This window comes from Nocardioides sp. Z50_6 (assembly GCF_058215755.1).
On record NZ_JBZAJB010000003.1, the window covers coordinates 170,243 to 283,586 of the forward strand.

103 protein-coding genes and 1 tRNA gene (2 of these 104 cut by a window edge) are annotated in these 113,344 nt (G+C 72.9%); 65 read left to right on the forward strand and 39 right to left on the reverse strand.

Annotated elements, in window-relative coordinates; genetic code table 11:
* A protein-coding gene (locus AC4BGE_RS09835; RefSeq protein ID WP_490575170.1) for an LCP family protein crosses the window boundary here: on the reverse strand, positions 1-906 show its 5' portion. It extends 342 nt beyond the left edge of the window; only the first 906 of its 1,248 coding nucleotides appear in the window; the start codon lies at positions 904-906; its stop codon lies off the left edge, out of view.
* 171 nt (positions 907-1,077) lie between these two features.
* Between AC4BGE_RS09835 and AC4BGE_RS09840 the strand changes: the two genes are divergently transcribed.
* The 8 genes from AC4BGE_RS09840 (at position 1,078) to AC4BGE_RS09875 (ending at position 12,586) form a co-directional block, all read left to right on the forward strand.
* Positions 1,078-2,592 (forward strand): LCP family protein, encoded by a 1,515-nt coding sequence (locus AC4BGE_RS09840; protein WP_490569229.1) that lies wholly within the window; start codon positions 1,078-1,080, stop codon positions 2,590-2,592.
* Positions 2,593-2,640: 48 nt separating this feature from the next.
* Positions 2,641-3,624 carry a glycosyltransferase gene (locus AC4BGE_RS09845; protein WP_490575171.1) on the forward strand — a complete coding sequence of 328 codons (984 nt, stop codon included), beginning with the start codon at positions 2,641-2,643 and terminating at the stop codon, positions 3,622-3,624.
* Positions 3,617-4,555 (forward strand): glycosyltransferase family 2 protein, encoded by a 939-nt coding sequence (locus tag AC4BGE_RS09850; RefSeq protein ID WP_490575172.1) that lies wholly within the window; start codon positions 3,617-3,619, stop codon positions 4,553-4,555. The genes AC4BGE_RS09845 and AC4BGE_RS09850 overlap by 8 nt, the downstream gene beginning before the upstream one ends.
* Positions 4,556-4,592: 37 nt before the next feature.
* The gene (glf, locus tag AC4BGE_RS09855; RefSeq protein ID WP_490575173.1) at positions 4,593-5,813 is read left to right on the forward strand and encodes a UDP-galactopyranose mutase; all 1,221 of its coding nucleotides are present in this window, start codon (positions 4,593-4,595) and stop codon (positions 5,811-5,813) included.
* Entirely contained in the window at positions 5,810-7,828 is a 2,019-nt protein-coding gene (locus AC4BGE_RS09860) for a glycosyltransferase (RefSeq protein WP_490575174.1), read from the forward strand. Before glf ends, AC4BGE_RS09860 begins: the two co-directional genes overlap by 4 nt.
* Entirely contained in the window at positions 7,825-8,721 is an 897-nt protein-coding gene (locus AC4BGE_RS09865; RefSeq protein ID WP_490569224.1) for an ABC transporter permease, read from the forward strand. The genes AC4BGE_RS09860 and AC4BGE_RS09865 overlap by 4 nt, the downstream gene beginning before the upstream one ends.
* Positions 8,721-9,494: an ABC transporter ATP-binding protein gene (locus AC4BGE_RS09870; RefSeq protein ID WP_490569223.1), complete on the forward strand. Its 774-nt coding sequence runs from the start codon at positions 8,721-8,723 to the stop codon at positions 9,492-9,494. The genes AC4BGE_RS09865 and AC4BGE_RS09870 overlap by 1 nt, the downstream gene beginning before the upstream one ends.
* 269 nt (positions 9,495-9,763) lie before the next feature.
* On the forward strand, positions 9,764-12,586 hold the full coding sequence (locus AC4BGE_RS09875; protein ID WP_490575175.1) for an FG-GAP-like repeat-containing protein: 2,823 nt from the start codon (positions 9,764-9,766) through the stop codon (positions 12,584-12,586).
* Positions 12,587-12,589: 3 nt separating this feature from the next.
* Here the strand turns inward: AC4BGE_RS09875 and AC4BGE_RS09880 are convergent, their stop codons facing one another.
* Positions 12,590-13,303 (reverse strand): TIGR03089 family protein, encoded by a 714-nt coding sequence (locus AC4BGE_RS09880; protein WP_490575176.1) that lies wholly within the window; start codon positions 13,301-13,303, stop codon positions 12,590-12,592.
* Positions 13,304-13,341: 38 nt separating this feature from the next.
* On the opposite strand from AC4BGE_RS09880, the gene AC4BGE_RS09885 reads away from it, so the two are divergent.
* The gene (locus AC4BGE_RS09885) at positions 13,342-14,466 is read left to right on the forward strand and encodes a mannose-1-phosphate guanylyltransferase (RefSeq protein WP_490575177.1); all 1,125 of its coding nucleotides are present in this window, start codon (positions 13,342-13,344) and stop codon (positions 14,464-14,466) included.
* 28 nt (positions 14,467-14,494) lie between these two features.
* Here AC4BGE_RS09885 and AC4BGE_RS09890 read toward each other — a convergent pair whose 3' ends face one another.
* From AC4BGE_RS09890 to cofD, 3 genes are read right to left on the reverse strand one after another with little or no spacing between them, the layout of a single operon-like run.
* A complete protein-coding gene (locus tag AC4BGE_RS09890) occupies positions 14,495-15,229 on the reverse strand; it encodes a DUF3105 domain-containing protein (protein WP_490569219.1) in 735 nt (244 codons plus the stop codon).
* 59 nt (positions 15,230-15,288) lie between these two features.
* Positions 15,289-16,296, reverse strand: coding sequence for a coenzyme F420-0:L-glutamate ligase (gene cofE, locus AC4BGE_RS09895; protein WP_490575178.1), 1,008 nt, complete (start codon positions 16,294-16,296; stop codon positions 15,289-15,291).
* The gene (cofD, locus tag AC4BGE_RS09900; protein WP_490575179.1) at positions 16,296-17,291 is read right to left on the reverse strand and encodes a 2-phospho-L-lactate transferase; all 996 of its coding nucleotides are present in this window, start codon (positions 17,289-17,291) and stop codon (positions 16,296-16,298) included. Before cofD ends, cofE begins: the two co-directional genes overlap by 1 nt.
* Positions 17,292-17,520: 229 nt before the next feature.
* On the opposite strand from cofD, the gene AC4BGE_RS09905 reads away from it, so the two are divergent.
* The 3 genes from AC4BGE_RS09905 to AC4BGE_RS09915 are packed head-to-tail and all read left to right on the forward strand — an operon-like array spanning position 17,521 to position 22,153.
* Entirely contained in the window at positions 17,521-17,775 is a 255-nt protein-coding gene (locus AC4BGE_RS09905) for a WhiB family transcriptional regulator (RefSeq protein WP_181312323.1), read from the forward strand.
* Between the two features lie 41 nt (positions 17,776-17,816).
* Positions 17,817-20,732, forward strand: a complete 2,916-nt coding sequence (locus AC4BGE_RS09910) for a glycosyltransferase family 2 protein (RefSeq protein ID WP_490575180.1) — start codon at positions 17,817-17,819, stop codon at positions 20,730-20,732.
* Positions 20,729-22,153, forward strand: a complete 1,425-nt coding sequence (locus AC4BGE_RS09915; protein ID WP_490575181.1) for a DUF5719 family protein — start codon at positions 20,729-20,731, stop codon at positions 22,151-22,153. Before AC4BGE_RS09910 ends, AC4BGE_RS09915 begins: the two co-directional genes overlap by 4 nt.
* A 42-nt stretch (positions 22,154-22,195) precedes the next feature.
* On the opposite strand, the gene AC4BGE_RS09920 is transcribed toward AC4BGE_RS09915, so the two are convergent.
* Complete coding sequence (locus AC4BGE_RS09920; protein ID WP_490569214.1) at positions 22,196-22,645, reverse strand: metallopeptidase family protein; 450 nt, start codon at positions 22,643-22,645, stop codon at positions 22,196-22,198.
* A 49-nt stretch (positions 22,646-22,694) separates the two neighbouring features.
* Here AC4BGE_RS09920 and AC4BGE_RS09925 point away from each other — a divergent pair, with 49 nt between their 5' ends.
* The 14 genes from AC4BGE_RS09925 (at position 22,695) to secA (ending at position 39,219) form a co-directional block, all read left to right on the forward strand.
* Positions 22,695-23,054, forward strand: a complete 360-nt coding sequence (locus AC4BGE_RS09925) for a DUF3499 domain-containing protein (protein WP_490569213.1) — start codon at positions 22,695-22,697, stop codon at positions 23,052-23,054.
* Positions 23,055-23,085: 31 nt separating this feature from the next.
* A complete protein-coding gene (locus AC4BGE_RS09930) occupies positions 23,086-24,480 on the forward strand; it encodes a phosphomannomutase/phosphoglucomutase (RefSeq protein ID WP_490575182.1) in 1,395 nt (464 codons plus the stop codon).
* Complete coding sequence (locus AC4BGE_RS09935; RefSeq protein ID WP_490569211.1) at positions 24,480-24,644, forward strand: Trm112 family protein; 165 nt, start codon at positions 24,480-24,482, stop codon at positions 24,642-24,644. Before AC4BGE_RS09930 ends, AC4BGE_RS09935 begins: the two co-directional genes overlap by 1 nt.
* A gap of 12 nt (positions 24,645-24,656) precedes the next feature.
* Positions 24,657-25,694: an SIS domain-containing protein gene (locus AC4BGE_RS09940; protein ID WP_490575183.1), complete on the forward strand. Its 1,038-nt coding sequence runs from the start codon at positions 24,657-24,659 to the stop codon at positions 25,692-25,694.
* Positions 25,695-25,814: 120 nt separating this feature from the next.
* Positions 25,815-26,765 (forward strand): DUF808 domain-containing protein, encoded by a 951-nt coding sequence (locus tag AC4BGE_RS09945; RefSeq protein ID WP_490569209.1) that lies wholly within the window; start codon positions 25,815-25,817, stop codon positions 26,763-26,765.
* 93 nt (positions 26,766-26,858) lie between these two features.
* Entirely contained in the window at positions 26,859-28,289 is a 1,431-nt protein-coding gene (ahcY, locus tag AC4BGE_RS09950) for an adenosylhomocysteinase (RefSeq protein WP_490575184.1), read from the forward strand.
* Between the two features lie 98 nt (positions 28,290-28,387).
* Entirely contained in the window at positions 28,388-29,092 is a 705-nt protein-coding gene (mtrA, locus tag AC4BGE_RS09955; protein WP_490569207.1) for an MtrAB system response regulator MtrA, read from the forward strand.
* Between the two features lie 10 nt (positions 29,093-29,102).
* Complete coding sequence (mtrB, locus tag AC4BGE_RS09960) at positions 29,103-30,713, forward strand: MtrAB system histidine kinase MtrB (RefSeq protein ID WP_490569206.1); 1,611 nt, start codon at positions 29,103-29,105, stop codon at positions 30,711-30,713.
* Positions 30,710-32,470, forward strand: a complete 1,761-nt coding sequence (locus AC4BGE_RS09965; RefSeq protein ID WP_490575185.1) for an LpqB family beta-propeller domain-containing protein — start codon at positions 30,710-30,712, stop codon at positions 32,468-32,470. Before mtrB ends, AC4BGE_RS09965 begins: the two co-directional genes overlap by 4 nt.
* Before the next feature lie 97 nt (positions 32,471-32,567).
* Positions 32,568-33,311 carry a ComF family protein gene (locus tag AC4BGE_RS09970; protein ID WP_490569204.1) on the forward strand — a complete coding sequence of 248 codons (744 nt, stop codon included), beginning with the start codon at positions 32,568-32,570 and terminating at the stop codon, positions 33,309-33,311.
* Positions 33,312-33,682: 371 nt separating this feature from the next.
* Positions 33,683-34,303, forward strand: a complete 621-nt coding sequence (gene hpf / locus AC4BGE_RS09975) for a ribosome hibernation-promoting factor, HPF/YfiA family (protein ID WP_490569203.1) — start codon at positions 33,683-33,685, stop codon at positions 34,301-34,303.
* 78 nt (positions 34,304-34,381) lie between these two features.
* The gene (locus AC4BGE_RS09980; protein ID WP_490569202.1) at positions 34,382-35,059 is read left to right on the forward strand and encodes a response regulator; all 678 of its coding nucleotides are present in this window, start codon (positions 34,382-34,384) and stop codon (positions 35,057-35,059) included.
* The gene (locus AC4BGE_RS09985) at positions 35,059-36,243 is read left to right on the forward strand and encodes a winged helix-turn-helix domain-containing protein (RefSeq protein WP_490575186.1); all 1,185 of its coding nucleotides are present in this window, start codon (positions 35,059-35,061) and stop codon (positions 36,241-36,243) included. Before AC4BGE_RS09980 ends, AC4BGE_RS09985 begins: the two co-directional genes overlap by 1 nt.
* A gap of 141 nt (positions 36,244-36,384) precedes the next feature.
* The gene (gene secA, locus AC4BGE_RS09990; RefSeq protein WP_490569200.1) at positions 36,385-39,219 is read left to right on the forward strand and encodes a preprotein translocase subunit SecA; all 2,835 of its coding nucleotides are present in this window, start codon (positions 36,385-36,387) and stop codon (positions 39,217-39,219) included.
* Positions 39,220-39,287: 68 nt separating this feature from the next.
* Here the strand turns inward: secA and AC4BGE_RS09995 are convergent, their stop codons facing one another.
* Together AC4BGE_RS09995 and AC4BGE_RS10000 are read right to left on the reverse strand one after the other, a co-directional pair.
* A complete protein-coding gene (locus AC4BGE_RS09995; protein ID WP_490575187.1) occupies positions 39,288-39,833 on the reverse strand; it encodes an Rv3235 family protein in 546 nt (181 codons plus the stop codon).
* Positions 39,830-40,582: a LysM peptidoglycan-binding domain-containing protein gene (locus AC4BGE_RS10000; protein WP_490575188.1), complete on the reverse strand. Its 753-nt coding sequence runs from the start codon at positions 40,580-40,582 to the stop codon at positions 39,830-39,832. The genes AC4BGE_RS09995 and AC4BGE_RS10000 overlap by 4 nt, the downstream gene beginning before the upstream one ends.
* Positions 40,583-40,703: 121 nt before the next feature.
* Here AC4BGE_RS10000 and AC4BGE_RS10005 point away from each other — a divergent pair, with 121 nt between their 5' ends.
* Entirely contained in the window at positions 40,704-41,252 is a 549-nt protein-coding gene (locus tag AC4BGE_RS10005) for a hypothetical protein (RefSeq protein ID WP_490569197.1), read from the forward strand.
* 22 nt (positions 41,253-41,274) lie between these two features.
* Here the strand turns inward: AC4BGE_RS10005 and AC4BGE_RS10010 are convergent, their stop codons facing one another.
* From AC4BGE_RS10010 to AC4BGE_RS10025, 4 genes are read right to left on the reverse strand one after another with little or no spacing between them, the layout of a single operon-like run.
* Positions 41,275-41,592 carry a sec-independent translocase gene (locus AC4BGE_RS10010; RefSeq protein WP_490575189.1) on the reverse strand — a complete coding sequence of 106 codons (318 nt, stop codon included), beginning with the start codon at positions 41,590-41,592 and terminating at the stop codon, positions 41,275-41,277.
* A 1-nt stretch (position 41,593) separates the two neighbouring features.
* Positions 41,594-42,757, reverse strand: coding sequence for an Mrp/NBP35 family ATP-binding protein (locus tag AC4BGE_RS10015; RefSeq protein ID WP_490575190.1), 1,164 nt, complete (start codon positions 42,755-42,757; stop codon positions 41,594-41,596).
* Between the two features lie 5 nt (positions 42,758-42,762).
* Positions 42,763-43,305, reverse strand: a complete 543-nt coding sequence (locus AC4BGE_RS10020; protein ID WP_490575191.1) for a DUF1003 domain-containing protein — start codon at positions 43,303-43,305, stop codon at positions 42,763-42,765.
* Positions 43,302-44,546, reverse strand: coding sequence for a magnesium transporter MgtE N-terminal domain-containing protein (locus AC4BGE_RS10025; protein WP_490569193.1), 1,245 nt, complete (start codon positions 44,544-44,546; stop codon positions 43,302-43,304). Before AC4BGE_RS10025 ends, AC4BGE_RS10020 begins: the two co-directional genes overlap by 4 nt.
* A gap of 77 nt (positions 44,547-44,623) precedes the next feature.
* On the opposite strand from AC4BGE_RS10025, the gene AC4BGE_RS10030 reads away from it, so the two are divergent.
* The 5 genes from AC4BGE_RS10030 to AC4BGE_RS10050 all read left to right on the forward strand — a co-directional run bounded on the left by AC4BGE_RS10030 (position 44,624) and on the right by AC4BGE_RS10050 (position 49,549).
* Positions 44,624-45,055 (forward strand): hypothetical protein, encoded by a 432-nt coding sequence (locus tag AC4BGE_RS10030; protein ID WP_490569192.1) that lies wholly within the window; start codon positions 44,624-44,626, stop codon positions 45,053-45,055.
* A gap of 67 nt (positions 45,056-45,122) precedes the next feature.
* Positions 45,123-46,583: a phospholipase D-like domain-containing protein gene (locus tag AC4BGE_RS10035; RefSeq protein WP_490569191.1), complete on the forward strand. Its 1,461-nt coding sequence runs from the start codon at positions 45,123-45,125 to the stop codon at positions 46,581-46,583.
* A 13-nt stretch (positions 46,584-46,596) separates the two neighbouring features.
* On the forward strand, positions 46,597-48,150 hold the full coding sequence (locus tag AC4BGE_RS10040) for a class I SAM-dependent methyltransferase (protein ID WP_490575192.1): 1,554 nt from the start codon (positions 46,597-46,599) through the stop codon (positions 48,148-48,150).
* Between the two features lie 5 nt (positions 48,151-48,155).
* On the forward strand, positions 48,156-48,356 hold the full coding sequence (locus AC4BGE_RS10045) for a DUF6752 domain-containing protein (RefSeq protein WP_490569616.1): 201 nt from the start codon (positions 48,156-48,158) through the stop codon (positions 48,354-48,356).
* A complete protein-coding gene (locus tag AC4BGE_RS10050; RefSeq protein ID WP_490569189.1) occupies positions 48,356-49,549 on the forward strand; it encodes a hypothetical protein in 1,194 nt (397 codons plus the stop codon). Before AC4BGE_RS10045 ends, AC4BGE_RS10050 begins: the two co-directional genes overlap by 1 nt.
* On the opposite strand, the gene AC4BGE_RS10055 is transcribed toward AC4BGE_RS10050, so the two are convergent.
* Positions 49,496-50,575, reverse strand: a complete 1,080-nt coding sequence (locus tag AC4BGE_RS10055) for a glycosyltransferase family protein (RefSeq protein WP_490575193.1) — start codon at positions 50,573-50,575, stop codon at positions 49,496-49,498. The genes AC4BGE_RS10050 and AC4BGE_RS10055 overlap by 54 nt on opposite strands.
* A 93-nt stretch (positions 50,576-50,668) precedes the next feature.
* Between AC4BGE_RS10055 and AC4BGE_RS10060 the strand changes: the two genes are divergently transcribed.
* The 6 genes from AC4BGE_RS10060 to AC4BGE_RS10085 all read left to right on the forward strand — a co-directional run bounded on the left by AC4BGE_RS10060 (position 50,669) and on the right by AC4BGE_RS10085 (position 57,327).
* On the forward strand, positions 50,669-51,814 hold the full coding sequence (locus tag AC4BGE_RS10060; RefSeq protein ID WP_490575194.1) for an endonuclease/exonuclease/phosphatase family protein: 1,146 nt from the start codon (positions 50,669-50,671) through the stop codon (positions 51,812-51,814).
* 184 nt (positions 51,815-51,998) lie between these two features.
* Positions 51,999-53,555, forward strand: a complete 1,557-nt coding sequence (locus tag AC4BGE_RS10065; protein WP_490575195.1) for an endonuclease/exonuclease/phosphatase family protein — start codon at positions 51,999-52,001, stop codon at positions 53,553-53,555.
* 139 nt (positions 53,556-53,694) lie between these two features.
* Positions 53,695-54,888, forward strand: coding sequence for an acyl-CoA dehydrogenase family protein (locus AC4BGE_RS10070; RefSeq protein WP_490569185.1), 1,194 nt, complete (start codon positions 53,695-53,697; stop codon positions 54,886-54,888).
* Between the two features lie 15 nt (positions 54,889-54,903).
* Positions 54,904-55,962, forward strand: coding sequence for a hypothetical protein (locus AC4BGE_RS10075; protein ID WP_490575196.1), 1,059 nt, complete (start codon positions 54,904-54,906; stop codon positions 55,960-55,962).
* A gap of 86 nt (positions 55,963-56,048) precedes the next feature.
* Positions 56,049-56,222, forward strand: coding sequence for a DUF5302 domain-containing protein (locus AC4BGE_RS10080; protein ID WP_490569183.1), 174 nt, complete (start codon positions 56,049-56,051; stop codon positions 56,220-56,222).
* 64 nt (positions 56,223-56,286) lie between these two features.
* A complete protein-coding gene (locus AC4BGE_RS10085) occupies positions 56,287-57,327 on the forward strand; it encodes a MaoC family dehydratase (protein ID WP_490575197.1) in 1,041 nt (346 codons plus the stop codon).
* A 22-nt stretch (positions 57,328-57,349) separates the two neighbouring features.
* On the opposite strand, the gene AC4BGE_RS10090 is transcribed toward AC4BGE_RS10085, so the two are convergent.
* Positions 57,350-58,114, reverse strand: a complete 765-nt coding sequence (locus AC4BGE_RS10090; protein ID WP_490575198.1) for an SDR family NAD(P)-dependent oxidoreductase — start codon at positions 58,112-58,114, stop codon at positions 57,350-57,352.
* Positions 58,115-58,176: 62 nt separating this feature from the next.
* On the opposite strand from AC4BGE_RS10090, the gene AC4BGE_RS10095 reads away from it, so the two are divergent.
* Positions 58,177-58,965 carry a ParA family protein gene (locus tag AC4BGE_RS10095; RefSeq protein WP_490569180.1) on the forward strand — a complete coding sequence of 263 codons (789 nt, stop codon included), beginning with the start codon at positions 58,177-58,179 and terminating at the stop codon, positions 58,963-58,965.
* A gap of 25 nt (positions 58,966-58,990) precedes the next feature.
* Here AC4BGE_RS10095 and AC4BGE_RS10100 read toward each other — a convergent pair whose 3' ends face one another.
* A complete protein-coding gene (locus AC4BGE_RS10100; protein WP_490575199.1) occupies positions 58,991-60,523 on the reverse strand; it encodes a DEAD/DEAH box helicase in 1,533 nt (510 codons plus the stop codon).
* 153 nt (positions 60,524-60,676) lie between these two features.
* Here AC4BGE_RS10100 and AC4BGE_RS10105 point away from each other — a divergent pair, with 153 nt between their 5' ends.
* Positions 60,677-61,381, forward strand: a complete 705-nt coding sequence (locus tag AC4BGE_RS10105) for a ferritin-like fold-containing protein (RefSeq protein WP_490569178.1) — start codon at positions 60,677-60,679, stop codon at positions 61,379-61,381.
* A gap of 24 nt (positions 61,382-61,405) precedes the next feature.
* Here the strand turns inward: AC4BGE_RS10105 and AC4BGE_RS10110 are convergent, their stop codons facing one another.
* Positions 61,406-61,624, reverse strand: coding sequence for a DUF3107 domain-containing protein (locus AC4BGE_RS10110; protein ID WP_490569177.1), 219 nt, complete (start codon positions 61,622-61,624; stop codon positions 61,406-61,408).
* 45 nt (positions 61,625-61,669) lie between these two features.
* A complete protein-coding gene (locus AC4BGE_RS10115) occupies positions 61,670-62,269 on the reverse strand; it encodes a TetR/AcrR family transcriptional regulator (protein ID WP_490569176.1) in 600 nt (199 codons plus the stop codon).
* Positions 62,270-62,543: 274 nt separating this feature from the next.
* Here AC4BGE_RS10115 and moeZ point away from each other — a divergent pair, with 274 nt between their 5' ends.
* The 5 genes from moeZ to nudC all read left to right on the forward strand — a co-directional run bounded on the left by moeZ (position 62,544) and on the right by nudC (position 72,419).
* The gene (gene moeZ / locus AC4BGE_RS10120) at positions 62,544-63,743 is read left to right on the forward strand and encodes an adenylyltransferase/sulfurtransferase MoeZ (protein ID WP_490575200.1); all 1,200 of its coding nucleotides are present in this window, start codon (positions 62,544-62,546) and stop codon (positions 63,741-63,743) included.
* A gap of 390 nt (positions 63,744-64,133) precedes the next feature.
* The gene (locus AC4BGE_RS10125; RefSeq protein ID WP_490569174.1) at positions 64,134-64,802 is read left to right on the forward strand and encodes a lysophospholipid acyltransferase family protein; all 669 of its coding nucleotides are present in this window, start codon (positions 64,134-64,136) and stop codon (positions 64,800-64,802) included.
* Between the two features lie 99 nt (positions 64,803-64,901).
* The gene (locus AC4BGE_RS10130; RefSeq protein ID WP_490575201.1) at positions 64,902-68,153 is read left to right on the forward strand and encodes an ATP-dependent helicase; all 3,252 of its coding nucleotides are present in this window, start codon (positions 64,902-64,904) and stop codon (positions 68,151-68,153) included.
* Positions 68,150-71,374 carry an ATP-dependent helicase gene (locus AC4BGE_RS10135; protein WP_490575202.1) on the forward strand — a complete coding sequence of 1,075 codons (3,225 nt, stop codon included), beginning with the start codon at positions 68,150-68,152 and terminating at the stop codon, positions 71,372-71,374. Before AC4BGE_RS10130 ends, AC4BGE_RS10135 begins: the two co-directional genes overlap by 4 nt.
* Before the next feature lie 127 nt (positions 71,375-71,501).
* Positions 71,502-72,419 carry an NAD(+) diphosphatase gene (gene nudC, locus AC4BGE_RS10140; RefSeq protein WP_490575203.1) on the forward strand — a complete coding sequence of 306 codons (918 nt, stop codon included), beginning with the start codon at positions 71,502-71,504 and terminating at the stop codon, positions 72,417-72,419.
* Between the two features lie 3 nt (positions 72,420-72,422).
* On the opposite strand, the gene AC4BGE_RS10145 is transcribed toward nudC, so the two are convergent.
* Positions 72,423-72,674, reverse strand: a complete 252-nt coding sequence (locus AC4BGE_RS10145; protein ID WP_490575204.1) for a mycoredoxin — start codon at positions 72,672-72,674, stop codon at positions 72,423-72,425.
* A gap of 199 nt (positions 72,675-72,873) precedes the next feature.
* On the opposite strand from AC4BGE_RS10145, the gene AC4BGE_RS10150 reads away from it, so the two are divergent.
* The 4 genes from AC4BGE_RS10150 (at position 72,874) to AC4BGE_RS10165 (ending at position 75,970) form a co-directional block, all read left to right on the forward strand.
* Entirely contained in the window at positions 72,874-74,928 is a 2,055-nt protein-coding gene (locus tag AC4BGE_RS10150; RefSeq protein WP_490569170.1) for an ATP-dependent DNA helicase UvrD2, read from the forward strand.
* 176 nt (positions 74,929-75,104) lie between these two features.
* Positions 75,105-75,323, forward strand: a complete 219-nt coding sequence (locus AC4BGE_RS10155; RefSeq protein ID WP_490569169.1) for a hypothetical protein — start codon at positions 75,105-75,107, stop codon at positions 75,321-75,323.
* A 126-nt stretch (positions 75,324-75,449) separates the two neighbouring features.
* Complete coding sequence (locus tag AC4BGE_RS10160) at positions 75,450-75,731, forward strand: WhiB family transcriptional regulator (protein WP_490569168.1); 282 nt, start codon at positions 75,450-75,452, stop codon at positions 75,729-75,731.
* A complete protein-coding gene (locus tag AC4BGE_RS10165; RefSeq protein ID WP_490569167.1) occupies positions 75,626-75,970 on the forward strand; it encodes a putative WhiB-interacting protein in 345 nt (114 codons plus the stop codon). The genes AC4BGE_RS10160 and AC4BGE_RS10165 overlap by 106 nt, the downstream gene beginning before the upstream one ends.
* Positions 75,971-76,071: 101 nt before the next feature.
* On the opposite strand, the gene AC4BGE_RS10170 is transcribed toward AC4BGE_RS10165, so the two are convergent.
* A complete protein-coding gene (locus AC4BGE_RS10170; protein ID WP_490575205.1) occupies positions 76,072-76,896 on the reverse strand; it encodes a hypothetical protein in 825 nt (274 codons plus the stop codon).
* Between the two features lie 132 nt (positions 76,897-77,028).
* The gene (locus AC4BGE_RS10175; RefSeq protein ID WP_181312372.1) at positions 77,029-77,187 is read right to left on the reverse strand and encodes a DUF5679 domain-containing protein; all 159 of its coding nucleotides are present in this window, start codon (positions 77,185-77,187) and stop codon (positions 77,029-77,031) included.
* Between the two features lie 179 nt (positions 77,188-77,366).
* Here AC4BGE_RS10175 and AC4BGE_RS10180 point away from each other — a divergent pair, with 179 nt between their 5' ends.
* The 4 genes from AC4BGE_RS10180 to AC4BGE_RS10195 all read left to right on the forward strand — a co-directional run bounded on the left by AC4BGE_RS10180 (position 77,367) and on the right by AC4BGE_RS10195 (position 81,651).
* On the forward strand, positions 77,367-78,197 hold the full coding sequence (locus AC4BGE_RS10180) for an enoyl-CoA hydratase/isomerase family protein (RefSeq protein WP_490575206.1): 831 nt from the start codon (positions 77,367-77,369) through the stop codon (positions 78,195-78,197).
* Positions 78,198-78,221: 24 nt separating this feature from the next.
* A complete protein-coding gene (locus AC4BGE_RS10185) occupies positions 78,222-79,748 on the forward strand; it encodes a Vgb family protein (RefSeq protein ID WP_490575207.1) in 1,527 nt (508 codons plus the stop codon).
* A 322-nt stretch (positions 79,749-80,070) separates the two neighbouring features.
* The gene (locus AC4BGE_RS10190; protein ID WP_490575208.1) at positions 80,071-81,108 is read left to right on the forward strand and encodes a PHP domain-containing protein; all 1,038 of its coding nucleotides are present in this window, start codon (positions 80,071-80,073) and stop codon (positions 81,106-81,108) included.
* 9 nt (positions 81,109-81,117) lie between these two features.
* Complete coding sequence (locus tag AC4BGE_RS10195; protein WP_490569162.1) at positions 81,118-81,651, forward strand: M48 metallopeptidase family protein; 534 nt, start codon at positions 81,118-81,120, stop codon at positions 81,649-81,651.
* Here the strand turns inward: AC4BGE_RS10195 and AC4BGE_RS10200 are convergent.
* Together AC4BGE_RS10200 and AC4BGE_RS10205 are read right to left on the reverse strand one after the other, a co-directional pair.
* Positions 81,585-82,202, reverse strand: coding sequence for an NUDIX hydrolase (locus AC4BGE_RS10200; protein ID WP_490569161.1), 618 nt, complete (start codon positions 82,200-82,202; stop codon positions 81,585-81,587). The genes AC4BGE_RS10195 and AC4BGE_RS10200 overlap by 67 nt on opposite strands.
* Complete coding sequence (locus AC4BGE_RS10205) at positions 82,199-83,587, reverse strand: zinc-dependent metalloprotease (protein WP_490575209.1); 1,389 nt, start codon at positions 83,585-83,587, stop codon at positions 82,199-82,201. Before AC4BGE_RS10205 ends, AC4BGE_RS10200 begins: the two co-directional genes overlap by 4 nt.
* 89 nt (positions 83,588-83,676) lie before the next feature.
* Between AC4BGE_RS10205 and AC4BGE_RS10210 the strand changes: the two genes are divergently transcribed.
* The 6 genes from AC4BGE_RS10210 to AC4BGE_RS10235 all read left to right on the forward strand — a co-directional run bounded on the left by AC4BGE_RS10210 (position 83,677) and on the right by AC4BGE_RS10235 (position 89,112).
* Positions 83,677-84,108, forward strand: coding sequence for a molybdenum cofactor biosynthesis protein MoaE (locus tag AC4BGE_RS10210; RefSeq protein ID WP_490575210.1), 432 nt, complete (start codon positions 83,677-83,679; stop codon positions 84,106-84,108).
* A 48-nt stretch (positions 84,109-84,156) separates the two neighbouring features.
* A complete protein-coding gene (locus tag AC4BGE_RS10215) occupies positions 84,157-84,414 on the forward strand; it encodes a hypothetical protein (protein WP_490575211.1) in 258 nt (85 codons plus the stop codon).
* A gap of 26 nt (positions 84,415-84,440) precedes the next feature.
* On the forward strand, positions 84,441-85,493 hold the full coding sequence (locus tag AC4BGE_RS10220) for a YlbL family protein (protein ID WP_490575212.1): 1,053 nt from the start codon (positions 84,441-84,443) through the stop codon (positions 85,491-85,493).
* The gene (locus tag AC4BGE_RS10225) at positions 85,490-86,041 is read left to right on the forward strand and encodes a PPA1309 family protein (protein ID WP_490575213.1); all 552 of its coding nucleotides are present in this window, start codon (positions 85,490-85,492) and stop codon (positions 86,039-86,041) included. The genes AC4BGE_RS10220 and AC4BGE_RS10225 overlap by 4 nt, the downstream gene beginning before the upstream one ends.
* A 71-nt stretch (positions 86,042-86,112) precedes the next feature.
* Entirely contained in the window at positions 86,113-88,989 is a 2,877-nt protein-coding gene (locus tag AC4BGE_RS10230) for a UPF0182 family membrane protein (protein WP_490575214.1), read from the forward strand.
* Between the two features lie 49 nt (positions 88,990-89,038).
* A tRNA-Met gene (locus AC4BGE_RS10235) sits at positions 89,039-89,112 on the forward strand.
* A gap of 154 nt (positions 89,113-89,266) precedes the next feature.
* Here AC4BGE_RS10235 and AC4BGE_RS10240 read toward each other — a convergent pair.
* Positions 89,267-89,707 carry a hypothetical protein gene (locus tag AC4BGE_RS10240; RefSeq protein ID WP_490575215.1) on the reverse strand — a complete coding sequence of 147 codons (441 nt, stop codon included), beginning with the start codon at positions 89,705-89,707 and terminating at the stop codon, positions 89,267-89,269.
* Between the two features lie 16 nt (positions 89,708-89,723).
* Positions 89,724-91,094, reverse strand: coding sequence for a calcium-binding protein (locus AC4BGE_RS10245; RefSeq protein WP_490575216.1), 1,371 nt, complete (start codon positions 91,092-91,094; stop codon positions 89,724-89,726).
* A gap of 200 nt (positions 91,095-91,294) precedes the next feature.
* Between AC4BGE_RS10245 and AC4BGE_RS10250 the strand changes: the two genes are divergently transcribed.
* Entirely contained in the window at positions 91,295-92,314 is a 1,020-nt protein-coding gene (locus tag AC4BGE_RS10250) for a zinc-dependent alcohol dehydrogenase family protein (RefSeq protein ID WP_490575217.1), read from the forward strand.
* A 27-nt stretch (positions 92,315-92,341) separates the two neighbouring features.
* On the opposite strand, the gene AC4BGE_RS10255 is transcribed toward AC4BGE_RS10250, so the two are convergent.
* The 4 genes from AC4BGE_RS10255 to AC4BGE_RS10270 form a co-directional block, all read right to left on the reverse strand.
* Entirely contained in the window at positions 92,342-92,506 is a 165-nt protein-coding gene (locus tag AC4BGE_RS10255; protein ID WP_489965000.1) for a DUF8730 family Cys-rich protein, read from the reverse strand.
* Positions 92,507-92,578: 72 nt separating this feature from the next.
* Entirely contained in the window at positions 92,579-93,400 is an 822-nt protein-coding gene (locus AC4BGE_RS10260) for a sulfite exporter TauE/SafE family protein (RefSeq protein WP_490575218.1), read from the reverse strand.
* Position 93,401: 1 nt separating this feature from the next.
* A complete protein-coding gene (locus AC4BGE_RS10265) occupies positions 93,402-94,814 on the reverse strand; it encodes an MBL fold metallo-hydrolase (RefSeq protein ID WP_490575219.1) in 1,413 nt (470 codons plus the stop codon).
* A gap of 34 nt (positions 94,815-94,848) precedes the next feature.
* Positions 94,849-95,016, reverse strand: coding sequence for a hypothetical protein (locus tag AC4BGE_RS10270; protein ID WP_490575220.1), 168 nt, complete (start codon positions 95,014-95,016; stop codon positions 94,849-94,851).
* 210 nt (positions 95,017-95,226) lie between these two features.
* On the opposite strand from AC4BGE_RS10270, the gene AC4BGE_RS10275 reads away from it, so the two are divergent.
* The 4 genes from AC4BGE_RS10275 (at position 95,227) to AC4BGE_RS10290 (ending at position 98,701) form a co-directional block, all read left to right on the forward strand.
* Entirely contained in the window at positions 95,227-95,490 is a 264-nt protein-coding gene (locus AC4BGE_RS10275; protein ID WP_490569142.1) for a metal-sensitive transcriptional regulator, read from the forward strand.
* 45 nt (positions 95,491-95,535) lie between these two features.
* On the forward strand, positions 95,536-96,228 hold the full coding sequence (locus AC4BGE_RS10280) for a GNAT family N-acetyltransferase (RefSeq protein ID WP_490575221.1): 693 nt from the start codon (positions 95,536-95,538) through the stop codon (positions 96,226-96,228).
* Between the two features lie 9 nt (positions 96,229-96,237).
* Positions 96,238-96,900 carry a TetR/AcrR family transcriptional regulator gene (locus AC4BGE_RS10285; protein ID WP_490575222.1) on the forward strand — a complete coding sequence of 221 codons (663 nt, stop codon included), beginning with the start codon at positions 96,238-96,240 and terminating at the stop codon, positions 96,898-96,900.
* Positions 96,901-97,003: 103 nt separating this feature from the next.
* Positions 97,004-98,701, forward strand: coding sequence for a phytoene desaturase family protein (locus AC4BGE_RS10290; protein ID WP_490575223.1), 1,698 nt, complete (start codon positions 97,004-97,006; stop codon positions 98,699-98,701).
* A 96-nt stretch (positions 98,702-98,797) separates the two neighbouring features.
* On the opposite strand, the gene AC4BGE_RS10295 is transcribed toward AC4BGE_RS10290, so the two are convergent.
* The 10 genes from AC4BGE_RS10295 to AC4BGE_RS10340 form a co-directional block, all read right to left on the reverse strand.
* Positions 98,798-99,262 carry an arsenate-mycothiol transferase ArsC gene (locus tag AC4BGE_RS10295; protein WP_490575224.1) on the reverse strand — a complete coding sequence of 155 codons (465 nt, stop codon included), beginning with the start codon at positions 99,260-99,262 and terminating at the stop codon, positions 98,798-98,800.
* Entirely contained in the window at positions 99,259-100,377 is a 1,119-nt protein-coding gene (arsB, locus tag AC4BGE_RS10300; RefSeq protein ID WP_490575225.1) for an ACR3 family arsenite efflux transporter, read from the reverse strand. The genes AC4BGE_RS10295 and arsB overlap by 4 nt, the downstream gene beginning before the upstream one ends.
* A 153-nt stretch (positions 100,378-100,530) precedes the next feature.
* Complete coding sequence (locus AC4BGE_RS10305; protein ID WP_490575226.1) at positions 100,531-101,031, reverse strand: O-acetyl-ADP-ribose deacetylase; 501 nt, start codon at positions 101,029-101,031, stop codon at positions 100,531-100,533.
* Positions 101,028-102,902, reverse strand: a complete 1,875-nt coding sequence (locus tag AC4BGE_RS10310) for a right-handed parallel beta-helix repeat-containing protein (RefSeq protein ID WP_490575227.1) — start codon at positions 102,900-102,902, stop codon at positions 101,028-101,030. The genes AC4BGE_RS10305 and AC4BGE_RS10310 overlap by 4 nt, the downstream gene beginning before the upstream one ends.
* Before the next feature lie 85 nt (positions 102,903-102,987).
* Positions 102,988-104,070, reverse strand: coding sequence for an OmpA family protein (locus AC4BGE_RS10315; protein WP_490575228.1), 1,083 nt, complete (start codon positions 104,068-104,070; stop codon positions 102,988-102,990).
* Positions 104,071-104,085: 15 nt separating this feature from the next.
* Positions 104,086-105,423, reverse strand: coding sequence for a UDP-glucose dehydrogenase family protein (locus AC4BGE_RS10320; protein ID WP_490575229.1), 1,338 nt, complete (start codon positions 105,421-105,423; stop codon positions 104,086-104,088).
* A 19-nt stretch (positions 105,424-105,442) separates the two neighbouring features.
* On the reverse strand, positions 105,443-106,693 hold the full coding sequence (locus tag AC4BGE_RS10325) for a NosD domain-containing protein (RefSeq protein ID WP_490575230.1): 1,251 nt from the start codon (positions 106,691-106,693) through the stop codon (positions 105,443-105,445).
* Positions 106,690-108,570 (reverse strand): right-handed parallel beta-helix repeat-containing protein, encoded by a 1,881-nt coding sequence (locus AC4BGE_RS10330; protein ID WP_490575231.1) that lies wholly within the window; start codon positions 108,568-108,570, stop codon positions 106,690-106,692. The genes AC4BGE_RS10325 and AC4BGE_RS10330 overlap by 4 nt, the downstream gene beginning before the upstream one ends.
* A complete protein-coding gene (locus AC4BGE_RS10335) occupies positions 108,567-109,904 on the reverse strand; it encodes a glycosyltransferase (RefSeq protein WP_490575232.1) in 1,338 nt (445 codons plus the stop codon). Before AC4BGE_RS10335 ends, AC4BGE_RS10330 begins: the two co-directional genes overlap by 4 nt.
* Positions 109,905-110,290: 386 nt before the next feature.
* Complete coding sequence (locus AC4BGE_RS10340; protein ID WP_490575233.1) at positions 110,291-110,887, reverse strand: hypothetical protein; 597 nt, start codon at positions 110,885-110,887, stop codon at positions 110,291-110,293.
* A 148-nt stretch (positions 110,888-111,035) separates the two neighbouring features.
* Here AC4BGE_RS10340 and AC4BGE_RS10345 point away from each other — a divergent pair, with 148 nt between their 5' ends.
* A complete protein-coding gene (locus AC4BGE_RS10345; protein WP_490569128.1) occupies positions 111,036-112,520 on the forward strand; it encodes an MDR family MFS transporter in 1,485 nt (494 codons plus the stop codon).
* Positions 112,521-112,547: 27 nt separating this feature from the next.
* Here the strand turns inward: AC4BGE_RS10345 and AC4BGE_RS10350 are convergent, their stop codons facing one another.
* Positions 112,548-113,344, reverse strand: the final stretch of a protein-coding gene (locus AC4BGE_RS10350) for a gamma-glutamyltransferase family protein (RefSeq protein WP_490569127.1). 1,075 nt of this gene lie beyond the right edge of the window; the window shows 797 of its 1,872 coding nt (coding positions 1,076-1,872); its start codon lies beyond the right edge, outside the window; its stop codon occupies positions 112,548-112,550.

Genomic DNA, 113,344 nt, shown 5'->3' on the forward strand with positions numbered 1-113,344 from the left:
GTCGCCGAGGTCAGCGGAGGTCTTGCGCGAGCGGGCGTAGCCGAGGGCGGTCTTGCCGTCGGCCTCCTGGCAGCCGGCCTCGATGTCGAGGTTGGCGTCCTTGTCCTGCATGGCGCTCTCCGGGCAGATCTCCACGCCCCCGACGGCGTCGACCATGTCGACGAAGCCGCCGAAGCCCACCTCGACGTAGTGGTCGATCCGGATCCCGGTGTTCTCCTCGATGGTGCGGGTCAGCAGCTTCGGCCCGCCCCACGCGTAGGCGGCGTTGATCTTGGAGGTGCCACGCCCGGGGATCTCGACGTTGGAGTCACGGGGGATGGACATCAGCAGGTTGGGGCCGTCGCCGGTGTGCAGCAGCATGATGGTGTCGGCGAGCCGGCTGGTCGCGCCACCGGTGCCGAGCTCGCGGCGCTGCTCCTCGGTCAGGTCGCCGCGCGAGTCGCTGCCGACCAGCAGGTACGTCGTCCCGGGCTGCTCGGCGGGGCGCTCACCGCCCGGGTCGGCGTCGACCTTGGTCACCTTCGACCACGCCCAGAACGGCACCGCGACCAGGAAGACCAGCCACAGCAGCAGCACCCAGCGGACCACCCGGAAGACCCCGAGCCGGGGGCGCCGGGGTCCTCGGGGCCCGCGACCGCCGCGCCGCTCCCGGCCGGATGGGGGCGGCCCGGCCGGAGGGGCCGCCGGCGGGGGAGTCGAGGACGTCGTCCGGCGGGGTGTGCTCGCCGGCATCATCCGGGTCCCGTCGGCGTCGGCGGCGGGCGTCGCCGCGCGCCCCCGGTCCGAGGGGCGCGGGACCGCGCGGGTCGCGTCGTCGGAGGACAAGGGGCCCTTGGATCCGTAGAGCCATTGGTACTCGGGGGTGCCCTCCTCGGGGCGCCCCTTTCCCCGGGGTCGCTCAGCCATGGGGCCGAAACTACCGGGTAGCCGGGGAGGCAGGGGGTGCCGGTGCCCTCGGACACGCCGGGGCCGCGGTCTTGACGCCTGTGACCGGTGTGACTGGTGATACTGAGAGCGGATCTGTCGGCCCTTCCCCGGCCCTTCCCCAGCCCTTCCCCAGCAGTGAGGTCCGCCCCGATGTCGTCGCCCCTCCCGCCCCCCACCGGCGTCCGTGCTCCCGGCGTCGGGGACCGCGCCGCCCGCGTCCGGTTCCGGCGCGCGGTCTCGTTGATGCTGATGACCCTGCTGGTGCCCGGCTCCGCGCAGCTGGTCGCGGGCAACCGCCGCATCGGCTGGATCGCCCTGCGCGTGTGGATCGGCCTGCTCGGGCTCGGGGCGCTGGCCCTGCTGCTCTCGGTGCTGTGGCACCCCTTCGCCTTCTGGGCGGTCTCCAACACGCTGCTGCTGGGCGCGCTGCGCCTGGCGCTGATGCTCCTGGCCGTCGGCTGGGCGGTGCTCTTCGTCGACGCCTGGCGGCTGGGACAGCCGCTGACGCTGCTCCAGAACCACCGCCTCGCCGTCGTCGGGGTCAACGGCGTGCTCTGCTTCTCGGTCGCCGGGACGCTGCTCTTCGGCGCGCACCTGGTCGGGGTGCAGCGGGAGTTCCTGGTCACGATGTTCGGCGACGGCGAGGTCGTCGACGCCCACGACGGGCGCTACAACGTGCTGCTGCTCGGCGGCGACTCCGGCGAGGGCCGCTGGGGCCTGCGTCCCGACTCGCTGACGGTGGCCAGCATCGACGAGGAGACCGGGCGCACCGTGCTGGTCGGCCTGCCCCGCAACATGGCCAACTTCCCCTTCAAGGAGGGGTCGCCGATGGCGAAGCAGTTCCCGCAGGGCTTCGACTGCGACGGCTGCTACCTCAACGGCGTGAGCACCTGGGCCCAGGACAACCCCGAGCTCTTCGGCGACTCCGAGACCCCCGGCATCGACGCGACCGTCTCCGCCGTCGAGGGGATCACCGGGCTGGACGTCAACTACTGGGCGATGGTCAACCTCCAGGGCTTCAAGGACCTGGTCGACGCCACCGGCGGAGTGACCCTCAACGTGCGGTCCCGGATCCCGGTCGGGCTGCCGCACGAGTCCTACTTCCACTACATCGAGCCGGGCGTGAAGAAGCTGAACGGCCAGGACACCCTCTGGTTCGCCCGGGCCAGGCACGGCTCCGACGACTACTCGCGGATGGCGCGGCAGAAGTGCGTGATGAACGCGATGCTCCAGCAGATCAGCCCCGACCAGGCGCTGCGCAACTTCGAGGCCATCGCCAAGGCCGGCAGCGACATGGTCTCGACCAACGTGCCGACGAGCGAGGTCGACCGCTTCCTGGCCCTCGCTCTCAAGGCGCGCTCGGAGAAGATGTCGACCGTCTCGCTCGTCCCGCCGCTGATCAACACCGCCGCGCCCGACATCGACCTGGTGCACGCCACCGTGACCTCGGCCCTGGAGAGGGCCGAGGGGATCAAGCCCGCGCCCGCGCCGGAGCCGGAGTCGGTGGTCGAGGCCGCCCCGGAGCAGGGGACCCCGGAGCAGGAGGCCCCCGAGCAGGCGGCCCCGGCGCCGCCGGCGCCGCCGCCGGTGACCGGCGGCTCGGTGGGCTCTCTGAACACCGGCTACGCCGCCAACCAGGCCGAGGACCTCGGTTCTGCCTGTTGAGCGGTCCCGGCTCGGACGGGGTCGCGACCCCCGCCTAGGGTGTGGGCCGTGACCCAGGAGAAGGCCTCAGGGCAGCACGGCGTGGTGGCGGTCGTGGTGACCTTCAACCGCCTGACGCTGCTGCGCCGCCTGGTGGCCCGGCTGCGGGAGGTCGACGGCCTGGACCAGGTCCTGGTCCTGGACAACGCCTCGACCGACGGCACCGCCCAGTGGCTGGCCGACGCGGCTGACGAGGCCGACCAGGCCGACCAGGCCGGGGGAGCACGCACCCCCGGCGCCGGCCCGGTGCTGCGGTACCGCACCAGCGCCACCAACCGCGGCGGCGCCGGCGGCTTCCACGACGGCCTGGAGTGGGCCGTCGCCGAGGGGGCCCGGCTGGTGTGGTTGATGGACGACGACGGGCTGCCCGACCCCGACTGCCTCGAGCTGCTGCTGCGCCGCGACGGGGAGCTCGACTTCTGGGGTCCGCTCGTCGTCGACGAGGAGGACCCCCAGCGGCTGGTCTTCCCGATCAGGCTGCCCGGCGGCACCCGCGTCGTACGACGCCTCGACGACGTGCGCGCCGCCGCCCGCGACGGGCTGATCCGCGACGTGGTCATCCCCTTCAACGGGGTGCTGGTGACCAGCGAGCTGGTGACGCGGATCGGCCTGCCGCGCGAGGAGTTCTTCATCTGGGGCGACGACCACGAGTACCGGCTGCGCGCGGAGCGGGACGGCGCCCGGGTGGCCACGGTGACCGACGCGGTGGTGCGCCACCCGGCCGTCGGCGAGCTGGGCACGCCGATGATGTTCGGCCGGACCACCTACAACCACAGCCCCAGCGACCTCAAGCACTACTGCATGGCGCGCAACAACCTGGTCAACCTGCGCGACTACCGCGGCTGGGCCCATGCGGGCGCCTTCGTGGTGAAGACCGTGTGGTTCTACCTGCTCACCCGACGCGACCTGGGGCGGCTGAGACTGAGCGCCGGCGCGATGCGCGACGGCCTCCGGGGCGACTTCTCCGGGCACCGGAGGTTCCTCGATGACTGAGCCGCACGCCGACGGGCCGGGTGGGTCCCTGCCCGGCGCGGCCGTGGTGGTGGTGACCTACAACCGCGCCGACCTGCTGGCCCGGATGCTCGACGGGCTGGCGGCGCAGACCGTGCGCCCCGCCGAGGTGGTGGTGGTCGACAACGCCAGCACCGACCACACCGCCGCCGTGCTCGCCGGGCGCACCGACCTGCCGCTGACCGTGCTCACCATGACCGAGAACCTCGGGGGAGCGGGCGGCTTCCACGCCGGGACCCGAGCGGCCCACGAGGCCGGCCACGACCGGATCTGGCTGATGGACGACGACGTGGTGCCCGCCCCGGACTGCCTGGCCGTGCTGCTGGCCCGCCCCGAGCCGTGCCTGATGGCGGTCCGTGAGGACCTGTCGGGCGCCCTGGTGGAGAAGGCGGCCATCCGCTTCGACCTGGACAACCCGCTCGCGGTGCGCCCCAAGACGGCCAGCGTGGACTCGACCTACGCCACCCGGGCGCAGATGCCGCCGGTGGTGCCGGTGGAGAACGTCGCCTTCGAGGGGTTCATGGTCAGCCGCGAGGTGGTCGACGCCATCGGCCTGCCCGACCCGTCCTTCTTCATCTTCTACGACGACGTCGACTACGCCCTGCGGGCCCGGCGGGCGGGCTTCCCCATCGTGGCGGTCCGGGACGCGGTGCTGGTGCGCCAGCTCGACTTCAACCAGCAGCACGACCTCGCCGGCTGGAAGGGCTACTTCATGTACCGCAACCTCTTCGCGGTGCACTTCCGCTACGGCTCCAACGCCGCGGTGCGCGCCAAGCCCTACCTGGTCGCCCTGGCCGTCGCGCTGCTGAGCCCGGTGCGCGGGGGCAGGGCGGAGGCCCGGAACGTGATCCGTGCCATCCGCGATGCCCGGGGCATGCGCACGGTGCCGGGCTCCGACCCCACCCGTGGCTAGACTCATGGCCGCTTGCCGAGATGCTGAGGAGCACCCTTTGACCGAGTTCGACCCGTCGACCGAGCACCGCGACCGTCCCGACCTGGTGGTCGTCGGCTCCGGGTTCTTCGGCCTCACCATCGCCGAGCGGTGTGCCACCGACCTGGGGCTCAAGGTGCTCGTGGTGGAGCGTCGCAGCCACCTGGGCGGCAACGCCTACAGCGAGTTCGACGAGGAGACCGGGATCGAGGTGCACAAGTACGGCACCCACCTCTTCCACACCTCCAACCGCCGGGTCTGGGAGTACGTCAACCGGTTCACCGACTTCACCTCCTACCAGCACCGGGTCTTCGCCAAGTTCCAGGGACAGGTCTATTCCTTCCCGATGAACCTGGGGCTGATCAACCAGTTCTTCGGCAAGTCCCACACGCCCGACGAGGCGCGGGCGCTGATCGCCGAGCAGGCCAGCGAGATCGCCACCGAAGACGCCACCAACCTCGAGGAGAAGGCGATCTCCCTGATCGGCCGGCCCCTCTACGAGGCGTTCGTCAAGGGCTACACCGCCAAGCAGTGGCAGACCGACCCCAAGGAGCTGAGCGCCGACATCATCACGCGCCTCCCGGTCCGCTACACCTTCGACAACCGCTACTTCAACGACACCTACGAGGGCCTCCCGGTCGACGGCTACACCGCCTGGTTGACCCGGATGGCCGAGCACCCCAACATCGAGGTCCGGCTCAACACCGACTTCTTCGAGGTGACCGACGACTTCGACGCGGGCGACTACAAGGGCAAGGTGCCGATCGTCTACACCGGCCCCGTCGACGAGTACTTCGGCAACTGCGAGGGTCGCCTGTCCTGGCGCACCATCGACCTCGAGCAGGAGACCCTGGACGTCGACGACTACCAGGGCACCGGCGTGGTCAACGCCAACGACGCCGACGTGCCGTGGACCCGGGTGCTGGAGTTCAAGCACCTCCACCCCGAGCGCAAGCACCTGGCCGGCAAGACCATCGTGGTCCACGAGTACAGCCGCTTCGCCGAGGAGGGCGACGAGCCCTACTACCCGGTCAACACCGCCGAGGACCGGGCGATCCTGCTGAAGTACCGCGAGCTGGCCAAGGCCGAGCCGATGGTCCTCTTCGGCGGCCGCCTCGGCACCTACAAGTACCTCGACATGCACATGGCCATCGGGGCTGCGCTCTCCATGTACGACAACAAGCTCAAGCCTCACTTCGCCGACGGGGCGGAGCTCAAGAGCGGAGGAGTGGACGAATGACCACCACCAGGCTGCTCCAGCGGCAGATCTTCCCGCTGGACAGGGACCCCGGGGTCTTCCCCCTCTACGTCGACCTGGAGGAGGCGCGGCTCGACACCGACCGGCACGAGGTCGGCGGCAACAAGGCCGCCAAGGACCTCAACAACGCGGTGATCCGCCAGTCGACGTCGACCGGTCGCGCGCTCCACCCCGAGCAGATCCGCTCCCGCACCTCGCTGCAGGTCCCCAGCGGGCAGTCGATCTCGTTCGGCACCTACTTCAACGCCTTCCCGGCCTCCTACTGGCGCCGGTGGACCGTGGTCGACCGGGTCACCCTCACCGTGCGGCTGCGCGGTCGCGGGGCGATGCTGACCGTCTACAAGTCCATGGCCCGCGGTCACTCCCAGCGCGTCGACTCGGTCACCGTGACGCAGTCCGAGGGCGCCTCGACCTACTCCTTCGACCTGACCCTCGCGCCGTTCGTCGACGGTGGCTGGTACTGGTACGACGTCATCGCCGGCGACGACGAGGCGGTCGTGGAGTCCGCCGAGTGGAGCGCCGAGGTCCCGGACGACCGCGCCGAGCACGGCACCACCGACATCTGCATCACCACGATGAACCGGCCCGACTTCTGCGCCAAGCTGATCGGCCAGCTCGCCGACGACGAGGTGCTGCGCCCCTACCTCGACACCGTGCTGGTGATGGAGCAGGGCACCAAGCCGGTCACCGACTCGGAGTTCTTCCCGGCCGCGGAGAAGGAGCTGGGGGAGAAGCTGCGCGTGATCGTGCAGGGCAACCTCGGCGGGTCCGGCGGCTACGCCCGCGGCCAGCTGGAGTCGATCCGCAAGGGCACCGCGACCTACTCGCTGATGATGGACGACGACGTCGTCTGTGAGCCCGAGGGCATCATGCGGGCCATCACGTTCGCCGACCTCGCCAAGCGCCCCACCATCGTCGGCGGGCACATGTTCAACATCTACAGCCGCTCCCGGCTCCACTCCTTCGGCGAGATCATCCAGCCGTGGCGCTTCTGGTGGCAGACCCGGCTCGACGGCTACAGCGACTGGGACTTCGCCGCCCGGAACCTGCGCTCCTCGCGGTGGCTCCACAAGCGGGCCGACGTCGACTTCAACGGCTGGTTCATGTGCCTCATCCCGCGTCAGGTGCTGGAGGAGGTCGGCCTCTCCCTGCCGCTCTTCATCAAGTGGGACGACTCCGAGTTCGGCCTGCGCGCCAAGGCGGCCGGCTACCCGACGGTGACCTTCCCCGGCGCGGCTGTGTGGCACGTGCCGTGGTCGGACAAGAACGACGGCGTCGACTGGCAGGCCTACTTCCACCAGCGCAACCGCTTCGTGGCTGCCCTGCTGCACTCGCCCTACGACCGTGGCGGCCGGATGGTGCGGGAGAGCTTCAACCACCAGGTCAAGCACCTGGCCTCGTTGCAGTACTCCACCGCCGAGCTGCGCCACCGGGCGCTGGAGGACGTGCTGGCCGGCCCCCACCGGCTCCACGAGGACCTGCCGACCAAGCTGGCCGAGGTCAACGCCTTCCGCAAGCAGTTCAGCGACGCCCAGCTGCACGCCGATCGCGACGAGCTGCCCCCGGTGCGCCGCAAGAAGCCCCCGAAGAAGGGCAAGAGCGACATCGAGATCCCGGGCCGGATCAGCGCGCTGATCCAGGCCGGCCTCGCCCCGATCCGCCAGCTGCGCCCGGTGCGGGAGATGTCGCGTCGTCACCCGGAGGCCGAGCTGACCGCGCTGGACGCCGCCTGGTTCAACCTGGTCAAGTACGACTCCGCGGTGGTGTCGATGAACGACGGCACGTCGGTGGCGCTCTACCGGCGCGACCCGGAGCTCTACCGCGACCTGCTCCGCCGGACCGTGGAGATCCACGCGCGGCTCTACCGCGAGTGGCCCCGGCTGGCCGCGGAGTACCAGGCCGCCCTGGCGGAGGTGACGTCCCCCGAGCAGTGGGAGAAGACCTTCGAGCCGTGGAGCAGCGAGGAGGGGCAGACCTTCGCCCCGACGCCGCGATGACCGACGCAGAAGTCGACTCCGCACGCCCCGACCTGCCGCCGCTGGCCCCGCCGGCGGCGCGCTCCGGGCTCCTCGAGGTCTTCCGCCAGCGCTACCTGCTCGGGATGCTGGTGCGCAACACCATGCAGGCGCGCTACCAGGGCACGGTGCTGGGCTGGGCCTGGAGCTACCTCCAGCCGCTGGTGCGGTTCCTGATGTTCTACTTCATCTTCCAGGTGATGATCGGGCGCGGCAGCGGGATGGAGAACTTCGCCATCCACCTCTTCGCGGGGATGGTCCTGGTCCACTTCTTCACCGAGACCTTCGCCGGCGGCACCCAGTCACTGGTGATGAACCGCAGCCTGATCACCAAGCTGGCCATGCCCAAGGAGCTCTTCCCGGTGGCGCGGATGCTGGTCTCCCTCTGGCACACCGGACCGATGCTCCTCATCCTGGTCATCGCCTGCTTCTTCACCGGCTGGCGTCCCGACGCCCTGGGCCTGCTGGCGGGCCTGCTGGGCTTCGCCCTCATCCTGCTGCTCGGCCTGGCGCTCGCGCTCTTCTTCAGCGTCTCCAACGTCTTCTTCCGGGACTTCAGCAAGGTCGTCCAGACGTTGACCCAGTTCGTCACCTTCAGCGTGCCGATGCTCTATCCCTTCACCCTGGTGCAGGACCGCTTCGGCGAGACCGGCGCTGAGATCTACCTCTACAACCCGGTCGCGGAGGCGGTGCTGCTCATCCAGCGGTGCTTCTGGACAGGCACGACCGACGACCCGACGGCCACCGCGGCCCTGCACATGCCCGACGACCTGTGGACCCGGGGCGTGGTCATGGTAATGGTCTCGGTGGTGCTGCTCGCGCTCGCGCAGCTGTGGTTCAGCAAGTTCGAGAAGCGCGTCCCGGAGCGGCTCTGATGACCAACTACATCGAGGTCCACCACGCGACCAAGTCCTTCACCATGCAGTACCACCGCTCCCTGAAGCAGATCCTGCTGGCCCGGGCGCGGGGGCAGCGCACCCACGACGTCTTCAACGCCGTGGAGGACGTCAGCTTCACCGTCGCGGAGGGCGAGTCGATCGGGCTGATGGGCCTCAACGGCTCGGGCAAGTCAACGCTGCTGAAGATGATCAGCGGGGTGATGCGCCCCGACGCCGGCACCGTGCTCACCCGCGGTCGGATCGCTGGCCTGATCGCCACCGGTGCCGGGTTCGACATGCAGCTGACGGGGCGGGAGAACCTGCTGCTCAACGCCGCCATCCTGGGGATGAGCCGGGCCGAGACCCAACGGAAGTTCGACGAGATCGTGGAGTTCGCGGAGCTCGGCAGCTTCCTCGACACCGCGGTCGCCTACTACAGCTCGGGCATGAAGGCCCGGCTCGGCTTCGCCGTGGCCATCCACGTCGACTCCGACATCTTCATCGCCGACGAGGCGCTGGCGGTGGGGGACCGACCCTTCAAGCGCAAGTGCAAGAACAAGATGGACGAGATCCGCAAGGCCGGGACGACGATCTTCTACGTCAGCCACGCCCCCGGCTCGGTGCGCAAGCTCTGCAGCCGCGTCCTGGTGCTCGACAAGGGCCGCCTGACCTTCGACGGGGACGTGGACGAGGGCATCAAGTTCCTGCACTACGACGACGACGAGGACGGGAACGGCAGCGAGGACGACGGTCTCGGGGCCGACATCTGACCCCAGGGGGTCGGAGTCGTCGTCCGCACCACCCTTCCCAGCCGTCTAGCCCGGTCGGTCGGGCCGCTCGCCGTGCCAGGCGTGCTGGGGCTGGTGTGACTCATGTTTCTGGTGGTTTTACCCGTGACGAATTGACAAACTTGAAGAACGTCGGCGTGGCGACTGGAAATTACAACGTTGTAGTTACTCAGTTCCACTTGCCGTCACCCCTGTGACGGATGTGAAACTTGCTACTCGTGTGACCTTCCCCCGCACTGGAGTAGCCAAGAATGCATTCGACTCACGCCCGCTTCATCACCGCCTGCCAGCAGTTGCTGGCCCTCGGCGTGGTGCTCGCCGTCCTGACACCCGCCGCCAGTGTGATGAGCCTGGACGTGGTCTCGCAGCCTCCCTCACCGGGAGGCGCGTCCAGCGCCGTCCTCGCCTCCGCCGAGGTGCCCACGGAGGCGGTCGACCCCGAGGTCACCGAGTACGCGCTGGAGCCGGCCGAGGCCGACGCCGCGCCGCGGGCCTCGCAGGGGAGCGAGCCGACCGGGCCCGGGGTCCCCGAGTCGCTGGCCGCCGACGGCGCCACCGAGCCGGCCGAGCCCACCGAGCCCACCGAGCCCACCGAGCCCGCGGGCACCGCCGAGACCGCCGTGGTGGCGGCCCCGGTGGAGGGCTACGGCGCCGTCGGGGTCACCTGGTCCCCGGAGTCGACCGTCTCCGACCACGACCTGACCCTCGAGGTGCGCACCCGGGAGGGCGAGGGCTGGAGTGACTGGACCGAGCTGGAGTTCCACGACGACCACGCCCCCGAGCCCGGCAGCCCCGACGCACGCTCCGCGCGCCCCGGCACCGACCCGCTGATCGTCGGCGACGTGGAGGAGGTCCAGGTCCGCGCGGGCGCCGAGGACGGACTGCCCGGCGACCTGTCGCTGGCCGTCATCGACCCGGGCGAGGCCGAGGAGGTCCGCGAGGAGACTCCCGAGCTCGGCACCGGGGGCGCTGCCGCCGGGGGGACCGCCACGAGCGACGGCGGCGAGGCTGCGACGACCGACGGCGACGGGGCCATCGCCCTGCAGGCCGCCCGGAAGAACGCCGCGATGCCCACCATCTTCTCCCGGGCCCAGTGGGGCGCCAACGAGAAGATCCGCAGCAAGTCCTCGCTGCGCTACGGCTCGATCAGCGCCGGCTTCGTCCACCACACGGTCAACGCCAACGACTACACCGCCGACGAGGTGCCTGGCATCCTGCGCAGCATCTACGCCTACCACGTGAAGTCCCGGGGCTGGAGCGACATCGGCTACAACTTCCTCGTCGACCGCTTCGGCCGCATCTGGGAGGGCCGCTACGGCGGCGTCGACAAGGCGGTGGTCGGGGCGCACACCCTCGGCTACAACGACTACTCCTTCGCCATGTCGGCGATCGGCAACTTCGAGCTCGTGCAGCCCACCCCGGAGATGATCGCCGCCTACGGCCAGCTCTTCGGCTGGAAGCTCGGCCTGCACGGCGTCAACCCCGCCTCGACCTCGCAGCAGGTCGGCAAGAAGGTCTTCCCCGCCATCAACGGCCACCGCGACGCCGGCAGCACCGCCTGCCCGGGCCGCTACCTCTACGCCCAGCTCCCGGCGATCCGCACGGCGGCCGCCGCGGCCGCCCCGGCACCGCCCACCGCGCCCCCGGCGCCGCCGGAGGAGTTCCACGAGGCCCCGCTGAGCTCCAACCTGGCCGGCACCGCCCACCCCGACCTGGTCGTGCGCCGGGCCAGCGACGGCCGGGGGTTCGTCCTCCCGACCGGCGGCCTGGCGGCGTTCAACCGCACGCTGACGGTCTTCAAGAAGGGCTGGCGGGGACCGACCGACGTCGTGGCCTCGCCCGACCTCACCGGCGACGGCGTGGCCGACCTGGTGGTGACCTCTCGCAAGGGCGGCAAGATCAGGCCCGGCAACGGCACCGGCGGGTTCAAGAAGTCCGTGCGTACCGTCAAGACCATGCGCGACGTGCGCATGCTCACCGCGGTGGGCGACACCAACGGGGACGGGCGCAACGACCTCGTGGCGGTCGTGCGGGGCAGCAGGCAGGCGGTCGCCTTCCTCGGGACCGCGAAGTCGGGATTCACCCGGGTCAGTCTGGGGCGTTCATGGGGGCGCTACACCAGGCTGATCGGGGTCGGTGACATCAACACCGACGGACGTCCCGACCTCCTGGGCCGCGACAAGAAGGGCGTGGTCTGGACCCGGCTCGGGACCGGTCCGGCCACCTTCGGCAAGGCCCGCCGGACCCCGGGCGACTGGTCGGGCTACAACCAGCTGGTCGGGGGCGCCGACTTCACCGGTGACGGGCGGGCCGACCTGGTCGCCCGCAAGCGCTCCGGCGCGGTCTACGTGCTGCCCGGCCTCGGGAACGGCTCCTTCGGACAGCCGCAGGGCCCGATGGCCAACCTGCCCCGGCTCAGCGGGATGAGCGCCGTGCAGGTCGTCGACGGCACCGCCCCGGACCTGGTCGCCCGGCGGGGCCCCGCGCTGGTCGTGGTGCCCAACCGCGGCAGCTTCGACCTCGGCAGCCCGATCGACACCGGCGCCGACCTCTCCGGCTCCAACCTGCTGATCAACGCCGGCGACTGGGACGGCGACGGGTTCGGCGACGTCCTCACCCGCGAGGGCGACGGCGGGCTCCTGCTCCGCCGCGGGAACGGCCAGGGACAGCTCGCGGCCCCGGTGCTGCTGGGGAGCGGCTGGCCCGCGGGCGAGGCGGTCGAGGCGGTCGGCGACGTCACCGGTGACGGCTACCCCGACCTGATGCGGACGCCCGCCGGCGGCCAGGCGCTCCTCTACCGCGGGCAGGGGGCCGGGGGCTACCTCGAGCCGGTGGCGGCCACCGGCCTGAGCCGGGCCGCGCTCCGGCTGGCAGCCCGCTCCAACCCGTCCTACGACCTGAGCGCCTACGACTGGCAGGTCCCGATCGCCGACGCCCAGCTGGGGCCGCGGACCGACCTGGTGGTCCGCGAGGCGGCCACCGGCCGGCTCTACCTCATCAACGGCAGCGCGAAGGGCCTGCGCGGCCTGCGGCTGCTCGGCGAGGGCCTCGGGGGCTACGACCTGGCGGGCTGAGGCTCACCCGGCCTCGTGCACGTCGGTGACGCGCTCGTCGTCGGCGGTCGCGGCCAGGCGGCCGGGGTCCGCCTCGGCCACCAGCACCACAGACCCTCCCCGGGCCAACGGCTCGGTGAAGGTGGCCAGACCTGATGGGGAAGTCGGGTTCGCCACCGTGAGGAGGCGGCCGCCGTCGGAGAGGAGACTCCCGGCGGCGGCCGCCGTCATCAGCTGGTCCTGGCTCACCCCGGGGACGGCCTCGTCCTGGGGCTGCGGCGGGTCGTGGGGGGTGAACCCGTCGGGCTGGGCCCACACCTCCAGGCCCACGTCGATCACCCCCGCCGGCAACGGGTCGGCGAAACGGACGCCGAGCGGGCGCAGGCTGCAGGCCAGGACCGGGCGGTCCCGCGCTGTGTCGGCGTACGCCGGGAGGCTCCCCGGGCCGCAGACCACCGCGTCGGCCGGCTCGTCGGCGACCACGACCAGGCCCACCGTCCAGGCGGCTCCCAGGAAGACCGGGCCCAGCCAGTGCGGGGGCAGGTCGACGCGGAGCCGCTGCCCGCGCTCGAGGTCGCACTCGTCGGCCAGCAGCCCGGCGACCTTGGCCACCCAGTTGGCGTAGGTGGTCACCGAGAGCTCGACGCGCTCCCCGGTGAGGTGGTCGTAGAAGGTGACGAGCGGACGTCCGGGGTCGCGTCGCAGCTGCCGGGCCAGCACGTCGTTGAAGGTGGGCACCGCGCCAGCCTAGGCGCCGGGTCGTCTAGCCTCCCGCCATGACCCAGTCACCGCAGCCCCTCCCGGACCGGGCGGCGCGCCCCGCCGCCTCCCTCGACGGGTTCTGGGCGGTGGTGCCGGCCGGGGGAGCGGGCACCCGGCTGTGGCCGTTGTCGCGGCGCCGGGCGCCGAAGTTCCTCCTCGACCTGACCGGCTCGGGGCGGACCCTGCTCCAGGACACCCTGGACCGGCTGACCCCGCTGACCCAGGGGCGGGCGCTGGTGGTCACCGGGCAGGCCCACCGCGACGCCGTGCTCGCCCAGCTGCCCGACCTCGGCCCCGGCGACGTCGTGGCCGAGCCGTCGGCGCGGGACTCGATGGCCGCCATCGGGCTGGCCGCGGCGCTCCTGGAGCTGCGCGACCCCGACGCGGTGATGGGCTCCTTCGCCGCCGACCACGTGATCACCGACGAGGAGGCCTTCGGCACCGCCGTGAAGCAGGCGCACGCCGCCGCCCGCGAGGGCTGGCTGGTGACCATCGGGATCGAGGCGACGCACCCCGCCACGGGCTTCGGCTACGTGCGCGCGGGCGAGCCGCTGCCCGGTCTCGAGGCCAGGCGGGTCGCCGAGTTCGTGGAGAAGCCCACCCTCGACGTCGCCACCCGCTACGTCGCCGACGGCTACCGCTGGAACGCCGGGATGTTCGTGGTCCGGCCGTCGGTGCTGCTCGACCTGCTCGCCGAGCAGGACCCGGCGTTCGCCGCCGCCCTGCGCGGGATCGCCGCCGCGCCCGCCACGCTGGGGGAGGTGTGGCCCACGCTGCCCCGGATCGCGATCGACCACGCCGTCGCGGAGCCCGCGGCCGCCGCGGGCCGGGTCGCGGTGGTGGCCGGCCGCTTCGGCTGGGACGACGTGGGCGACTTCGCCTCCCTCGGCGACCTGCTCGGCGCCGGCGCGGCGAGCGGTGGGGTCACCGTGCTCGGGGACGACGCCCTGGTCCGCGCGATCGACAGCTCAGGCCTGGTGGTGCCGGCGGGCGGGCGGACCGTCGCGGTCATCGGTCTCGACGACGTGGTCGTGGTCGACACCGGGGACGCCCTCCTGGTCACCTCGCGGGAGCGGGCGCAGGAGGTGAAGAGCATCGTGGCCGCCCTCCAGGAGGACGGCCACGAGGAGCTGACCTGAGCCGTTCCGGCCGGAACGGTGCGGTGCCTCAGATCGCGTCGGGCTCCGGGGAGTCCATGTAGGGGTAGTCGAGCATGAACTTCTCCAGGGCCTCGCCGCTCGGCTCCGAGCAGTACTGCCACACGCCGACCTGCTTCTCCGGGTCCTGGTTGCCGGCGCCGCCGATCGACCAGTGGGTCATGGCGATGTGCTGGCCCTCGGGGAACTTGCCGCCGTCCTCGTCACGCCACGGCACGGCCTTGAACTTGTTGCGCAGGTTCTCGTCGTTCTCGAACTTGCTGGCGATGCCGCGCAGCGTCTTCATCTGCTCCTCGTCGTCGGCGATCGTCTCGTCGTACCACATCAGCGTGTAGCCGTGCTCGAGGTTGTGCACGAGCTCGCCGAGGTCCGGGCGGTCGTCGGTGTAGAACTTCCGGTCGATGGAGTCCCAGATGTCGTAGTGCTGGCCGAACGCGGGCGGGGCGTCCTCGTACGTCAGGGGAGTGCCCTCGGGGACGTGGTCCTGGCTCCCGCTGGCCTTCTTGGTCTCGACCTCCTGGCAGGAGGACGCCGGGGCGCCGATCTCGCCCACGGCCTGGTCCTTGAACTCGCGCAGCTCCCGGGAGTCGCCGGTGGCCGCCCAGACGGCGGATCCGATGATCAGCAGGCCCGCCAGCACGGCGCCGACCACGATGGCGTTGCCCTTGCGGCGCTCGGCCGACTTCTGCTGCTTGCGGATGTCGTCGATGACGGCCTGTCGGCTCGTCTTGTCCTTGTTGGCCACGTCGGGGGCGTCCTCGTCTCGTCTTCGGCGACCCACCGGGGGGCGGGTCGGCGTGCAGTCTACGGAACCGCGGGCGAGATGCGAGCGACGGCTCGATCCGCGTCCGGGGCCCACTCCGCGAGGTCCCAGCCGTGGCTGAAGCAGAGGGCGGCCACGGCGCTCCGCGAGACCCCGGCCGGCAGCCGGACCCGGTGAGGGCCCGCCCCGTCGGCCCCCTCGGGGGTCACCTCGACGCCGGGGTCGAGGCGGCGCAGCACGCCCGTCAGCTCGGCCACGTCGGTGGGCGCACCGAAGACGGTCCGGTCCTCGGGGTCGCCGAGCAGGGCCGCCACCACCGCCTCGCGCGTCCCGAGGCCGAACATGTCGCCGCGCACCGGCCGCTGCAGGGCCCGGGCGCCGGGGCCGTCGACCCCGGCCGGCAGCACCAGGTCGGGCCGCCCGCGGACCAGGGCCACCGGCCGGCCGCCCAGCTTGCCCTGGGCCAGCTCGACCGCGCCGGCCAGCTCGTCGGCCACGGCCGGGGCGGTGACCGCGAGCTCGTGCCCGTGGGCGTCGACGCGCCCCACGTGGCTCTCGAGGGGCTCGAGGCCGGCGACGCCGATCGCGATGTCGGTCTGCCCCTCGCGCCACGCCCGGCCCGCGGTGTCGGTGACCAGCACGGCCACGTTGACGCCCAGTGCCTCGTGCAGGCGCCGGCGCAACCGCGCCGCGGACGCGTCCGGGTCCACCGGGAGGAGGGCGATGCTGCCCGCGGGCACGTTGGAGCGGTCGATGCCGGCCGCGGCCATCACCAGACCGAGCCGGCTGCGCACGATCCGGGTCGCCCCGCGGCTGGCCACCGTCCGGACCGTCTCGGCCTCCAGCGCCGCCGCGTGCTCGGCGGCGTCGACCAGCCGGCCCTCGGCCTTGCTCACGATCTTGCTGGTCACCACCACCACGTCGCCGTCGCGCACCGGGGAGTCCAGACCGGCCAGCAGGCGGACCAGCAGGGCGGCCAGGTCCGTGCCGGGCGCGATCTCGCCGACCCCGTCGGGCGCGACCACCTCGAGGCGTCCGGAGGCCGCCATCAGCCCACCAGGTCGACCGCGGCGGCGACCATCGCGGCCGTCGCCTCGGGCGAGGTCATCATCAGCGGCACCGCCCGGGTGGGCAGGCCGGCCTGCTGGGTGGTCGCGACCTGGTCGGCGTCCCGCTCGTCGACCAGCCACCCGTCCAGCACGCCCCCCGTGCTGCGGGCGCCGTAGTGCAGGCCCACCGCACCCGCGCTGACCTCGACCCCCACCGACCGGAGCAGCTGCTCGGCCATCCCGCGCACGTGGCTGCCCGCGACGACGGGGGAGAGCCCCACCACGGGGGCGGTCGCGGCGGCCAGCGCCTCGCGGACCCCCGGGACCCCGAGGATGGTGCCCAGGGAGACCACCGGGTTCGACGGGGGCAGCAGCACCAGGTCGGCCTCGGCGATCGCCTCCAGCACCCCTGGCGCGGGGGTGGCGGCGTCGAGCCCCACGAAGAGCAGCGCCTCGGCCGGCACCTCGGCGCGCAGGCGCACCCAGTACTCCTGGAAGTGGACGACCCGACGCCCGCTGGGCGCCTGTGGGTCGGCGATCGCCACGTGGGTCTCGACCCGGTCGTCGGTCATCGGCAGCAGCCGGACGCCGGGCTGCCACCGCCGGCACAGCGCCTCGGTCACGGCGGAGAGCGGGTAGCCGGCCTCCAGCATCTGGGTGCGCACCAGGTGGGTGGCGACGTCCCGGTCGCCGAGCCCGAACCAGGTCGGCTCCACGCCGTAGGCGGCGAGCTCCTCCTTGACGCTCCAGGTCTCGTCCCTGCGGCCCCAGCCCCGCTCCGCGTCGATGCCGTCGCCGAGGGTGTACATCACGGTGTCGAGGTCGGGGCAGACCTTGAGGCCGTGCAGCCACAGGTCGTCGGCGGTGTTGCCGACGACCGTCACGCTCGCCTCCGGCGACACTCCTGGGATGGTCCCGGCCGCGAGGCCGTGCTTGAGGCCCTGGAGGAAGCGGGCTCCGCCCATACCACCGGAGAGCACCGTGATGTTGCGCATGGACACATCTTCGCCCGTAAGGTTCGCAGCCCGGACAGGTGGTCTGGTCAGGCCCCCCGGATCGACCCGATATAACACGGCCGGGCTTGACTTCCGCGGTACGACAGGCATGTAATTCCCACAGTGTTATTCATTCAGGTTCACGACGTGAGATCTCGGGCACACTGCCCGGGGACGCGGAAAGCAACACGGGTCCGGCAGGGCCTGCAGGGTCGAGAGGCGAGGGCGTATGCGAGAACTGTTTCTCCTTGATTCCGACGCCGAGGAGATGGGCTGGCAGGATCGCGCGCTCTGCGCGCAGACCGACCCGGAGGCGTTCTTCCCCGAGAAGGGGGGTTCCACCCGCGAGGCCAAGAAGGTCTGTCTGACCTGTGACGTCCGCAACGACTGTCTCGAGTACGCACTGATGAACGACGAGCGCTTCGGCATCTGGGGAGGGCTCTCCGAGCGCGAGCGGCGCAAGCTGAAGAAGCGGGCCGTCTGACCCTGGTCCGCCGCTCATCGGGCGGTGGTTAGGCTGCCCCGGTGATCGTCTCCGCCGTCCTCGTCAGCCATGACGGGGAGAGGTGGCTCCCGGGGGTGCTCCGCGGTGTGCGTCGCCAGCGCCGTCCCGTCGACCGGGGCATCGCGGTCGACACCGGCAGCAAGGACCAGTCCGCCCAGCTGGTCCGCGACGCCTTCTCCGAGACCGCGGTCGTCGCCGCGCCCGGCTCCACCTCCTACCCCGCCGCCGTCCGCCTCGCCCTCGAGCACCTCCCGCCGGTGGCGGAGGAGAACCACGACGAGTGGATCTGGCTGCTGCACGACGACTCGGCCCCCGATCCCGACGCTCTCGCCGCCCTGGTCGCGGCGGCCGAGGAGCACCCCGACGCCCAGGTCCTCGGGCCGAAGCTGCGCGAGTGGCCCTCGCTGCGCCGCCTGCTCGAGCTCGGCGTCACCATCTCCGGCACCGGCCGGCGCGAGACCGGCCTCGAGCGCGGCGAGTACGACCAGGGTCAGCACGACCAGGTGCGCGAGGTGCTCGCGGTAAACACCGCCGGCATGCTGGTGCGCCGTGAGGCGCTCGAGCGGCTCGGCGGTCTCGACGAGGCGCTGCCGATGTTCGGCAACGACATGGACTTCGGCTGGCGGGCGGCGCGCGCCGGCCTGCGCACCCTGGTGGTCCCGCAGGCGGTGGTCTTCCACGCCGAGGCGGCGCACCGCGGCATCCGCCGGACGCCGCTGACCGGGCGGCACACGCACTACCAGGAGCGGCGGGCGGCGCTGTTCACCCTGCTGGCCAACGTGGAGTCGCGGCGCCTGCCCTGGCAGGTCGTGCGGCTCCTCCTCGGCACCCTGCTGCGGGTCCTCGGGTTCCTGCTGGTCCGCTCGGTGGGCGAGGCCCTCGACGAGCTGGCCGCGCTGGTCAACGTCTACGGCCGCCCCGGCCAGATCCGCGACGCCCGCCGGCGGCGTGCGCGGGAGCACGGCGTGCGGCCGCGCGACGTACGCCGCCTGCTCGCCCCGTGGTGGGTGCCCTACCGGCACGGTCTGGACTTCCTCTCCGACCTCCTCGGGGCCCTGGTCGGGCAGGCCCAGGACGTCGCGGAGCGGCGCCGGGCCGCCCGGACCGACGACCCGGGTGCGGTGGCGTCGGGGCGGGAAGCGTCCCGCCCCGCTGACCGGTCCGGCCAGCCGGGCCCGCCGGGCGAGGACGACGAGGAGCTCTTCGAGGACACCGGCCTGGTGGTCCGCTTCCTGACGAACCCCCGCGCGGTCTCGTTGACCCTCTTCGTGGTGCTGGCACTGGTCGCGGCCCGTGCCGCCCTGGGGGAGATCCAGGGCGGTGCGCTCTCCCCGGTGCCCGCCTCGGTGGGGGACTGGTGGCGCCTCTACGTCGAGACCCGGCACCCCCTGGGCACCGGCACCGACGTCCCGGCGCCGGCCTACGTGGCCGTGTTCGCGCTGCTCGGCACCGTGCTGGGCGGCAGCGCGGGTGCCGTGGTCAGCGCCGTGATGCTTCTGGCCGTCCCCCTGTCGTTGTGGGGGGCCTGGCGCTTCCTGCGGGTGGTGGGCCGCCTGGTCGACCCCGCGGGGCTGCCGCAGTGGGTCCTGGCCTGGGGGGCGGCCACCTACGCCCTGGTGCCGGCCACCTCGGGGGCCTGGGGCGAGGGACGCTTCGGGACGGTCGTGCTGGCCGGGCTCCTGCCGTGGATCGCCCACGCCGCCCTCGGCTTCGCCGACCCCGAGCCCGACCGGCGCTGGCGCGCGGCCTGGCGGACCGGTCTGCTGCTGGCCCTGGCCGCCGCCTTCGTGCCCGGGGTCTGGCTCTTCGGGCTGCTCGCCGCGGGCATCGTGGTGGCCGCCGGCTTCGCGATCAGCCCCCGCCTGCTCCGCGACCGGTCCGCCTGGGGGCCGCCGGCGCTGGCCCTCGGCGTGGTGCCGGTGCTGCTGCTCCCGTGGCTGCTGCCGCTGCTGCTGACCGGCTCCGGCACGGGCCTGCTGCTGGAGGCCGGGCGGCTGCCGCTGGCCGAGGCGGGCTTCACCGACCTGCTGACCGGACGGCTGGGCGACCTCGGCGCGCCCTGGTGGCTGGGGGCGCCGATCGGCGTCTTCGCGGTGCTGGCCATCGCGCCGCGGCTGACCCGCGTCCCGGTCACCATCTGCTGGGTGATCGCGCTGGCGGCCGCCGTGGTGGTGGCCGTCCTCGGGTTCCTGACGCTGCGACTGCCCGCCACCTCGACGCCGCCGAGTCTCGGCTTCTTCGTGGTGGTGCTCCAAGGGGTGGCCGTGGTCGCCACGGTGCTGGGCGCCGAGGCGTGGACGCGCCGGCTCGTCTCCCGGCACCCCTGGTGGCAGCGGGCGCTGGCCGGCGCGGTCGCGGTGACCGCCGCCGCGGTCCCGCTCGGCGGCCTGGCCTGGTGGGTGGTGGACGCCGAGGACTCCTTCGGCGCCGACGTCGTCGAGTCGGTCCCGGCCTACATGGCCCAGAGCTCCCTGACCGGCGACGAGCACGGCGTGCTGGTGCTGCGCGGCTCGGTCGACACCGGCCTGAGCTACCGGGTGCGCCGCGGCGACGGAGTCACCGTCGGGGAGGACGAGGTGCTCAGCCTCGCCGACGAGGACGAGTCGATGACCCGCACGGTCACCGCGCTCGCCTCCAGCCCCGCACCCGCCGACGTCGCCGCCCTGGCCGCCCACGGCATCGAGTACGTCGTGCTCGCCGCGCCGGCCGACGGGCGGGTCGCCGCCGAGCTGGACGCGGTCTCCGGGCTGGTGCAGGCCAGCGCCGAGGACCGCCGCACCCGCGCCTGGCGGGTCGACCGCCCGCTGGACGCCTCCGCCGTGGAGAGCCGGGTCACCGCGGGGCGCGTGGTGCTGCTCGTCGTCCAGGCCGTGGCCGTCCTGGTCGCGCTCGTCCTCGCCGCCCCCACGCTCGCCGGAAGGAGGCAGCGCTCATGACGCTGGACCCCCACCAGCCCGCCTCACGCACCCCCGGCACCCGGCGCCGCGTCGCGGAGCCGCGCGAGCGGTCGATCAGCTCGACCACCCTGCTGGCGATGCTGGTCCCCGTGCTCACCGTCGGCGCCCTCGCCCTGGTCGACCCGGCCCCCACCGAGGACCCGGGCCGGGACCCGGCCTCCGCACCCCTCACCCGGGTCTCGGTCGTCTGTCCGCCCGCCCTGGGCGGCAGCGAGGAGGTCGCCGCCACGGTGGCCGGCACCGGCTCGGACGAGGCCGACCCGGCGGGCGAGGCGGCCCTGCGGGTGCGCGGTCGCGACGACGAGCTCGACCCCACGCCGGGCCGGGTGGTCACGCTGCGCGAGCGCGACCACGTGGTGCTGCAGGGCGAGGGCGGTGGCGCGCCCGGCCTGGTCGCCGTGCGCAGCGGCGCCGGCGCGGGAGTGGAGTGCCTGGCCCCCGCGGCCGAGCGGTGGTTCACCGGCGTGGGCGCGGGGGCCGAGAGCCGCTCCGAGCTCGTCCTGGTCAACCCCGACGGCGGCCCGGCCGTCGCCGACGTGACGGTGCTGGGGGAGGAGGGGCCGGTGGAGGTGCCGGCCCTGCGCGGCCTGACCGTGCGCGGGGGCAGGACGACCACCGTCGACCTCGCGGCCGTGGTGCCCCGTCGTGACGAGCTGGCCCTGCGGGTCCAGGTCTCCCGAGGCCGGCTGGCGGCGGCCGTGGTCGACCGCTTCGACGAGCTGGGCGGCGGCACCAGCACCGCCGACTGGCTGCCCGGCTCGGCCGCGCCCTCGACCACCGACTACCTCCTGGGCCTCGGCGGCGGCACCGGCTCCCGCCGGCTCGTGGTCGCCAACCCCGGACCGGACGAGGCGCTGGTGCGGGTCCGGCTCGTCACGCCGCGCAGCGAGTTCGCGCCGACCGGGCTCGAGGAGGTCGTCGTCCCTCCCGGGTCGACCACCGTCACCGACCTGGGGCGGCTGCTGGGCGCTCGCACGGCCCGCGGCGCGGTGGGCCTGCGGCTCGACAGCGACCACCCGGTGACCGCGGCGCTGCGCTCGGTCACCGGCGAGGACCTCTCCTACGCGGTGGGCGCCGAGCCGGTCCTGACCCGGGCCGCGGCGCCGGTGCCGGCCGGTCCGAAGCGGCTGGTGCTGGCCGGCGCCTCGCGGGTCACCGACGTGACGGTGCGGCTCAGCGACGCCCAGGGCCGGCCGGTGGACACCGAGCAGGTGGCGCTGCAGCCGGGCCAGGCCGCCCGGGTCCCGCTCGAGGCCCGGGCCCGCTCGGTGGAGCTGCTGCTCGACGGCGTGCCGGTCCGCGCGGCGCTGGAGACCGGGCCGCCCGGCCTGGCCGTGCGGCCGCTGCACGAGCTGCCGGTGAGCCGCGAGATCCCGGCGGTCCGGCCCGGCCTCTACTAGCGGGGTCGCCCGGGCGGGTGCCGGCCGGCCTCAGAGGCGGACCTAGCCGCGGGGGTCCACCTCGTCGGGGGAGCGGCCCAGCAGCTCGGCGACCTGCTCCACCACCACGGTGAGCACCAGGGCGCGGAGCTCCTCGCGGCCCTCGCACCGGTGCTCGATGGGCCGCCGGAACAGGACGAGCCGGGCAGGTTCGGTGCCGGTGCCCCGGACCAGGGAGGAGAGGGGCACGGTGTCGTCCCAGTCGTCGGGCACCAGCGGGGTGTCCTCCACGGCGTACTCGACCAGGCCCAGCTCGTCGTGCCACCGGTCCTCCACGGCCCGGACCACGTCGAGCACCAGCTCGTCGAAGCGGTGCCGGGGGGTGCGGCGCGCCGGTTCCGACGGCGAGCTCCGCAGCACGCCGGGCCCGCGGGGCCCGCGACCGCGGCGGTCCCGGGTGCGGCGCCGCGTGGTCAGCTCCCCGGGGGACGGTGACGGCACGACCGGGTCCATCCCGCGAGCCTAGACCGTGCGGCTGGGCGCGGCCGGTAACGTGCGACCCGTGAGTCATACCCGTCGTTGTTCGCGCACGGCGTGCGGTCGTGCCGCCACGGCGACCCTGACCTACGTCTACGCCGACCAGACCGCGGTGCTGGGGCCCCTGGCGATCTATGCCGAGCCGCACGCCTACGACCTCTGCGACCAGCACAGCGAGCGGCTCTCGGCGCCGCGTGGGTGGGAGGTGCTCCGGCTCGCCCCGGACCCGTCGGCCCAGGGGCCCTCGGGCGACGACCTGCTGGCACTGGCCGACGCGGTGCGCGAGGCCGCCCGCCCGCCGGAGCCGGCTCCGCAGGTGCACCCCGCCGACGACCCGGCCCGCGGCGTGCGCCGCGGTCACCTGCGTGTCCTGACCACGGAGTGAGCGCCGCGCGCGAGCCGCTAGGCTGCGCCCCATGTCCTCCGACACCCTCGACCCCGCCAACCTGGACGCCATCTTCAAGGCCTACGACGTCCGGGGCACGGTCCCGGACCAGCTGGACGACGACCTCGCCCGGGCCACGGGTGCCGCCTTCGTCCTGGTGACCGAGGCCCCCACCGTGGTCGTGGGCCACGACATGCGGCCCAGCTCGCCGGGGATGGCCGAGGCCTTCGCCCAGGGCGCCGCCGGGGCCGGGGCCGACGTGGTGATGATCGGGCTCGCCTCCACCGACCAGCTCTACTTCGCCTCCGGCCACCTCGGGCACGCCGGCGTGATGTTCACCGCCAGCCACAACCCCGCCCAGTACAACGGCATGAAGATGTGCCGCGCCGGCGCGCAGCCGATCGGCATGGAGACCGGGCTCGCCGAGATCCGCGACCTGGTCGGGCTGCGGGCGACCACCGGCGCCCACCTGGTGCCCGACGACACCCCCACCGGCACCACCACCGAGCAGGACGTGCTCGGTGCCTACGCCGACCACCTGCTCTCCCTGGCGCCGGTGCGCGGACGCCGGCTCAAGGTCGTCGTCGACGCCGGCAACGGGATGGCGGGCCTGACCGCCCCCGAGGTCTTCGGCCGCATCGGCGCCGACCAGGTCGAGATGATCCCGATGTACTTCGAGCTCGACGGCACCTTCCCGAACCACGAGGCCAACCCCATCGAGCCGGAGAACCTGGCCGACCTGCAGCGCCGGGTGGTCGAGACCGGGGCCGACCTGGGCCTGGCCTTCGACGGCGACGCCGACCGTTGCTTCCTGGTCGACGAGCGCGGGCGGGCGGTGCCGCCGTCGACCCTGACCGCGCTGATCGCGGCCCGCGAGCTGGCCAAGCACCCGGGGGCCACGATCATCCACAACCTGATCACCTCCCGCGCGGTGCCGGAGCTGGTGACCGAGCTGGGCGGCAAGCCGGTGCGGACCCGGGTCGGTCACTCCTTCATCAAGGCCACGATGGCCGAGACCGACGCCGTCTTCGGAGGGGAGCACAGCGGGCACTTCTACTTCCGCGACTTCTGGCGCGCCGACTCCGGGATGCTGGCCGCCCTGCACGCGCTGGCCGCGCTGGCGGAGTCCTCCGGCACGCTCTCGGAGCTGCTCGCCGAGTACGAGCGCTATCCCGCCAGCGGCGAGATCAACTCCACCGTCGCCGACCAGGCCGCCGTCCTCGCGACCCTGCGCGGGCAGTACGCCGCGGCGGCGGGCGTGGAGCTCGACGAGCTCGACGGCCTCACCGTCACCCACCGTGACTGGTGGTTCAACGTCCGCGCCTCCAACACCGAGCCGCTGCTCCGGCTCAACGCCGAGGGCAAGGACGATGCCACCATGACCGAGATCCGCGACACCGTCCTCGCCCTCATCAGGAGCTCATGATGAACATCGACCCCGCCCTCCTCGAGATCATCGCCTGCCCGGGCTGCCACAGCGCCCTGGGCGTCCAGGGCGACGAGCTGGTCTGCTCCGGGTGCGGCAACGCCTACCCGGTGCGCGACGACATCCCGGTGCTGCTGCTCGACGAGGCCCGCAAGCCCGCCTGACCGGAGGCCACGATGACCACCTGGTTCGACGAGTCCCGCCTCGACGACGCCCGGGTCCTGGAGGCCCACGACGGGCTGCTGCGCCCGCTGGCGGAGTCCGGTGCCCGGGTCCGCCGGGAGATGTCGGGCGCCGCCGACCTGCTCCCCGCCGCGGTGGCGCGGGCCCTGGAGGGCAGCCGGCCGCGCGCGGTGGTGGCCGCCGGGCCCGACTCGCGGCTGCTGCGCGCGGTGCTCGAGCCGTGGTGCCCCGTGCCGTTCGTGGCGTGGCCCGGTCCGGGGCTCCCCGGCTGGGTGGGCGGCCTGGACCTGGTGGTGGTGCTGGCGCCGGAGGGCTCCGACCAGGGCTCGGCCTCGGCGGTCAGCGAGGCCGCCCGGCGCGGCGCCCAGTGCGTGGTGGCCTGTCCTCCGGCGTCGATGGTCGCCGAGCACGCCACCGGCCGCTGGACCACCATCCTGCCGGTGACCACCCGCGACCAGCTCGCGGCCGCCGTGGTGACCCTGGAGTACCTCGACCGGACCCAGCTCGGACCCCGCGCCGACGCCGAGGAGGTGGCCGCGGCGCTGGACGCCGTGGCGACCGTCTGCTCGCCGCACCGGGACCTGGCCGTCAACCCGGCCAAGATGCTCGCCATCGCGCTCGCCGACACCTCGCCCGTGGTGTGGGGCGGGTCGGTGCTGGCCGCCCGGGCCGCCCGCCGGGTGGCGGAGTCGCTGCGGCGGGCCACCGGGGCCTCGGCGCTCGCCGGGGACGCCGAGCACCTGCTGCCCGTGCTCGAGGCGACCCGGCCGCGCGACGTCTTCGTCGACCCCTTCGCCGAGGAGGCCCCCGAGCGCCGCCCGCTGCTGCTGGTGCTCGACGACGGCACGCAGGGGGCCCACGCCCGCCAGGAGCGGACCCGCCTCCAGGCCGCGGCCAGCAGTCGTGGCGTCAGGATCGAGACGGTCAGCTGCGACGACACCGCGACCACCGAGGTCGCCCGCTACGCCTCCCTGGTGCTGCACGGCCGCTACGCCGCCGCCTACCTGGGCATGGGCCTCGTCGAGGAGTGAGCGCCGGACGGCACTGCCCGCCCGGGGAACTGGGTACTCTTCGCCGGTGCGCACATCTTCCCTCCCGGCCGCGCCGGTCCAGCTGATCCGTCGTCGCGTCCGCCTCTCGCGGAGGTCCGCATGAGCGGCGGCCTCTTCGCCCTGCTCGACGACGTCGCCGTCCTGGCGCGCCTGGCGGCGGCCTCGATCGACGACGTCGGCGCCGCGGCCGGCCGGGCCAGCGCCAAGGCGGCGGGCGTGGTGATCGACGACACCGCCGTGACCCCGCAGTACGTCCAGGGCCTGGCCGCGGAGCGGGAGCTGCCGATCATCAAGAAGATCGCGATCGGCTCGGTGCGCAACAAGCTCCTGCTGATCCTCCCGGTCATCCTGCTGCTGAGCGAGTTCCTGCCCTGGGTGCTCACGCCGATCCTGATGCTCGGCGGGACCTACCTCTGCTTCGAGGGCGCGGAGAAGATCTGGGAGAAGATCTCCGGCCACGACGAGCACACCGAGGCGCTGGCCACCGAGATCGGCCCCGAGCAGGAGAAGCAGATGGTCTCCGGCGCCGTCCGCACCGACCTGATCCTCTCCGCCGAGATCATGGTGATCTCGCTCAACGAGGTCGCCGAGGAGTCGTTCTGGGCACGCGCGGCCATCCTGGTGGTGGTCGCGCTCGGCATCACCGCGCTCGTCTACGGCGTGGTCGCACTCATCGTCAAGATGGACGACGTGGGCCTGGCCCTGACCAGGCGGGCCTCCAGCCTGGCCCAACGGGTCGGCCACGGGCTGGTCCGGGGCATGCCGCGCCTGCTGACGGCCATCGGGATCGTCGGCACCGTGGCGATGCTCTGGGTCGGGGGACACATCCTCCTGGTCGGGGTGGACGACCTCGGCTGGCACGCGCCCTACGAGCTGGTCCACCACCTCGAGGAGGCGGTCGCGGGGGCCGTCGGGGTGCTGGAGGGCGCCGTGAGCTGGCTGGTCAACACCGCGGCGTCGGCCGTGATCGGCCTGGTCGTGGGGGCGTTGGTGGTGGCGGTCCTGCACGTGCTGCCCTTCGGGCACGCGAAGGCGAAGGCGGCGCACTGAGGGCGTCGACGAGGATTGCGTGATCCCCGACCGGGAGTCCTACGCTCGTCGGCACGTGCGGACCCACGCACGACGCGCAACGGAGGGGTAGCAATGGACTTCAAGGTCGCCGACCTGAGCCTGGCTGAGTACGGTCGCACAGAGATCCAGCTCGCCGAGCACGAGATGCCCGGGCTGATGGCGATGCGCGAGCGCTACGGGGACTCCAAGCCCCTGGCCGGCGCGCGGATCGCGGGCTCGCTCCACATGACGATCCAGACCGCGGTCCTGATCGAGACCCTCGTCGCCCTCGGCGCCGAGGTCCGCTGGGCGTCGTGCAACATCTTCTCGACCCAGGACCACGCGGCCGCCGCGATCGTCGTGGGCCCCGAGGGCACCGTCGAGCAGCCGGCCGGGGTGCCGGTCTTCGCCTGGAAGGGCGAGACGCTGGAGGAGTACTGGTGGTGCACCCAGCAGATCCTCGACTGGCCCGGTGACACGTTCGCCAACATGATCCTCGACGACGGCGGCGACGCCACCCTCCTGGTCCACCTCGGTGTCGAGGCGGAGAAGACCGGGGTGGCCCCGGACCCCGCCTCGGCCCAGTCCGGTGAGCAGCGGATCATCTTCGAGGTCCTCCAGGAGTCCCTGCGCCACAGCAAGGACCGCTGGACCCGCATCGCGGGCGAGATCAAGGGCGTGACGGAGGAGACCACCACCGGTGTGCTCCGCCTCTACGACATGATGAAGGAGGGGTCGCTCCTCTTCCCCGCCATCAACGTCAACGACTCGGTGACCAAGTCGAAGTTCGACAACAAGTACGGCTGCCGCCACTCGCTCATCGACGGCATCAACCGGGCCACCGACGTCCTGATCGGGGGCAAGGTCGCCGTGGTCTGCGGCTACGGCGACGTGGGCAAGGGCTGCGCGGAGTCGCTGCGCGGCCAGGGCGCCCGGGTCATCGTGACCGAGATCGACCCCATCTGCGCGCTGCAGGCCGCGATGGACGGCTACCAGGTCGACACCTTGGACAACGTCCTGGACGTCGCCGACATCATCGTCACCGCGACGGGCAACAAGGACGTCGTCACCGTCGAGCAGATGCGCAAGATGAAGCACAACGCGATCCTGGGCAACATCGGCCACTTCGACAACGAGATCGACATGGCCGGCCTCGAGGCCGACGGCGTCGCGGTGCGCAAGAACGTCAAGCCGCAGGTCGACATCTGGACCTTCCCCGCGGGCAACTCGATCATCGTGCTCTCCGAGGGTCGCCTGCTCAACCTGGGCAACGCCACCGGTCACCCCTCGTTCGTGATGTCGAACTCCTTCACCAACCAGGTGCTGGGCCAGATCGAGATCTTCAGCAAGCCCGAGGAGTACCCGGTCGGCGTCTACGTGCTGCCCAAGCACCTCGACGAGGAGGTCGCCCGCCTGCACCTCGCCTCGCTGGGCGTCCGGCTCACCGAGCTGACCCCGTCCCAGGCCGACTACCTCGGCATCCCGGTCGAGGGCCCCTACAAGTCCGACGCGTACCGCTACTGAGCGGCCTCGTCACGCACCGCCGCGAGGGCGTCCCGTCCGGGGCGCCCTCGTCGGCGTCCCGGTCGGTGGGCCCACCCCACGACTGGCACAATGTCCCCATGAGCCAGCGCGTCGTCGACCCGCCCGCCCGCGGACGGGTCCTGGTCGTCGACGACGACGCCTCGCTCGCCGAGATGCTCACCATCGTGCTGCGCCAGGAGGGCTTCGACTCCCAGATGGTCACCCGGGGCGACGAGGCGCTGGCGGCGTTCCGCAGCTACCGCCCCGACCTGGTCCTGCTCGACCTGATGCTGCCGGGCCGCGACGGCATCGACGTCTGCAAGGAGATCCGCGCCGAGTCCGGGGTCCCCATCGTGATGCTGACGGCCAAGGGGGACACGATCGACGTGGTGCTCGGCCTGGAGTCGGGGGCCGACGACTACGTCGTCAAGCCGTTCAAGCCCAAGGAGCTGATCGCCCGGATCCGGGCGCGGGTCCGCCGCTTCGACGACGCCCCGTCGGAGACGCTGACCGTGGGCGACCTGGCCATCGACGTCGCCGGGCACTCGGTCACCCGCGGCTCCGAGACGGTCAACCTGACGCCGCTGGAGTTCGACCTGCTGGTCTGCCTGGCGCGCAAGCCCTGGCAGGTCTTCACCCGCGAGGTGCTGCTCGAGCAGGTCTGGGGCTACCGCCACGCCGCGGACACCCGGCTGGTCAACGTCCACGTGCAGCGCCTGCGGTCCAAGGTGGAGCACGACCCGGAGAACCCCGAGATCGTGCTGACGGTCCGCGGGGTGGGCTACAAGGCCGGCAAGTCCTGATGACCCGGTGATGGCACCCGAGCGTCCCCTGAGAAGGGTCCCCACGGCGCTGGGACGAGGGCTGACGTTCTGGCGTCGCTCCATCCAGGCGCGGGTGGTCGCGAGCACCCTGGTGCTCACCACGCTCGTGGTCGGCGTGGTCGGCTGGTTCCTGCTCCAGCAGGTCCGCGAGGGCCTGCTCGAGCGGCGGGTGGAACGGGTGGTCACCGAGGCGAGCAACGGCACCGCCGAGGCCCGCAACCGCCTGACGTCGGCGACCGGCACCGACGTCGACGCGGCGGGCCAGCGCCAGGACCTGATCGAGCCGATCATCGCGCGCGGGGCGAGCCGCGGGTTCGCGGTGATCCTCTCCGCGCCGCTCGCCTCGGGCAGCACCCTGGCCGGAGGCGGCGCCCAGTTCACCCAGAACCTGGACAAGTCGAGCGTGCCTCGCTCGCTGGAGGCGCGCTTCGCCGAGCGCAGCGCGCCCGCCTGGACCTACACCACCATCCGGACCACCGGCCCGGTGGCGGGGGTGGAGCCCGGGCCCGGGATCGCCGTGGGGTCCCAGGTGACCCTGCCGGCCGACGGCGAGACCTACACCCTCTACTACCTCTTCCCGCTCGCGGAGCAGGAGGACACCCTGGCCCTGGTCACGCGTGCCCTGCTGGCAGCGGCCGCCCTGCTCGTGGTGCTCGTGGCGGTGGTCGCCTGGGTCGTGACCCGCCAGGTGGTGACCCCGGTGCGGCTGGCCCGGCAGGTGGCCGAGCGGCTCGCGGCCGGGCAGCTGCAGGAGCGGCTGCGCGTCACCGGCGAGGACGACCTCGCGCGCCTGGCCACCTCCTTCAACCAGATGGCCTCCAACCTGCAGCGCCAGATCCGCCAGCTCGAGGAGCTGAGCCGTCTGCAGCGCCGCTTCGTCAGCGACGTCTCCCACGAGCTGCGCACCCCCCTGACCACCGTCCGGATGGCCGGCGACGTGCTCCACGACGGTCGGGAGAACTTCGACCCGGTCACCGCACGCGCGGCCGAGCTGCTGCAGACCGAGCTCGACCGCTTCGAGGTGCTCCTGGCCGACCTGCTGGAGATCAGCCGGTTCGACGCCGGCGCCGCCGTCCTGGAGGTCGACGACGTCAACCTCGTCGACGTGGCCCACCGGGTCGCGGAGGCCACCGAGGCGCTCGCCGTGCAGCGCAGCACCCGCGTCGTGGTGGTCGACCCCGGACGGCCGTGCCTGGCCGAGGCCGACGTACGGCGGGTGGAGCGGATCGTGCGCAACCTGGTGACCAACGCCATCGACCACGCCGAGGGCAAGGAGATCGTGGTCCAGGTGGCCGCCGACGAGGAGGCGGCCGCGATCACGGTGCGCGACTACGGGGTGGGCCTGGGGCCGGGGGAGGCCGCGATGGTCTTCAACCGGTTCTGGCGCGCCGACCCGGCCCGGGCCCGGACCAGCGGCGGCACGGGGCTGGGGCTCGCGATCTCGCTGGAGGACACCCACCTGCACGGCGGGTGGCTCCAGGCGTGGGGACGGCCCGGCGAGGGTGCCCAGTTCCGGTTGACCCTGCCGCGGCGCGCCGGGCAGTCCCTGCGCCACAGCCCGCTGCCGCTGGTCCCGACCGACGAGGAGGTGACGGCGTGAGCCGATCGTGGTCCCGTCGCCGCGCGCCGGGGGCGGTGCTCCTGGTCGTGGTGGTCGCGCTGCTCAGCGGGTGCGTGTCGATGCCCGTCTCGGGTCCGATCGCGGAGGTCCAGAACCCCGAGGCGGGCGACGCCGAGCCCGGCACCTTCTACGACCCGCGACCGCCCGAGCCCGGCGCGTCCTCGCGCGAGGTGGTGGCCGGCTTCCTCGAGGCCATGAAGGCCACCCCCATCAAGACACCGGTGGCCGCGCAGTACCTCACCTCCCAGGCGCAGGAGCGCTGGAAGCCGCTCGGCGGCACCATCACCTACTCCGACCTCGGCACCGCGCGGGGCGACACGGTGGTCACCGTCCCCCTGGTCGACGGGCAGTCCTACGACTCGCGGGGAGCCTGGTCCCGCTCGCTGGAGGGCAAGGAGGCCGAGCTGGAGTTCCCGGTGACGCTGGAGGGAGGGGAGTGGCGCATCGACGCCGCCCCCAACGCCATGGTCGTCCCGGGCTCGTGGTTCGAGGACAGGTTCGAGCGGGCCTCGCTGCACTTCCTCGACCCCACCGGGCGGATCCTGGTGCCCGAGCCGGTCTACGTGCCCCGGGGCGACCAGTTCGCCACCGCCCTGGTCCGCGGCCTGCTGGCCGGCCCGACACCCGGTCTGGACAAGGTGGTGCGCAGCGCCGTCCCGCCCGGCCTGAGCCTGGCCCTCTCGGTGCCGATCGACGGCGCCGGGCTGGCCGAGGTCTCCCTGGACGCCCCGCCCGGGGTCCGCGCCGCGGACCTCGTCTCGGAGGAGATGCTGGCCCAGCTCGCCTGGACGCTGCGCCAGGAGCCGCGGATCAGGGCCTTCCGGCTCACGCTCAACGGCCGCCCGGTGCCGCTGCCCGAGGGGGAGCCGGAGATCGATCCCACGGCCGGGACCCGCTTCGACCCCGTCGGGCACGGCTCCAGCTCCGATCTCTTCGCGCTGCGCGACGGACTCCTGGTCCGCGGCCGGCTGGACGAGCTGGAGGCCACCGCGGGTCCCTTCGGCACCCGGACGCTCCAGGTGCGCTCGCTCGGCATCAGCCTCTCGGCCCAGCAGGCCGCGGCCGTCACCTCCTCGGGCACCGCGCTGCTGCTGGGCCCCGTGGAGGACATGGAGACCGAGCCGCTGGAGATCGTCTCCGGGGCCACCGACCTGCTCGCTCCGAGCTGGGACTTCGCCGACCGCCTCTGGTGGGTGGACCGGACCGCCGCCGGTGCCCGGGTCGGGATGCTCTTCGAGGGGGAGCAGCGCAGCGTCGACGTGCCGGGGCTGTCGGGGCGCGACGTCCGGGCGTTCCTGGTCTCCCGGGACGGGTCCCGGCTGGTGGCCGTGGTGCGGCGGCGCAACAGCGACCGGCTCCTCACCAGCCGGGTGCTGCACGACGAGAGCGGCCGGGTGCTGGGGGCGACGCGGGCCCGGGAGATCGACCTCGGTGAGGACTCCGACCGTCGGATCAAGGACGTCGGCTGGCGCTCGCCGGCCTCGGTCACCCTGATCAGCGGCATCACCGGCGACCTGTCCCAGGTGCGCACGGTCCCCGTGGAGGGCGCCCCCGGCGACCTGGAGACCTCGGGGACGTCGCGGATCCGGGGTCGTTCCGGCACCCTGGTCAGCTCGCCGGAGCGGGGGCTGGGCCTCTACGCCGTCGGTGTCGACGGGGTCACCGACCTGGTGGACCCGGTCCGCCGAGTCCCGCCGCTCGACGAGCGGGTGGGCTGGCTGGGCTACGTGGGCTGAGCCGCCCGCCGTGCACAGGCCGACGCCCGGGCCGGTGCCCCCCAGGAGGCCCGGACGGCGGGTGCGGCCGGGTGCGCCGGTGGGCTGGGATGGTCCGGTGAGCACGCCCGGGACGCTGCTGGACCACGGCCTGGACCTGCTGGTCGGCAGCTCCTGCCTGGGCTGCGGCCGGCCGGGGCGCCTGCTGTGCCCGCGCTGCCGGCTGCTGCTCCCGGTGACCGCGGTGCCGGCCCGGCCCGACCCCGCGCCGCCCGGCCTGGCCCCGGCCTGGGCCGCGGGCGAGTACGCCGGCCTGCTGCGCCGGCTGGTCATCGACCACAAGGAGGAGGCCCGCTTCGGCCTGGGCGTCCCGCTGGGCCGGCTGCTGGCGCTCGCGGTGGCGGCGGCGCTGCCGCCGGCGCCGCGCGCCGCCCCGGTGCTGCTGGTGCCCGTGCCCTCCCGGCCCGGCGTGGTCCGCCGGCGTGGCGACGACCCGACCGGGCGCCTGGTGCGGGTCGCCGCGCGGGCGCTGGTGCCGCGCCGCGTCGTGGTCGCCGACCTGCTCCGCTCGCACCCCGGGGTGGCCGACCAGGCCGGCCTCGACGCCGTGGCGCGGACGGCCAACCTGGCCGGCTCGATGCGGGTGCCGGGGCGCGCCCTGAGCCGGGTCGGGCGGCGGGTGCCGGGCGGCCTCGTGGTGGTCTGCGACGACGTGCTGACCACCGGCGCCACGGCGCGGGAGGCCCAGCGGGCCCTGGAGGCGGTGGGGGTGAAGGTGTCCGGGATCGCCGCGGTGGGGGCGGTCCGGCGACGCTCGACCGGGGCCGCGGGAGCCGGATCGGAGGGTGTGCTGCGGCGGTGACCACGGACGGGATAGCGTCTGGTCATGGAGTCCGTCCGGGTCCGTGGTTGCGTCGTCGGGGGGCCCTGTGTGCCTCGGCGGCAAGCCGATGCCAGTCGCAGGCGAAACGGCCCACGTAAGGCTCTTCCGGTCCGTCCGGGAAGCCGATCACGGTGCGGCTTAGAAGTAAGTCCTGCCTCGGCGCCGCCGTCAGATGCGGCGTCCGCCGGGAGAAGGCCAGTAGTGGCGGAGAAGCTGCGAACGCCTCAGCAGGCGATTGTGGGGACGAAGACCAGGTCGGCCGGGCGGACTCCATGCCAGGCAGCGGGAGCCACGGTCGTGGCCCTCCCGGCTGTTCACGAGGTGCAGCAACTGACGAATCGGAGGTTCTCATGGACGTAGTGGTGACGGGGCGGCACGTGGAGGTTTCGGACAGGTTCCGAGAGCACGTGCAGGAGAAGCTGTCCCGGCTCGAGAAGCACGACCAGAGGATCATCCGGGTGCAGGTGGAGGTCTCGGCCGAGCGCAACCCGCGCCAGCAGGACCGCGCGGTCCGGGTGGAGCTCACCGCTCTGACCAAGGGCCCCGTGATCCGCGCCGAGGCGGCCGCCGACGACAAGATGGCGGCCCTCGACCTGGCGCTGGACAAGATGACCTCCCAGATGCGCAAGGCCGCCGACCGCCGCCGGATCCACCGCGGCCGTCGCACGCCGGTCTCGGTCGGTGAGGCGCTGGCGCCGAGCGCCGAGGACCTCGCCGTGGACGAGACCGAGTCCGACGAGGTGGTCGAGCGCCAGGTCGGGCCGATCACGGTCACCGGGGACGGCCCGCTGGTGGTCCGGGAGAAGACCCACGACGCGTCGCCGATGACCCTGGACCAGGCCCTGTACGAGATGGAGCTGGTCGGTCACGACTTCTACCTCTTCGTCGACAAGGAGAGCGAGCAGCCGTCGGTGGTCTACCGGCGCCACGGCTACGACTACGGCGTGATCGCCCTCAACGTCGCTTCCTGACGCGGGCTGCGCGGATGCCCCGCGCCGAACGTGCGCCTCTGCGCCCGTTCGGTGCGGGGCATCTGTCATGATGCGGCTGTGACGCAGCCGACAGAGACAAGCGAACCGGTCCGCGTGATCCTCGCCGACGACCAGGAGCTCTTCCGCCGAGGGCTCACGATGCTGCTGGCCCAGGAGCCCGACATCGAGGTCGTCGCCGAGGCCGGGGACGGCATCGCCGCCACCGACCTCGCCGCCTCGATGGCGCCCGACGTGGTGCTGCTCGACGTCCGGATGCCCCGGCGCAGCGGGATCGAGGCCTGCCGCGCCATCAAGGAGGCCAACCCGTCGGCCAAGATCATCATGCTGACGGTCTCCGACGAGGAGGCCGACCTCTACGAGGCGGTGAAGAGCGGTGCGGCCGGCTACCTGCTCAAGGACTCCTCCATCGAGGAGGTCGCCCAGGGCATCCGGGTGGTGGCCGACGGCCAGTCCCTGATCTCGCCCTCGATGGCGGTCAAGCTGATCGACGAGTTCAAGCAGATGTCCAAGCCCGAGCGCAACCAGGTCAACGGGCTCCGCCTGACCGAGCGTGAGCTCGAGGTGCTCCGCCTGGTCGCCAAGGGCCTGAACAACCGCGAGATCGCCCGCCAGCTCTTCATCTCCGAGAACACCGTGAAGAACCACGTCCGCAACATGCTCGAGAAGCTCCAGCTGCACTCGCGGATGGAGGCGGTCATGTACGCGGTGAAGGAGAAGCTGCTCGAGCTGCCCTGATGGCCACCGCCCTCTCGCGTGCGCAGGCCCGGCGGATCGCGCTGGCCGCCCAGGGCTTCACCGATCCGCCGCACGCGGTGCCGACGATGCGCACCCTGGTGCGCACGGTCTCACGGACGGGGGTGCTCCAGGTCGACTCGGTCAACGTGCTCGCACGCGCCCACCTGATGCCGCTCTACTCGCGGATGGGGCCCTACGACGTCGGGCTGCTGGACCGGGCCGCGCAGCGGCGGCCGCGTCGGCTGGTGGAGTACTGGGCGCACGTGCAGGCGCTGATGCCGGTCGAGCTGTGGCCCGCGATGCGGCACCGCATGGAGGACTACCGCAGCACCCGGGGCAAGTGGTTCGACGCGGACCCGCGCCTGGAGCCCCGGGTCCTCGCCCTGGTGGCTGAGCGCGGCCCCGTCACCGCCCGGGAGCTGGAGGGCGAGCTGGGCGGGCCGCGGACCCGCGAGCACTGGGGGTGGAACTGGTCGGACGCCCGGAAGGTGCTGGACCGCCTCTTCCTGGTCGGGGACCTGGCGATCGCGGGGCGTACCCCCTCCTTCGAGGTGCGCTACGACCTGCCGGAGCGGGTCCTCCCGCCCGAGGTGCTCACCGCGCCGGTCCCCAGCCGGGAGGAGGCCGCCCTCCACCTGGTGCGCCGGGCCGCGCGCTCGCACGGGGTGGCCAGCCTGGCCTGCCTGCGCGACTACTACCGGATGTCGCTGGCCGACACCCGCGGTGCCGTCGCGGCCCTGGTGGAGGCCGGGGAGCTCGAGCCGGTCACGGTCCAGGGCTGGGACCGCCCGGCCTTCCGGCACGTCGCGAGCAGCCTGCCCCGGCGGGTGGAGGCGCGCACCCTGCTGAGCCCCTTCGACCCGGTGGTGTGGGAACGGGCCCGGGCCGAGGCCCTGTTCGGCTTCCGCTACCGGATCGAGATCTACACCCCCGCGCACCGGCGGGTGCACGGCTACTACGTCCTGCCCTTCCTGCTCGGTGACCGGCTGGTGGCCCGCGTCGACCTCAAGGCGGAGCGGCGGGCCCGGGTGCTGGAGGTCCTCTCCGCCCACCGCGAGCCCGGTGCCCCGGCCGAGGTCGCCGAGGAGCTGGGGGCCGAGCTGCTCCGCCTCGCCGGGTGGCTGGGGCTCGACGAGGTCGTGCTCAGGGGCGGGGGCGACCTGGTCCCGGTGCTGGCTCGCTAGGGCCGGTGCGCTCGCTTGCGATTGTGTGCGTGCCCGTGCCCGTTACGATGGCCAGCGGAGGTCGGCGTCCGCGCTGCCCCGAGACATCCCACTGCTGGTTTCCGCCAGCTGGTGCGCCCGTCAACTCAGGAGTCCGTGTACGTGCCTGCCATCATCGACAAGCTCCTCCGCATCGGCGAAGGCAAGATCGTTCGTCAGCTCCAGGCCATCTCCAAGGCCGTCAACGCCATCGAGGACGACTTCGTCACGATGAGCGACGACGAGCTGCGCGCGATGACCGAGGAGTTCAAGCAGCGCCTGGCCGACGGCGAGACGCTCGACGACCTGATGCCGGAGGCCTTCGCCACGGTGCGCGAGGCCGCCAAGCGGGTGCTGGGCCAGCGCCACTACGACGTGCAGATCATGGGCGGCGCCGCGCTGCACCTGGGCAACATCGCGGAGATGAAGACCGGTGAGGGCAAGACCCTGGTCGCGACCCTCCCGGCCTACCTCAACGCGCTGTCGGGCAAGGGCGTCCACATCGTCACCGTCAACGACTACCTGGCCAGGTACCAGTCGGAGATGATGGGTCGCGTCTTCTCCTTCCTGGGGCTGACCACCGGCGTGATCATGCCCTCGATGCGGCCCGCGCAGCGGCGCGAGGCCTACAACTGCGACATCACCTACGCCACCAACAACGAGCTCGGCTTCGACTACCTGCGCGACAACATGGCCGACTCCATCGCGGACTGCGTGCAGCGCGGCCACAACTTCGCGATCGTCGACGAGGTCGACTCGATCCTCATCGACGAGGCCCGGACGCCGCTCATCATCAGCGGCCCGACCCAGGACGAGGTCCACTGGTACGCGGAGTTCGCCAAGATCGCTGCCCGGATGGTCCGCGACGAGGACTACGAGGTCGACGAGAAGAAGCGGACCATCTCGGTCCTGGAGCCGGGCATCACCAAGGTCGAGGACCACCTCGGCATCGACAACCTCTACGACTCGGTCAACACCCCGCTGATCTCCTTCATGAACAACTCCATCAAGGCCAAGGAGCTGTTCCGCAACGACAAGGAGTACGTCGTCATCGACGGCGAGGTGCTCATCGTCGACGAGCACACCGGCCGGATGCTCGCCGGGCGCCGCTACAACGACGGCCTGCACCAGGCGATCGAGGCCAAGGAGGGGGTGACGGTGCGTGAGGAGTACCAGACCCTGGCCACGGTGACCCTGCAGAACTACTTCCGCCTCTACGACACCCTCTCCGGCATGACCGGCACGGCGATGACCGAGGCGAGCGAGTTCGACAAGATCTACAAGCTCGGCGTGGTGCCCATCGAGACCAACAAGCCGATGAGGCGCATCGACCAGCCCGACCTCGTCTACCGCACCGAGGAGGCGAAGTTCGACGCCGTGGTCGACGACATCGAGGAGCGGCACCGCAAGGGACAGCCGATCCTGGTCGGCACCGTCTCGGTGGAGAAGTCCGAGCTGCTCTCCCGGGCGCTGCGCGCGCGTGGCGTGCCGCACTCGGTGCTCAACGCCAAGGTGCACGCCGACGAGGCCAAGATCGTGGCCCAGGCCGGTCACCGCGGCGCGGTCACCGTGGCGACCAACATGGCCGGTCGCGGTACCGACATCATGCTGGGCGGCTCGGTGGAGTTCCTCGCCGACCAGGAGCTGCGCAAGAAGGGCCTCGAGCCCACCGGCGAGACGGCCGAGGCCTACGAGGCCGAGTGGCCGCTGGCGGTCGAGCGGACCAAGGCGCAGGTCGCGGCCGAGCACGAGGAGGTCAAGGAGCTCGGCGGCCTCTACGTGATCGGCACCGAGCGGCACGAGTCGCGGCGCATCGACAACCAGCTGCGCGGGCGCTCCGGTCGTCAGGGCGACCCGGGGGAGAGCCGCTTCTACCTCTCCCTCCAGGACGAGCTGATGCGCCTGTTCAAGTCCGACTGGGTCGACCGGGTGCTCCAGGTCCTCAAGGTGCCCGACGACGTGCCGATCGAGAACAAGCGGGTCACCGGCGCGATCGCCAGCGCCCAGGGTCAGGTCGAGGCGCAGAACTTCGAGTCCCGCAAGAACGTCCTCAAGTACGACGACGTGATGAACCGGCAGCGCGAGGTCATCTACGCCGAGCGCCGCCGGGTGCTCGAGGGTGCCGACCTCGAGGAGCAGATCCGCACCTTCATCGACGACGTGGTGGGCGCCTACGTGACCGCCGCCACCGCCGACGTCGCGGAGGAGTGGGACCTCGCGGCCCTCGGCACCGCGCTGGGCCAGCTCTACCCGATGACGGTGACGCTGGAGGAGCTGGAGAAGCGCGCGGGCTCCCGGGCCAACCTCACCCGCGAGATGCTGATCGAGGAGCTGCGGGCCGACGCCCAGGCGGCCTACGACCGGCGCGAGAGCGAGGTCGGCGAGGAGGTCATGCGCGAGCTGGAGCGCCGGGTGATCCTCTCGGTGATCGACCGCAAGTGGCGCGAGCACCTCTACGAGATGGACTACCTGCGCGAGGGCATCTACCTGCGTGCCTACTCCCAGCGCGACCCGCTCGTGGAGTACCAGCGCGAGGGCTTCGACATGTTCTCGGTCATGATGGACGCCATCAAGGAGGAGTCCGTCGGGTTCCTGTTCCACCTCGAGGTCGAGGTGGACGACGACGCGGGCGACGACGAGCCGGCGGACGAGGCCGTCGTCGAGGAGGAGGCCCCGCAGCCGGTCGGCGCGATCGACATGGCGGCGGCCGCCGCCCACGCCCCGCAGGTGCGCGCCAAGGGGCTGGACAAGCCGTCCCGACCCCAGCGCCTGACCTACTCGGCGCCCTCCGAGGACGGCGACGTCGAGGTCTCCGGTGCCGCTCCCGCCGGCGAGGAGGACCCCTACGCCGGGGTGGGGCGCAACGCCGACTGCCCCTGCGGCTCGGGCAAGAAGTTCAAGAAGTGCCACGGTGCGCCGGGTGGCCCGACCGGGCTGACCGCGCGCGCCAACGGCTGACGCGAGACGACCGACACGCCTCGGCACGACGCCGCGCCCGGGTGACCGGGCGCGGCGTCGCTGTCTGCTCAGCAGAACTCCAGCGCCGTGCAGACCCAACGGCCGCGAAAGGTCTCGAACCGTGCGGCCACGGCGCGCGAGCGCTCCCCGTGGCGGACCCGGGCCGAGGCCTCCACGACCTCCGCGCCGAGGAAGTTGAGCCGCACCGCCGCGACGTGCGAGGCAGCCAGGCCGCGGCGCCGCCCCTGGCCCGGCACGTGGCCGCCCGCCCGGGCCACGAGGTCGGCCCGTCGGGCCAGGTCCTGGTGGACGTCGCGACGGGTCCAGCGGTGCAGCTGGGAGGCCGGCCGGTCGCCGGCGACGACCTCGACCGCCGCCTGGACGTAGCCGCTGACCCATCGCTGGACCTGGTCGCGCTCGGCCGGCTCCACGGCGACGAGGTCGGCGCCGGGCAGGCCCGGGCGGGCGCCCGGCACGGGCGGGTCCAGCAGCGGCACCACCTCCAGGGCGAGCGCGCCCTGGACGGTGGCGATGGGGGTCAGGTGCCCCAGGGGTGCCCGGGCGTGGAGACGGGTGGGGGTGGCGAGGGAGATGGCGACGGGGCGGCTGCTCATGACTGGTCTCCTTGGGTGACGGTGGGCAGCCGGAGCTCCTGCCCGGGGTGGATGAGGTCCGGGTCGTCCCCGACGACCCGCCGGTTGAGCCGGTGGATCTCGCGCCAGCGGGCTTCGACCTCGGCCGGCGCGGCGGTGGCCGGGAGCGTGGCGGCGGCGACGCCCCAGAGCGTGTCGCCGGGGCGCACCACGTGGGCGGGGCCCTGAAGGCCCGCCGGCACGATCGCCGGCGTCCCTGGTGCGGGGGTCCGGGCCTCGGGCGCGGTGGTCGCCGGAGCGGGGGAGGGCGCCGGTTCCCGGGCGGGGGCGCCGATCGAGGCGCGGTCGGGATAGGGGAGCCCTGCGAGTCCTGGCCGGTCCGCAGGCGCGGAAGCCTGAGCCGCCCCCGTGAGCGAGCCGGCCAGGGCCGCCCCGCACAGGGCCAGCACCAGGCGCCGCACCGCGCTGTGCCCGGGCGCCCGGCTGCGCCCCGGCACGGCGGGCCGCCCGCGCAGTGCCTCGAGCACGGTGAGGGAGGAGATCAGCCACAGCCAGGACAGCGCGAGCACGCCCACCGCGCCGCCGGCGGCGACCAGCAGGTCCTCGAAGTGGCCGGGGGCGCCCAGTCGGCGCCAGCCGCCCGGCCCGGGGGCCAGTGCCGCCCGGAGGCAGGCCGTGCCGCCCACGGAGGTGATCGTGGTCACCAGCACCCAGACGGCCGCGCAGCGACCCGGGTGGGCGGCAGTCGAGGGCGAGGAGCGACGAGGCATCGGAACCCTTTCGTTTGCGTCCGTTTGCTTAACGTAGCGACGATTCACCTTGGCACGCCACGACTGTCCACAGGGCGGCGTAGCCGCCGGCGGCGGCTGGACGGCTGGCCAGACTGGGTCCATGACCGGTGACGAGGAGCTCTTCGAGATGCTCGAGGACCTGGAGGCGCAGGCCGAGGCGCTCCAGCACGCGGAGCGCGCGGCGGAGGTCGCCGACCGGGCTCGCGCCGAGTACGGGGCGGTCACCCTGGACACCCGGCTGATGGCCTCGGTGGGTCACCACGTCGAGGTCGACGTGCTCGCGGTGGGCCGGGTGGGCGGCGAGATCGAGAGGGTAGGCCCCGGCTGGTTCGAGCTGGTCGGGCGCGCGGCCACCTGGTGGGTGCGCACCGCCGCGGTCACCGCGGTCCTGGGGGCCTCCGAGCGCGCGCTGCCCGAGGTGGCCTGGTCACCGGTCGACCGGCTGGGCGTGGCGTCGGCGCTGCGGCGGCTCTCCGACGACCGGGAGGTCGTGGTGGTGCAGCTGGCCGACGGAGGCCGCCACGAGGGCCGGCTGGGCCGGGTGGGGGCGGACTTCGTCGAGGTGCTGGTCGGGGGCGCTCAGGCCGGGGGAGCGGCCCTGGTGCCGCTGGCCCACGTCTCGGCGTTCCGCACCGGCCGGGGGCTCTGAGGCACCCCGGCCGCGGCCGGGGTCAGGTCGCCTCGTCGTCGAACGGCGGCCGGGCGCCGGCGGGCAGCACGGCCGTCGGCGCCGGGGAGTCGGCGTCGGCCATGGCCTCGATGATGTGCTTGCGGACGATGGTGCGCGGGTCCAGGTCGCGCAGCTCGAGGTCGGAGTACTCCGGCCCCAGCTCGCTGCGCAGCTCGTCGCGTGCCGAGTTGGCCATGGCGCGCCCCTTGCGCACCAGCGTCCCGGCCTGGCGGGCCAGCTCCGGCAGCCGGTCCGGCCCCAGGACGAGGACCGCGACGAACGCGATCACCGCCATCTCGGGCAGCCCGACGCCGAACATCTCAGAACTTGCTGGTGGGGGTCAGGCCCAGCTGCATCCCAGCCAGGCCGCGGCCGCGGCCGCTGAGCTTCTCGGCCACCTCGAGCAGCACCTGGGCCGCGGGGGCCGTGGGGTCGGACTCCACGATCGGCTTGCCGCTGTCGCCGCCCTCGCGCAGCGAGAGGTCCAGCGGCACGGAGCCGAGCAGTGGCACGTCGTAGCCGAAGCGCTCCCCGAGGGTGCGCGCGACCCGTGCCCCGCCGCCGGAGCCGAAGACCTCCAGACGGTGCTCCTTGCCCTCCGCGGTGCAGTGCGGGCACGCCAGGTAGGCCATGTTCTCCACCACGCCCACCACGCGCTGGTGCATCATCGAGGCCATCGTGCCGGCACGCTCGGCCACCTCGGCCGCCGCCTCCTGCGGGGTGGTGACCACGACGACCTCGGCGTTGGGCAGGTGCTGCCCCAGCGAGATGGCCACGTCGCCGGTGCCCGGGGGCAGGTCGAGCAGCAGGACGTCGAGGTCGCCCCAGTAGACGTCCGCGAGCATCTGGACCAGCGCGCGGTCGAGCATCGGGCCGCGCCACGCCACGACCTGGTCGCGGCGGGGCTTGAGCATCCCGATGGAGATCACCGAGACCCCCGAGGGCGTGGGGACCGGCATGATCAGGTCGTCGACCTGGGTCGGGCGGGCGTCGGCGACGCCGAGCATCGCGGGCACGGAGTGGCCGTAGATGTCCGCGTCCACGACGCCGACCTTGAGGCCCTGGCCGGCCAGCGCCAGGGCGAGGTTGACGGTGACCGACGACTTGCCGACGCCGCCCTTGCCGCTGGCGATCGCGTAGACCTTGGTGAGCGAGCCCGGCTGGGCGAAGGGGATCTCGCGCTGTGCCTGGCCGCCGCGGAGGGTCTCCCCGAGCTCGCTGCGCTGCTCGGGCGACATCACACCCAGCGTCAGGTTCACACCGGTCACCCCGGGGACCGCCGTGAGGGCCGCCGTGACGTCCCGGTTGATGGTGTCCTTGAGCGGGCAGCCGGCCACGGTCAGGAGCACCGTCACCGCGACCGATCCGTCCGCCCCGACCTCGACGGAGTCGACCATGCCGAGGTCGGTGATGGGCCGCTTGATCTCGGGGTCCTGGACGGTCGCCAGGGCGGCGTTGACCTGCTCGAGGGTGGGGGTGCTCATGGGAGTCAAGGGTAGTTCGTCCCCGGTGGCCGCGGGTCGTCGCCCGTCCGCTCCTCGTCGGCCCGCTCGCGCTGGAGGTCCCCGAGGAGCTGGCGCAGCTCGGAGCGCATGAAGTCGCGGGTCGCGACCTCGCCCACCGACATCCGCAGCCAGGCGATCTCGCGGGAGAGGAACTCCATGTCGGCCTGCGACTGCGCGTTGACCCGGCGGTCCTGCTCGGCGAGCACCTTGTCGCGGTTCTCCTGCCGGTTCTGGGCGAGCAGGATGAGGGGGGCGGCGTAGGACGCCTGCAGGCTGAGCATCAGGGTCAGGAAGATGAAGGGGTAGTCGTCCCAGCGCATCTCCTGGGGGGCGAGCAGGTTCCAGGCGATCCAGATCACCACGAAGGCGGTCATGTAGATCAGGAAGCGCGCGGTGCCCATGAACCGGGCGAACTGCTCGGCGAAGACCCCGAAGGTGTCGGAGTCGTAGGACCGGCGGGGCCGGCGTCCGCGCCGGCCCTCGAGGGGGGTGTCGAGTCGGGACTGGGTCCCGCGGGTGTCGCTCATCGCCGTACCGCCCTGTCGCGCCAGTTCTCCGGGAGCATGTGGTCGAGCAGGTCGTCCACGGTGACGGCGCCGAGGAGCCGGCCCTCCTCGTCGACGACCGGCGCCGCGACGAGGTTGTAGGTGGCCAGGTGTGCCGCCACGTCCTCGATCCGTGCCTCGGGGGCGAGCGGGTCGAGCGAGTCGTCGACCGCGGCCGCCACCAGGGTCGACGGTGGCTCGCGGAGCAGCCGCTGGATGTGCGCGGCACCCAGCAGCCGGCCCGTGGGCGTCTCCAGGGGCGGGCGGCAGACGAAGACCAGGGCTGCGAGCGAGGGGGTGAGGTCCGGGTTCCGCACGTGGGCCAGGGCGTCCGCGATGGTCGCGCTGGGCGGCAGGATCACCGGCTCGGGCGTCATCATGCCGCCCGCGGTCTGCTCGGCGTAGGAGAGCATCCGCTTGACGTCCTCGGCCTCCTCGGGCTCCATCAGGGCCAGCAGCGTGGCCGCGGTCTCCGGCGGGAGGTCGGCGATCAGGTCGGCGGCGTCGTCGGCCGACATCTCCTCCAGCACGTCCGCGGCGCGCTGCGAGGTCAGCCGCTCCAGGATCTGGACCTGGTCCTCGTCGGGCATCTCCTCCAGCACGTCGGCGAGGCGCTCGTCGTCCATCGCCGCCACCACCGCGGAGCGCCGCTCCTCGGGGAGGTCGTGGATCGCGTGGGCCGCGTCGGCCGCGCGCATCTCCGAGATCGCCGCGATCAGGTGGGTCGCGGGCTGGGTGTCCTGCCGGTGGGTGAGCCCGACGACGTCGCGCCAGTCGACGATGTAGGTCTGGCCGCGGCGCCGGAAGCCGCGCGACGGCTCGCGGACCGCGACCCGGCTCAGCACCCAGTCGCGGGTCCGCGCCTGCTCCATCGCGACGTCGTAGACCACGCCCTCGACCCCGGTGGGGGTGACCCGCACCGTCCTGTCCAGGATCTGCGCGATCGCCAGGGTCTCGGTGGCCCGCTGCTCGAAGCGCCGCATGTTGAGCAGGCCGGTGGTGTGCACCCGGCCGGCGTCGATGTGGGTGACCCGGGTCATCGGCACGAAGATGCGCCGCCTGCCGAACACCTCGGCCACCAGGCCGAGCACGCGCGGGGGGCTCGCCTCGGTGCGCATGGCCACGACCACGTCGCGCACCTTGCCGACCTGGTCGCCCTGGGGGTCGAAGATCGGCAGGCCGACGAGTCGGGCCACGTAGACGCGGCTGGGGGCGGTGCTCACCCGGGTCACGCTACCGGCGACGGGCCAGCGGACCGGTGAACCCGGGGGGAGCGTCGAGCACGGGCTAGGCTGAGGCCATGCGATCCGCGGTCTCCAGCACACCCGTCCGCACCCGTCGCACGCGGGCGGTGGCGTTGCTGCCTGTCCTGCTCCTCACGGTCCTGGCCGGCTGCGGGGACGAGACGGACGACCCCGGCGCGGCCACCCCCGCCCCGTCGCCGAGCGCCTCCGGGACGCCCGGCGGGGAGCCGAGCGCCTCCGCGGACCCCAGCGCTCCCGACTGCGACGAGGTCTGGGTCGAGGGCGCCTCGATCCCGGCCGACTACGCCGGCTGCAACGCCGAGGGCGCCTTCGTCGAGAAGGACGTGCTCTCCTGCTCCTCCGGCCAGTACCTCGCCCGCCACGACGACCGCTACTTCGGGGTGCTGGGCGGCAAGGTCCGCGTCGCGAAGTCGACCCTGGCCGAGGACGGCGGGTACCGTGCCTCGGTCGCCAAGTGCCGGGGCTGACCCCAGGCCGGCCGAGGACCCTGATCCGCGGCACTCCAGACATCACGTAGCTCCCGAGAGGAACCCGATGCTCCACCGTCGGTCGATCGCGGCCTTCACCGTGGCCGTGGCACTGTGCCTGACCTTCGCCGCGCCCGGCGTGGCCCTGCCCGGTCAGGGCGTCCAGCAGGGTGCCGTCGCCACGGGTGCCTCCGTCCAGGCGTCCGGGACCCTCGCGGCGGCGCCGTCGGCGGTGATGGCGCGCAAGCAGCTGAAGAAGCGCGACAAGAAGAAGTGGCGGCGTACCTTCAAGCCGAGCGCCGGTGTGACCTTCAACACCGCGATCGGCAAGGGTGGGGACCAGCACCGCATCAACCGCAAGATCATCAACCTGATCGACGGCTCGCGCAGCGGCACCCGGATCCGGATCATGAGCTGGAACGTCATGTCCCGCCCGGTGACCCGCGCCCTGCTGAAGGCCCAGAAGCGGGGCGCCCTTCTCTACGTGCTGATGGCGGAGGAGAACGCCGAGGCGATCGACAACGAGGTGTGGCTCGAGCTCATCCACGGGATGAACGCCATCAACGCCGTCAAGCCCGCCAACAAGCAGAGCTGGGCCAAGACCTGCGTGGCCTCGTGCCGCGGCGAGGGCGGCCAGGCGCACAGCAAGTTCTTCCTCTTCAGCAAGGTCGGCCGGGCCAAGAACGTCTTCGTCCAGGGCTCCGCCAACCTGACCCACGCCGCTGCGGTCAACCAGTGGAACGACATCTACACCTCGGTCAACCGCCGGCGGCCCTACCAGTTCGCCAAGCAGATCTTCGACGAGATGGCCAACGACGTGCCCGTCGCCAACCCCTACCGGGAGTGGAAGGGCAAGGACAGCCACCTGATCTTCCACCCGCTGATCGGGCCCGACGCCAAGGACCCGGTGCTGCGGCTGCTGCGGATGACCAAGTGCCGCGGCGCCAAGAACACCGCCAACGGCCGGACCCAGATCCGGATCGCGCCCGACGTGATCCGCAACGCGCGCGGGATGCGGATCGCCACCAAGCTGCGCAGCCTCTGGGAGCAGGGCTGCGACATCCGGATCGGCTACACGATCAAGGGCGTCGACGTGGGCCACGTGCTGCGCGACAAGGGTGGGCGCGGCCCGATCCCGATGCGCCACCTGGTGGTCGACCGCAACGGTGACGGCGAGTTCGACAAGTACTTCCACCTCAAGGCGATGTCGATCATCGGCCACGTGAAGAAGAAGAAGAACAACTACGTGGTGCTCAACGGCTCGGCCAACTGGTCGGGCATGGGCGCCGCCTCCGACGAGAACGTCGGGATCTACTGGGACAAGAAGCTCACCAAGCAGTACGCCGAGCACATCGACTACTGGTTCGAGAACTTCCCGGACAGCTCGCGCCGCCGTGACGTGACCGCCGGCGACGGCGCCGCCGCGCGGTTCGACACCAGCCCGATCCACACCCCGGACATGCTGCTCTCCGCGGACGACGAGCTGGTGCCCGGCGTGGACCCCTACGCCAAGATGGACCTGGACTGACCGCCGGATGGTCGTGACGCAGCAGGGGGAGGATGCCCCGCGCGTCATCACGGTCGACGAGACCGGGCTGACGCTCATCGCCTCCCGGGACCGCGCCGTGGACGTGCTCTTCGGCGAGCAGCGGGTCTGGTCCTTCTGGGTCCTGCGCGACACCGAGGCGAGCGGCGCGCGGGGCCGGCGACGGCAGGTCGAGTGGCCGGCGCCCCTGCAGAAGTTCCTCGAGGGGCGGACCGTGCTGACGGTGCGCGACTCCGCCACCGCCGAGGTGCTCTGGTGCCAGGAGATGGCCTTCGGCACCTCCCAGGAGTCGATCCGCGTGGTCAACCGCCGCGGCGCCGCGGTGGGGATGGACAAGTCCGGGCGGCTGGTCCCCACCTTCGACAGCCGCAGCGGCTCCGACATCGAGGCACTCGTCGACGCCACCGAGGAGGTGCTGCGGGTCCTCGCGGCCGCCGGCGCCGAGCCGTTCCTCGCCTACGGCACCCTGCTCGGCGCCGTCCGCGAGGGTCGGGTGCTGGGCCACGACTCGGACGCCGACGTCGCCTACGTCAGCCGCTACCGCGACCCCGTCGACGTCTGCCGCGAGTCGTTCCGCCTCCAGCGGGAGGTGGTCGCGCTCGGCTACGCCACCCAGCGCTACAGCGGCGCCGCGTTCAAGATCGAGGTCCCGGAGGGCGACTCGGTCCGGGGGCTCGACGTCTTCGGCGGGTTCTTCACCGGCGGCCGCCTCTACCTGATGGGCGAGGTGGGGGTCGAGTTCGAGGAGGAGTGGATCCACCCGCTCGGCACCGCGACCCTGGAGGGCCGGTCGCTGCCGGTGCCGGCCCGGCCCGGGAAGCTCCTCGAGGCGATGTACGGCCCGGCCTGGCAGGTCCCCGACCCCGCCTTCCAGTTCACCACCCCGGAACGCACCTCGCGGGCGCTCAACGACTGGTTCCGCGGCCTGCGGGTCAACGAGAAGCAGTGGCAGCGGCGCTACCTGCGCCGGTTCGACGAGGCGCTGAAGCCGCGCGCCTCCAAGGCCGCCCGGATGGTGGCCCGGGAGGCCGCCGAACGTGGCGCCCAGGTGCTCGACGTGGGAGCCGGCTCGGGCCGCGACGCGCTCTGGCTCGCCCGCGAAGGGCTGGAGGTGCTCGCCTACGACTACGTGCCTGAGCTGCTGGAGCAGGCCGAGGAGCTCGCGGCGGACTACGCCGGGTCCTTCTCCGCCGGCTACCTCAACCTGGCCGAGCTGCGCTCGGTGCTCTCCGAGGGAGCCGCCCTGGCCCGCGACCCGCGACCCCGCGTGGTGCTGGCCAGGAACCTGCTCGACGCCGTCGACCCGTTCGCCCGGGAGACCTTCGCCCGGTTCTGCTCCATGTCGCTGAGGACCGGCGGCGTGGTGGTCGCGGAGTTCCACGTCGGGGAGTCCTCGGTCGAGCGCGAGTGGCGGATCGGCCGGGTGGATCCCGAGGTCGTCGCGGAGCAGTGGCGCGCCTGGGGCGCCACCGAGGTGACCTGGGAGCAGAACGTCCGCGGAGGCGAGGACGGCCGCGTGGACCGACTCGTGGCAGAGTGGGGCCCGTGAACGTGATGGACGCGGTGCGCGGCACCAGGATCGCCGAGCTGGAGCGCAGGGTCGCCGACCTCGAGGCCGACCTCGCGGAGCTCCGCCAGCACAACGTGCGACTGGCCGAGCTGACCGACCTGGTGCAGGAGCTCCTCATCCCGATGGCGAGCCGCGACGAGCAGCGGATCTCCGAGGCGATCGCCCGGTTCAACGAGAGCCTGTAGTGGTCGAGCGGGTCCTCCTCCACATCGGACTGCCCAAGACCGCGACGTCCTACCTGCAGACGATCATCTGGAGCAACCGCGACGCCCTGCGCGCCGCGGGTGTGGTGGTGCCGGGGCGGGAGCGCCGCGACCACCTCTGGGCCTCCCGCGTGGTGCGCGAGGACCCGCACCTGCACCGGCACCCCGAGCACCACGCCACCTCCTGGGAGCGGATCCGCACCGAGCTGGCCGCGGCGGACGGGACGGGCCTGGTCAGCCACGAGTTCTTCGCCGCCGCCTCGCCCCGGCAGGCGCGCGCCGCGGTCGAGGCCCTCGCCCCGGCCGAGGTGCACGTGGTGGTCACCGCCCGGGAGCCTCTCGGGCTCTTCACCGCCAGCTGGCAGGAGAGCCTGAAGAACGGCGGCACCGTCGCGATGGCCGACTACGGCCGCTCGGAGTCGCGGAGCCCGGAGGCGATCTGGGACTGGCGCACCCTCGATCTCGCGCTGGTCCTGCGCCGGTGGGGCAAGGCCGTGCCGCCCGAGCGGATCCACGTGCTGCCGCTGGACCCGCAGGCGCCGCGGGAGGAGATCTGGCACCGCTTCGCCGGCCTGCTCGGCGTGCGCCCCGACGCCTTCGACCTCTCCGCCTCCTTCCCCAACGCCTCGATGGGCGTCGTCGAGGCCGAGACGCTGCGGCGGGTCAACCTCTCGCTGCGCGACTCCGACCACCCCTTCGACCGCGCCTTCGACAAGGGCGTCTACCTGCGCACGTTCCTGGCCGACGAGCGGCTGGTCCCGCGGGCCGGGGAGCGCTTCTGGCCCGAGCCCGACCAGGTGGAGGACTGCCGGGCGCGGGGGAGACGGGCGGTCGAGCTGCTCACCGACGGCGGGTTCGCCGTGCACGGGCGGGTGGAGCACCTGCTGGTGCCCGACGAGCTGCCCGAGCGCCGGGTGCCGGCCTCGGTGACCGACAGCGAGGTGGCCCAGGTCGCCGTCGACCTGGTGGGCAGGCTGCTCGACGACGTACGGCGCCTGCGCGCGCCCGGCGACGGGGCGGACCCGGCCGGCTCGGCCGCGCCGTCCGCGGGGTCGGCCCGCCCGCGCGGCCGCGCGGTGCTCGCGGGCGGCCTGCGGCGCCTCCTGCGGCGGGGAGGCGGCTCAGTCGGGGAGACGGCGCCGGGTCGTCCGGCGCGCCCAGCGGGCGCGTCCTGAGCGCAGGCCGCCGCGCTCCCGCTCCCGCTCGCCCGGCTGCTGCGCCTCGGCGTTGAGCCAGCCCTTGGGCTCGGCCGCGAGGCGCTGGAGCCCCGCGAGGAGGGCGGCGCGCTGCTGGCCCTGGAGCGGCTGGGGCCGGTGGGTGCCCTCGGCCGGGTCGACCCGGACCAGGAGCCCGAGCTCGGAGAGGGTCTCCACGTGGTCGCGGGTGGTGGCCTCGTAGAGGCGGCGCAGGTGCCGCTCGGCCACCTCGGGCGGCAGGTCCTTGGCGACCAGGGTGCGCAGCGCCTCGGCGAGCGGGGCGCGGTTGGGCCGGAAGCCCGCCGGTCCGGCGCCCACCATCGCCGTCCACTTGCGGACGAACTCGGCTCCCGAGATCGCGTCGTAGTGCAGGACGCGCAGCGCCGGGTCGGCCGCGCCGTCGACCACCTGGCCCGAGGGCTCGACCGCCTCGTGCAGGGTCAGCCGCAGCCCGGCGGAGGGGCGGACCCCCGACTTGCCCTTCACGTGACCGTGGAAGTAGGAGCCGTTGGTGGGGGCGTCCAGCAGCCCGAGCACGTGGAGCAGGTTGAGGTCGGCGTCGTCCAGCAGGCGCTTGAAGAGGACGGGCCGGCCGGGCGGATCGGGCTCGCTGACCGCCTCCAGGGGGGTGAGCCAGGCGGCGCCGGTGCTCGGCGGCAGCGCGTCGAGGACCCCCCGGTCCCCGGCGAAGACCTCGTCGCCGTCCAGGTGGAAGACCCAGGAGGCCCACGGCTGGTCGGCGAGCGCGTGCACCACGGCGTTGGCGTTGATCCGCTGGCGCACGTTGAGGCTCTTGGGGCGCTTGCCCTGCCACCACTGCCGCCCGGCCGGGGCGACGGTGACCTGGGGCACCGAGGCGAGCCAGGCGCGGACCTCGTCCTGTCGCTCGGCCTTCGGGGCGTCCAGGAAGACCACCATGTGGTCCACGCCCATCGCCAGGTTGGCGCGGACGAAGTGCTCGACGTTGCCGGGGCTGTCGAGGATGGTGGAGACCGTCATGAGCATGTGTGGAGGGTAGCCAAGGACGACCTGCGAGGGCTCCTCCCGGGCCCCGCCGCGACTGGGTGCCCGCCGCCCGGCGCTGTGTAAACTCCGCGCATGCCCGATCCGAGCCACAAGGCCCGTGGGGGTGGGAACAGGGTCCTGGTGGCGGGCTTCATGGCCGTGTGCCTGCTGGCAGTAGTCGTCCTGGCTGCGGTCCTCGTGGAGGAGCGTGGCGCCTCGCCCGCGGCCGCCCCGACGCCCGCCGTCCAGGTCGAAGCGCCCCTCGACGCCTCGGCCTACCGGTCGGTCAAGGCCGACGGCGCGCTGCGGCCAGCAGCGGCCCGGAGGATCGCGAAGGCCCGCAAGGCCTACCGGCGCACGGCCGACCTGATGCGGTTCGACACCGGTCCCCGGCCCTGGCGCAAGGTCTGGACGCCGGCCCAGCTCGCCGAGCGGAAGGCCGCCCGCGAGGCGAAGAAGGAGCGGATCCGGGCCCGCCGCGAGCGCAAGAAGATGCAGGGCGCGCCGTTCACGATGGTGGTGGGCAGCTTCAACGTCCTGGGGAGCCAGCACACCGCACCCGGCGGGGAGCGGCGCAGGTTCCCCCCGGCCTCGGTGCGCAACGGCCAGGCGGTGGGCTACATCCGCGGCCACGGCGTCGACGTGCTCGGCACCCAGGAGCTCCAGGACGACCAGCTGCGCGCCCTGCAGGCGATGACGGGCATGTCCGCCTACCCCGGTTTCGAGTGGGGGGTCAAGGAGACCGACAACTCGATCCTCTGGGACCCGGCGAAGTTCGAGTTCCTGTCGGGGGAGAGCTACACGATCACCTTCGTGGGACGGCCCCGGCCCCAGCCCATCGTCAAGCTGAGGCACAAGCTGACCGGGCAGCAGTTCTACGTCGTCAACACCCACCCCTCGCCGGGGCAGGGCAACGCGCTCGGCGAGCGGCGGCGCGCCCAGGCCACCACGGTCGGGGTGGTCAACCGGCTCAAGGCCGACGGGATCCCGATCATCCTCACCGGCGACATGAACGACCGCCAGGAGTTCTACTGCCAGGTCGTGGGCCCGGCGGGGATGACCACCCCGCAGGGCGGCTCCTACGCCGGCGGCTCCTGCCAGCCCCCGGGCGGGCACCTCGCCGTCGACTGGGTGGCCGGCACCGGGGTGACCTGGAGCAACTACCGGATGGACACCTCCCCGGTGGCCCGCCGGGTCAGCGACCACTTCTTCATCAGCGCCACCGCCCACGTGGACTGAGGCCGCGACTTCACCGATCCGCCCGGGCCCGAGGCATGCTGGAGGGGACGACCCTGGGAGGGGCCGGCGAATTCCACCGGTGGAATTCGCCCGAAGGGGTTCCCTGGGGTTGTTGTGACTGGTGTGATGTGTGTGACTCGGGGCTGAGCGCCCCGACCTCGTCCCGAGCAGCAAGGAGCGCCCTGTGATTCCCGCCCCCCTCTCCCGCACGCCTCGTCGTCGCCGATCCCGTGGAGCGACCGCGGCGGCCGGAGTGCTGGCGCTGACGGCAGGGACCCTCGGCGTGACCGGGCTCGGCGCCGCGGGCGCCGGTGCGTCCGCCGGGACGCCGCTGGCCTCGGTCAACATGCCGACCCCCACGCTGACGCCGACCCCCACCCTGACGCCGACCCCCACCGTCACGCCGACGCCGACGCCGACCGTGCCGGTCCCGACACCGACGCCGACCCCGACCGTCACGCCGACGCCGACCCCGACGCCGACGGAGCCGCCGGTGCCCGCCCCCGAGCCGACCTTCCCTCCCTCGGTGACCGGCTCCGACCTGACGGTCGTCCAGGCCAACCTCGAGTCGCCGCAGTCGGTGGTGGGGTTCCAGGCGGACGTCGTCACCGTCCGGGCCCAGGCCCCCGACCTGATCACCTACAACGAGGTGGCCTTCCGCCAGGACGTCAACCTCGCGCCGCCGCCGGGCTACGCGATGTTCCGCACCCCCGGCCAGTACACCGGAGCCACCCCCGTGGCCTGGCGGACCGACAAGTGGAGCCCCCTCCTCCAGGGCACCGAGATCCTCTCCGACCACCGCGGCATCCCCAAGGGCAAGCAGACCGAGCTCGGTCGCCGCTCGGCCAACTGGGTGACGCTCCAGTCGCCCGAGGGGCGCGTCCTCTCCCTGGTCTCGGCCCACCTCGCCCCCAAGACCAAGGGCATGCCCGACGTGCGGCGTCCCGGCCTGGTGGCCCTCTCCGCACTGGTCGACAAGCTCGACGACCACGGCCCGGTCCTGGTGGGCGGTGACTTCAACATGCACCACCTCGGCTCCGACTACGCCGCCGACCTGCTGACCCAGGCCGGCCTGGTGCCGACCTACGACCTCCTCGGCACCCGCTTCCCGACCTACGACGGCAAGGGCGCCATCATCGACTACATCTTCCTCAAGGGCACCGACCAGCTGAAGGCCGACGTCCACTACCCGCTCGAGCTCAACTCGGACCACAAGGCGGTCGTCGCCGGGTTCAGCTGGACCGTGGACGCCGCCGGGCTGGTCACCACGGTGCAGAACGACCTCTCCGGCTACGCCTCGCAGCGCCGCGCGGTGCTCAACGCCCTGCAGAAGCCGCTCGCCGAGGCCAAGCCCGGGGACAAGATCCAGATGGCCACCACCCGCCTGGCGCTGCCGGCGCTCTACCGCGAGCTGCTCAAGGCCGGGGAGCGTGGCGTCAAGGTCCAGCTGACCACCCGCTCGGGGACGCTCACCCCGCAGGAGCGCAAGCTCAAGAAGGCGTTCGCCAAGACGAACGGGTCCTGGGTGCGCCGGTGCGGCAAGACCTGCAGCAAGAAGTGGTCCAAGCTGGCCCGCCCCACGACGCTGGTCCTGGTCCGCAACGGCAACAAGCCGGCGCTGCGGCTCGACGTCAACCGTCAGCTGCGCAAGTCGATCATCCGGCGTCAGACCCGGCTCTCGGAGAGCCGTGGCCCGCTCAACCTCCAGCAGGCGGGTGAGATCTTCCGCGACCTGCGCTGACCGGCCGGGCCGGCACCTCGTGCCACGGGCACGCCTTCCCCCGGGAGGGCGTGCCCGTCACGCGTGCACCGGGCGGGAGGGCGGGGAAGGGTCGGTTAGCATCTGCGCGACGCACCCCCCGACGAACGGAGTGACCCGCATGCCTCGCCTCTGCCAGACCGAGGACCTCACCGAGGACCAGACCGAGATCCTCAAGGCAGTGCGGACCTTCGTGGAGGAGAAGATCCTCCCGGTGGCCACCGAGCTCGAGCACGCCGACGAGTACCCGACCGAGATCGTCGAGGGCCTCAAGGAGCTCGGCATCTTCGGGCTGATGATCCCCGAGGAGTACGACGGTCTCGGCGAGTCGCTGCTCACCTACGCGCTGTGCGTGGAGGAGATCGCCCGCGGCTGGATGAGCGTCTCGGGCGTCATCAACACCCACTTCATCGTGGCCTACATGCTGATGAAGCACGGCACCGAGGAGCAGAAGCGCAAGTACCTGCCGAGGATGGCGACCGGCGAGGTCCGGGGCGCGTTCTCGATGTCCGAGCCGTCGCTGGGCTCCGACGTCTCCGCGATCTCGACCAAGGCCACGAAGACCGACGAGGGCTACGAGATCACCGGCCAGAAGATGTGGCTGACCAACGGTGGCTCCTCCACCCTGGTGGCCGTGCTGGTCAAGACCGACGAGGGTGCCGACTCGGTCTACAAGAACATGACGACCTTCCTGGTGGAGAAGGAGCCGGGCTTCGGCGAGACCGCCCAGGGCGTGACCGTGCCGGGCAAGATCGACAAGATGGGCTACAAGGGCATCGACACCACGGAGATGATCTTCGAGGGCCACAAGATCTCGGCGGACCAGATCCTCGGTGGGGAGCCCGGCAAGGGCTTCTACCAGATGATGGACGGCGTCGAGGTCGGCCGGGTCAACGTCGCCGCCCGCGCCTGCGGCATCGCCAACCGGGCCTTCGAGCTCGGGGTCGCCTACGCCCAGCAGCGCGAGACCTTCGGCAAGCCGATCGCCGAGCACCAGGCGATCCTCTTCCGGATCGCGGAGATGGCGACCAAGGTCGAGACCGCCCACGCGATGATGGTCAAGGCCGCGCGCAAGAAGGACTCGGGCCAGCGCAACGACGTCGAGGCCGGCATGGCCAAGATGCTCGCCTCGGAGTACTGCAACGAGGTGGTCGAGGCCTCCTTCCGCATCCACGGCGGCTACGGCTACTCCAAGGAGTACGAGATCGAGCGTCTCTACCGGGAGGCGGCCTTCATGCTGATCGGTGAGGGGACCTCCGACATCCAGAAGATGATCATCGGGCGGAGCATGCTCAAGGAGTACAAGCTCCGCTGACCTAGGATCACCACCATGCCGGGCCGTCTCGTCCTCCACGTCGGAGCCATGAAGTCCGGCACGACGTTCATCCAGTCGCGCCTCTTCGCCAACAAGGCGATGCTGCGCAGTCGGGGTGTGCTCGTGCCGGGCCGCGAGTGGCTCAGCCAGGTTTATGCCGTCAAGCACCTCCTCGAGGGGCAGGGGCGGATGTGGGACAAGCACGCCGCCAAGGTCTCGGAGCACCCCGGCACCTCGGTGATCTCCATGGAGTACCTCGGTCCCGCCAGGCCGGCGGCGGCCCGGCGGGTCCGGGAGACGGTCGCGGGCGAGATCGAGGTGGTGATCACCGCCCGCGACCTCAACCGCTCCATCGCCGCGATGTGGCAGGAGACCCTGCAGAACGGTCGCACCTGGACCTGGCAGGAGTACCTCGCCGGGATCGTGGCGATGCGCCCCGGGCACCGCGACCCGGCGGCGCCGGTGGACGAGGCCGGGCGGACCTTCTGGCGCCAGCAGAACCTGGTCCGGATGGCGCGCACCTGGGGGGAGGTGGTGGGTCCCGAGAACGTGACCCTGCTGACGCTGCCGCACCCCGGGGCCCCGCGCAACCTGCTCTGGGAGCGGTTCGCCTCGGTGCTGGGGACCGACCCCGGCGGGTTCGCCCCCGCCCCCACCCAGAACGAGTCGCTGGGCGCGGCCTCCGCGCAGGTGATGCGCCGGCTCAACGAGCTGCTGGACGCCCACGACCTGCCCTTCCCGGCCGGGACGCCGTTCCGCAAGGGCCTGCTCTCCAAGACGATCCTGGCCGGCCGCAAGTCGGCCGAGCCCTCCATCGGTCTCCCGGTGGCTCCCTGGGTGCGCGAGCACGCCCAGGAGATGGTCCAGGGCCTCCAGGGTCTCGGCGTCCGGCTCGTGGGGGACTGGTCCGAGCTGGAGCCGGTGGAGGTACCAGGCATCGACCCCGCGACCGTCCCCGAGGCCGAGGTGACCGAGGCCGCGCTGGTCGGGCTGGCCGGTCTGCTCGCCGACGTGATCCGTCGCGACGAGGAGGAGCGGGCGCAGGCGCGGGCCGCGGCCGCGGCGGCGGGCTGACCCGGAAACCCGGCTGACGTGCTGGGCGGCCCGTGGCACAGTGGGGACCTCGGCCACTCACCCGCCCACCACAGAACGGAGCTGTCATGGACAACGACGACCTCAAGGCCAAGATGCGTGAGGCGCTGGACAAGAAGAACTCCCACGAGCGCGGCGTGCACCAGGACGGCCCCGTCCACGAGAAGGCGCACGGCCCCGAGGTGAGCGGCGGCGCGGCTCCCAAGATGCATCGCCGCAAGGCCGGCGGCGGCGGCGCCTGACCCGGTCCCGGGCAGGGGTGGGCAGGCGTCCGGGAGAGCGGGCGGATGGGGCAGGATATGCCCCATGAGCCACAGCAAGACCAACCCGGGCAACTTCTTCGAGGACTTCCGCCTCGGCCAGGTCATCGAGCACGCCACCCCGCGCACCCTCACCGAGGGTGATCGCGCCCTCTACGGCGCGATCTACCCCGCCCGCTTCGCCGTCGCCTCGTCGGCGGAGTTCGCGGCCTCGGTCGGTCTCTCCGCGCACCCGGTGGAGGAGCTCATCGGCTTCCACGTCGCCTTCGGCAAGACCGTGCCCGACGTGTCGCTCAACGCGGTGGCCAACCTGGGCTACGCCGAGTGCCGGTTCCACCGCCCGCTGGTGCCGGGCGACACGCTGCGGACCCGGTCGGAGGTGATCGGCCTCAAGCAGAACTCCAACGGCCGCACCGGCGTGGTCTGGGTCCGGTCCACCGCGACCGACCAGCACGGCGAGACGGCGCTGGAGTGGGCGCGCTGGGTGATGGTGCACAAGCGCGACACCGAGGCACCGGCGCCCGAGACGGTGGTCCCCGAGCTCGCCACCGTGGTGGAGCCCGGCTCGCTGGTGGTGCCCGCCGGCCTGGACTTCACGCAGTACGACACCGTCGCGGCGGGGGAGCCGCACCGCCTCGGGGACTACGAGGTGGGGGAGCGGATCGACCACGTCGACGGGGTCACCCTCACCGACGCCGAGCACATGATGGCCACCCGGCTGTGGCAGAACACCGCCAAGGTGCACTTCAACACCGAGGCGCGTCCCGACGGCCGGCGGCTCGTCTACGGCGGGCACATCATCTCCCTGGCCCGGGCGCTCTCCTTCAACGGTCTCGCCAACGCCCAGCTGATCGCGGCCATCAACGGCGGCTCGCACGTCTCGCCCGCCTTCGCCGGCGACACCGTGCACGCCTGGTCCGAGGTGCTCGGCAAGGCCGAGGACCTCGCGCCGGGAGTGGGCGCGCTGCGGCTGCGACTGGTCGCGACCCGCGGCCGGGACGAGTCGATGACCCTGCGGGGCGCGGACGGCAAGCATGCCGAGGGCGTCCTGCTGGACCTCGACTACTGGGCCCTCGTCCCGCACTGAGCCGGCCGCCGGCCGGCGCCGGTCACTTCCGGCCGAGGGTCTGCAGCGGCTGGATCAGCCGGTTCGGCACCAGCCGGGTGGCGGCGATGATCGCCTTGTACTGACGCCCGGGGACCGAGAGGACCCGGCCGCGGGCGTGGTCGCGCAGGGCTTGCCGCACCAGGTCGTCGGCGTCGAGCCACATGAAGTCGGGTGCCGAGCCCCGGCCCACGTCCATCCGCTCGTGGAACTCGGTCCTGGTGAAGCCCGGGCACAGGGTCGTCACCGTCACCCCGCGCGGCCGGTACTCCGCGGCCGCCCACTCCCCGAACTGGTTGACCCAGGCCTTCGCCGCGGAGTAGGTGCCGCGCGGCAGGAAGGCCGCGACGCTGGAGACGTTGATGATGCCGCCGCGACGACGCGCGACCATCGCCCCGAGCGCGGCATGGCTGAGCCGCATCACCGCGGTGACCAGCACGTCGAGCATCTCGGTCTCGGCCCCGACCGGGTTGTCCAGGAACCGTCCTTTGAGGCCGAAGCCGGCGTTGTTGACCAGGAGGTCGACCGGGCGGTCCGGGTCGGCCAGCCGCTCCTCCACGCGACGCAGCTGCGCGCGGTCGGCGAGGTCGGCCCGCAGCACCTCCACCGCGACCCCGTAGCGCGCGGCCAGCTCGGAGGCCTCGTCCTCCAGGCGTCCGCCGTCCCGGGCCACGAGCACCAGGTCGTGACCGCCTGCGGCGAGCTGGTGGGCGAAGGCGCGGCCGATGCCCGCGGTGGCGCCGGTGACGAGCGCGGTGGGGGAGGTCATGGCCCCAGCATTGCGGTGTGGCGCGCTTGCAGCAAGCGGCCTCGGCACAGGAGGGTCGTGCCATGACGACGACACTCGCGGTAGCGAACCAGAAGGGCGGGGTCGCCAAGACGACGTCCGTCGCCTCGATCGGCGCGGCGCTAGTGGAGGAGGGCCAGTCGGTCCTGCTGGTCGACCTCGATCCCCAGGCCTGCCTGACGTTCTCCCTGGGCGTCGACCCCGAGGACCTCGACCTCTCGGTCCACCACGTGCTGACCAAGGGGACCGCCGCCGCGGAGGTGCTGCTGGAGACCCCCGACGGACCCGACCTGCTGCCGGCCACCATCGAGCTGGCGCGCGCGGAGGCCGACCTGCTCACCCGCACGGGCCGCGAGCAGGCGGTCCGGGCCATGCTGGAGGACCTCGCCCGCGACGGTGCCACCTACGACTGGGTGCTGCTGGACTGCCCGCCGTCGCTGGGCGTGCTGACGGTCGGGGCGCTGACGGCCGCGGACGGCGTGGTGGTGCCGCTGCAGTGCGAGACGCTCTCGCACCGCGGGGTCGGTCAGCTGCTCGACACCGTGCACGACGTACGGCGCTTCACCAACCGCGACCTCGTGGTGTGGGGGGTGCTGCCGACCATGTACGACGGCCGGACCAACCACGCCCGCAAGGTGCTGGAGACGATCGCGCAGACCTACGACCTGGCCGTCATCGAGCCGCCCATCCCCAAGACCATCAAGTTCGCCGAGGCGCCGGCCGCGGGCCGCTCGATCCTGTCGACCGCACGCACCAGCAAGGGCGCGGTGGCCTACCGGGAGGTGGCCAGGAACCTGCTGGCGCGGGCGGAGCGGGAGGCGGCCGGCCGCTGAGCCGCGGCGGCCGCCGGCCCGCCGATCAGTCGCTCGTGGCGCCGGCGGTGGCGCCGTTCTCGCCCGACGTCCCGCCCTCGCGGGAGCCGGAGGGGCGACGACGGCGACGGCGGGTGCGCGCCGGCCTGTCCTCGCCGGAGGCGCCCGCCGCGTCCGCGGCCGGTCCCGTGCCGGCGCTCGCCGCCGGGGTCTCGGCGACGGCGCCCTCGACGGCCTGGCCGTTGCGGCTGCGGGTCCGGGTGCGGTCCCGCTCGCGGCCGCGCTGGCCGCCCTCGCGGGCACCGTCGCGCCCGCCCTCGCGGCGGGAGTCGCGGCCGCCCTGGCGCGGGGCGCGCTCGACCGGGGCGGGGTCGACGATGCGGCCCTTGGTGCCCGGGGCGATGCCCTGGTCCTGGTAGAGGTGCTCGGAGGTGGAGTAGGTCTCCTGCGGGGAGTCGAACGGCAGGTCGAGCGCCTTGTTGATCATCTTCCAGCGGTGCAGGTCCGCCCAGTCGACGAAGGTGATCGCGGTGCCCGTGGCGCCCGCGCGGCCGGTGCGCCCGATCCGGTGGACGTAGGTCTTGTCGTCCTCGGGGCAGGTGTAGTTGATGACGTGCGAGACGCCCGCCACGTCGATGCCGCGCGCGGCGACGTCGGTGGCCACCAGGACCCGGATCTTGTTCTCGCGGAACTTGGTCAGCGCCTTCTCCCGGGCCACCTGGGCCATGTCGCCGTGCAGCGGGCTCGCGGCGAAGCCGCGCTCGGCCAGGTCGTCGGCGACCCGCTGGGCCTGCCGCTTGGTGCGGGTGAAGACGATGATCTTGTCGGCGTCCTCGGCCTGGAGAACCCGGCCGATGATCTCCGGCTTGTCGAGGTCGTGGGCCTGGTAGATGAACTGGGCGGTGGCCGGGACCATCGTGGTGTCGTAGGAGGACTCCGCGCGGATGTTCATCGGGTGGCGCATGTGGGTCCGGGCGAGCGAGACGATGGCGGCCGGCATGGTGGCCGAGAAGAGCATCGTCTGGCGGGTCTCCGGGGTCATCGCCAGCAGGCGCTCCACGTCGGGCAGGAAGCCCAGGTCCAGCATCTCGTCGGCCTCGTCCAGCACCAGCGCGTGCACGTGGGAGAGGTCCAGCGCCCGGCGGTTGGCCAGGTCGATCAGTCGCCCGGGGGTGCCCACGACGATGTCGACGCCGGACTCGAGCGCCTCGAGCTGGGTGTCGTAGCCGACCCCGCCGTAGACGGTGAGGACCCGCAAGCCCACGTCCTTGCTGGCCAGGTGGAGGTCGTTGGAGACCTGCAGGGCCAGCTCGCGGGTGGGCGCCACGATGAGCGCCTGGGGCTTGCCCTGCGGGAGGTCGGAGTAGGCCGGGTCGGTCGGTGCGACGCTGCGCTGCAGCACCGGGATGCCGAAGGCCAGCGTCTTGCCGGTGCCGGTCCGGGCCTGCCCGATCAGGTCGGTGCCCATCAGGGCGACCGACAGGGTCATCTCCTGGATGGCGAAGGGGGTGGTGATGCCGGCGCGCTCGAGCGCGTCGCAGATCCCCGGCAGCACGCCGAGGTCACGGAAGGTGGTCACGTAGTCATTCGCTTTCGTCGGGAGCTCGTTGCACTTGCGGCGGACTCGACGATGCGGCCTGCCGCGCACATGCCGGTGTGCGGCCCCTCGACCGCACACCCTCGCGCACGTCTGCGTGCGCGGATGAGTCCACTGTATCGGTAGGGTTCACGCATGAGTGCATCCCAGGACGACACGTCGCCCCAGGGGGCGTTCGCCGACCCCGACTACCGCGAGGCCGTCGTCGACCTGCTGGGGGCCATCGCCTACGGGGAGCTCTCGGCGTTCGAGCGGCTCGCCGAGGATGCCAAGCTCGCCCCCGACCTCGTCGACAAGGTCGAGATGTCGGCGATGGCGGCCGCCGAGTTCGGCCACCTGGTGGGCCTGCGCGAGCGCCTGGTCGAGCTGGGCGCGGACCCCTACGCCGCGATGGAGCCCTTCCGCACCGCGATCGACGACTTCCACGCCCACACCGCGCCGTCCGACTGGTACGAGGGCCTGATCAAGGCCTACGTCGGCGACGGCCTGGCCGCCGACTTCTACCGGGAGATCGCGGTCTACCTCGACAGCGGGACGCGCGAGCTCATCAACGAGTCGCTGGCCGACGCGGGCCACTCCGACTTCGTCGTCGGGCGCGTCCGCGCCGCCATCGCGCGCGACCCCCGACTGGGGGGTCGCCTCGCCCTGTGGGGGCGGCGACTGATGGGCGAGGCCCTGACCCAGGGGCAGCGGGTGGCGGCCGAGCGGGACGCGATGACCGCGCTGCTCGCCGGTGGCATCGACCGCCCCGGGCTCGACCTGGCCGCGATCGGGCGCATGTTCACCCGGATCACCGAGCGGCACGCCGCCCGGATGGCCGAGCTGGGGCTGGACGCCTGAGCGACCGGGCGACGTCGCGTCGGCTCAGCGGAAGCCGACGGTCCCGGTGACCCCGCCGCCGAGCTCCACGTAGGCGATCTGCGAGCCGGGGACCAGCACCCGCCGGCCCTTGGCGTCGGTCAGCGAGACCGGCGAGCCGTCGCTGATCGCCGTGCTGACCATCTTCTCCACCTCGTCCTGGGCGAGGTCCACGTCGACCACGATCTCGCGCGGGGCGTGCTGGATGCCGATCTTGACCTCCATGGAGGCCTCCTTCTCGAGTCGGGGGAGTCGCGCTGCTGCGCGACCTCAATGTTCCTTCGGGTAGCCGCTGATGCCGCGCCACCCGAGGGCGGCGACGAGCGCGGCTGCGTCCTTCTGGCTGATGGTGTCGCTCTGGTCGCCGTTCGCGGTGTCAGCCAGCCAGAACCTCGCGCTGACCTGTCCCATTCCCACCAGCGCCACCGCGAGCAGCATGCAGGCGCGCATCGGCAGGCCGGTGTCCTTCTGGATCACCAGGGCGATGCTGGAGGCCGCGTCCTCGGTGACCCGCTCGACGCGCTCGCGCACCGCGGCGTCGTTGGTGAGGTCGGACTCGAAGACCAGGCGGAACGCCCCGGTGTCGTTGGCGACGTAGGAGTAGAACGCGGCGATGGCGTCCGCGACGCGCTGCTTGTTGTCCTGGGTGGAGGCCATGGCCTCGCGGATCTTCTCGGTGATGGCGTTGCAGGAGTCGTCGAGCAGCGCCATGTAGAGCTCGAGCTTGCCGGGGAAGTGCTGGTAGAGCACGGGCTTGGAGACACCGGCCCGCTCGGCGATGTCGTCCATGGCCGCGGCGTGGTAGCCGTGGGCGACGAAGACCTCCAGCGCCGAGTCCAGCAGCTGGGCCCGTCGCTCGCGCCGGGGCATCCGAGCACCCCGAGGGCGCCCCTCCGTGTCGTACCTGTCAGTGCTCACCGGCTCCTCCGTCTCACGCGGCGCAGCCTATCCCCCCACGCAGGGCCCACCGCCGATCGGCCGGGGTGTCGACCTGTCTACGCGCCGGGGCTACTGAGCAGTACCCTGCGTCCGGATGCCGGGACCGGGGTGCCCCGTCGGTGCCCGGAACCGACGATGGGAACACAGAGAAGGGGCCCGGCGTTGAGCCGAGAGCCCGTCCCCCCGTGATCCGCAGGAGTATGTCGTGTCGTTCCCCGCGCTCGTCGAGCCCGCCGCCGAGCTGACCGTCGACGAGGTGCGCCGCTACAGCCGCCACCTCATCATCCCCGACGTCGGCATGACCGGGCAGAAGCGCCTCAAGAACGCCAAGGTGCTGGTGATCGGTGCCGGTGGCCTCGGCTCCCCGGCGCTGCTCTACCTCGCGGCCGCCGGCGTCGGCACCCTCGGCATCGCCGAGTTCGACGAGGTGGACGAGTCCAACCTCCAGCGCCAGGTGATCCACGGCCAGTCCGACGTGGGGCGGCCCAAGGCGCAGTCCGCGCGGGACTCAGTCAAGGAGGTCAACCCGCTGGTCGAGGTCGTGCTCCACGAGGGCCGGCTAGACAACGACAACGTGATGGACGTCTTCGCCGGCTACGACCTGATCGTCGACGGGACCGACAACTTCGCGACCCGCTACATGGTCAACGACGCCGCCTACTTCCTGAAGATCCCCTACGTGTGGGGCTCGATCTACCGCTTCGACGGGCAGGCGTCGGTCTTCGCGCCCTCCATGGCCGACGACGCGCCGTGCTACCGCTGCCTCTACCCGGAGCCGCCGCCGCCCGGGATGGTCCCCTCGTGCGCCGAGGGCGGCGTGCTGGGCGTGCTGTGCGCCTCCATCGGCTCGATCCAGGTCAACGAGGCCATCAAGCTGGTCACCGGCATCGGCGACCCGCTGGTGGGCAAGCTGATGATCTACGACGCCCTCGAGATGGAGTACCGCAAGCTCAAGGTGCGCAAGGACCCGAACTGCGCGCTGTGCGGCGACTCCCCGACCGTCGAAGGGCTCATCGACTACGACGCGTTCTGCGGTGCGGTCTCCGACGAGGCCGCCGACGCGGCCGCCGGCTCCACCATCTCGGTCAGCACGCTGGCCTCCATGCTCAAGGAGCGCGAGGAGGGCAGCCGCGACTTCGTCCTGATCGACGTGCGGGAGCCCAACGAGTACGAGATCAACAAGATCCCCGGCTCGGTGCTGATCCCCAAGGGCGAGTTCCTCAACGGCAAGGCGCTGGAGCAGCTGCCCGCCGACAAGCAGGTCGTCCTGCACTGCAAGTCGGGGGTGCGCTCCGCGGAGGCGCTGGCCGTCGTCAAGGGCGCCGGCTTCGCCGACGCCGTCCACGTCGGTGGCGGCGTGGTGGCCTGGGTGAACCAGATCGACCCGAGCCAGCCCTCCTACTGAGCCCGGCTGGTCGCAGCTCCTCACCCCCGTCCCGCATGCCGTGGGACGGGGGTGAGGCGCTCCTCCGGGGAACTTTCTGCTGCCCGGGCCGTGACCTTCTGCCCGGCGGCGCGTTGAGGGGGGTGTCAGCGACGTCATCGTCGTCCCCGCGAGAAGGGAGTCCGTGCGTGATCGTGACCAAGAGCCCGACCCTCCACACCGAGGGTCTGCCTCGCGTCGAGGGCGCCGAACGGCGCTCGCGGCAGTCCTGACACCCGTCTGCTCCGTGCCGGTCCACTGACCGCACGGAGTCCCCTGGACCCGCTCCCGAGGCGGGACCGCGACCCCGCCGGCGCTGCAGCCGGCGGGGTCGTCGGTGTCCGTACGGCCCCCGACCGGCATGATGTGCCCATGCTCCTGGACCCTCTCCACCACGTGGTGCCCCCGGTGGCGAGGGCGGTGTGGCGGCCCCGGGTCGAGGGGCTCGAGCACGTGCCGAGGACGGGCGGGGTGATCCTGGCCAGCAACCACCTCAGCTTCGCCGACTCGATGGTGATCCCGGTGGTGGTGCCCCGCCGCGTGGTCTTCCTGGCCAAGGCCGAGTACTTCTCGGGCTCCGGCGTCCGCGGCGCCCTCACCCGGGCGTGGTTCGAGGGCCTCGGCATGCTCCCGGTCGACCGCGACGACTCGCGCGCCGCCCTGGACAGCCTCGATCTCGCGCTCTCGGTGCTCGAGCGGGGTGAGGCGTTCGGCATCTATCCCGAGGGCACCCGCAGCCGCGACGGGCGTCTCTACCGCGGCCGGACCGGGATCGGGCACCTGGCCCTGACCGCGGGGGTCCCGGTGGTGCCGGTCGGACTCCGGGGCACCGAACGGCTCCAGCCCGTCGGCGCCCGCTTCCCCCGGCTGGCCCGGGTCGGCGTGCGGTTCGGTCCGCCCATGGTGTTCACCCCGCGCCCCGGCGTGCCCGCCGGCCGAAGGCGACGCGAGGTCACCGACGAGGTGATGGCCGCGATCGCCGCGCTCAGCGGCCAGGAGCGGGCGGGCGTCTACAACGACCGGGCGAGTGCCGCGGGCTGAGCCGCGCGGGCACCGCCCGCGTCGACCGGGAACGGTCGCGGCGGTGGAGGCCGCCGCCCTCGCTGTCGTGCTGTCGGTGCCGGCTGCTTGGCTGAGGCCATGAGCAGCTCGCCGCCGCGCACCACCTACCGCTTGGTCCGTCCCGGGCCGGTCGTGGCCGTGCCGGAGCTCGACGAGCACCAGCGCCGGGTGGTGGCGCACCGCGAGGGTCCTCTCCTCGTGCTCGCCGGCCCGGGGACGGGCAAGACGACGACGCTGGTGGAGGCGGTCGTCGACCGCGTCGCGGCGGGTGCCGACCCCGACGGCGTGCTCGCGCTCACCTTCTCCCGCAAGGCGGCCGAGCAGCTCCGCGACCGGATCACCGCGCGGCTGGGCCGCACCACCGCCGCCACCCCCTGCTCGACCTTCCACTCCTTCGCCTACGGCCTGGTGCGCCGGTTCGCCCCCGCCGAGCTCTACGCCGCCCCCCTCCGGCTGCTCTCGGCCCCCGAGCAGGACGTCGTCCTGGCCGAGCTGCTGGCCGACACCCCCGAGGCGGTGCGCTGGCCCGAGTCGCTGGCCGCCGCCGCCCGCACCCGCGGCTTCGCCAAGGAGGTGCACGCGGTCCTGGCCCGAGCCCGGGAGCGGGGCCTGGACCCGGCCGACCTGGTGACGCTCGGGCGCGACGAGCAGGCCCCCGAGCTGGTGGCCGCCGGGCTCTTCATGGAGCAGTACCTCGACGTCCTCGGCGACCAGGCCGCCATCGACTACCCCGACCTGATCGCCCGCGCGGTGGTCGAGGCCGAGGCCCACCGCGAGGAGCTGCGGGCCCAGTTCACCCACGTCTTCGTCGACGAGTACCAGGACACCGATCCCAGTCAGGTCGCGCTGCTCCGCGCCCTGGCCGGCGACGGCCGCCGCCTGGTGGTGGTGGGAGACCCCGACCAGTCCATCTACGGCTTCCGGGGCGCCGACGTGCGGGGCATCCTCGACTTCCCCCGCCAGTTCCCCCGCGCCGACGGCCGGCCGGCCGACGTGGTGGCCCTCGGCACCACCCGGCGCTTCGGCTCCCGGCTGCTGACCGCCTCGCGCCGCGTCGCCTCCCAGATCAGCACCACCGGGTCCATCCCGTCGGAGATCTACACCGCCTTCCGCTCCCCGGTCCCGGCGCCCCACGCGCTCGGCCCCGGGCGCGTCGAGGTGACGACCTACGACACCGCCCGGGCCGAGACCGAGCACATCGCCGACCTGCTGCGCCGGGCCCACCTGGAGGACGGCGTCCCCTGGGACGAGATGGCGGTGCTGGTGAGGTCCGGCCGCGCCTCCATCCCCGCCCTGCGGCGCTCGCTCTCCGCCGCCGGGGTGCCGGTGGAGGTGGCCAGCGACGAGACCCCGCTGGTGCGCGAGCCCGCTGTGGTGCCGCTGCTGGAGGCGCTGCGGGTGGTGGTCGACGCCGGGATCGACGACCCCGCCCACCCGGCCCACGTCGGCCCCGACCGGGTCGAGGCCCTGCTCACCTCGCCGCTGTGCGGTCTGGACGCGACGGCCCTGCGCTCGTTGGCCCGCACGCTCCGGGCGGCCCACCCCACCCCCGCACCCTCCCGCGAGCTGCTCCGCCGTGCCGTGCTGGAGCCGGACTTCCTCGCCGGCCTCGCCGGCCTCGACGGCCCGGCGGGTGCCGGCGGGGCCGGCGGCGGGCCAGAGCGCAGCGACCCGCTGCGCGCCGCGGCCCGGCTCGCCCGGCTGGTCGCCCGGGCCCGCGCGGCCCTGGCGTCGGGGGAGACCGTGGAGCAGGTGCTCTGGATCCTCTGGGAGGGGACGACCTGGGGTCGCCGGCTCCGCGCGGCCACCGAGCAGGGCGGTCAGGCGGCCCGGGTCGCGCACCGCGACCTGGATGCGATCTGCGCGCTCTTCGAGACCGCCGCCACCACCGAGGAGCGCAAGGGCCACACCAGTGCCGGCTCCTTCCTGGCCACCCTGGGCGCGCAGGAGATCCCGGCCGACACGCTGGCCGACAGGGGAGTGCGGGGCTCCTCCGTGCGGCTGCTGACCGCCCACCGGTCCAAGGGCCTGGAGTGGCGGCTGGTGGTCGTCGCCCACGTCCAGGAGCGCGGCTGGCCCGACCTGCGCCGCCGCAACTCGTTGCTCCAGGCCGACCGCATCTCCCGCGAGGGCCTGCTGCCGCCGGTCACCACCTCGGCGATGCTGGCCGAGGAGCGCCGCCTCTTCTACGTCGCCTGCACCCGCGCCCGGCAGCGCCTGGTGGTCACCGCGGTGGCCTCGCCCGACGACGAGGGCGAGCAGCCCTCCCGGTTCCTCGGGGAGCTCGGGGTCGACGTCGGTCACCGGGTGGGGCGCCCGGCGCGGCCGCTCTCCATGAACGGCCTGGTCGCCGAGCTGCGCCGCACCCTGGCCGACCCCTCGGAGCCGGAGGCGCTGCGCCAGGCGGCCGCGACCCGGCTCGCCGCCCTGGCGGCGACCCACGTCCGCGGCCGGCCGCTGGCCCCGACCGCCGACCCGGCCACCTGGTGGGGGCTGCGGGCGCCCAGCCGGGCGTCGGTCCCGCTGCGGCCCGCCGACGCACCGCTGGTCCTCTCGGCCAGCGCGCTGGAGGGGCTGCTCCGCTGTCCCGCCCAGTGGTTCCTCGCCCGCGAGGCGGGGGGAGAGGTGCCCTCGACCGCGAGCCAGGGCTTCGGCCTGGTCGTCCACACCCTCGCCGACCGGATCGCCCGCGGGGAGCTCTCACCGGGCGACGACCTGATGGCGCTGGTCGACGAGGTCTGGGACAGGATGGAGTTCCGCACCCCCTGGTCGGGGCCCCGGGAGCGGGCCCAGGTCGCCGAGGCCCTCCAGCGCTTCGTCGCCTGGCACTCGCGCCCCGACGCGCGCACCCTGCTCGGCACCGAGACCCGGATCACCGCCGACCTGACCCTGCCCGACGGCGAGGCGATCCGGCTGCACGGCTACGCCGACCGCATCGAGCTCGACCACGACGGCCGGGTGGTCGTGGTCGACCTCAAGACCGGCAAGTACCCGCCCACCGGCAACGAGGTCAAGGAGCACGCCCAGCTCGGGCTCTACCAGCTCGCCGTCCGGCACGGGGCCGTCGACCACCTCCTCGGCGGCGAGCAGGCCGAGGTGGGCGGCGCCGAGCTGGTGCAGCTGCGCCACGGGACCACCCTGCCCAAGGTCCAGGCCCAGGAGCCGCAGGAGCCCGACGCGACGGGCGCCACCCTGGTGGAGCACCAGCTGGCCCACGCCGCCCGGCTGGTGCGCTCGGAGGAGCTGGTGGTCCGGCCCGGCAAGCACTGCGAGCGCTGCCCGTTCACCGCGCTGTGTCCCGACAAGACCGCAGGATCGGTGCTCTCATGATCCAGATCACGACGCCCGAGGAGATGCGGCGGGTGATGAAGGCCGACTTCGCCTTCAGCGACCAGCAGTTCGCGGCGATCACCGCCGAGCTGGAGCCCGCGGTGGTCATCGCCGGGGCCGGGTCCGGCAAGACCACCGTGATGGCGGCCCGGGTCGTCTGGCTGGTGGCCACCGGCCGGGTTGCCCCGCACGAGATCCTGGGCCTGACCTTCACCACCAAGGCGACCGCCGAGCTGGCCGGCCGGATCCGCGAGGCGCTCCGCACGGCGGGGCTGCTCCCGGAGCGCCGGCCGCTGGTGGCCGACGAGGAGGAGGTGGAGGAGCCCACGGTGGCCACCTACCACGCCTACGCCGCCAACCTGCTCTCCGAGCACGGCCTGCGCATCGGGCACGAGCCCGACTCCCGGTTGATCGCCGACGCCTCGCGCTACCAGCTCGCCACCCGAGCGGTGCAGCGGCACCGGGGCCCGGTCGTCCACCTCAGCGACTCGCCCAGCCACGTGGTCCAGTGGCTCCTGGCCCTGGACGCGGAGATGAGCGAGCACCTGGTCACCCCCGAGCAGGTGCGCGAGCGCGACGCGCGGGAGCGAGAGCTCTTCGCCGAGGGGATGGCGACCGAGCACCGCAAGACCTACCGCGAGCTCAACGAGAAGGCGATCCTGGCGATCGACCGGCGCGCGGAGCTGCTCGACCTGGTCGAGGGCTACCGGGCCCTCAAGCAGCACCTGGGCCTGATCGACTTCTCCGACCAGATCGCGCTGGCCGCCCGCCTGGCCCGCGAGTGCCCCGAGGTGGGTGTGGCGGAGCGGGCGCGTTTCAAGGTCGTCCTCCTCGACGAGTACCAGGACACCTCGGTGGCGCAGGCGCTGATGCTCAGCCGCCTCTTCTCCGGTCCCGACCCCGACTCGGGCCGCGGCCACCCGGTGACGGCCGTGGGCGACCCCAACCAGGCCATCTACGGCTGGCGCGGCGCCTCGGTCTCCAACATCTTGGAGTTCGGCCGGGACTTCCCGGCGTCGTCGGGGACCACCGCGACCTACCCGCTCACGGTCAACCGCCGCTCCGACGCGCGGATCCTCGAGACGGCCAACGTGCTGGCCGAGGAGCTCTACGCCGCGCGACCCGAGCTGCTCCCGCTCGAGGCCAAGCCGCAGGCCGACCCCGGTGAGGTGGTCGCGGTGGTGCACGAGACCTACGACGCGGAGCTGGCCTGGCTGGCCGAGGAGGTCCTCGCCAGTCACCGGGCCATGGACGAGCCCTCCTGGCGGGAGATCGGCGTGCTGACCCGCAGCAACGCCCACGCCGCCGACGTCTTCGACGCCCTCACCGCGCGTGAGATCCCGGTCGAGATCGTGGGCCTGAAGGGTCTGCTCCGGCTGCCCGAGGTGGCCGAGGTCGTGGCCACCCTGGCGCTGGTCTCCGACGCCACCGCGAACTCCTCGCTGCTGACCCTGCTGGCCGGTCCGCGCTGGGCGGTGGGCCCCCGCGACCTGGCCCTGCTGGGTCGGCGCTCGCGTGAGCTGGCCGGCGGGGCACGAGCCCGCGACGCCGGCGAGCCCTCGGTCGAGGAGGAGCTGGCCAGTGCCGCCGAGGGGGCGGACCCGACGGAGATCTCGGCGCTGGGCGACGCGCTCGAGGACCCGGGCGACCTCGACTACTCCCCGCAGGCGCGACAGCGCTTCGGCCTCCTCGCCGCCGAGCTGCGCCGGCTGCGGGCCGCGGCGGGGGAGCCGATCCTGGACCTCGTCCGCCGGATCATCGACATGACCGGGATCGACGTCGAGCTGGCCTCCTCGGTGAGCCCGGCGGCCGCCGCCCGGCGCGACAACCTCGACCTCTTCGTCCAGGCGGTGGCGGAGTTCCAGGCCGTCGACGGCAAGGTCACCCTCGCCGCGCTGATGGCCTGGCTCGAGGCCGAGGACGTCTACGGACAGGGGCTCGACGTGGCCACCCCGTCGGAGGCCGACTCGGTCAAGCTGCTCACCGTCCACCGGGCCAAGGGGCTCGAGTGGGACACGGTCTTCCTGGTCGGGGTGACCGACAAGAAGTTCCCCACCAACCAGTCCAGGCCCAGCCACCTGAGCGCCCCCCACGTGCTGCCCAGCGAGCTGCGCGGCGACGCCCGGGACCAGCCCGTGCTCGCCGGCCACACCCCCGAGGACATCAAGGCCCGCACCGCCGCGGCCAAGAAGCACGAAGCCGAGGAGGAGCTGCGCCTGGGCTACGTCGCCTGGACCCGGGCCCGGCACCGCCTCCTCGTCTCCGGCTGGATCTGGCACCCCCGGCTCAAGGGCGCCTGCGGCCCCTCCGGCTACCTGTTGCGCACCCGGGACGCGATCACGGGCTGGGGCGGTGCGGCCCCCGAGTGGCCCGAGCCTCCCGCGAAGGACCAGCCGAGCCCCTACCTGGTGGCGCGCGGCGACCAGCCGTGGCCGATCTCCCACCACACCGCCGAGGTGGACCGCCGCCGGGAGGCGGCCACCCGGGTCCAGGAGGCCACCGACCGGATCATCGCCGGGGTGCCCGACGAGGTGGTCGAGGACGTGCTGGTCCTGGACCGGATCGCCCAGTGGGACGAGGAGATGGGCCGCCTGGTCGCCGAGGCCGAGCGGGAGCGCAGCGACGTGCTCGAGGTCGAGCTCCCCTCCAGCCTGAGCGCGACCTCCCTGGCCCGCCTCCAGGAGGACCCGGCGCTCTTCGCCGCCGAGCTCGCCCGCCCCATGCCTCGCCAGCCCTCGGCCTCCGCCAGGTTCGGCACCCGGTTCCACGCCTGGGTCGAGTCCCGGTTCGGCCAGCAGGGGCTGCTGGACCCGGACGACCTGCCGGGCCGCTTCGACACCGGCATCGACGACGCGGAGGACCTCGCCGAGATCATCGCCAGGTTCGAGTCGGGCCCCTTCGCGGACCGGCCTCCCCACGCCGTCGAGGCCCCTTTCGCCCTGGTGCTGGGCGGTCAGGTGGTGCGCGGCCGGATCGACGCCGTCTTCCGGGAGCCGGACGGCTCCTACCTGCTGGTCGACTGGAAGACCAACCGCTCCCAGACCGCCGACCCCCTCCAGCTCTCCATCTACCGGCAGGCGTGGGTCGAGCTCCACGGGCTCGACCCCTCCCAGGTGCGCGCGGTCTTCCACTACGTCAGGACCGGCGAGACCGTCGCGCCGCCCGAGCTGCTCGACCGGGCGGGGCTCGAGGAGGTCCTGGCCACGACCACGGTCCGCTAGGAGCCCGGGGGAGCCCGGGGGAGAGCGGGGAGAGCGGGGGAGACCGGGGGAGACCGGAGGAGAGCGGGGATGGCGAGGCCGGACCGGGCGCCGGGACAGTCCTCGACCCCCGCACTATCCTCGCGGGATGGCCTCCCGTGAGCTCCCGCACGTCGCGCTCTCCGCCCGCGCCCACAACCGGGAGGCGTTGCACCGCACCGACGAGGAATGGCTCGACCGGGCTTGGCGCACGCCCACCACCCGGGTCCTGGTGCTGCGTGGGGCCCGCGTGCGGATGGCCCAGGGCGGCCTGGAGTGGCTCGCGCCGGAGGATGCGCCCGACGGCGTGCGCATCCTGCTCGGCCGCCGCGACGGGGTGACCCGCTTCGCCTTGCTGGCCGAGCCCCGGCCGGAGGAGGAGGGCTGGGTCGGCGCCCGGGATCTGGTCAGTGGCCTGGTCCAGGGCAGCGACGCCCCGGAGGAGGTGCCGTGGCTCTTCCACGCGGTGGGCCTGGCCGAGTGGCACCGGGCCACCCGGTTCTGCCCCCGTTGCGCCGGCCCCCTCGAGGTGCGCTCGGCGGGCCACGAGCTGCGCTGCACCGGCTGCGACCGCCCGCAGTTCCCGCGCACCGACCCCGCGGTGATCATGGCCGTCACCCACGGGGAGGCCGGCGCCGCGGACGAACGGCTGCTGCTCGGCCGTCAGGCCTCCTGGCCGCAGGGCCGGTGGTCGACGCTGGCCGGCTTCTGCGAGCCGGGCGAGACGCTGGAGGACGCGGTGCGCCGCGAGGTCATGGAGGAGGTGGGCGTCCGGGTCGGCCCGGTCGCCTACTTCGGCAGCCAGCCCTGGCCGCTGCCGGCGAGCCTGATGGTCGGCTTCCGGGCGGTCGCGCTGAGCACCTGGATCGACGTCGACGGGGCCGAGATCGCCGAGGCGCGCTGGTTCACCCGCGAGGACCTGCGCCGCGGCCTGCGCAGCGGCGAGGTCCGGGTGCCGGGGTCGGTCTCGATCTCGTCGTCGCTGATCCAGGCGTGGTTCGGCGAGCCCCTGCCCGAGGGCTGGTAGGGCTCAGCCGAGCTCGGCGAGCTTGGCCTTGACCTGGGCCAGCGACGGGTTGGTCTGCGCGGTGCCGTCGGAGTAGACCAGCGTCGGGACCGTCTGGTTGCCGTTGTTGGCCTCCTCGACGATCTTCGCGGCGTCCGGGACCTGCTCGATGTCGACGATCTCGAAGGGGATGCCCTCGCGGTCGAGCTGGCTCTTGAGGCGGTGGCAGTAGCCGCACCAGGGGGTGCTGTACATCGTGAATCTGCCAGTAGCCATCGGACGGGCTCCTTGTCGGTCGGAGGAGAGGGACGCCGTACGGCGTGCTCGGGGTCGTCGGGACCCCGCCTCGGGTCAACCTACCTGCGGCGTCGCGGATTCCCCCGGAGTGCCCTGTGCACGCGCACGCCGGGGCTGTCGCTGGGGGCGTCTAGGCTCGTGCCCGTCCGATCCACCGTCCCCCAGGAGATGTTCCCGCGTGCCGACCCCCGAGGACCTGCTGGCTCCCCTGGACCCCGAGCAGCGCAGCGTCGCCGAGGCGCTGCGCGGCCCCGTCCGGGTGCTGGCGGGCGCCGGCACCGGCAAGACCCGGGCGATCACCCACCGGATGGCCTACGGCGTGGCCACCGGCACCTACGTGCCGACCGAGGTCCTCGCGGTCACCTTCACCACCCGGGCGGCGGGGGAGATGCGCGGCCGCCTGCGCACCCTCGGCGCCGCCGGGATCCAGGCGCGGACGTTCCACTCCGCGGCGCTGCGCCAGCTGCGCTTCTTCTGGCCCCGGGTGCACGGGCGCGAGCTGCCCGCCCTGATCGAGTCCAAGCTCGGGCTGCTGGCGACCGCGGCCCGCCGGCAGCGGCTGAGCCCCAACCAGGCGCTGCTGCGCGACCTCGCCTCCGAGATCGAGTGGGCCAAGGTCAGCAACGTCTCGGCCGACGACTACCCCCGCACCGCGCCGCGGAGGGGCCGGCAGGTCGGCGACCTGACCCCCGAGGTGGTGGCCCACGTCTACGAGGCCTACGAGGAGGTCAAGCGCGGTCACGGCCGGATGGACATGGAGGACGTGCTGCTGCTGACCGCCGGGATGCTCGCCGAGGACGAGCGGGTGGCCGCGCAGGTGCGCCGCCAGTACAAGTGGTTCGTGGTCGACGAGTTCCAGGACGTCTCGCCCCTCCAGTACGCGCTGCTCGACCTGTGGCTCGGTGGCCGCGACGAGCTCTGCGTCGTCGGCGACCCCGCCCAGACCATCTACTCCTTCGCCGGCGCCAACGCCGACTACCTGCGTGACTTCGGCTCCCGCTTCCCCCAGACCACCTCGGTGGAGCTGGTCCGCAACTACCGCTCCACCCCGCAGATCGTCTCGGCGGCCAACGCGCTCCTGTCCGGCACGCCCAGCAAGGGGGTCGACCTGCTCGCGCAGCGACCCGCCGGGCCGGCCGTCGCGTGCTCGTCCCACCCCGACGAGGTCGCCGAGGCGTCCGCGGTCGCCGAGTCGATCTCCCGGGTCCTCGCCTCGGGGACGCCGGCCAGCGAGGTGGCGGTATTGATGCGGATCAACGCCCAGTCCGAGGCCTTCGAGGACGCCCTGGCGGCCAGGGGCGTGCCCTACGTGGTCCGGGGCGCGGCGCGGTTCTTCGACCGGGCCGAGGTGCGTCAGGCCGTCACGCTGCTGCGCGGCACGGCTCGCGCCGGGGCGTCTGAGCCCGGCGACATGGTGGAGGTGGTCCGGGCCACCCTGTCGGGGATGGGGTGGTCCGCCGAGGCGCCGACCGCCCGGGGCCAGACCCGCGACCGCTGGGAGTCCCTCCAGGCGCTGGTCGACCAGGCCGTGGAGTTCGCCGGCCAGCAAGGTCCCGACCTCGGTGCCTTCGTCGACGACCTCGACCGCAGGGCCAGCGAGCAGCACGCCCCGGTCGCCGAGGGGGTCACCATCGCCACCCTGCACACCGCCAAGGGCCTGGAGTGGGACGTCGTCTTCCTGGTGGGCCTGGTCGAGGGCACGCTGCCGATCGTCTACGCCCAGTCGCCCGCCGAGGTGGAGGAGGAGCGCCGCCTGCTCTACGTGGGGGTGACCCGCGCCCGGCGCGAGCTCTTCCTCAGCTGGGCGCAGGCACGCAATCCCGGCGGGCGTGCCAGCCGCCGTCGCTCGCGGTTCCTCGACAAGGTGGTGGGTCCCGACGCGGGCGCCGAGGGTGCAGCCGCGGGCGCGAGCCCGAAGTCGCGCAAGCCCCGCAAGGCGCTGCATTGTCGCGAGTGCGGACGCCCGCTCTCCAACGCGGCGGAGAAGAAGGTCGGGCGCTGCGGGGACTGTCCCGCCTCCTACGACGAGGAGCTCTTCGAGGCACTGCGCGAGTGGCGCCGCGGGCGTGCCAGCGAGGACGAGGTCCCGGCCTACGTCGTCTTCACCGACGCCACCCTCCAGCTCATCGCCGAGAAGCGCCCCGCCAACGACGCCGAGCTCCTCGCCATCGCCGGGGTCGGGGCCAAGAAGATCGAGGCCTACGGCGCCGAGCTGCGGGCCCTGCTCTCCTGAGCTCTTCGGGAGCGTTCCTGGGCCTGCGTGGGTGCGAGTTGCCGCGCGGATAAATCTCGGGAAAGACCCATTAAATCGATTGCCCATTACGCGGGGCGGCGGCTAAGTTTACTCGTCGTACCCAGAAGACGCGCTCACGACCCTGGCCGGGTCGGCGCCCCGAGGCACTGAAGGAGGTGGACCGCATGGACAAGAACATTCGCACGATGACGGCCCACGCGCCGTCCTTCGGCATGCCCGCCCACGCCTCCGTGGCCGCTTCCTGCGGCACCGGTGTCGACGTTCGTGATCGCCAGTTCCTCGGCGGCACCACGTGGGCGATCGACGCCGTCGTGGCGAACGCCGTCGTGCGTGCCATCCCGGGGATCACCGCCTGGAGACCACCGATCTGTTGAGTCACTCGACAGCCGGCATCTCCAGGCCGCGGATCCCCACCCGGGATCCGCGGCCTTTCTGTTTCTCGCGGACCCGCTCTCCCGTCCATCACCCGACCAGGTCAGCAGCGAAGGAGGTGACAGCACATGACCATCAGCGTTCTCGACCACCCGAGCGGCCCGGCCCAGGCCCCGTGCCGGACCTCGAACCCGGAGCTCTGGTTCGCGGAGTCGCCCACCGAGGTGGAGCACGCCAAGAGCCTGTGCCAGGGCTGCCCGGCCCGCCTGACCTGCCTCGAGGGTGCCCTGGAGCGACGAGAGCCGTGGGGCGTCTGGGGAGGGGAGCTCTTCCTCCAAGGCGTGGTCATCCCGCGCAAGAGGCCTCGCGGCCGACCCCGGAAGAACCAGGACGACGGCGTGGCCGCCTGAGCACCGCCACCAGGCACGGAGCAGACACATCCTCGATGAGCATCGACGACATCCTCAAGAACGGAACCACTGACATGGACCTGATGAACGAAGAGCTGGTGCGCGCACGCTTGTCCGCGCGCCTGGGAGAGGCGCACGAGATGCGGCGCGGCCACCGGGTGGCCGTGGCGCGGCGGATGAGCCGCAAGGCGGAGCGCGCGGCCAAGCAGGCCCGCCTGGCCCTTGCTCGCGCGCTCTGAGGACTGACCCCCGGCCGAGACTCGTCCCGGCCGGGGGTCAGTGCGTCCCAGCGGGCTCGGGCCCAGCCCGGTCGGCCCCGGGGGCCGGTGTCGCCACGGCGTCAGCCCGGAGCCAGGAGATCTCCCCAGCTGCACCCGCAGTGCGGATGCCGGGCCCACTCCTGGTGCTCCTCGACCAGGTCCTCGTCGACCCAGGTGGTCGCGGAGCAGCCGCGGGGGAGCCGCCCCTCGGCCCAGGCCGCCGCGTCGGCCACCGTGCGCAGGAGCGCGTGGCGCAGCAGCAGCGGCGAGGGCTCGACCGGGCCGAGCAGGAGTGGATCGGGCGGCGCGGGACGCGCCGGGTCGATGACGGCCAGGTGGGCGTCCACGCAGCGCAGGCAGGCGGTCGAGCCCGGCAGCACGAACGGGCCCACCCGGATCCGGGCGTCGACGGCCGCGACCAGGAGCAGGGCGTCGCCGTCGTAGGCCAGGGCGTCGACGAGGTCGCGCGACGGCTCGCCGGCGCTGAGCAGCACGGTGAGGTCGGCCGGCGGGCCGACGGCGTCCACCGGGTCACCGGGCTCGCGGACGCTGACCTGGACCAGGCCGTGGGCGGCCAGGAGCGCGGCGAGGTCGGCACACCAGCGGGCCGGACCCAGCAGCCGGATCCGCGCCTCGGCCCGCGACCGGAGGCGGTGCGCCCGCTCGGGCTCGTCGACGACCAGGCCGTGGGAGAGCAGACGGGTCAGCACCGGCCGCAGCCGTGGGTCGGCCGGCTCCCCGGCACCCCGGACCAGCTCGGAGAGCAGCTGCTCGACGGCCGGCGAGCGGGGCAGCAGCACCCGGCGGTCGGGATCCAGCCCGACCTGGACCATGCCCTGGGCGCGAGGCAGCACCGGCACGCCCCGCCGTAGCCGGTAGGGCCTCTCGAGGTCGGGCCGGGTCATGGGCCGAGCGTGACACCTCCGGCGCCCGGGCGGCGTCACCCCTCCACAGGGACGCACCCGGCCGGCCCGGGACGCACGAACGGCGCCGCCCCGAGGGGCGACGCCGTTCGTTTCACCGCAGGGGGGCGTCGATCACGCCTTGCCGAGGATGCGGTTGAGGTTGGTGCCACACTCAGGGCAGACGGCCTTCGCCATCCGGGTGCCCTTGTCGTTGACCTTGACCTCGCCCTCCGCCTCGCGCTTCTCCTTGCACTTGACGCAGTAGAACTCACCGCTCCAGGTCTCCGCCATGACGGCCTCCTTGCCTATAAGAAATCTTCGGGTCGTCGCGACGGGGGGTTCGGGGAAGCCCGCCGGGGTCTGGGGACGTATGGCCCCGGACCGTTCGAAACCCTACGCCACGCGTGGGCTCAGGCGTGAACGGCACACCGTGGAGCGTGGAACCGTCGCACTCTGCGTACCCTGCCCCCATGCCTGACGTGACCTCCGACACTGCCGCCACCGACCCCGGGCGCCTGCCGCACCTCGCCGTCTCCCGGCCGTCCGAGGGGGTGGTGCTGCTGACCCTGGACAACCCCGACCAGCGCAACGCGATGTCGGACGAGATGACCGCCTCCTGGGTCTCCACGATCGAGGAGCTGGCCGCCGACCGCTCGGTGCGGGTCGTGGTGGTCACAGGGGAGGGGAGCGCCTTCAGCTCCGGTGGCAACCTGGACTGGCTCGCCAGCGAGCCCGACGCGAGCGTCGACCGGCTGCGCGACCGGATGCTCCCCTTCTATCGCGCCTGGCTCACGATCCGCGCGCTGGAGGTGCCGACGATCGCCGCGATCAACGGGCCTGCGATCGGCGCCGGTCTCTGCCTCGCCCTGGCCTGCGACATCCGCTACGCGGCCGCCGGGGCCCGGATGGGGGTGCCGTTCACCAAGCTCGGGCTGCACCCGGGGATGGCCGGCACGTTCCTCCTGCCCGAGGTGGTGGGGCTCGCGGCGGCCCGCGACCTCTTCCTGACCGGCCGCCTGGTCAAGGACGACGAGGCCCTGCGGCTCGGTCTGGTCTCCCGGGTGATCGAGCAGGACGGGTTCCTGGAGACCGTGCTCGAGACGGCTGCGCAGGTCGCGGCCGCGGCGCCGATCGCCACCCGGCTGACCAAGCTGGCGCTCCTTGACGGGGGCCACGCCGACCGGCAGAGTGCCCTGAACTGGGAGGCCCTGGCACAGCCGGTCACCATGGCGACCGCCGACCTGCACGAGGGGATCCGGGCCGCCCAGGAGAAGAGGTCGCCGCGCTTCCGTGGCGTCTGAGGGCACACACGGGGGAAGATTCCATTGGGACAGATCCGCACGGTCCGGACGGCGGCCATCGCACTGGCGAGCGTGCTCGTGGGCACCTTCGCCGTGGTGCTGACGGGCTCGCCGAGCGTCGCGGGCGAGCGCACGCCGGCCCCGAGGCCGGGGGAGACCTTCGCGCTGGAGGCCGACTCCTCGGGGCTGGTCGCGGAGCGCTCCGGGATGTACACGGCGTTCGGCGTGAACACCAGCGCGGCCGGGCTGGACAAGATCGTCACCGCTCCCAACGGTGACATGTGGTTCGAGATGGAGGCCGTCAACAAGATCGGCCGGATCACCCCGGCGGGCGTGGTCACCGAGTTCGGTCTCGGCGAGACGACCACCGGGGAGGGGCGGGTCCAGGACCTGACGGTCGCTGCGGACGGCTCGATCTGGGTGATCTACGACTCCGGGTGGCAGGCACTGCGGCTCCACCCCGACCTGCAGAACGCGACCGCCTACTCGCTCGGCCCCTACCCCTACGGCAAGGACGTCGAGATGGGCCCGGACGGCGTCCCGTGGATCACCATGAGCTACGACGAGAACGGGGTGGCGCGCATCCTGCCGGACCGAGGCTCGGTCTGGGCGGAGAACGCCCCGCCCTGCGACGGGTTGCTCGCCCGGGCCCACGACGGTGGGATGTGGTGCGAGGACGGGAGCGACAAGCTCATCCTGCTCAACGCCGACGCGAGCGGCGGCATGACCTACCCGCTGCCCCCGAACGCCATGGACACTCGCTCGCTGGCCGCCGGCCCCGTGGGCTCGATGTGGTTCTCCCGCTACTCGTCCAGTTGGTTGACGAGCCCCGCCTACGGCCAGGTCGGCTGGATCGACCAGGCGACCGGCCAGACGACGATCTTCGAGACCGGCTCCCGCACCGGTCCGGCCGGCCTGGTCCAGGGCCCGGACGGTGCCATGTGGTTCGCCAACCGCGGGGTCGGGAAGGGGATCGGACACCTCGACGCACAGGGCAAGGGTGCGATCACGAAGGTCGGGGAGTACGTGGGCAACCACCTCACCTTCGACCAGCAGGGCTACCTCTGGTTCACCGACTCCGGCAACAACTCCCTCGTGCGGGTGCACCCCTCCGACCTCCAGACCACCAACGTGGACGTGGGGACCGGCTCGGTCTTCGAGGAGCCCGGTGCCCAGCCGCCCGGCACCCAGCCGCCCGGCACCCAGCCTCCAGGCACCCCGCCGGCGCCGGCGGAGGCGGTCGGCAAGGTGGCGGCGGGCAAGAAGCCGCTGCGGGTGCGGAAGAACAAGGTGCGGGTGCCCGTGTCCTGCCCGAAGTCCGCCGACGGTCCGTGCCGCGGCACTGCGGTGCTGCGGCACCAGAAGAAGGCGAAGCCCCTCAGTGCCGCCACGCGCTACCGGGTGAAGCCGGGCCGTAGCCGGGCCGTCGTCCTGAGGCTCAACAAGGCCGGCAAGAAGGCTGTCTCCCGCAAGCCGGTCAAGGTGCGCGCCTCCCTGATCAGCACGACCGAGGACGCGGTGCGGGACCGGACGATCCGGTTGCGCCGCTGACGGGGCCTCCCCGACACAGGGAAGAGGCCCCCGGCCCGCCACGTGAACGCGTGCCTTCCCCTTGCGAACGTCCCCGTGGGTGGGCCGGGAGCCTCAACTGGGGCTCACGCTAGGAGCGCTGGGGGCAGCGGTCAACCACTTCGCCCAGACTGGTGCTCCGCGCCTGAGGACATCTTGTGGAAGAACCTGTGGAAACCCGTGGATAACGGTGGAGAACCGGCCCTCGCCCTGGGACGATCCTGTGCAGGACACGCCCGGCGGGCCGCCGCGGCCCCGGGCTGACCAGCCAGGACGAGGCCATGAGGCCTGTGGAGGAGAAACGGTGAGCCAGCACGAGTTCGACGGCGGGCCGGTCGCCGCGCTGCGCCGGATCGCCTTCCTGCTGGAGCGGGCTCGCGAGGACACCTACAAGGTCAAGGCCTACCGCTCCGCGGCGGCGGCCCTGCTCCAGCTGAGCGAGGACGAGCTCACCCAGCACCTGAGCGCGGGCACCCTCACCTCGCTGCCGGGCATCGGCGCCAGCACCGCGAAGGTCGTCGAGGAAGCCGCCCGCGGCACCCGGCCGGCCCGGCTGCAGGCCCTGGAGGAGAGCGCCGGGCCGCTCGTGCCGGGAGGGCGCGAGCTGCGGGACGCGCTCCGTGGCGACCTCCACTCCCACTCCGACTGGTCCGACGGGGGTTCCCCGATCGAGGAGATGGCCTTCACCGCGATCGAGCTGGGGCACGAGTACCTGGTGCTCACCGACCACTCGCCGCGGCTCAAGGTCGCCCACGGGCTCTCCGCCGAGCGGCTGACCCGCCAGCTCGAGGTGGTCGACGCGGTCAACGAGCACCTCGCCGGGACCGGCTTCACCCTGCTCAAGGGCATCGAGGTCGACATCCTCGACGACGGGTCCGTGGACCAGAGCGAGGAGATGCTGGCCCGGCTCGACGTCCGGGTCGCCAGTGTCCACTCCAAGCTGCGGATGGAGCCCGAGGCGATGACACGACGGATGGTGGCCGCCATCGCGCACCCGCGGGTCAACGTGCTCGGTCACTGCACCGGGCGCCTGGTGACCGGCAGCCGCGGGGTGCGGCCCCCGAGCCGGTTCGACCCCCGCGCGGTCTTCGAGGCCTGCGCGGAGCACGGGGTCGCGGTCGAGATCAACAGCCGGCCGGAGCGCCGCGATCCCCCGACGGCTCTCCTCGAGCTCGCGCGCGATCTCGGGTGCCTCTTCTCCATCGACAGCGACGCCCACGCCCCGGGCCAGCTGGACTTCCTCGACCACGGCTGCGAGCGCGCCGAGGCGGCCGGCATCGGCCCGGACCGGATCGTCAACACGTGGCCCAAGGAGCGCCTGCTGACCTGGGCGAACCAGTAGCGTGCCGCCATGGACACCGATGGGGCGGTCGAGGTGCGGCGCAGCAGGCGGCGCCGCCGGACCGTGTCGGCCTACCGGGAGGGCGACCGGATCGTCGTGCTGATCCCCGACTCGATGAGCAAGCGGGACGAGGCGCGCTGGGTCGAGGACATGGTCGCCCGACTCGAGCGCTCGGAGGCCAGGAAGCGGCCCTCGGACGAGCAGCTGCTGGTACGGGCCACCCAGCTCAACGACGAGTACTTCGGCGGCCTGGCTCAGCCGGTCTCGGTGCGCTGGGTGGGCAACCAGCGCTCCCGCTGGGGCTCGTGCAGCCCCGGGGACCGATCCATCCGGCTCTCGGTCCGGCTGCAGGGGATGCCCACCTGGGTGACCGACTACGTGCTCGTCCACGAGCTGGCCCACCTGCTGGAGCCGGGCCACGACGACAACTTCTGGGCCTGGGTCAACCGCTACCCGCGCACCGAGCGGGCCCGGGGCTACCTGCTCGGCTGGTCGGCCGCCGCCGAGGTCGACCCGCCGGGGAGCGAGGGACTGGTCGACTGAGCCTGCTCCGCCCACCGGGCGCGGGAGCAGGAGACCAGGACGCGCATCTCGTCCTCGAGGTCGTCGGGGAGCCGGTCGACCGGCCACCAGCGCACGTCCAGCGACTCCTGGCTGGTGGCGTGCGCGGCGCCGGCGGGAGCGAGCGCGGTGAACCGGACGTCGAGGTGCCGCACGTCGCCGCGGGGGTCGCAGAAGCCGACCGTGTGCTCGTCGAGGTGGACCGGCCGCGGGTCGATCCTCAGCCCGGGCAGCCCGGACTCCTCCAGCCCCTCGCGCAGGGCGGCCCCGTGCAGCGTCCGGTCACCGGGCTCGCAGTGGCCGCCGAAGGCGAACCACCGCCGGGCCTTGCGGTGCAGGTTGAGCAGGACGCGGTCCAGGTCGGCGGAGAGCACCAGCACCCCGGCGGTCAGGTGGGCGGGGAAGCACTCCCGCGCCAGCCCGTCGGGGTGGTCGGCCAGGTGCGCGAGGTAGCCGCGGCGCAGCTCCTCCTGCCGGCCCGGCTCCGGCGTCCACCCCTCGAGGGTGCGCACCGCGTCGGCGTGCAGGCTCACCCCTGGGTCGGCTCGCCCGGCTCCGCGTCAGCAGGGCCGTCGTCGGGTCCCTCGCCGGGGCCGTCGAGCAGGTCGCGCAGCCCGGCCTCGAAGTCCTCCTCGGAGATCTCGGCGGCGGGCACCGCGCCCTCGCGGAAGCCCAGCGGGTCGTCGAGGTCTGCCGCGGTGGGCAGCAGGTGCGGGTGCATCCACACGCCGTCGCGGCCCTCGGTGCCCTGGCGGGTGCGCAGCGAGCCCCACAGGGTGGAGGCGTCGCGCAGTCGCCGGGGCCGCAGCTCGAGCCCGACCAGCGAGGCGAAGGTCTGCTCCGCCGGACCGCCAGTCGCGCGGCGCCGGCGTACGGCCTCCTGCAGCTGGGCGGCCACCGGCATGCGGTCGGCCGTGGCCTGGCCGACGACCTCGTCGACCCAGCCCTCCACCAGGGCGAGGGTCACCTCGAGGCGCTCCAGCGCGGCCTTCTGCCGGGGCGAGCTGGAGAGGTCGAAGAGACCACCCTCGAAGGCCTGCTGCAGCGACGCGGGGTCGCTGATGTTCATCCCGCGGAGCTGCTCCTCGATCCCGGAGGTGTCGATCTCGATGCCCCGGGCGAAGTCGGTGATGGCCCCGATCAGGTGCTCCGAGAGCCACGGGACGTGGGCGAAGAGCCGGTGGTGGGCGGCCTCGCGGAGCGCGACGTAGAGGAGCACGTCGTCGTGCTCGAGGCCGAGCCCCTCGGCGAAGGTGGTCAGGTTGGCCGGCAGCAGGGCGGCGCGGCCCGGCGTGGCCAGCGGGATCCCCACGTCGGTGGCGCCCCACACCTCGCCGGCCAGGGCGCCGATGCCCTGGCCGACCTGGGTCGCCACCATGGCGCCGGTGGCCTTGCTCAGCATGCCCAGCAGCGGCCCGGCCATGGCCCTGGCCTCCTCGGGCAGGGCCTGCCCGAGGGCCTCGACGGCGGAGCCCGCGATCGGCTCGACCAGCTGCTTCCACACCGGGGTGGTCTCCACGATCCACTCCGCACGGCTCCAGGCCGTCGCGGTGGTGACGCCCGACGGGAAGTCGGTGGTCTGGTCGAGCCAGTGGTCGGCGAGCCGGAGGGCGTCGGCGACGGCGTCCTTCTGCTGCTGGGTGGGGGAGGGGTCGGGGGCCCGGGCGACGGTCTTGCGCGCCGTGTCGATGGCGTAGTCCCAGTTGATGGGGCCGTCGTAGGGCTGCATGAGGCCCTGGAGCTGGCTCATCAGGGCGGACAGGTCGGGCATCTGGGCGCCGCCGGCACCGCCAGGGCCGCCGCCGAGGTTGCCGAGGTTGCCGAGGCTGCCGCCGAGGGCGCCGAAGAGCTGCTCGAAAGGCGTGCCCTTGAACGGGTTCTCGTCGCCGTCGCCGGGTCGGCCTGGAGTGTCGTTCATGCTCCGAGGCTACTCGGCCCGCCCAGCCGGGTGGTGCGCCAGCGCCCTCGTCCGGGCGGCGGAGGCGGGCATCGTCCTAGAGTGAGCGGGTGAGTGCTGCCGCCCCCGTGCGCCTGGTCGACCTGCGTGAGTCCCCGCTGGACGTTGCGGAGGTGCTGGCCGCCCTCGACGACCCGGCGGCCGGCGGGCTGACGCTCTTCGTCGGACGGGTGCGCGACCACGACGGCGGCAAGGGCGTGCGACGCCTCGACTACTCCGCCCACCCGAGCGCGCTCGGGCGGCTCCGCGAGGTGGCCGAGCGGGTGGCCGCGGAGCACGACGTGCTGGCCGTGGCGGCCGTGCACCGCGTCGGGACCCTGGAGGTCGGGGACGTGGCCGTGGTGGTGGCCACCGCCGCGGTCCACCGCGACGAGGCGTTCCGCGCCTCCCGCGCGCTCATCGACACCCTCAAGAACGAGGTGCCGGTGTGGAAGCACCAGCGCTTCGACGACGGCGACGAGGAGTGGGTCGGCACACCCTGAGCGGCGTGCCTGGCCCCACCCGCCCTGCTCACTGCCTAGGCTGGCGGGGTGGAGATCCTCTGGTGGCTCGCGCCGTCCCTGCTGGTGACGTGCCTGGCCATGCTCTGGGTCGGGTGGCTCGGCCGCGAGGGGCGCGGCGAGGTGGACCGCGAGGTGGCGCTGCGGCGGCTCGCGCGCGAGCTCTCCCGCGAGCGGCCCACCCCGGCGACGCCGGCTGGCCGCGAGCGCGACCGGAGCACCGGGATCGCCGTCCGGCAGGCCCGCAAGGGCCAGTCAGCGCCGGAGCCCACCCGAAGAGTCTCGTAGTTGCCCCGGTTTGAGAGGGTGGCGCCATGAGTCAACGGACCTTGGCGGGCGTCCTCGCCGTGCCGTTGCTCCTGGCCCTGTGGGCCGCCGCCCTATTCACCCCGCTGCCCTTCGTCACCTACGAGCCGGGGATCACCGTCGACGTGCTCGGCGAGGACGACGGTGAGGAGCTCGTCCAGGTCTCGGGTGAGAAGGCCTACCGCGACGACGGCGAGCTGCGGCTGACCACCGTCTACGTGTCGCGCCCCCGGGCCAACGTCAACCTCTTCGAGGTGGTCGAGGCGTGGTTCGACGACGACGCGTCCGTGCTGCCCTACGACGCCGTCTACTCTCCCGACACCACCCCGGAGGAGTCCGAGCGCCAGGGTGCGGTGCAGATGGTCTCCTCCCAGGACACCGCCATCGCGGTGGCGCTGCGCGAGCTCGGCCAGGAGGTCGGGGAGGTGGTCGAGGTCTTCGACGTCAGCGACGACCTGCCCGCGGCCGGCAAGCTCGAGGTCCGCGACGTGCTGCTCGAGGTGGGCGGCCGCAAGATCACCTCGCCGCAGGACGTGGTGGAGGCGGTGGACGCCGCCGAGGCCGGCGAGCCGCTGGAGTTCGTGGTCGAGCGCGACGGCGAGCGGCGCACGGTGAGCGTGACGCCGACGATGGTCGACGGGGACAAGCGGGTGGGCATCACCCCGGGGCCGGGCTACTCGTTCCCGTTCGACGTCTCGGTCGAGGTCGACTCCAACATCGGCGGGCCCAGCGCCGGCCTGCTGTTCGCCTTGTCCGTCTATGACACGCTCACTCCGGGTTCGCTGACCGGGGGAGAGGTCGTGGCCGGCACCGGCACGGTCGACTCCGAGGGCAGCGTCGGTCCGATCGGGGGCATCGCCCAGAAGATCGCGGCGGCGCGCGAGGTGGGGGCCAAGCTCTTCCTCGTCCCGCCGGACAACTGCGACGAGGCCCTCGGCGCCGAGGCCGGCGACATGCGGCTGGTCCGCGCCGACTCGGTCCACTCGGCCCTGGAGGCGATCGAGGCCTGGGTCGAGGACCCTGATGCCGACCTGCCCACCTGTGAAAGGAGCTCTCAGTGACCGAGCAGTCGACCGTGCCCGACCCGGCGCTGGCCGCCGCCGTGCTGGAGATCGAGTCCCACGTGGCCGACCAGGGGTGGGACCAGCCGGCCCGGCTCTACGCGCTCGTGGAGACCGCCCGCATCGTGGCCAACGAGCCCGAGCTGGCCCGGGCGATGGGGCTGGACGAAGCCTCCGCCGAAGGGTCCCTGACCCCGGTGGAGCAGGAGCCCGGTCGCAGCGACCAGCCGCTGGAGCAGCTGCTCGAGGAGATCGCCTGGCCCGAGACGGTCGACGGGGCCGCGGTGGTCCTGGAGCGCCTCGTGCTCCCGCCCGGGATCGACGAGCAGATCCCCGAGGACCCGGTCGAGGCCGGCGAGTTCGCCCGTCACCACCCGTTGCGCCAGGAGGTGCGCCTGGTCGCCGGCGTCACCCGCAGCGGGTCCAGCTACTGCGCGATGCGACTGCGCGCCCACGACGACCCGCAGGCGGTCGTCCCGGGGACCGACCTGGTCCCGGGACTCATCGCCCTGCTTGCCAGCACGTTCGAGGAAGAGGAGATCCAGTGAGTGGAATGTTCGGCCAGTCGGCGCGACCTCCGGCGCAGCCTTCGGCTGCACCGAAGCGATCACGGGCGTTGGTGATCACCGCTGCGATCCTGCTGGTGCTGTTCCTCGCGCTCACGGCGTTCTCGGCCTTCTGGACCGAGCGTCTGTGGTTCGGCTCCTTCGGCTTCGACGGCGTCTTCAGCACGCTGCTCTGGACCCGGGTGGCGCTCTTCGTGGCCTTCGGCCTGGTGATGGGCGGCGTGGTCGCGCTCAACATGTACCTCGCCTACCGCTTCCGGCCGGTCTTCCGCCCGGCCTCGATGGAGCAGGACAGCCTGGACCGCTACCGCGAGGCGGTGACCCCGGTGAAGGGGTGGCTGCTCGCGGCGGTGGCGGTGGTGGTCGGCCTCTTCGCCGGTGCCTCGGCGGCCGGTCAGTGGCGCCAGTACGCGCTGTGGCGAAACGGCGTCTCCTTCGGCGAGGAGGACCCGTTCTTCAACCGTGACGTGGGCTTCTACGTCTTCGACCTGCCCTGGTGGCACTTCGTGGTCGACTACGTGATGGCCCTGGCGATCCTCGGCCTGCTGGCCGCGGCGGTCGTGCACTACCTGTACGGCGGGATCAGGCTCCAGGTCAGCCGAGACCGGCTCAGCCCGGCCGCCCAGGCCCAGTTCTCGGCGCTGCTGGGCCTCTTCGTCCTCGCCAAGGGCGTCGACTACTGGCTGGACCGCTTCGACCTGCTCAACCGCGACGGCAACCTCTTCACCGGCATGGGCTTCACCGACGAGAACGCGGTGCTGCCGGCCAAGAACATCCTGCTGTGGATCGCGGCCATCTGCGCCCTGCTCTTCTTCCTCAACATCTGGCGGCGCACCTGGGTGCTGCCGTCCGTGGGGGTGGCCCTGCTGGCCCTCTCGGCGATCCTGCTGGGTCTGGTCTGGCCGGGCGCGGTGCAGCGGTTCCAGGTCTCCCCGAGCGAGGCCGACCGCGAGGCGCCGTACATCGAGAAGAACATCGCCGCCACCCGCGCCGCCTACGACATCGACGACGTCGAGGTGAACCGCTACACCTCCAACCCCGACCTGGAGGCCGAGCTGGCGACCCTGGACGAGGAGACCTCGTCGGTGCCGCTGGTCGACCCGCAGCTGGTCCGGCCGACCTTCGAGCAGCAGCAGCAGGTCCGGGCCTACTACTCGGTGGCCGACGTGCTCGACGTCGACCGCTACCTGCTCGACGGCGAGGAGCGGGCCGTGGTGCTCGGCGTCCGCGAGCTCGACCAGGAGGGGCTGGCCGACTCGGCCCGCAACTGGTCCAACCTGCACACCGTCTACACCCACGGCACCGGGATGATCGCGGCCTACGCCAACCAGCGCCCGGGGGACAACCGCAACCAGGCCTCGGGCATCCAGTGGGCCGAGGGCCAGGAGGACAACCAGAGCGCCCTGACCGAGCTCGAGGCCGACGGCTACGAGCAGCGCGTCTACTTCGGCGAGTCGAGCCCGTCGTACTCGATCGTCGGCAACTCCGACGGTCGCGACCTCGAGCTCGACCTGCCGCGCGGCGAGGACGACACCAGCCAGACCACCACCTACGAGGGCAAGGGCGGGGTTCCGGTCGGGGGCCTGTTCAACCAGGTGCTCTACGCCGTGAAGTACGGGGAGCCCAACATCCTGCTCTCCTCGCGGGTCAACGAGAACAGCAAGATCCTCTACGACCGCAACCCGCGCACCATGGTGGAGAAGGTCGCGCCGTGGCTCACCGTCGACGCCGACCCCTACCCCGCCGTGGTGGACGGCCGGATCCAGTGGATCCTCGACGGCTACACGGTCACCGACCAGTACCCGATGGCGCAGCGGGAGTCCTTCGAGGACATGACCGACGACTCGCTGCAGCAGGCGCCCGGCTTCCAGACCCTGCCGACCGACGAGATCAACTACGCGCGCAACGCGGTCAAGGCCACCGTGGACGCCTACGACGGCACCATCAAGCTCTACGAGTGGGACGAGGAGGACCCCATCCTGAAGGCCTGGCGCGGCGTCTTCCCCGACGTGGTGCAGGACAAGGAGGAGATCCCCGAGTCGCTGCGGGCGCACCTGCGCTACCCGGAGGACCTCTTCAAGGCGCAGCGCTACCAGCTGGCCCGCTACCACGTGACCGACCCGAAGGACTGGTACGCGGAGAACAACCGCTGGGAGGTCCCGGAGGACCCGAACTCCGACGGCAACCTGCAGCCGCCGTACCGGTTCTTCCTCAACCCGCAGCGCGCCGCCGGCGAGGAGGTCGCCGACGAGTCGGAGACCAGCGACACCGACGACCAGGTCTGGTCGCTCTCCTCGGTCTACGTGCCGCGGGGCAAGAGCAACCTGGCGGCGTTCGTCTCGGTCAACTCCGATGCCACCAGCGACGACTACGGCAAGATCCAGGCGCTCGAGCTCGCCGACGAACGGACGAACGGCCCCACCCAGGTGGCCAACGAGATCGCCTCGGACGAAGAGGTGCGAGACGAGCTCTTCTCCTTCGACCAGGGTGGGATCAACCCGCGCTACGGCAACCTGCTGACGATGCCGGTCGGCGACGGGCTGATGTACGTGCAGCCGCTCTACGCGGCGCGTGACACCTCGGAGTCCGCCTATCCGATCCTGAGCTTCGTGCTCGTCTCCTACGGCGGGCAGGTCGGCATCGACACCACCCTGCGTGGGGCCATCGCCGACGTGCTCGGGGTCGAGGACGCCGAGTCCGCGGGGCCGCCCCCCGAGACCGAGGAGACCCCGGAGGAGGGGGAGACGCCTCCGGACGAAGGCGGTTCGGTCAGCCAGCAGGTGCGCCGCCTGCTCGACCAGGCGGCGTCGAAGTTCGAGGAGGCCAACGCGGCCCAGCGCGAGGGCGACACCGTCGCGTGGGCCGAGGCCCTGGACGAGGCGCAGGCGCTCGTGGAGGAGGCGGCCGAGCTCTACGAAACCGGGAACTGACCCCGGATTTGGCTCCACCCCGCGCATCACGTACTGTTCTGTTCACCGACGCGGGGTGGAGCAGCTCGGTAGCTCGCTGGGCTCATAACCCAGAGGTCGCAGGTTCAAATCCTGCCCCCGCTACAAAGAACAGGGCCTGACCTGCGGAAACGCAGATCAGGCCCTGTTGCTTTTCTGGCGCTTCCCTGGAAGTTCCCCCTTGAACAGCGTGAACAGCGCGGAGTCGCGCCGTCACGCTCGGCAGGACCATGACGTCAGCCGCTCCCTGGTTCGCATCTCAGCCGCGTGCCTCCGTGTCGGACCTCCTCCCTCCGCGTAGCAGCGTCCTCACGACGTGCGCCGATGCCAGGGTGGGGAGCAAGAGCGCCAGCGCCCACCAGCTCGGGACCAGGCTGTACTCGTGGTTGCAGGCGCTGGGGAACTGCCACCACCCGGCGTCGCGCTCGGCCTGCTCCCACGCCTCGACGACGAAGGCCTGTTGCCTGACCTGGCAGATCTCCTGGGTGCCCGACTCCGGGAGCTCGGTCAGGAAGACGCCATACGCCAGGGCTGCCACCGTCCACACTCCGAGGAGCCCCAGGAGAAGCAGGCGCCAGAGCAGGCCAATCAACGGTCGGGTCCAGTCGTGATCTTGCGGGCGACCCGAGCGCGGGTCGCCCGGCGCGACGGCGATCCCGAAGTAGGAGCCCATGGGCGGCTGGAAGTCACGGCCCCACACCACCATCCCCTCGCACTCAGCGACGCCGCTCGCACGACGTGAGCCGCTCCCCGGCCAGGCAACGGTCGCTGCCCCTCTTTCCGTCGAGCCGGTCCCGGCCGGGGCCGCCGTGGAGGAGGTCGTTGCGGTTGCCGCCGACGAGGACGTCGTTGCCGCCGCCTCCGAAGGCACGTACCGGGAACCCGTAGGCGTACACCCGGAACAGCTCGGGCTTGGGTCCCCCGCGGAACGTGGCCCGCCCCGGCGCGGTGTTGCCGGTGAGCAGGAACTTCTCGACCCCCGTGAGCCTCGCCAGAACACGGCCGTGCTGGGTGATCCGGCGCTTCGGCACGTGGATCACCATGTCGTAGGGGCGTTGAGGACCGCCGTAGGTGTGGAAGTCCACCCGGTCCCTGCCTTGGCCTCCGGCGAGGGTGCGCGTCGGCTGGCCCGGCCGGTCCCGCTCGATCTCCACCCGGAACACGTCGTCGCCGGTCCCGCCTTGCGCCACCGTGCCGGCGACCGTGGCGAGCAGGTCGTCGCCCGGGCCGCCGAGGAAGAAGGAGTCGACCGAGTCGCGCTGACCGACCACGAAGTCGTCGCCCTCGTCGCCGCTGATCCGGTCGGTGCCGTGACCCCCCGAGACCACATCGTCGCCGGGACCGCCGCTGATCACGTCGTCGCCCGGCACCGGCGCGGGCGCCTCCTGGCTCATCGGGGGGTCGCCGGCGGCATCGCCGTCCAGCTCGTCGTCGCCGGGACCGCCGGTGATCACGTCGTCCCCACCGCCGCCCAGGATCTGGTCGTGCGCGGGCCCTCCGAGGAGCACGTCGTCGTGGGGCGAGCCGATGATCCCGGTGTACTTGTCAGGCGGGGTCGGGGCGAACGTGTCGTGGCCGTCCCCTGTGGCGGTGAGTGCCCCCAGGTCGACGGTGACCGGCCCGGGGGCGTCGGCGTAGGAGACCTTGTCGGAGTAGACCCACTCGGACGGGTCGAGGCCGGCGGGGCCGACCTCCGACTCCAGGTCGACGTAGTCGTCGCCTGGGCCGGGCTGGATCACGTCGCCCCAGTAGTCGTCGTTCCAGAGGTCGCCACCGCCGAAGAGCCGGTCGTCGCCCGGGCCGCCCCGGATCTGGTCGGCGCCGTCGAGGCCGCAGATGGTGTCGTCGCCACCTGCCCCGTCGATGCGGTCCTTCCCCTTCGTGCCGACGATCACGTCGTCGCCGGGGGTGCCCACCACCCACTGCACGGGGTCGGCTGACTCCTGCACGACGATCGTGGCGGCCAGCCCGTCGCACGTCTGGTCCGGGGCGCTGGCGCGGCTCACGCCCTGGGCGGGCCCGACGCCGAGTGTCGCGACGGACAGGGCGGCGGCCACACCGATCACGGCGTGGGAGGGGCTTCGCATGGCGGGTGCTCCTGGGAGGTGTGGCGGGTCTTGCCGGGGCGTGGAGTGAGACTCGGCAACGGAACGAAAGGTTGCTTCCGACTGGAGGCAGGGTGACACGTCGCCAGGATCGACAGATCCGGGCGCGCGGGCGTTCACTGGAGAGGGCGGCGCCGTCGCCACCGCGAGACCCCGGGGGCCGAGGCAGAGGAGTGCACGCGATGCGCCAGGTAGTCATGCAGGGTCCGGGCGAGGTGCGGGTGGAGCATCGCGAGGATCCGAGGATCATCGAGCCCACCGACGCGATCCTCCGCCTCGCCGCCACCTGCATCTGCGGCAGCGACCTGTGGCCCTACCGGGGCGCGGAGCCGGTGGACCACCAGGTGATGGGCCACGAGTACATCGGCACCGTCGAGGAGGTCGGCTCCGAGGTGCACAACGTCAAGGTCGGCGACTTCGTCGTCGGCTCGTTCTGGGCCTCGGACAACACCTGCGAGATCTGCCGGTCCGGCTACCAGGCCTACTGCGTACGGCGGGTGCCGATGGGCATGATCGGCACGCAGTCCGAGCTGGCCCGCATCCCTCTCGCGGACGGCACGCTCGTCGCCACTCCGGGGGCGCCCGACCCGGAGCTGATCCCGTCGCTGATGGCGGCCTCGGACGTGCTCGGCACCGGCTGGTTCGCTGCCACGGCCGCGGCGGCCGGGCCCGGCAAGACGGTCGCGGTGGTGGGTGACGGGGCGGTCGGCCTGCTCGCCGTCCTGGCCGCCAGGCAGCTGGGTGCCGAGCGAGTCATCGCGTTCAGCCGCCATGCGGACCGCCAGGCGCTGGCTCGTGAGTTCGGGGCCACCGACATCGTCGAGCAGCGTGGCGAGGAAGGGGTGGCACGGATCAAGGAGCTCACCGGAGGGCTCGGTGCCCACTCGGTGGTCGAGGCGGTCGGCACGCAGGAGGCGATGATGCAGGCCATCGGCTCGACCCGGCCCGGCGGGCACGTGGGCTTCGTGGGGGTCTCTCACGACGTCGCCATCCCGGGGGACGAGCTCTTCATGGCCGGCGTCCACCTGCACGGTGGGCCGGCACCGGTGCGGCGGTACCTGCCGGAGCTGATCCGGCTCATCTGGGACCGCGAGATCGACCCGGGCAAGGTCTTCGACCTCACCCTGCCGCTGGAGAAGGCGGCCGAGGGCTACCGGGCCATGGACCAGCGCGAGGCCATCAAGGTGCTGCTGACGCCGTGACCGCGGGGGCGGTCACGGCGTCAGCGTTCAGCGCCCGAGGAGACGGCTGAGCCAGCCGCCCTGGCGCTCCTCCTCGGGGTGCCCGGGGCACCACTGCCCTGCGGGGACGGCGGCCTTCACCTGGGCGACGTGCTGGCCGCAGCCGGCCCAGGTGGTCTTCTGGCAGGTGCGGCAGGTGGTGGGACGGCACATGGGTTCTCCTTGTGAGGTGTGGTCGAACTGTGGGAAGGGCTCGGGGGTGAGCGGGAGGCGGCCGGAGCCGTGTCAGAGCAGGGCGGGCAGCGCGCGGACCGAGGTGTAGACGGCCACGGCCAGTACGAGGACCGTGAAGGCCCCCTGCAGTCGACCGGTCTCCAGGCGGTCGGCGAGGCGGGCGCCCAGGACACCGGCCACGGCCGAGGCGGCGGTGAGGGTCAGCACGACCGGCCAGTCGGGGGCGACGCCGGCTCCGGCCCGCGCCACCAGCGCGCTGGCGCTGGTGAGGGTGATGACCACCAGCGACGTGCCGGCGGCGTACCTGATCGGCAAGGCGAGCGCGAGCAGCAGGGCGGGCACGACGAGGAAGCCGCCTCCCACGCCCAGGAAGCCGGTGAGCAGGCCCACGACGGTGGCGGTGAGCACCACCTTGAGCGCGCGGGGGCAGTTGCAGGCGAAGGTGGGGCTGAAGGTGATGATCGGGTCGTCCAGGACAGGCCGGGCGCGGGTCGCGTCGCCCTGTCGGGAGTGGTGGAGCCGGCGCCAGGCCATCAGACCCCCGACGAGCAGCATCAGTGCCCCGAAGGCCGCGAGCAGGACGTCGTCGGCCACGTGGGCGGCGGCTCTCGCCCCCAGGACCGCCCCGCCGACGGCCACGGTGCCGAACACCACGCCGCGGCCGAGCAGGACGTTGCCAGCGCGGTGCGCGGTCAGCGCCCCGAGCAGCGAGGTCACGCCCACCACCACCAGCGAGCCGGTGGTCGCCTGGGTGGCCGACTGGCCGAGCAGGTAGACCAGCACCGGGACGGCGAGGATGGATCCGCCGCCGCCCAGAGCCCCCAGCGAGAGGCCGATGAGGGCACCGGCGGCGACGGCGAGGACGAGCGTCATGTCAGGCGTGCGACCCGTCGTCGTCCCGGTCCTGGTCGCCCGGGGCGACCAGGGGCAGCCCAGAGCTCGCGGCGTTGTCGAAGGCGTCGTCGACGGCGACGGTACGGCGGCCCGCGGCGTCGAGGAACGACGCGGCGATAGCGGCGCGGTAGCCGGCGGCGCAGTGCACCCACACCTCGCCGGCCGGCACCTCGGCGACCCGGCTGGGCAGCTCGTGGATGGCGATGTTGATCGCCCCCTCGATGGCCGAGGCCCGGTGCTCGTCGGCCCGACGGACGTCGAGGACGACCACCTCGCGGTGGTGCCGCACGGCGGCGAGGTCGGCGAACGAGGCGGTCGGGAACGAGGCCAGCTCCCCGGCGGCCCACTCCTCGGGGCCACCGGTGGCCTGGGCCGCGGGGCGGTCGATCCCGATGCGGACCAGCTCGCGCTGGGCCGTGGCGACGTCGTCGGCGGTCTCCCCGAGCAGGGTCACCGGGGTGCCCCACTCGATCAGCCACCCCAGGTAGGTCGCGAACGCGCCGTCGAGGCCGAAGTTGAGGGTGCCCGGGGCGTGGCCGGCGGCGAACGCGGTCCGGGTGCGCAGGTCGACCACCCACTCGCCGGCCTCGATCCGGCGACCCAGCTCCTCGGCGTCGGCCTCGGCGACGGGGGAGAGGTCGGGCGCCTCGGGTCCGGCGGCGTTGGCCGGGCCCATGTGGGCGTAGTAGGTCGGCCAAGCGGCGAGCCCGTCGAGGAGCTCCCGGACGTAGGTCTCCTCGTCCTGGGTGAGCACCGGGTTGGTCTGCTTCTCCTGCCCGAGGGTGGAGTCGGTGGCCTCCGACTGGGTGGCGGAGCAGAAGGAGCCGAAGCCGTGAGTCGGGTAGACCTCCGCGGCGTCGGGCAGCTCCTCGGCGAGCCTGTGGGCCGAGGCGTGCTGGTGACGGACCAGGGTGTCGGTGTGCTCCTCGCCGAGCAGGTCGGGCCGGCCGGTGGCCCCGTAGAGCAGCGAGCCGCCGGTGAAGACCGCGTACGGCTCGTCGCCGTCGGCCCCCGTGGTGGCGAGGGCGTAGGAGAGGTGGGTGAAGGTGTGGCCGGGCGTGGCGATCGCCCGGACCTCCATCCGCTCGCCGATCGCCACCGTGTCGCCGTCGGCGATCGGGGTGCGCTCGAACGACACCTGGTCCTCGCCGTTGACGTGGTACGCCGCGCCGGTGTGCCGGGCCAGGGCGAGGCCGCCGGTGACGTAGTCGTTGTGGAGGTGCGTCTCGAAGACGTCGCTCAGCCGCACCTGGTGCTGCTCGAGGAGGTCCAGGACGCGGTCGATGTCGCGCTGGGGGTCGATCACGAAGGCGACGTGGCCGTCGTGGACGAGGTAGCTGCGGTCGCCGAGCGAGGGGGTCTCGATCGCCAGGATGGTCAGGTCGTCGGTCATGGTGTCTCCAGTGCTGCGGGGCGGGTGGGGGAGCTCAGGACAGGCTGGGGGTGCCGGTCTCCACAGGGAGCCCCGAGCGGGCCCAGGCAGCGGTGCCGCCGGCCGCGTACTCGCCGGGCTCGCGGACGTCGATCACCGTGGCCCGGTGCTCGGCGGCCCGGGCGAGCTGGTCGACGTCGATCTCCGGGGTGTTCTGGCTCATGACTGCCTTCTTCGTGTGCAACGCCGCTCGGAGGTTCTCGATACGGGCGGGGGTATGTGTTCCTTCTCGACGATAGACACCCCAGGGGGTATTTGACAAACTCGGCCCCGGCGGGCCGGGGGTGCCATCCTGCAATACCGAGGGGGGTATGCTTCACGCGTCGTCATGTCCCGTCCCACCATGCTCGCGGACCTACCTCAGGAGACACTGATGGAGCTCGACCCCACCGAGATGGCCCCGGTCATCAACCGCATCAAGCGCGCCCGTGGCCAGCTCGACGGCGTCCTGCGGATGCTCGAGGAGGGGCGCGAGTGCGAGGACGTCGTCACGCAGCTCGCCGCGGTCTCGAAGGCCCTCGACCGGGCGGGCTTCGCCGTCGTTGCCAGCGGTCTGCGGCAGTGCATGGCCAACGGGGACGACGCGGACAGCCTGGACGTCAAGAAGATGGAGAAGCTCTTCCTCTCGCTGGCCTGAGTGCCGACGCCGACTTCTGGCACCCGCTCCTAGTACGGTCCGGCCGTGGAGATCAACACACATGGTCAAGCCGTGGGCGAGCCGGTCGCGGGATGGTCGCCCCGCCGGGCCCCGGAGCGGGTGACCCGCACCGGCCGCTACGTCAGCATCGAGCCGCTCGCCGCGAGCCACTCCGAGGCGCTCGTCGCCGCGTTGTGCGGCCCCGAGGACGAGGCGCTGTGGACCTACCGACCCACGCCGCGGCCGACGTCCCGCGCCGCCTTCGACGAGGTGGTCGCGCCGTTGATGGCGCACCGGGACGACACCGCCACCTACGCCTTCGTCCCGTCCGGGGGCTCGCCCGCCGGGTTCGCCTCGTTCTTCCCCTGTGCCCCCGGCAACGGCGTCGTGGAGATCTCGGGGGTCCTGCTCGGGCGAGTCCTGCAGCGAACCACCGCGGCCACCGAGGCGATCCACCTGCTGCTCGGCTACGCCTTCGACGAGCTGGGCTACCGGCGGGTGGAGTGGAAGTGCGACAGCCTCAACGAGCCGTCGGGGCGGGCGGCGCTCCGCCTCGGGTTCACCTACGAGGGGCGCTTCCGGCAGCACATGGTGACCAGGGATCGCAACCGGGACACCGACTGGTACGCGATCCTCGACTCCGAGTGGCCGCAGATCCGAGCCCGGCACCAGCGCTGGCTGGACCCTGACAACTTCGACGCGCAGGGACGCCAGCATCAGCCGCTCGCGACTCTCTAGGGTGTGGGCGTGAGCGACAGCGAGGACGCCGCGGATCCGGCCGCCGACGCGGCCGCGCGCGGGTCGCGCCGGCGCGAGCGCACCCGGGCGCGGCTCCTGGACGCGGCGGAGCAGCTGCTGTCGCGGCGCGCCCCGGAGGAGATCCGGATCGAGGACGTCGCAGCGGAGGCGGGGATCTCGCCGGCTTCGGTCTACGTGCACTTCGGCACCAAGGACGCGCTGCTGGCCGCCGTCACCGAGCGGGTGCTGGCTGTGGCGACCGACGCGCTGCGGGCGGCGTACGCAGTGCAGGCGCCACCCCTGGAGCGCTTCGCGGGGGTCGGGTCGGCCTACCTGCGGCTGCTGCTGGATCACCCGGCGGTGGTCAAGTACCTCACCGCGACGGGGGAGCGGGGCCCGCGGACGGCCATCGAGGAGGAGGTGGTCGACCGCTTCAGCCAGCTGCGGCGCGAGTTCGAGCAGAGCATCCGCGACGCCGTGGAGGCCGGGGCGATCCGGCAGGTGGATCCCGAGCTGATGTCCTACTTCCTCTTCGGGTCCTGGAACGGCGTCGCCGCCCTGGCGCTGCGCCGCGACGCGCTGGCGGTCGCGCCGGAACGGGTCGAGGCCGCGGTGATCGAGGCCGGCCTGGTGCTCCTCGAGGGGCTCATCGTGGAGCCGCCGTCCGGCTGACGGCCTGCGATCTTGGCGAAGGGCCCCCGGGCTCTTGGCGAAGGGCCCCCGGAGCGAGTTAACTGGAGCCCGACTCCAGAACACTCCGCTCGAAAGTGACCCCATGACGCAGACCGCGACGCCCGCCAGCCCGAGCCCCGACGCCGCTCCCGAGACCTGGGACGTCGTGGTCGTCGGCGCGGGCCCGGGTGGGCTGACCACCGCGGCCTACCTCGCCGCCAATGGCAAGCGGGTGCTGGTGCTCGAGGCCAACCAGGTCGTCGGCGGCAGCACCCAGGTCTTCCGCCGGGCGGGCAACAAGTTCGAGTTCGACGTCGGCACCCACTACGTCGGCGAGTGCGGCCCGGGCGGCCGGATGCAGACCACGCTCTCGGGCTTGGCGCTCACCGAGCGGATCAAGTGGCTGCGGCAGCGCCCCGAGGGCCACTGCCAGATCATGGTCCCGGGCACGACCTTCCAGACACCGACCGGGTGGGACACCTACCTGGAGCGCCTGATCGACGCCTTCCCCGACGAGGAGGCCGGACTGCGCCGGTGCGTGGGCATCATGCGGGGCATCGCCACCAACGACCGGCGGTTCAAGCGCCCGCTCGCGCTGCTGCGCTGGGGGGTGCGGCCGATCACCACCCTGATGAAGGCGTGCGGGCTCGGCGCCGACGCGCAGGCGGTGATCCTGGCCGAGAACGGCGACTACACCTGGCCGCCGCACCGCACGCCGGCGGCCTTCCACGCCGGGTTCCTCGACCACTACCTCCAGGCGGGCGCCTACTACCCCCGAGGTGGCGGCCAGATGATCGGCGCCCACCTCACCGACGTGATCCAGACCCACGGGGGCAAGGTCCGCACCAAGACCCGGGTCGAGCGGATCCTGATCGAGGACGGGCGCGCCGTCGGCGTGCGAGTGCGTGGCGGCGAGGAGATCCGGGCCGAGGCCGTCGTCTCCGCCGCCGACCTCAAGAAGACCTGGGCCGAGCTGGTCGGCGACGAGCACCTCACCCGGCGCCTGCGCCGGCGGGTGCGCAACCTCGAGATGACGCTGCCGATGTTTGCCGTCTACGTCGCCCTCGACGTCGACCTGCGCGAGCGCGACACCCCGCCGCTGGCCTGGGTGTGGCCGACCAACGACGTCGACGGCTACTACCGCGAGGTCGCCGCCGGTCGCTGCCCCGAGAAGATGCCGGTCGGCATCAGCTGCCCGACCGCCAAGGACCCGGAGGGGACCCACTCCGCGCCCCCCGGCTACTCCACGCTCGAGCTGGTGAGCTGGGCGCCGAAGGAGTACGCGTTCTGGAACGTCGAGACCGGCCCCGCGGACGGCGGGAGCTACGGGCGCGACGAGCGCTACCTGGCGCTCAAGGAGGAGCTCACCCAGCGGGTGCTGGACACCGCCGAGCTGATGATCCCCGACATCCGCGAGCGCCTCGTCTTCTGCGAGGCCTCCACCCCGATCACCCAGGAGCGCTTCACCCTCACCACCGACGGCAACTGCTACGGGATCGCCCCGCTGCTGAAGAACCTCGGCCCCTTCCGGCCGCGGGTCACCACCCACATCCCCGGTCTCTTCCTGGCCGGCAACAGCACCGAGCACCTCTTCGGCATCAACGCCACCATGTACGGCGGGATGGGCACCGCCGGTGCGGTGCTCGGCCGGGACCTCGTCCGTGAGGTGCGCGAGGGGGCCGTCTTCGTCAACGAGTCGCGACTGACCGAGATCACCGAGGAGTTCGACCCGCTGCTGGCCTCGAAGCCCGGGTCGACGATCCGCCGGGGGGTGCGTCGCCGCCCCCGGTCCACCGCCTGACGGTCCTGAGGGGGCCTGGCGGAGATCCTCGGCGCGTGCGGTGGGTCGCCACCAACCGACTGGAGGGCGACTTCCCGGGCGGGGTCGCCGAGCTGGTCATCGTCCCTCGGTGACCTCGCCCGCCAGCACCGACGCCGGAAGCTCGAGATCGGGGACGAGCTCGGTGAGGAGATCACGGACCCGTCGATCGAGGTCGGCGACGATCCCGCGGACCGTCGCCTCGTCCTGACCGCCAGGGTCGGCGACCGGCCAGTCGACGTACCGGACCCCCGGCACGAAGGGGCACTCCTCGCCGCAGCCGAGGGTGATCGCCAGGGTGCTGGCCGCCACCGTCTCCCGGGTCAGCAGGGTCGGCCGCTCACCGGAGACGTCCAGCCCGAGGCTCTCCAGCGCGGCGGCGACCTCGGGGTGGATGTGCTCTCCGGGCTGGGTCCCGGCGGAGAGCGCGACGACCCGGCCTCGGGCGTAGTAGTGGGTGAGGACCCGGGCGATCACCGAGCGGCCGCCGTTGCGGACGCAGGCGAAGACGACCCGGGGCGGGACGGCGGTGGTGTCGTTCATCGAGGGTCTCCTGCGGGGGTGGTCGGGCGGACGGTGCGCTCGGGGAAGAACCTGCGGGCCCAGAGGCTGACGTAGACCAGGCCGACCAGGGCCGGGACCTCGATCAGCGGGCCGACCACCCCGGCGAGCGCCTGCCCGGAGGTGACCCCGAAGACGCCGATGGCCACGGCGATCGCCAGCTCGAAGTTGTTGCCCGCGGCCGTCATCGAGACGGCGGTGGCACGCTGGTAGTCGAACCCGAGCAGCTTCGACAGCAGCATGGAGCCGCCCCACATCAGCGCGAAGTACGCCAGCAGCGGCACCGCGATGCGGGCGACGTCGAGAGGCTGGTGGGTGATGCTGTCGCCCTGGAGGGCGAAGAGCAGCACGATGGTGAAGAGCAGGCCGTAGAGGGCGGCGGGCCCGATCGCGGGCAGGAACCTCGACTCGTACCACTGCCTGCCCTTCGCTCGTTCGCCGAGCGTGCGGGTCAGGAAGCCGGCCAGCAGCGGGATGCCGAGGAAGACCAGGACGGACTTCGCGATGCTCCACACCGAGACGTCCAGCGCGGCCTGCTCCAGCCCGAGCCACCCGGGCAGGACCTGGAGGTAGAAGTACCCGAGGAAGGCGAACGCCACGATCTGGAAGACCGCGTTGAGGGCCACCAGGATGGCGGCCGCCTCCCGGTCGCCGCAGGCCAGGTCGTTCCAGATCAGCACCATCGCGATGCAGCGGGCCAGGCCCACGATGATGAGGCCGGTCCGGTACTCCGGCAGGTCGGGCAGAAGCAGCCAGGCCAGCGCGAACATGAGCGCGGGCCCGAGCACCCAGTTGAGCAGGATCGAGGTGCCGAGCAGCCGGACGTCGCGGGTCACGTGACCGAGCTCGTCGTAGCGGACCTTCGCGAGCACCGGGTACATCATGATCAGCAGGCCGATCGCGATGGGCAGCGAGACCGAGCCGATCTCGACCGCGGCCAGGGCGTCGTCGAGGCCCCCGACCGTGCGGCCCAGCAGCAGGCCGACGGCCATCGCGACGCCGATCCAGACGGGCAGGAACCGGTCCAGGGTCGAGAGACGCTGCAGCAGTGGGTCCTGGGGACGCCCGGCGGAGGTCTCGCCGATGAGGTCGCTCATCCGCACACCACCGGCAGCGGTCGGGGGGAGGCGGGGGGAGTGGGGTGGAGCACCGCCATATATTGACAGATGTCGATGCGTCAACGAAGTCGCCGTCGAGGAGTTCGGCTGCTGTTCATCTCTGAAGCTCGCCTGCGGCGGCGGATGCCGGTCTCAGCCGGAGCCCAGTGCCTCCGTGATCTGGTCGAACGTCTTCGTGCCGAACGCCACCATCCTGGCCTCCTCGACCTGGGTCCGGGCGGAGCGGAAGACCTCGAGGGCCGCGGCGATCGCGTCGTCCTTCGGCCACCCGTAGACCCCCGCGCTGATCAGCGGGAACGCCACGGTCCGGGCGCCCAGCTCGTCAGCGACCTCCAGGGCCCGGGTGTAGCACGAGGTCAGCAGGGTGCGGTCCCGCTCCCCGGCGCGGTAGTTCGGGCCGACCACGTGGATGACCCAGCGCGCCGGCATGAGCCCCGCGGTCGTCCAGCCGGCGTCACCTGTCCCAAGGCCCCGGGGGAACCGGCGACGGCACTCCTCGAGGACCTCCGGGCCGCCGGCGGCGTGGATGGCGCCGTCGACCCCGCCGCCCCCGCGCATGGCCCGGTTGGCGGCGTTGACGACCGCGTCGACCTCCTGGGCGGTGATGTCGCCCTCGACGACCGTGACCCTCATCCGGTGCAGGCTACGTTGCTGAGCCCGGCGGCCGCACCGGTCACGACGTTGCTGGTGCAGGAGATCCGGTTCCCGGTGGCACCCTTCTGCACCGAGAACCCGTACCCGTCGGCGTTGACCTCGGCCCGGTTGTCCGCGAAGACGTTGTCGTTGCCCCAGCCGGCCAGCGCCGTGTGCACCTGGAACCCGTCGAGCAGGGCGTTGACGCCGTGGTTGCCCTCGACGAGCCAGCCGTTGCCCTTCATGTCGATCCAGGAGTCGGCCCAGCTCCCGGTCATCCCGGCGCCCTCGAACCAGTTCCCGCGAATGGTCCCGCCGGTGGTGCCTTCCTTGATGTCCATGCTCTCGGCACCGGTCTCGCTGATCACGTTGCCGAGGATCAGGTTGCGGTCCGAGGCGTCCGGGCGACCGTCGCTGTAGGTGCCCCAGTTGGAGTTGGCGCTGCCTACGTAGATGCCCTCCCCGTAGGTCTCGTTCTTCCGGCCGGTGCGGCTGACCACGTTGTCGCGCACCACGTTGTCGGAGGAGAAGGAGCGCAGGTGGATGCCCTCCTGGCCCGTCTCGTGCACCTCGAGTCCCTCGAGGACCACGTGGCTGGACCGGTCGAGCACCACGCCCTTGGACACGTTGGTCACCGTGATCCCGCGGACCCGCCAGTGGTCGGCACCGGCCAGGTAGAGGCCGTACTGCGTGCCGGTGCCGACCGCTCCCGGCTTGCCGTCGATCACGGCCCCGCGCGAGCCCTGCAGCACGATCGGCGCGTCGGCCGTGCCGGGCACCGAGGCGACGAAGGTGCCGACGTACTGCTTGCCGCCGATCACCAGCGGCGCCTTGAGCCCCTTGGAGGTGTACGTGCCGTCGGCCACGGTGATGACGTCGCCCGGCCGGGCGTCGGCCAGGGCCGCGCTGAGCTCCGCGGAGGTCGAGACCCCCACGGCGCGCCCTCCCGGGGCGGGGACCGTGTGCGTGGGCGTGGCGGACGGGGTGGGCGGGGGCTCGGGCGGCGCGCCCGTGGGGGCGCCGGACGGCGACGGGGACAGCGACGCCGACGGGGACAGCGACGGGGAGGGGGACCCGGAGGGGGACAGCGGCGGCGAGGGGGAGAGCGAGGGGGACACCGACGGCGCGGGTGATCTTGACGGTGACGCGGAGAGGGAGGGGGACGCCGACGGGGACGGCGAGGGCGTGGCCGTGGGAACCGGGGTCGGCCGGACCGGGGCGGTGATCCGCAGCTGGTCCAGCGCGAGCCCCGAGCGCCGGCTGGCGAGGCCGACCCGTCCGTCGGCGCTGCTCGCGAGCTCCAGGCGCGTGGCGAGCCTGCGACCGCGGCCAGGGCGTTCCAGGTAGACCTTCAGGTCGTCGGCCGTCCGCTCCAGCGTCACCACGTGCGGGCGGTTGACCGGGACCCGGGCGTCGAGACCGGTGAGCCGGCGCTCCTCCCCGTCGCGGATCACGAAGACCCCCGACCGGGCGCGCCGCCGGTCCACGCGGAGGTAGGAGTAGTGCCGCCCGCCCCGGTGGTCGAAGACGACCGAGTACTCCGGGCCGCGTGCCCGGAGGGTGGCCTCGAGCCGCCACTGCGTGCCGGCGACGGGGGTGCGCAGGAGCCGGAGGGCGGTGCGGGGCGAGGCGGTGCGAGCTCGTGCGCGGGGCCTGGTGAGGACGTAACGTCCCTCGTCCACCCGCCAGTCGCCCGCGCGGCCCCGGAAGAGGCGAGCGGCCGCGGGGGAGTCGAACCCCTCGTCCAGGACCACGGTCTCCCGTTCCTCCTGCGAGGCGCCGCCGGAACCCGCGGCGACGCCGACGAGGCCGCAGGAGAGGGCGACGGAGAGGGCGAGGACACGGAGGTGGGGGTGCGCGGAGAAGTCCATCGGGGATCCTCGGGGCAGGACGGCATATCCGGAAGGCCGATCGTAGGTCCGGGTCGGGCCGCCCACACGAGGAATGGAGCAATCGCTACCGGGGGACCGTGATCACCACCCGCCGGTTCCTGGCCCGGTTCGCGTCGCTGTCGTTGGGATAGGCCGGACGGGTCTCCCCGTAGCCCCTGGTGCGGACCGCGTCGGGGTCCAGGCCCCCGTCGCGCACCAGCCAGTCGGCGACGCTGCGGGCCCGTGCCCGGGACAGGCGCATCCCGTAGGCCTCGTCGCCGCGGTCGTCGGTGTGCCCCTCGACGAGGACCTCACCGGCCGCCCCGGCCGAGCGGATCCGCCGGACGACGGCACGCAGCGCGTCCCTGGCGGCCGGTCTCAGGGTCGCGGAGTCGCTGTCGAAGAGCACGCCCGAGGAGGCGACGTACGAGGTGGAGCCACGGCCCTCGAGCACGCTGAGCCCTCCGCTCCCGGCGAGGGGCCGGGACTCCAGCCGCTCCGGATCGACGTCGACGTCCGGCACCCGCACCGGCTCCAGGCGCACGGTCTCGACCAGGTCGTCGCCGGGCCGAGCGGCGCCGTCGCGGGAGAAGCCCTCCCGGACGACGCCGGCCCGGGTGACACCGACCAGGGCACCGTCGCGGGCGACCCGGCACACCTGCTCCGCACGGGCTCCCGGCACGGTCGCGCCCGGGACGGTGACCGCGGGATAGACCCGCTCACCCACCTCGGTCGCCGGGATGACCGCGGGTGGGATGGTGGCGGCCGTCACCTCCACCGCCCCCAGACAGCCCCCCGGCGCCCGGTGACGGACCACGCAGCCTCCCTCGACGACCTGGCCGGGGATGAGGAGACCGGGGGCGAGCACCGTGCCGTCGGAGTCCACCACGGGCGGCACCTCGACCTCCGGCACCACCACGTCGGGGACGGGTTCGACCTCCCGGTCGGGCCCCGGCTCGCAGGCGGGGTCGGGCTCAGGCGGGGGCGTGTCGGACGCTCCGCCCGTGGGCGGCGCGGAGGAGGGCCCGGCCGGACTGCCCCCGAGAGCCCCGGGCTCCGTCTGGTCGTCACGGCAGGCGCCGACCAGAGTGATCACCAGGACCAGCAGTCCGGCCGGACCGGCGGCGGACAGCCCGCCCCGACATCCCCTCGGGCTGTCCGTGCTCATGCCGGGCCCGCCGGTTCAGCTCGCCCGGCCGAGGGCACGGTAGGTCCAGCCCGCCGCCCGCCAGGCCGGGGCGTCCAGCGCGTGCCGGCCGTCGACCACCGCGCGGTCCGCGACCACCGTGGCGAGCACCTCGGGGTCGATCTCGCGGAACACCTGCCACTCGGTGAGCAGCACCACGACAGCCGCCCCGTCGGCCGCCTCGAGCACTCCGTGGGCGTAGCGGAGGTCCGGGTAGGCGCGCCGGGCGTTCTCCATCGCCTCCGGGTCGTAGACGGTCACGATCGCCCCCTCCTGCTGGAGCATGCGGGCCACGTCGAGCGCCGGAGCGTCGCGCACGTCGTCGGAGTTCGGCTTGAACGCCGCACCCAGGCAGCAGACCCGGACGCCCTCGAGCCGCCCGCCCGCCTCGTCCCGGACCAGGTCGACCGTCCGCTCGCGGCGGCGCTTGTTGATGGCGTCCACCTGGCGCAGGAAGGCCACCGACCGGCCGACTCCGAGCTCCTCGGCGCGGTGGACGAAGGCGCGGATGTCCTTGGGCAGGCACCCGCCCCCGAAGCCCAGGCCGGGCTTGAGGAAGCGACCGCCGATACGGGAGTCGAAGGAGAGCGAACGGGCCAGGTCTTGGACGTCGGCACCGGTCGCCTCGCAGACCTCGGCCATCGCGTTGATGTAGGAGATCTTCGTCGCCAGGAAGGAGTTGGCTGCGACCTTCACCAGCTCGGCGGTCGCCAGGTCGGTGGCGACGACCGGCACCCCCTCGTCGAGCAGCGGCGCGAAGACCTCCTCCAGGCGCTCCCTGGCCCAGGGCGAGGCGACCCCGAAGACGAGCCGGTCCGGGTGGAGGGTGTCCTCCACGGCGTAGCCCTCGCGGAGGAACTCGGGGTTCCAGGCGAGCTCGACCTCGGTCCCGGCCGGGGCGTTGTGCTGCAGGATCGTGGTCAGGCGCGCCGCGGTGCCGACCGGCACGGTCGACTTCCCGACCACCAGGCAGCGGCGCCGCAGGTGGGGCGCGAGGTTGCGGGCGACACCCTCGACGTGGCTGAGGTCGGCGGCGTCGGAGCCCTTCATCTGCGGCGTGCCGACGCAGATGAAGTGGACGTCGCCGAACTCGCCGGCCTCGGCCAGGTCGGTGGTGAACGACAGGTGGCCCGAGTCCAGGGCCTTGCGGAGCATCTCCGGGAGGCCGGGCTCGAAGAACGGCACCCTGCCCGAGGCGAGGGCCTCGACCTTGGCGCGGTCGGTGTCGACCCCCAGGACGTCATAGCCCAGGACGGCCATGCAGATGGCGTGGGTGGCGCCGAGGTAGCCGGTGCCGAGGACGGTGAGACGCGGGCGTTGCTGGGTGATGCTCATGGTGGTTCCCCCTGGGGTGTCAGGTGCACGGGATGTTGCTGAGCCCCTCGCCGGCGTCGGTGAAGGTGTTGTCGCAGCGCACGACGTTGGACTCCTCCGGCCACGAGGCGATCGCGTGGCCGGGGCCGCGGACGTCTGCGTGGTTGCCGGTGAAGACGTTGTGGTCGCCCCAGCCGTCGAGGATCTGGTGGGTCTGGTAGCCGTCCTCGGTGGCCTGGGTGCCGGTGTTGTCCTTGATCAGGTAGTTGTTGCCCTTGACGTCGATCCACGAGTCGGCCCCGGTCAGGCCGGAGCCGTCGAAGGTGTTGTTCGAGACCACCCCGCCGGTGGTGCCCTCCTTGAGGTCGACGGCCTCGGAGGTGGTCTCGGAGATCGTGTTGCCATCCACGACGTTGCGGTCGCTGCGATCGGCCTGGCAGTCGGTGTAGGTGCACCAGTTGCTCACCGCCGAGCCGATGTAGACGCCCTCGCCGTACTTGTCGTTGCGCAGCCCCGTGTCGCTGATGGTGTTGTCGAGCACCACGTTGTCGGTGCTGTGCGACCTCAGGTGGACGGCCTCGTCGCCGGTCCCGGTGACGGTGAGGCCCTGGATCACCGACCCGACCGTGCCGTCGGCCATCACACCCTTCTGCCCGCCCGAGACGGTGAAGCCGACCAGCCTCCAGTGGGTCGCGCCGTCGAGGTGGAGGGTGTAGCCGCCCTCCACGTCGCCACCGTCGAGCACCGCGCCCTGCGAGCCGCAGAGCCAGATCGGGTCGTCCTCGGTGCCTGAGGCGGTGGTGACGAACTCCCCGGCGTAGGTCCCGTCCTCCAGCGCGATGCTGTCGCCGGGCTCCGCCTCGTCCAGCGCCGCGGCGAGCGCGTCGGCCGAGTCCACGGTCGTCGTCGGTCCCGGACAGGTCACCCGGGTGGTGTCGGGCAACGGGCCGGTCCCGGCCGGCGGCGCGCCGGGAAGCACCGGCGCCTCCGAGGGCTCGGTGTCGTCCTCGCCCTCGCCCTCGTCGTCGTCTCCCTCGTCTCCCTCGTCGTCCTCGTCCGACGGCTCCACCGCGGCGGGGGTCCCGGTCTCGTCGTCGCTGGGCCCGTCGGTGGCGACCGGACCGAGCGTCGGTGCCGCCGGCACGGTCACGGTCGGGACCTCCGCCGGTCCGGCCTCGGGCCCGGCCTCGTCATCCGGCCACACCAGCGCGACCAGGACCGTGAGCAGCACGCCGAGCAGCGCGCCGCCGGCCACGTCGGCGGCGCGTCCGGGCCACCAGGGCACGCTCATCGGCCGGCCCTCTCGGGGATCCGGTCGGCCCGCACCACCGCCGAGGGGTCGTAGAGCGGTCGCTTGTCGTCGTAGGGGTGCCGCTTCTCGCGTCGCGCCCGGGCTCCCCGCAGCGCGGTGAAGAGGAGCAGCGCCCCCAGCACCAGCCACATCAGGGTCAGCGGCTGGAGGTAGCGCTTGAGGGTCACCAGGAACGGCGTGGTGTCGCGCCAGCCGCTCGTGTCGTTGTCCCACCCGGCGCGGTCGAGCTCCTCGGCGCGGTTCGTCTCGATCGCGCTGGGCCCACGCCCGCTGAGCGTGTTGGCGTCCACCACGGTCCCGCCCGCCCAACCGACGACGCTGACCGCGTGGCTCGAGGCGCCGGTCATCGTGTTGTGGTCCACCTCCGCCTCGGAGTCACGCAGGTAGAGGCTCGTCTCGCCGCCGCTGACCAGGTTCCCGGAGACGACCCCGCCCCGGACCCCGTCGCGGACCGCGATCCCCTGGGTGTCGGAGGCCGCGACGGTGTTGCCGATCACCGACACCTCGCGTGCCGCGTCCCGCACCACGATGCCCACCCCGTTGCCGTGGACCTCGTTGGCCAGCACCCGCACCCTGGTGCCGCCGATCACCTCGACGCCGTACCGGCCGTTCCCGCTCGCCACGCTGTTGGAGATCGTGTTGTTGCCGTAGCTGCCGACGCTGGTGCCGGTCGCGCTCGGCCCTTCGGCGAGGGGGCGACCGGAGATGGTGACGCCGTTGTGGGCGTTCTCCTCGGCCCGGGCCTCGGAGACGACGATCCCGGTGGTGGCGCGGGCCAGCACCATCCCGTCCTGGCCGTTGCCGCTGGTCGAGGTGCCCTCCACGACGGCGTTCACGACGTAGCGGTGCAGCACCAGGCCGGAGACCAGGTTGTCGTCGAAGGTGCTGTCGCGGACGTCGAGCCCGTTGGCCCCCGAGACGAAGAGGCCGAACGCGCTGTGGGTCACCGACGTGCGGTTCAGGGCGGCCGAGACGAAGCTGTAGCGCGGGGCGTCCACGTCGACCACGGGGACGGGGAGGTCACCGGCCGGCAGCACCTCGCTGAGCGCGGAGTTCTTGTTCCCCTTCACCACGGGCGCGTTCCTCGGCACCTGGCCGACCTCGAGCGAGTCGGCCAGCCGGTCCAGCGACCCGCTGTTGGGCCGGTCGGTGCCGGTGAGCGAGAGCCCGCCGGTGCGACCGCTCCAGAAGCCGAGCGCCCGCAGCTGGGCGTCGGAGACCGAGACCTGTCCGCCGATCGAGCGGATGTAGGCGCGACCGTCGTCGGTCAGCGGGTCGGTCGTCTCCTCCTCGCGGTCGAAGCTGGTGACGATCGCGGGTGCCCCCTCGGTGCCGGCGATGTTGAGCCGGCCGCCGTCGTTGATGATCGAGACGAAGCCGTCGGCGTCGCTGGCCATCAGCAGCTTGAGCCCTCCGGGGTCCGCAAGGTTGAGGGTGGCGCCGGCCTCGACCACGATGTTCTCCGAGAGCAGGAAGGCGCCGTCCGGCCGGCGCACGAACGTCTGAGGGGCCAGCAGCAGCAGGTCCTCGGTCGTGTAGGGCTCGGTGCGCTCGGTGAGGACGAGGGTGTACGCCGAGCCGGTGGCCAACCGGTAAGGGCTCTTCATCGGCTGCTCGTTCCAGCTGGCCAGGACACCGACGGTGCGTACCTCCACCAGGCGTGCGTCCTCGGCGGCGACCAGTGCCGACTCCTTCTCCGGGTCGCCGGGGTAGGGGCGTCCCTCGGAGAGGGACGACTCCTCCTCGGCGTGAGCCGGTGCGCCCGCTCCCAGGCCGACCAGGATCACGGGGCCGGCCAGCGCCGCCACGACTGCCCGCGCGGCCCGTGCGGTGCCGTGGGAGAGAGGGCGGCTCATCGGACGTCCCCCGCGAGCTCGGTCCCTCGGGGGCGGCTCTGCACCGGGACCCGCGGCCCGAGCGGCGCGGGGCCGCGCCTCTCGTTCGCCGGCTCCGTCTCGGTGAGAGTCGCCGCGGTCTGGCCCTCGCCGCCGACGGAGTCGGCGGTGCGCGTCAGCCAGCCCTGCTTGTTCATCGTCAGGAACGCGTAGAGCTTGATCGGAAGGGCGACCAGGATCACGACCAGCGTCAGCAGTGGCAGCAGGAGGATCTCCTGGGGGTGGCGGCGCAGGTGCGAGAAGCCGCGGATGCCTCGGCCCACCAGGAGCCAGGTCGCCGCGAGCGCGGCGCTGGTGCCGGTCAGCTCGAGCCGGCTCAGGAACAGGTAGCCGAGGGTGATCCCCATCGTCACCGGGGTGAGCAGGATCTGCAGCACGGTGACCTTGGTGACGAACGGGACCTTCCACAACCATCCCTTGTACACGGCCGTGAGGTAGCAGCGATAGGAGTTGCGGCTCCAGCGGACCCGCTGCTTGACGAAGGCCCGGAAGGTGTCGGGGAACATGGACAGTGCCTTGGCCGAGGACTGGTGGACGGTCTTGTAGCCCGAGGAGAGCACCAGCCAGGTGAGCCGGCCGTCGTCGCCCGCGATGCACCGGCGGCCGAGGAAGTACTCGTTCTCCAGGTTCTCCAGGACCGGCAGGACGACGCTGCGCCGGTAGGCCGCCGTCCGGCCGGAGATGCAGGCGACCGCGCCGGCGGCACCCATCGCCGGGACGTAGTTGTAGTAGCGGAGGTTGACCATCCAGTCGGCGATCCGCCGCCAGACGCTGGTCCGTCGCTGGAAGACGTTCTGCTGCGTGCTCACCCCGCCCACCTCGGGGTCCTGGAACGGGCGCTGGACGTTCTCGAGGAGTCCGGGCTCCCACCGGGTGTCGGAGTCGGTGAGCAGCAGCAGCTCGGAGGTCGCCATCCGGATGCCGACCCCCAGGGCCGAGCGCTTGCCGGCGTGCTTGAAGAGGACGGGACGGATGACCGGGTCCTCGAGGCGTCGCAGCCGCGCGTAGGCCTCGGTGTCGGCGACGTCGAGGACGATGATGATCTCGGTCGGGTCCTGGGAGCGCCAGTTGGCGACGCACTGCATCAGGATGTCCGGGTCCTCGTGGTAGGAGGGGACGACGACCGAGGTGGTGGTCGAGAAGTCGTTGACCACGGGCTCGGCACGGGCCGACAGGATGCAGCGGTACAGCCACAGGGCCCAGACGATGACGCCCGCGACGGCGAGCGGGAACGCCGCCCGCAGGGTCGAGACGTCGAGGCCGTGGAGGTCGAGCCGGCTGAGTAGGTCGTTCATGTCTGCCCCCGGGTATGCCTGGAGGGCGCACCCTGCGGCGCGATCCCCCGATGACTTCATGTGGTTACGCGGCCCGAGCGCGTCCTTCCATGGTGTGGCCGGGCGGTCGTGGCGGGGTGTCGCTGGGAAGAACCTCCGGTTAAGTCCGTGTCACCGCCAAGACGGTCCCGATCGCCGGGGCTTTCGGGCGGGTGTGACAAGACCTGACGTCCGCTATGCCCAGTCCTGGGGGTCGACTTACCCAACTCCGGTGCGGATCGCCGGCCACCGGAGCCCCCCGGGTGCAGGCCGGCCGACTCCGGTGTCCCGGCGCCCGCCCGTGCCCTGTTACCTGCCCGACACATGGCCGCACGGGCCGAGGCCCCACGACCTCCGGCGTCCCGGAGTCAGCGAACCGTGGTGCTGGCGTACTCGAAACCGGGCGCCACCTCGACGACCAGGTCGTCGCGGTCGGTCACCCAGTAGCCCACGGCGAAGCGGACCGTCTTCCCGGGAGGCAGGCGGCGCTCCGGTCGGGCGATGACGCCCTGCTCGTAGTCGAAGATCTGCCCGGCCTCGGCGAACGTCGAGCGCAGCCGCACGTGGAGCTGACTGGGGTTGAACTCCTCGTCGCTCCCGTTGTGGAGCAGCACGGGGAAGCGCATCGGGTCGCCCCGGCGAGGCTCCACCCATGCCGACGGGTTGAAAGGCCGAGGGCGACCGATCCGGACGGTGAGACCGTCGGGGTAGCTGAAGCGCTTCCCGAAGGCGGGCGCCGCGACCGCGTCGCCGGACGCGGACGGCGCGGGGGTGCTCGGCGTACCGGCGTCGGGAGGCCTCGGGGACCGTGACGCCGTGGCCGGCCCCGGAGAGGCGTCGGCTGCGCCGGTCGCCGGCTGGGGGCTGGAGGCCGCGCGCGGCTCCTCCTCGGAACCCCCCGTGGCGCATCCCGCGAGAGCGAGGCAGAGCCCCGCCGTGACCGCCCCCACCCCCGTGCGTCGCATGGCGAGACGATAGGGGCACCGACGGCCCGCTGTCGTGCGGACGTGAGCGGGGTCATGCTCGCGCGCCAGGAACAAAGACGGGGCGGGAGGACGTTCTCGTCCCGGCCACACCCGCCGGGTGGCCGACGCCTTCACGGAAGAGCCCCTCTTGACTTCGACCACCCCGCCCGTGACCACCGCACCGACGGAGTCCCCACGTGTCGGCCGCCTCATCGCCCTGCTCGTGGCGGCCGCCTTCGTGGTGATCCTCAACGAGACCATCATGAGCGTCGCGCTGCCCAAGCTGATGGTGGAGTTCGAGGTGGGCGCCGCGACGGCGCAGTGGCTGACCACCGCGTTCATGCTCACGATGGCCGTGGTGATCCCGGTGACCGGCTACCTGATGACCCGTCTCTCCCTGCGCACCGTCTTCTTGATGGCGATGTGCAGCTTCCTGCTCGGCACCCTGGTGGCCGCCAGCGCCCCGGTCTTCCCGGTCCTGGTGGCCGGGCGCGTCGTGCAGGCCGTCGGCACCGCCCTGATGATGCCGCTGCTCTTCACCACCGTCCTCAACGTCGTCCCGGTCGCGCGCCGGGGCCGGACGATGGGCCTGATCTCGATCGTCATCGCCGTCGCCCCGGCCGTCGGCCCCACCATCGGCGGCGTGGTGCTCGACCAGCTGAGCTGGCGCTGGATGTTCTGGCTGGTGCTGCCGATCGCCCTGGCCGCCACCGTCTTCGGCGGCCTGTGGATCCGCAACGTCACCGAGCCGCAGCGGGTGCCCCTCGACGTCCCCTCCGTGGTGCTGTCGGCGTTGGGCTTCAGCGGGCTGGTCTTCGGGCTCAGCAGCATCGGCGAGGCAGCCGAGGGAGACCCGCTGATGCCGATCTGGATCCCGCTCACCGTGGGTGTCCTGGCCCTGGTCGCCTTCGGGGTCCGCCAGGTCAGGCTCGGCGACGCCGCCCTGCTCGACCTGCGCGTGTTCCTCACCCCGGCGTTCGCCCTCGCCAGCGCGCTGGTGGCGGTGAGCATGATGGCGCTCTTCGGGACGCTGATCCTGCTGCCGATCTACCTGCAGAGCGTGCAGGGGCTCTCGCCGCTCGACACCGGCCTGATGCTCCTCCCGGGTGGTCTCACGCTGGGCGCGCTCGGCCTGGTCGTGGGGGGACTCTTCGACCGCTACGGCGCCCGTCCGCTGGTGCCGCCGGGTGCCGCGGTCGCCAGCGCCGCGCTGTGGGGCATGACCACCCTCGACGCCGACACCTCGGTGGCGGCGGTCATCGGGTGGCACGTGCTCCTCAACATCGGGCTCGCCTTCATGTTCTCCCCGCTGCTCACCGCTGCGCTCGGCTCCCTGCCGCGGGCGCTCTACTCGCACGGCAGCGCCATCGTCAGCACGCTGCAGCAGGTCGCGGGTGCTGCCGGGACCGCGCTCTTCATCACGGTGATGACGCGCACCACCGCCGAGCGGGTGGACGGGGGTGCCGCCGAGGTCTCCGCGCTGGCCGACGGCATCCACTCCGCCCTGCTGTGGGGTGCCGCCATCTCGCTGCTCGCGGTGGCCGGTGCGTTCTTCGTGCGACGACCCGACCCGGTGGTCGAGACCGGTCCCCACCAGCCTGCGGACGCCGAGCTGGCGGACTCCTCCGTCTGACCCGCTCCTCGCCGCGGCGGGGGGAGGTCAGCGGGTGAGAGCGGTGGTGCTCTCGTGCGGGTCGGCACCGGCCTGGACCCTGCCGTCCGGCAGGCGCCGCACGATGCCGACCCCGCCCATCACGTGGTCCCAGCGCGCCACCTCGCGGACGGTGTAGCCGCGGGCCTCGAGCCCTGCGTGGAGCTCGTCGTAGAGCTCGCCCTCCAGCTCGATGGTCGCGGGCTCGGTGACGTGGGGGACGAACGAGCTGGGGAAGTTGAGCGACCGGAAGCGGGGTGCCTGGACCGCCTCCTGGAGGTCCATCCCGAAGACCAGGACGTTGAGCAGCACCTGCACGTTGGTCTGGGCCTGGACGTCGCCGCCCGGCGTGCCCAGTGAGATCCGGCCGCCGTCGGCCTCGTCGACCATCACCGCGTGCGGGGTGATCCGGGGCCGCTTGCCCGGCTCGAGCCGGTTGACGTCGGCCGGGTCCAGGCTGAACTGGGTCATCCGGTTGCCGAGGGTGAGTCCGGTGCCGGGCACCATCGGGGTCAGCGGGAAGTCGCTGGGGGTCAAGGTGACCGAGCCGCCCTCGGCGTCGACGACGGCCAGGTGCGAGGTGTCCTTGCCCAGCAGGGGGGCGGGGGTGTGCGGCCGCGTCGCGGTGGCGGCCCGGCCCGGGGCCGGGGTGCCGTCGTAGGCGGTCTCACCGATCTCGGCGCGGCGCCGGGCGGCGTGCTCGGCGGAGACCAGCTCCGCGACCGGCACGTCGGCGAACGACTCGTCGGCCACGAGCTCCTCCCGGTCGGCCATGGCGAGGTCGATCGCCTGGAGCACGGTGTGGA

Coding starts and splice junctions, on each gene's coding strand:
- AC4BGE_RS10265 (WP_490575219.1), bottom strand. CDS start 94,814: ATGACCGACGACCTGACCATCCTGGCGATCGAGACCCCCTCGCTCGGC.
- AC4BGE_RS10290 (WP_490575223.1), top strand. CDS start 97,004: ATGACGCAGACCGCGACGCCCGCCAGCCCGAGCCCCGACGCCGCTCCC.
- AC4BGE_RS10005 (WP_490569197.1), top strand. CDS start 40,704: ATGACCGGTGACGAGGAGCTCTTCGAGATGCTCGAGGACCTGGAGGCG.
- mtrB (WP_490569206.1), top strand. CDS start 29,103: ATGGCACCCGAGCGTCCCCTGAGAAGGGTCCCCACGGCGCTGGGACGA.
- AC4BGE_RS09870 (WP_490569223.1), top strand. CDS start 8,721: ATGACCAACTACATCGAGGTCCACCACGCGACCAAGTCCTTCACCATG.
- AC4BGE_RS09850 (WP_490575172.1), top strand. CDS start 3,617: ATGACTGAGCCGCACGCCGACGGGCCGGGTGGGTCCCTGCCCGGCGCG.
- AC4BGE_RS10085 (WP_490575197.1), top strand. CDS start 56,287: ATGAGCCACAGCAAGACCAACCCGGGCAACTTCTTCGAGGACTTCCGC.
- AC4BGE_RS10125 (WP_490569174.1), top strand. CDS start 64,134: ATGCTCCTGGACCCTCTCCACCACGTGGTGCCCCCGGTGGCGAGGGCG.
- AC4BGE_RS09940 (WP_490575183.1), top strand. CDS start 24,657: ATGACCACCTGGTTCGACGAGTCCCGCCTCGACGACGCCCGGGTCCTG.
- AC4BGE_RS10095 (WP_490569180.1), top strand. CDS start 58,177: ATGACGACGACACTCGCGGTAGCGAACCAGAAGGGCGGGGTCGCCAAG.
- arsB (WP_490575225.1), bottom strand. CDS start 100,377: ATGAGCGACCTCATCGGCGAGACCTCCGCCGGGCGTCCCCAGGACCCA.
- AC4BGE_RS09915 (WP_490575181.1), top strand. CDS start 20,729: ATGACGCTGGACCCCCACCAGCCCGCCTCACGCACCCCCGGCACCCGG.
- AC4BGE_RS09840 (WP_490569229.1), top strand. CDS start 1,078: ATGTCGTCGCCCCTCCCGCCCCCCACCGGCGTCCGTGCTCCCGGCGTC.
- AC4BGE_RS10275 (WP_490569142.1), top strand. CDS start 95,227: ATGGAGCTCGACCCCACCGAGATGGCCCCGGTCATCAACCGCATCAAG.
- AC4BGE_RS10250 (WP_490575217.1), top strand. CDS start 91,295: ATGCGCCAGGTAGTCATGCAGGGTCCGGGCGAGGTGCGGGTGGAGCAT.
- AC4BGE_RS10075 (WP_490575196.1), top strand. CDS start 54,904: ATGCCGGGCCGTCTCGTCCTCCACGTCGGAGCCATGAAGTCCGGCACG.
- AC4BGE_RS10030 (WP_490569192.1), top strand. CDS start 44,624: ATGCGATCCGCGGTCTCCAGCACACCCGTCCGCACCCGTCGCACGCGG.
- AC4BGE_RS09885 (WP_490575177.1), top strand. CDS start 13,342: ATGACCCAGTCACCGCAGCCCCTCCCGGACCGGGCGGCGCGCCCCGCC.
- AC4BGE_RS10180 (WP_490575206.1), top strand. CDS start 77,367: ATGCCTGACGTGACCTCCGACACTGCCGCCACCGACCCCGGGCGCCTG.
- AC4BGE_RS10295 (WP_490575224.1), bottom strand. CDS start 99,262: ATGAACGACACCACCGCCGTCCCGCCCCGGGTCGTCTTCGCCTGCGTC.
- AC4BGE_RS10305 (WP_490575226.1), bottom strand. CDS start 101,031: ATGAGGGTCACGGTCGTCGAGGGCGACATCACCGCCCAGGAGGTCGAC.
- AC4BGE_RS10160 (WP_490569168.1), top strand. CDS start 75,450: ATGACCATCAGCGTTCTCGACCACCCGAGCGGCCCGGCCCAGGCCCCG.
- AC4BGE_RS10010 (WP_490575189.1), bottom strand. CDS start 41,592: ATGTTCGGCGTCGGGCTGCCCGAGATGGCGGTGATCGCGTTCGTCGCG.
- AC4BGE_RS10170 (WP_490575205.1), bottom strand. CDS start 76,896: ATGACCCGGCCCGACCTCGAGAGGCCCTACCGGCTACGGCGGGGCGTG.
- AC4BGE_RS09945 (WP_490569209.1), top strand. CDS start 25,815: ATGAGCGGCGGCCTCTTCGCCCTGCTCGACGACGTCGCCGTCCTGGCG.
- AC4BGE_RS09875 (WP_490575175.1), top strand. CDS start 9,764: ATGCATTCGACTCACGCCCGCTTCATCACCGCCTGCCAGCAGTTGCTG.
- AC4BGE_RS09995 (WP_490575187.1), bottom strand. CDS start 39,833: ATGAGCAGCCGCCCCGTCGCCATCTCCCTCGCCACCCCCACCCGTCTC.
- AC4BGE_RS10205 (WP_490575209.1), bottom strand. CDS start 83,587: ATGAACGACACTCCAGGCCGACCCGGCGACGGCGACGAGAACCCGTTC.
- AC4BGE_RS10035 (WP_490569191.1), top strand. CDS start 45,123: ATGCTCCACCGTCGGTCGATCGCGGCCTTCACCGTGGCCGTGGCACTG.
- ahcY (WP_490575184.1), top strand. CDS start 26,859: ATGGACTTCAAGGTCGCCGACCTGAGCCTGGCTGAGTACGGTCGCACA.
- AC4BGE_RS10315 (WP_490575228.1), bottom strand. CDS start 104,070: ATGAGCACGGACAGCCCGAGGGGATGTCGGGGCGGGCTGTCCGCCGCC.
- AC4BGE_RS09935 (WP_490569211.1), top strand. CDS start 24,480: ATGAACATCGACCCCGCCCTCCTCGAGATCATCGCCTGCCCGGGCTGC.
- AC4BGE_RS09860 (WP_490575174.1), top strand. CDS start 5,810: ATGACCACCACCAGGCTGCTCCAGCGGCAGATCTTCCCGCTGGACAGG.
- AC4BGE_RS10105 (WP_490569178.1), top strand. CDS start 60,677: ATGAGTGCATCCCAGGACGACACGTCGCCCCAGGGGGCGTTCGCCGAC.
- nudC (WP_490575203.1), top strand. CDS start 71,502: ATGGCCTCCCGTGAGCTCCCGCACGTCGCGCTCTCCGCCCGCGCCCAC.
- AC4BGE_RS10335 (WP_490575232.1), bottom strand. CDS start 109,904: ATGAACGACCTACTCAGCCGGCTCGACCTCCACGGCCTCGACGTCTCG.
- AC4BGE_RS09865 (WP_490569224.1), top strand. CDS start 7,825: ATGACCGACGCAGAAGTCGACTCCGCACGCCCCGACCTGCCGCCGCTG.
- AC4BGE_RS10145 (WP_490575204.1), bottom strand. CDS start 72,674: ATGGCTACTGGCAGATTCACGATGTACAGCACCCCCTGGTGCGGCTAC.
- AC4BGE_RS10015 (WP_490575190.1), bottom strand. CDS start 42,757: ATGAGCACCCCCACCCTCGAGCAGGTCAACGCCGCCCTGGCGACCGTC.
- AC4BGE_RS10270 (WP_490575220.1), bottom strand. CDS start 95,016: ATGAGCCAGAACACCCCGGAGATCGACGTCGACCAGCTCGCCCGGGCC.
- hpf (WP_490569203.1), top strand. CDS start 33,683: ATGGACGTAGTGGTGACGGGGCGGCACGTGGAGGTTTCGGACAGGTTC.
- AC4BGE_RS10130 (WP_490575201.1), top strand. CDS start 64,902: ATGAGCAGCTCGCCGCCGCGCACCACCTACCGCTTGGTCCGTCCCGGG.
- AC4BGE_RS10310 (WP_490575227.1), bottom strand. CDS start 102,902: ATGGACTTCTCCGCGCACCCCCACCTCCGTGTCCTCGCCCTCTCCGTC.
- AC4BGE_RS10000 (WP_490575188.1), bottom strand. CDS start 40,582: ATGCCTCGTCGCTCCTCGCCCTCGACTGCCGCCCACCCGGGTCGCTGC.
- AC4BGE_RS10055 (WP_490575193.1), bottom strand. CDS start 50,575: ATGCTCATGACGGTCTCCACCATCCTCGACAGCCCCGGCAACGTCGAG.
- AC4BGE_RS10330 (WP_490575231.1), bottom strand. CDS start 108,570: ATGAGCCGCCCTCTCTCCCACGGCACCGCACGGGCCGCGCGGGCAGTC.
- AC4BGE_RS10245 (WP_490575216.1), bottom strand. CDS start 91,094: ATGCGAAGCCCCTCCCACGCCGTGATCGGTGTGGCCGCCGCCCTGTCC.
- AC4BGE_RS10045 (WP_490569616.1), top strand. CDS start 48,156: ATGGACGCGGTGCGCGGCACCAGGATCGCCGAGCTGGAGCGCAGGGTC.
- AC4BGE_RS10325 (WP_490575230.1), bottom strand. CDS start 106,693: ATGAGCGTGCCCTGGTGGCCCGGACGCGCCGCCGACGTGGCCGGCGGC.
- AC4BGE_RS09930 (WP_490575182.1), top strand. CDS start 23,086: ATGTCCTCCGACACCCTCGACCCCGCCAACCTGGACGCCATCTTCAAG.
- AC4BGE_RS10255 (WP_489965000.1), bottom strand. CDS start 92,506: ATGTGCCGTCCCACCACCTGCCGCACCTGCCAGAAGACCACCTGGGCC.
- AC4BGE_RS10115 (WP_490569176.1), bottom strand. CDS start 62,269: ATGCCCCGGCGCGAGCGACGGGCCCAGCTGCTGGACTCGGCGCTGGAG.
- AC4BGE_RS10020 (WP_490575191.1), bottom strand. CDS start 43,305: ATGAGCGACACCCGCGGGACCCAGTCCCGACTCGACACCCCCCTCGAG.
- cofD (WP_490575179.1), bottom strand. CDS start 17,291: ATGCGCAACATCACGGTGCTCTCCGGTGGTATGGGCGGAGCCCGCTTC.
- AC4BGE_RS10220 (WP_490575212.1), top strand. CDS start 84,441: ATGAGTCAACGGACCTTGGCGGGCGTCCTCGCCGTGCCGTTGCTCCTG.
- AC4BGE_RS10175 (WP_181312372.1), bottom strand. CDS start 77,187: ATGGCGGAGACCTGGAGCGGTGAGTTCTACTGCGTCAAGTGCAAGGAG.
- AC4BGE_RS10110 (WP_490569177.1), bottom strand. CDS start 61,624: ATGGAGGTCAAGATCGGCATCCAGCACGCCCCGCGCGAGATCGTGGTC.
- AC4BGE_RS10195 (WP_490569162.1), top strand. CDS start 81,118: ATGGACACCGATGGGGCGGTCGAGGTGCGGCGCAGCAGGCGGCGCCGC.
- AC4BGE_RS10070 (WP_490569185.1), top strand. CDS start 53,695: ATGCCTCGCCTCTGCCAGACCGAGGACCTCACCGAGGACCAGACCGAG.
- AC4BGE_RS10135 (WP_490575202.1), top strand. CDS start 68,150: ATGATCCAGATCACGACGCCCGAGGAGATGCGGCGGGTGATGAAGGCC.
- AC4BGE_RS10060 (WP_490575194.1), top strand. CDS start 50,669: ATGCCCGATCCGAGCCACAAGGCCCGTGGGGGTGGGAACAGGGTCCTG.
- cofE (WP_490575178.1), bottom strand. CDS start 16,296: ATGGCGGCCTCCGGACGCCTCGAGGTGGTCGCGCCCGACGGGGTCGGC.
- AC4BGE_RS09905 (WP_181312323.1), top strand. CDS start 17,521: ATGCGAGAACTGTTTCTCCTTGATTCCGACGCCGAGGAGATGGGCTGG.
- AC4BGE_RS10080 (WP_490569183.1), top strand. CDS start 56,049: ATGGACAACGACGACCTCAAGGCCAAGATGCGTGAGGCGCTGGACAAG.
- AC4BGE_RS09985 (WP_490575186.1), top strand. CDS start 35,059: ATGGCCACCGCCCTCTCGCGTGCGCAGGCCCGGCGGATCGCGCTGGCC.
- AC4BGE_RS09920 (WP_490569214.1), bottom strand. CDS start 22,645: ATGGACCCGGTCGTGCCGTCACCGTCCCCCGGGGAGCTGACCACGCGG.
- AC4BGE_RS10260 (WP_490575218.1), bottom strand. CDS start 93,400: ATGACGCTCGTCCTCGCCGTCGCCGCCGGTGCCCTCATCGGCCTCTCG.
- AC4BGE_RS10090 (WP_490575198.1), bottom strand. CDS start 58,114: ATGACCTCCCCCACCGCGCTCGTCACCGGCGCCACCGCGGGCATCGGC.
- AC4BGE_RS10320 (WP_490575229.1), bottom strand. CDS start 105,423: ATGAGCATCACCCAGCAACGCCCGCGTCTCACCGTCCTCGGCACCGGC.
- mtrA (WP_490569207.1), top strand. CDS start 28,388: ATGAGCCAGCGCGTCGTCGACCCGCCCGCCCGCGGACGGGTCCTGGTC.
- AC4BGE_RS10340 (WP_490575233.1), bottom strand. CDS start 110,887: ATGCGACGCACGGGGGTGGGGGCGGTCACGGCGGGGCTCTGCCTCGCT.